Source organism: Streptomyces sp. CB01580, assembly GCF_001905795.1.
In the GTDB taxonomy this organism is placed as follows: Bacteria; Actinomycetota; Actinomycetes; order Streptomycetales; family Streptomycetaceae; genus Streptomyces.
This window is the reverse complement of the sequence record NZ_LIXJ01000002.1, coordinates 380,575-494,361: the sequence shown is the minus strand read 5'-3', so window position 1 is coordinate 494,361 and position 113,787 is coordinate 380,575. Positions and strand designations below refer to the sequence as shown.

Annotated in this window: 98 protein-coding genes, 2 tRNA genes, 6 pseudogenes and 1 riboswitch (1 of these 107 only partly in view); of the genes and pseudogenes, 45 read left to right on the top strand and 61 right to left on the bottom strand. The window is 71.1% G+C overall.

Annotation, left to right across the window (positions count from 1 at the left end; genetic code table 11):
* Positions 1-277: 277 nt before the first annotated feature.
* The 4 genes from AMK22_RS04680 to AMK22_RS04665 form a co-directional block, all read right to left on the bottom strand.
* Positions 278-4,009 (bottom strand): SAV_2336 N-terminal domain-related protein, encoded by a 3,732-nt coding sequence (locus AMK22_RS04680; protein ID WP_079185913.1) that lies wholly within the window; start codon positions 4,007-4,009, stop codon positions 278-280.
* Positions 4,010-4,014: 5 nt separating this feature from the next.
* A complete protein-coding gene (locus AMK22_RS04675) occupies positions 4,015-5,082 on the bottom strand; it encodes an AAA family ATPase (protein WP_073781911.1) in 1,068 nt (355 codons plus the stop codon).
* 127 nt (positions 5,083-5,209) lie between these two features.
* The gene (locus AMK22_RS04670) at positions 5,210-7,345 is read right to left on the bottom strand and encodes a VMAP-C domain-containing protein (protein ID WP_073781910.1); all 2,136 of its coding nucleotides are present in this window, start codon (positions 7,343-7,345) and stop codon (positions 5,210-5,212) included.
* The gene (locus AMK22_RS04665; protein WP_073781909.1) at positions 7,342-7,932 is read right to left on the bottom strand and encodes a CU044_2847 family protein; all 591 of its coding nucleotides are present in this window, start codon (positions 7,930-7,932) and stop codon (positions 7,342-7,344) included. Before AMK22_RS04665 ends, AMK22_RS04670 begins: the two co-directional genes overlap by 4 nt.
* Positions 7,933-8,117: 185 nt before the next feature.
* Here AMK22_RS04665 and AMK22_RS04660 point away from each other — a divergent pair, with 185 nt between their 5' ends.
* From AMK22_RS04660 to AMK22_RS04650, 3 genes are all read left to right on the top strand, one after another.
* Complete coding sequence (locus AMK22_RS04660) at positions 8,118-8,300, top strand: DUF6104 family protein (RefSeq protein ID WP_019075209.1); 183 nt, start codon at positions 8,118-8,120, stop codon at positions 8,298-8,300.
* Between the two features lie 1,135 nt (positions 8,301-9,435).
* On the top strand, positions 9,436-10,383 hold the full coding sequence (locus AMK22_RS04655; protein WP_079185912.1) for a DUF4097 family beta strand repeat-containing protein: 948 nt from the start codon (positions 9,436-9,438) through the stop codon (positions 10,381-10,383).
* A 1-nt stretch (position 10,384) separates the two neighbouring features.
* The gene (locus AMK22_RS04650; protein ID WP_073781908.1) at positions 10,385-11,371 is read left to right on the top strand and encodes a PadR family transcriptional regulator; all 987 of its coding nucleotides are present in this window, start codon (positions 10,385-10,387) and stop codon (positions 11,369-11,371) included.
* A gap of 143 nt (positions 11,372-11,514) precedes the next feature.
* On the opposite strand, the gene AMK22_RS04645 is transcribed toward AMK22_RS04650, so the two are convergent.
* The 5 genes from AMK22_RS04645 to AMK22_RS04625 all read right to left on the bottom strand — a co-directional run bounded on the left by AMK22_RS04645 (position 11,515) and on the right by AMK22_RS04625 (position 16,523).
* Complete coding sequence (locus AMK22_RS04645) at positions 11,515-12,123, bottom strand: Clp protease N-terminal domain-containing protein (RefSeq protein ID WP_073781907.1); 609 nt, start codon at positions 12,121-12,123, stop codon at positions 11,515-11,517.
* Positions 12,123-12,332, bottom strand: a complete 210-nt coding sequence (locus AMK22_RS04640) for a helix-turn-helix domain-containing protein (protein WP_073782012.1) — start codon at positions 12,330-12,332, stop codon at positions 12,123-12,125. The genes AMK22_RS04645 and AMK22_RS04640 overlap by 1 nt, the downstream gene beginning before the upstream one ends.
* Positions 12,333-12,399: 67 nt before the next feature.
* A complete protein-coding gene (locus AMK22_RS04635) occupies positions 12,400-13,881 on the bottom strand; it encodes a cellulase family glycosylhydrolase (protein WP_079185911.1) in 1,482 nt (493 codons plus the stop codon).
* 31 nt (positions 13,882-13,912) lie between these two features.
* A complete protein-coding gene (locus AMK22_RS04630; RefSeq protein ID WP_073781906.1) occupies positions 13,913-14,878 on the bottom strand; it encodes a zinc-binding dehydrogenase in 966 nt (321 codons plus the stop codon).
* A gap of 418 nt (positions 14,879-15,296) precedes the next feature.
* Positions 15,297-16,523: an NAD(P)-dependent malic enzyme gene (locus AMK22_RS04625; protein ID WP_073781905.1), complete on the bottom strand. Its 1,227-nt coding sequence runs from the start codon at positions 16,521-16,523 to the stop codon at positions 15,297-15,299.
* 528 nt (positions 16,524-17,051) lie between these two features.
* Here AMK22_RS04625 and AMK22_RS04620 point away from each other — a divergent pair.
* From AMK22_RS04620 to AMK22_RS04610, 3 genes are read left to right on the top strand one after another with little or no spacing between them, the layout of a single operon-like run.
* Positions 17,052-18,014, top strand: a complete 963-nt coding sequence (locus AMK22_RS04620) for an ABC transporter substrate-binding protein (RefSeq protein WP_073781904.1) — start codon at positions 17,052-17,054, stop codon at positions 18,012-18,014.
* A 27-nt stretch (positions 18,015-18,041) separates the two neighbouring features.
* Positions 18,042-18,992, top strand: coding sequence for an amino acid ABC transporter permease (locus AMK22_RS04615; protein ID WP_073781903.1), 951 nt, complete (start codon positions 18,042-18,044; stop codon positions 18,990-18,992).
* Positions 18,989-19,756, top strand: a complete 768-nt coding sequence (locus tag AMK22_RS04610) for an amino acid ABC transporter ATP-binding protein (protein WP_073781902.1) — start codon at positions 18,989-18,991, stop codon at positions 19,754-19,756. The genes AMK22_RS04615 and AMK22_RS04610 overlap by 4 nt, the downstream gene beginning before the upstream one ends.
* Before the next feature lie 120 nt (positions 19,757-19,876).
* On the opposite strand, the gene AMK22_RS04605 is transcribed toward AMK22_RS04610, so the two are convergent.
* The gene (locus AMK22_RS04605; RefSeq protein ID WP_199883133.1) at positions 19,877-20,566 is read right to left on the bottom strand and encodes a class I SAM-dependent methyltransferase; all 690 of its coding nucleotides are present in this window, start codon (positions 20,564-20,566) and stop codon (positions 19,877-19,879) included.
* 158 nt (positions 20,567-20,724) lie between these two features.
* Here AMK22_RS04605 and AMK22_RS04600 point away from each other — a divergent pair, with 158 nt between their 5' ends.
* On the top strand, positions 20,725-21,354 hold the full coding sequence (locus AMK22_RS04600; RefSeq protein WP_073781900.1) for a CGNR zinc finger domain-containing protein: 630 nt from the start codon (positions 20,725-20,727) through the stop codon (positions 21,352-21,354).
* Here the strand turns inward: AMK22_RS04600 and sodX are convergent.
* Positions 21,258-21,725 carry a nickel-type superoxide dismutase maturation protease gene (gene sodX / locus AMK22_RS04595; RefSeq protein ID WP_073781899.1) on the bottom strand — a complete coding sequence of 156 codons (468 nt, stop codon included), beginning with the start codon at positions 21,723-21,725 and terminating at the stop codon, positions 21,258-21,260. The genes AMK22_RS04600 and sodX overlap by 97 nt on opposite strands.
* Before the next feature lie 193 nt (positions 21,726-21,918).
* On the opposite strand from sodX, the gene sodN reads away from it, so the two are divergent.
* Positions 21,919-22,314: a superoxide dismutase, Ni gene (sodN, locus tag AMK22_RS04590; RefSeq protein ID WP_073781898.1), complete on the top strand. Its 396-nt coding sequence runs from the start codon at positions 21,919-21,921 to the stop codon at positions 22,312-22,314.
* 247 nt (positions 22,315-22,561) lie between these two features.
* On the opposite strand, the pseudogene AMK22_RS04580 reads toward sodN, so the two are convergent.
* Positions 22,562-23,265, bottom strand: a pseudogene (locus AMK22_RS04580) (penicillin-binding transpeptidase domain-containing protein); the annotation flags it as partial.
* A 183-nt stretch (positions 23,266-23,448) separates the two neighbouring features.
* Here AMK22_RS04580 and AMK22_RS04575 point away from each other — a divergent pair.
* Both AMK22_RS04575 and AMK22_RS37275 read left to right on the top strand, forming a co-directional pair.
* Complete coding sequence (locus AMK22_RS04575) at positions 23,449-23,805, top strand: LysR substrate-binding domain-containing protein (RefSeq protein WP_443333268.1); 357 nt, start codon at positions 23,449-23,451, stop codon at positions 23,803-23,805.
* A gap of 14 nt (positions 23,806-23,819) precedes the next feature.
* Positions 23,820-24,017, top strand: a pseudogene (locus AMK22_RS37275) (serine hydrolase); the annotation flags it as partial.
* Positions 24,018-24,069: 52 nt separating this feature from the next.
* On the opposite strand, the gene AMK22_RS04570 reads toward AMK22_RS37275, so the two are convergent.
* The gene (locus tag AMK22_RS04570) at positions 24,070-24,966 is read right to left on the bottom strand and encodes a recombinase family protein (protein WP_242433828.1); all 897 of its coding nucleotides are present in this window, start codon (positions 24,964-24,966) and stop codon (positions 24,070-24,072) included.
* Positions 24,967-25,241: 275 nt separating this feature from the next.
* Entirely contained in the window at positions 25,242-25,478 is a 237-nt protein-coding gene (locus tag AMK22_RS04565; protein ID WP_143203519.1) for a hypothetical protein, read from the bottom strand.
* A 242-nt stretch (positions 25,479-25,720) separates the two neighbouring features.
* Here AMK22_RS04565 and AMK22_RS04560 point away from each other — a divergent pair, with 242 nt between their 5' ends.
* The 3 genes from AMK22_RS04560 (at position 25,721) to AMK22_RS04550 (ending at position 28,547) form a co-directional block, all read left to right on the top strand.
* Entirely contained in the window at positions 25,721-26,509 is a 789-nt protein-coding gene (locus AMK22_RS04560; RefSeq protein WP_073781896.1) for a hypothetical protein, read from the top strand.
* A complete protein-coding gene (locus AMK22_RS04555) occupies positions 26,506-27,954 on the top strand; it encodes a hypothetical protein (RefSeq protein ID WP_073781895.1) in 1,449 nt (482 codons plus the stop codon). The genes AMK22_RS04560 and AMK22_RS04555 overlap by 4 nt, the downstream gene beginning before the upstream one ends.
* An 86-nt stretch (positions 27,955-28,040) precedes the next feature.
* Entirely contained in the window at positions 28,041-28,547 is a 507-nt protein-coding gene (locus AMK22_RS04550; RefSeq protein WP_073781894.1) for a hypothetical protein, read from the top strand.
* A 108-nt stretch (positions 28,548-28,655) separates the two neighbouring features.
* Here AMK22_RS04550 and AMK22_RS38110 read toward each other — a convergent pair.
* Positions 28,656-28,802: pseudogene (locus AMK22_RS38110) on the bottom strand (ATP-binding protein); the annotation flags it as partial.
* 533 nt (positions 28,803-29,335) lie between these two features.
* Between AMK22_RS38110 and AMK22_RS04545 the strand changes: the two are divergent.
* Positions 29,336-31,123, top strand: coding sequence for a reverse transcriptase/maturase family protein (locus AMK22_RS04545; protein ID WP_199883117.1), 1,788 nt, complete (start codon positions 29,336-29,338; stop codon positions 31,121-31,123).
* 103 nt (positions 31,124-31,226) lie between these two features.
* On the opposite strand, the pseudogene istB reads toward AMK22_RS04545, so the two are convergent.
* The 3 genes and pseudogenes from istB to AMK22_RS04530 all read right to left on the bottom strand — a co-directional run.
* Positions 31,227-31,877 (bottom strand): annotated as a pseudogene (gene istB, locus AMK22_RS04540) (IS21-like element helper ATPase IstB); the annotation flags it as partial.
* Positions 31,874-33,511 (bottom strand): annotated as a pseudogene (istA, locus tag AMK22_RS04535) (IS21 family transposase). The pseudogenes istA and istB, both read right to left, overlap by 4 nt.
* Before the next feature lie 267 nt (positions 33,512-33,778).
* Positions 33,779-36,799 (bottom strand): Tn3 family transposase, encoded by a 3,021-nt coding sequence (locus AMK22_RS04530; RefSeq protein ID WP_073781892.1) that lies wholly within the window; start codon positions 36,797-36,799, stop codon positions 33,779-33,781.
* 482 nt (positions 36,800-37,281) lie between these two features.
* Here AMK22_RS04530 and AMK22_RS04520 point away from each other — a divergent pair.
* The 3 genes and pseudogenes from AMK22_RS04520 to AMK22_RS04510 all read left to right on the top strand — a co-directional run.
* A pseudogene (locus AMK22_RS04520) lies at positions 37,282-37,962 on the top strand (serine hydrolase); the annotation flags it as partial.
* A gap of 242 nt (positions 37,963-38,204) precedes the next feature.
* Positions 38,205-38,390, top strand: coding sequence for a hypothetical protein (locus tag AMK22_RS04515; protein ID WP_073781890.1), 186 nt, complete (start codon positions 38,205-38,207; stop codon positions 38,388-38,390).
* A gap of 105 nt (positions 38,391-38,495) precedes the next feature.
* The gene (locus AMK22_RS04510) at positions 38,496-38,975 is read left to right on the top strand and encodes a VOC family protein (protein ID WP_073781889.1); all 480 of its coding nucleotides are present in this window, start codon (positions 38,496-38,498) and stop codon (positions 38,973-38,975) included.
* Between the two features lie 261 nt (positions 38,976-39,236).
* On the opposite strand, the gene AMK22_RS04505 is transcribed toward AMK22_RS04510, so the two are convergent.
* From AMK22_RS04505 to AMK22_RS04490, 4 genes are all read right to left on the bottom strand, one after another.
* Entirely contained in the window at positions 39,237-40,115 is an 879-nt protein-coding gene (locus AMK22_RS04505; protein ID WP_073782008.1) for an NAD(P)H-binding protein, read from the bottom strand.
* Positions 40,116-40,189: 74 nt separating this feature from the next.
* Complete coding sequence (locus AMK22_RS04500) at positions 40,190-40,549, bottom strand: DUF952 domain-containing protein (RefSeq protein WP_073781888.1); 360 nt, start codon at positions 40,547-40,549, stop codon at positions 40,190-40,192.
* A gap of 80 nt (positions 40,550-40,629) precedes the next feature.
* The gene (locus AMK22_RS04495; protein WP_338014130.1) at positions 40,630-41,994 is read right to left on the bottom strand and encodes a choice-of-anchor A family protein; all 1,365 of its coding nucleotides are present in this window, start codon (positions 41,992-41,994) and stop codon (positions 40,630-40,632) included.
* 403 nt (positions 41,995-42,397) lie between these two features.
* Positions 42,398-43,351 carry a LysR family transcriptional regulator gene (locus tag AMK22_RS04490; RefSeq protein WP_199883116.1) on the bottom strand — a complete coding sequence of 318 codons (954 nt, stop codon included), beginning with the start codon at positions 43,349-43,351 and terminating at the stop codon, positions 42,398-42,400.
* A gap of 245 nt (positions 43,352-43,596) precedes the next feature.
* Here AMK22_RS04490 and snpA point away from each other — a divergent pair, with 245 nt between their 5' ends.
* Positions 43,597-44,265 carry a snapalysin gene (gene snpA / locus AMK22_RS04485; protein WP_242433827.1) on the top strand — a complete coding sequence of 223 codons (669 nt, stop codon included), beginning with the start codon at positions 43,597-43,599 and terminating at the stop codon, positions 44,263-44,265.
* A gap of 230 nt (positions 44,266-44,495) precedes the next feature.
* Here snpA and AMK22_RS04480 read toward each other — a convergent pair whose 3' ends face one another.
* The 5 genes from AMK22_RS04480 to AMK22_RS04460 all read right to left on the bottom strand — a co-directional run bounded on the left by AMK22_RS04480 (position 44,496) and on the right by AMK22_RS04460 (position 49,962).
* Entirely contained in the window at positions 44,496-44,855 is a 360-nt protein-coding gene (locus tag AMK22_RS04480; RefSeq protein WP_073781886.1) for a GntR family transcriptional regulator, read from the bottom strand.
* A gap of 2 nt (positions 44,856-44,857) precedes the next feature.
* Positions 44,858-45,838: a DUF1648 domain-containing protein gene (locus AMK22_RS04475; protein ID WP_073781885.1), complete on the bottom strand. Its 981-nt coding sequence runs from the start codon at positions 45,836-45,838 to the stop codon at positions 44,858-44,860.
* Between the two features lie 606 nt (positions 45,839-46,444).
* Positions 46,445-47,116, bottom strand: a complete 672-nt coding sequence (locus AMK22_RS04470) for a DUF6304 family protein (protein WP_073781884.1) — start codon at positions 47,114-47,116, stop codon at positions 46,445-46,447.
* Between the two features lie 100 nt (positions 47,117-47,216).
* A complete protein-coding gene (locus tag AMK22_RS04465) occupies positions 47,217-48,242 on the bottom strand; it encodes a family 2 encapsulin nanocompartment cargo protein polyprenyl transferase (RefSeq protein ID WP_073782005.1) in 1,026 nt (341 codons plus the stop codon).
* 313 nt (positions 48,243-48,555) lie between these two features.
* Complete coding sequence (locus AMK22_RS04460; RefSeq protein WP_073781883.1) at positions 48,556-49,962, bottom strand: family 2B encapsulin nanocompartment shell protein; 1,407 nt, start codon at positions 49,960-49,962, stop codon at positions 48,556-48,558.
* 200 nt (positions 49,963-50,162) lie between these two features.
* Between AMK22_RS04460 and AMK22_RS04455 the strand changes: the two genes are divergently transcribed.
* The 3 genes from AMK22_RS04455 (at position 50,163) to AMK22_RS04445 (ending at position 52,981) form a co-directional block, all read left to right on the top strand.
* The gene (locus tag AMK22_RS04455; RefSeq protein WP_073782004.1) at positions 50,163-50,612 is read left to right on the top strand and encodes an RrF2 family transcriptional regulator; all 450 of its coding nucleotides are present in this window, start codon (positions 50,163-50,165) and stop codon (positions 50,610-50,612) included.
* Positions 50,613-50,765: 153 nt separating this feature from the next.
* Positions 50,766-51,962 carry a globin domain-containing protein gene (locus AMK22_RS04450; RefSeq protein ID WP_073781882.1) on the top strand — a complete coding sequence of 399 codons (1,197 nt, stop codon included), beginning with the start codon at positions 50,766-50,768 and terminating at the stop codon, positions 51,960-51,962.
* 110 nt (positions 51,963-52,072) lie between these two features.
* Positions 52,073-52,981 carry a 1-aminocyclopropane-1-carboxylate deaminase/D-cysteine desulfhydrase gene (locus tag AMK22_RS04445; protein WP_073781881.1) on the top strand — a complete coding sequence of 303 codons (909 nt, stop codon included), beginning with the start codon at positions 52,073-52,075 and terminating at the stop codon, positions 52,979-52,981.
* A gap of 142 nt (positions 52,982-53,123) precedes the next feature.
* Here the strand turns inward: AMK22_RS04445 and AMK22_RS04440 are convergent, their stop codons facing one another.
* Complete coding sequence (locus AMK22_RS04440) at positions 53,124-54,728, bottom strand: Na+/H+ antiporter (RefSeq protein ID WP_073781880.1); 1,605 nt, start codon at positions 54,726-54,728, stop codon at positions 53,124-53,126.
* Between the two features lie 36 nt (positions 54,729-54,764).
* Here AMK22_RS04440 and AMK22_RS04435 point away from each other — a divergent pair, with 36 nt between their 5' ends.
* From AMK22_RS04435 to AMK22_RS04425, 3 genes are all read left to right on the top strand, one after another.
* Entirely contained in the window at positions 54,765-55,025 is a 261-nt protein-coding gene (locus tag AMK22_RS04435) for a UBP-type zinc finger domain-containing protein (protein ID WP_073781879.1), read from the top strand.
* 266 nt (positions 55,026-55,291) lie between these two features.
* Entirely contained in the window at positions 55,292-55,705 is a 414-nt protein-coding gene (locus AMK22_RS04430; protein WP_073781878.1) for an anti-sigma regulatory factor, read from the top strand.
* On the top strand, positions 55,702-56,655 hold the full coding sequence (locus AMK22_RS04425; RefSeq protein WP_384419310.1) for an RNA polymerase sigma factor SigF: 954 nt from the start codon (positions 55,702-55,704) through the stop codon (positions 56,653-56,655). Before AMK22_RS04430 ends, AMK22_RS04425 begins: the two co-directional genes overlap by 4 nt.
* A 137-nt stretch (positions 56,656-56,792) precedes the next feature.
* On the opposite strand, the gene AMK22_RS04420 is transcribed toward AMK22_RS04425, so the two are convergent.
* Positions 56,793-57,173: a hypothetical protein gene (locus AMK22_RS04420; protein ID WP_073781877.1), complete on the bottom strand. Its 381-nt coding sequence runs from the start codon at positions 57,171-57,173 to the stop codon at positions 56,793-56,795.
* A gap of 248 nt (positions 57,174-57,421) precedes the next feature.
* Here AMK22_RS04420 and AMK22_RS04415 point away from each other — a divergent pair, with 248 nt between their 5' ends.
* The gene (locus AMK22_RS04415; protein ID WP_073781876.1) at positions 57,422-58,390 is read left to right on the top strand and encodes a diacylglycerol/lipid kinase family protein; all 969 of its coding nucleotides are present in this window, start codon (positions 57,422-57,424) and stop codon (positions 58,388-58,390) included.
* 318 nt (positions 58,391-58,708) lie between these two features.
* A complete protein-coding gene (locus tag AMK22_RS04410) occupies positions 58,709-58,966 on the top strand; it encodes a WhiB family transcriptional regulator (RefSeq protein ID WP_003953983.1) in 258 nt (85 codons plus the stop codon).
* 187 nt (positions 58,967-59,153) lie between these two features.
* Here AMK22_RS04410 and AMK22_RS04405 read toward each other — a convergent pair whose 3' ends face one another.
* Positions 59,154-60,620: a sensor histidine kinase gene (locus AMK22_RS04405; RefSeq protein WP_073781875.1), complete on the bottom strand. Its 1,467-nt coding sequence runs from the start codon at positions 60,618-60,620 to the stop codon at positions 59,154-59,156.
* Positions 60,621-61,051: 431 nt separating this feature from the next.
* Positions 61,052-62,122 (bottom strand): SIS domain-containing protein, encoded by a 1,071-nt coding sequence (locus AMK22_RS04400; protein WP_073781874.1) that lies wholly within the window; start codon positions 62,120-62,122, stop codon positions 61,052-61,054.
* A 268-nt stretch (positions 62,123-62,390) separates the two neighbouring features.
* On the opposite strand from AMK22_RS04400, the gene nagB reads away from it, so the two are divergent.
* Positions 62,391-63,176 carry a glucosamine-6-phosphate deaminase gene (nagB, locus tag AMK22_RS04395; protein WP_073781873.1) on the top strand — a complete coding sequence of 262 codons (786 nt, stop codon included), beginning with the start codon at positions 62,391-62,393 and terminating at the stop codon, positions 63,174-63,176.
* A 174-nt stretch (positions 63,177-63,350) separates the two neighbouring features.
* On the opposite strand, the gene AMK22_RS04390 is transcribed toward nagB, so the two are convergent.
* The 4 genes from AMK22_RS04390 to AMK22_RS04375 form a co-directional block, all read right to left on the bottom strand.
* On the bottom strand, positions 63,351-64,886 hold the full coding sequence (locus tag AMK22_RS04390) for a glycoside hydrolase family 3 protein (protein ID WP_073781872.1): 1,536 nt from the start codon (positions 64,884-64,886) through the stop codon (positions 63,351-63,353).
* A gap of 9 nt (positions 64,887-64,895) precedes the next feature.
* Positions 64,896-65,726, bottom strand: a complete 831-nt coding sequence (locus AMK22_RS04385; RefSeq protein WP_073781871.1) for a carbohydrate ABC transporter permease — start codon at positions 65,724-65,726, stop codon at positions 64,896-64,898.
* The gene (locus tag AMK22_RS04380) at positions 65,723-66,715 is read right to left on the bottom strand and encodes a carbohydrate ABC transporter permease (protein ID WP_079185922.1); all 993 of its coding nucleotides are present in this window, start codon (positions 66,713-66,715) and stop codon (positions 65,723-65,725) included. The genes AMK22_RS04385 and AMK22_RS04380 overlap by 4 nt, the downstream gene beginning before the upstream one ends.
* 99 nt (positions 66,716-66,814) lie before the next feature.
* Entirely contained in the window at positions 66,815-68,098 is a 1,284-nt protein-coding gene (locus AMK22_RS04375) for an extracellular solute-binding protein (protein WP_073781870.1), read from the bottom strand.
* 282 nt (positions 68,099-68,380) lie between these two features.
* Here AMK22_RS04375 and AMK22_RS04370 point away from each other — a divergent pair, with 282 nt between their 5' ends.
* The 5 genes from AMK22_RS04370 to AMK22_RS04350 all read left to right on the top strand — a co-directional run bounded on the left by AMK22_RS04370 (position 68,381) and on the right by AMK22_RS04350 (position 75,587).
* Positions 68,381-69,145 (top strand): GntR family transcriptional regulator, encoded by a 765-nt coding sequence (locus AMK22_RS04370; RefSeq protein WP_073781869.1) that lies wholly within the window; start codon positions 68,381-68,383, stop codon positions 69,143-69,145.
* A gap of 389 nt (positions 69,146-69,534) precedes the next feature.
* Entirely contained in the window at positions 69,535-69,810 is a 276-nt protein-coding gene (locus AMK22_RS04365; protein ID WP_073781868.1) for a DUF3311 domain-containing protein, read from the top strand.
* On the top strand, positions 69,807-71,456 hold the full coding sequence (gene mctP, locus AMK22_RS04360; protein ID WP_073781867.1) for a monocarboxylate uptake permease MctP: 1,650 nt from the start codon (positions 69,807-69,809) through the stop codon (positions 71,454-71,456). Before AMK22_RS04365 ends, mctP begins: the two co-directional genes overlap by 4 nt.
* A 373-nt stretch (positions 71,457-71,829) precedes the next feature.
* A riboswitch (cobalamin riboswitch) is annotated at positions 71,830-71,957 on the top strand.
* A 139-nt stretch (positions 71,958-72,096) separates the two neighbouring features.
* The gene (locus AMK22_RS04355; RefSeq protein WP_073781866.1) at positions 72,097-74,550 is read left to right on the top strand and encodes a ribonucleoside-diphosphate reductase subunit alpha; all 2,454 of its coding nucleotides are present in this window, start codon (positions 72,097-72,099) and stop codon (positions 74,548-74,550) included.
* A complete protein-coding gene (locus tag AMK22_RS04350; protein WP_073781865.1) occupies positions 74,550-75,587 on the top strand; it encodes a ribonucleotide-diphosphate reductase subunit beta in 1,038 nt (345 codons plus the stop codon). The genes AMK22_RS04355 and AMK22_RS04350 overlap by 1 nt, the downstream gene beginning before the upstream one ends.
* 1 nt (position 75,588) lies before the next feature.
* Here the strand turns inward: AMK22_RS04350 and AMK22_RS04345 are convergent, their stop codons facing one another.
* Positions 75,589-75,801, bottom strand: coding sequence for a hypothetical protein (locus tag AMK22_RS04345; protein WP_073781864.1), 213 nt, complete (start codon positions 75,799-75,801; stop codon positions 75,589-75,591).
* 81 nt (positions 75,802-75,882) lie between these two features.
* On the opposite strand from AMK22_RS04345, the gene AMK22_RS04340 reads away from it, so the two are divergent.
* On the top strand, positions 75,883-76,860 hold the full coding sequence (locus tag AMK22_RS04340) for a GlxA family transcriptional regulator (protein ID WP_073781863.1): 978 nt from the start codon (positions 75,883-75,885) through the stop codon (positions 76,858-76,860).
* Between the two features lie 66 nt (positions 76,861-76,926).
* Here AMK22_RS04340 and AMK22_RS04335 read toward each other — a convergent pair whose 3' ends face one another.
* The 9 genes from AMK22_RS04335 to AMK22_RS04295 all read right to left on the bottom strand — a co-directional run bounded on the left by AMK22_RS04335 (position 76,927) and on the right by AMK22_RS04295 (position 85,704).
* Positions 76,927-77,664: a D-Ala-D-Ala carboxypeptidase family metallohydrolase gene (locus AMK22_RS04335; RefSeq protein WP_073781862.1), complete on the bottom strand. Its 738-nt coding sequence runs from the start codon at positions 77,662-77,664 to the stop codon at positions 76,927-76,929.
* 187 nt (positions 77,665-77,851) lie between these two features.
* Positions 77,852-78,490, bottom strand: coding sequence for a peptide deformylase (gene def / locus AMK22_RS04330; RefSeq protein ID WP_073781861.1), 639 nt, complete (start codon positions 78,488-78,490; stop codon positions 77,852-77,854).
* 116 nt (positions 78,491-78,606) lie between these two features.
* Positions 78,607-79,599 carry a tetratricopeptide repeat protein gene (locus AMK22_RS04325; RefSeq protein WP_073781860.1) on the bottom strand — a complete coding sequence of 331 codons (993 nt, stop codon included), beginning with the start codon at positions 79,597-79,599 and terminating at the stop codon, positions 78,607-78,609.
* Positions 79,600-79,695: 96 nt separating this feature from the next.
* Positions 79,696-81,006, bottom strand: a complete 1,311-nt coding sequence (locus AMK22_RS04320) for an HD-GYP domain-containing protein (RefSeq protein ID WP_073782001.1) — start codon at positions 81,004-81,006, stop codon at positions 79,696-79,698.
* A complete protein-coding gene (locus AMK22_RS04315; RefSeq protein WP_073781859.1) occupies positions 81,006-82,511 on the bottom strand; it encodes an HD-GYP domain-containing protein in 1,506 nt (501 codons plus the stop codon). The genes AMK22_RS04320 and AMK22_RS04315 overlap by 1 nt, the downstream gene beginning before the upstream one ends.
* 144 nt (positions 82,512-82,655) lie before the next feature.
* Entirely contained in the window at positions 82,656-82,976 is a 321-nt protein-coding gene (gene rsrA / locus AMK22_RS04310; protein ID WP_073781858.1) for a mycothiol system anti-sigma-R factor, read from the bottom strand.
* The gene (locus AMK22_RS04305; RefSeq protein WP_199883115.1) at positions 82,973-83,629 is read right to left on the bottom strand and encodes a sigma-70 family RNA polymerase sigma factor; all 657 of its coding nucleotides are present in this window, start codon (positions 83,627-83,629) and stop codon (positions 82,973-82,975) included. The genes rsrA and AMK22_RS04305 overlap by 4 nt, the downstream gene beginning before the upstream one ends.
* Before the next feature lie 339 nt (positions 83,630-83,968).
* On the bottom strand, positions 83,969-84,667 hold the full coding sequence (locus tag AMK22_RS04300) for an alpha/beta hydrolase family protein (protein WP_073782000.1): 699 nt from the start codon (positions 84,665-84,667) through the stop codon (positions 83,969-83,971).
* A 221-nt stretch (positions 84,668-84,888) separates the two neighbouring features.
* The gene (locus tag AMK22_RS04295; protein ID WP_073781856.1) at positions 84,889-85,704 is read right to left on the bottom strand and encodes an SOS response-associated peptidase; all 816 of its coding nucleotides are present in this window, start codon (positions 85,702-85,704) and stop codon (positions 84,889-84,891) included.
* A 78-nt stretch (positions 85,705-85,782) separates the two neighbouring features.
* Between AMK22_RS04295 and AMK22_RS04290 the strand changes: the two genes are divergently transcribed.
* The 6 genes from AMK22_RS04290 to AMK22_RS04265 all read left to right on the top strand — a co-directional run bounded on the left by AMK22_RS04290 (position 85,783) and on the right by AMK22_RS04265 (position 91,177).
* The gene (locus tag AMK22_RS04290; RefSeq protein ID WP_073781855.1) at positions 85,783-86,496 is read left to right on the top strand and encodes a M50 family metallopeptidase; all 714 of its coding nucleotides are present in this window, start codon (positions 85,783-85,785) and stop codon (positions 86,494-86,496) included.
* Between the two features lie 243 nt (positions 86,497-86,739).
* Positions 86,740-88,080 carry a 3-phosphoshikimate 1-carboxyvinyltransferase gene (aroA, locus tag AMK22_RS04285; RefSeq protein ID WP_073781854.1) on the top strand — a complete coding sequence of 447 codons (1,341 nt, stop codon included), beginning with the start codon at positions 86,740-86,742 and terminating at the stop codon, positions 88,078-88,080.
* Positions 88,081-88,083: 3 nt separating this feature from the next.
* On the top strand, positions 88,084-89,100 hold the full coding sequence (gene rsgA / locus AMK22_RS04280) for a ribosome small subunit-dependent GTPase A (RefSeq protein ID WP_073781853.1): 1,017 nt from the start codon (positions 88,084-88,086) through the stop codon (positions 89,098-89,100).
* Positions 89,101-89,310: 210 nt separating this feature from the next.
* On the top strand, positions 89,311-89,634 hold the full coding sequence (locus AMK22_RS04275; RefSeq protein ID WP_073781852.1) for a DMT family transporter: 324 nt from the start codon (positions 89,311-89,313) through the stop codon (positions 89,632-89,634).
* A gap of 114 nt (positions 89,635-89,748) precedes the next feature.
* Positions 89,749-90,552 (top strand): histidinol-phosphatase, encoded by an 804-nt coding sequence (hisN, locus tag AMK22_RS04270; RefSeq protein ID WP_073781851.1) that lies wholly within the window; start codon positions 89,749-89,751, stop codon positions 90,550-90,552.
* 220 nt (positions 90,553-90,772) lie between these two features.
* Positions 90,773-91,177: a CBS domain-containing protein gene (locus tag AMK22_RS04265; protein WP_073781850.1), complete on the top strand. Its 405-nt coding sequence runs from the start codon at positions 90,773-90,775 to the stop codon at positions 91,175-91,177.
* Between the two features lie 211 nt (positions 91,178-91,388).
* On the opposite strand, the gene AMK22_RS04260 is transcribed toward AMK22_RS04265, so the two are convergent.
* On the bottom strand, positions 91,389-92,840 hold the full coding sequence (locus tag AMK22_RS04260) for a catalase (RefSeq protein ID WP_073781849.1): 1,452 nt from the start codon (positions 92,838-92,840) through the stop codon (positions 91,389-91,391).
* A 161-nt stretch (positions 92,841-93,001) separates the two neighbouring features.
* On the opposite strand from AMK22_RS04260, the gene AMK22_RS04255 reads away from it, so the two are divergent.
* Positions 93,002-93,421 (top strand): Fur family transcriptional regulator, encoded by a 420-nt coding sequence (locus tag AMK22_RS04255; protein ID WP_073781848.1) that lies wholly within the window; start codon positions 93,002-93,004, stop codon positions 93,419-93,421.
* A gap of 203 nt (positions 93,422-93,624) precedes the next feature.
* On the opposite strand, the gene AMK22_RS04250 is transcribed toward AMK22_RS04255, so the two are convergent.
* The 4 genes from AMK22_RS04250 to AMK22_RS04235 form a co-directional block, all read right to left on the bottom strand.
* A tRNA-Met gene (locus AMK22_RS04250) sits at positions 93,625-93,698 on the bottom strand.
* A gap of 138 nt (positions 93,699-93,836) precedes the next feature.
* Positions 93,837-95,984 (bottom strand): tetratricopeptide repeat protein, encoded by a 2,148-nt coding sequence (locus tag AMK22_RS04245; protein ID WP_443333267.1) that lies wholly within the window; start codon positions 95,982-95,984, stop codon positions 93,837-93,839.
* Positions 95,985-96,275: 291 nt separating this feature from the next.
* Positions 96,276-96,349, bottom strand: a tRNA-Met gene (locus AMK22_RS04240).
* A 74-nt stretch (positions 96,350-96,423) separates the two neighbouring features.
* Complete coding sequence (locus tag AMK22_RS04235; RefSeq protein ID WP_199883131.1) at positions 96,424-99,393, bottom strand: UPF0182 family membrane protein; 2,970 nt, start codon at positions 99,391-99,393, stop codon at positions 96,424-96,426.
* Between the two features lie 137 nt (positions 99,394-99,530).
* On the opposite strand from AMK22_RS04235, the gene AMK22_RS04230 reads away from it, so the two are divergent.
* Positions 99,531-100,088 carry a PPA1309 family protein gene (locus AMK22_RS04230; protein WP_242433825.1) on the top strand — a complete coding sequence of 186 codons (558 nt, stop codon included), beginning with the start codon at positions 99,531-99,533 and terminating at the stop codon, positions 100,086-100,088.
* 70 nt (positions 100,089-100,158) lie between these two features.
* Here AMK22_RS04230 and AMK22_RS04225 read toward each other — a convergent pair whose 3' ends face one another.
* The 4 genes from AMK22_RS04225 to AMK22_RS04215 form a co-directional block, all read right to left on the bottom strand.
* Positions 100,159-101,247 (bottom strand): YlbL family protein, encoded by a 1,089-nt coding sequence (locus AMK22_RS04225; protein ID WP_073781846.1) that lies wholly within the window; start codon positions 101,245-101,247, stop codon positions 100,159-100,161.
* A gap of 192 nt (positions 101,248-101,439) precedes the next feature.
* On the bottom strand, positions 101,440-101,610 hold the full coding sequence (locus AMK22_RS39940) for a hypothetical protein (RefSeq protein WP_199883114.1): 171 nt from the start codon (positions 101,608-101,610) through the stop codon (positions 101,440-101,442).
* Positions 101,611-101,738: 128 nt separating this feature from the next.
* The gene (locus AMK22_RS04220; RefSeq protein WP_073781997.1) at positions 101,739-102,200 is read right to left on the bottom strand and encodes a molybdenum cofactor biosynthesis protein MoaE; all 462 of its coding nucleotides are present in this window, start codon (positions 102,198-102,200) and stop codon (positions 101,739-101,741) included.
* A 128-nt stretch (positions 102,201-102,328) separates the two neighbouring features.
* On the bottom strand, positions 102,329-103,471 hold the full coding sequence (locus AMK22_RS04215) for an SDR family oxidoreductase (protein ID WP_073781845.1): 1,143 nt from the start codon (positions 103,469-103,471) through the stop codon (positions 102,329-102,331).
* Positions 103,472-103,661: 190 nt separating this feature from the next.
* On the opposite strand from AMK22_RS04215, the gene AMK22_RS04210 reads away from it, so the two are divergent.
* Together AMK22_RS04210 and AMK22_RS04205 are read left to right on the top strand one after the other, a co-directional pair.
* Positions 103,662-105,113: a zinc-dependent metalloprotease gene (locus AMK22_RS04210; protein ID WP_073781844.1), complete on the top strand. Its 1,452-nt coding sequence runs from the start codon at positions 103,662-103,664 to the stop codon at positions 105,111-105,113.
* Positions 105,110-105,658, top strand: coding sequence for an NUDIX hydrolase (locus AMK22_RS04205; RefSeq protein WP_073781843.1), 549 nt, complete (start codon positions 105,110-105,112; stop codon positions 105,656-105,658). Before AMK22_RS04210 ends, AMK22_RS04205 begins: the two co-directional genes overlap by 4 nt.
* 170 nt (positions 105,659-105,828) lie before the next feature.
* Here the strand turns inward: AMK22_RS04205 and AMK22_RS04200 are convergent, their stop codons facing one another.
* The 4 genes from AMK22_RS04200 to AMK22_RS04185 all read right to left on the bottom strand — a co-directional run bounded on the left by AMK22_RS04200 (position 105,829) and on the right by AMK22_RS04185 (position 109,751).
* A complete protein-coding gene (locus AMK22_RS04200) occupies positions 105,829-106,584 on the bottom strand; it encodes an AIM24 family protein (protein WP_073781842.1) in 756 nt (251 codons plus the stop codon).
* Positions 106,585-106,602: 18 nt separating this feature from the next.
* A complete protein-coding gene (locus AMK22_RS04195) occupies positions 106,603-107,283 on the bottom strand; it encodes an AIM24 family protein (RefSeq protein ID WP_073781841.1) in 681 nt (226 codons plus the stop codon).
* Between the two features lie 12 nt (positions 107,284-107,295).
* On the bottom strand, positions 107,296-109,020 hold the full coding sequence (locus AMK22_RS04190; RefSeq protein WP_073781840.1) for a TerD family protein: 1,725 nt from the start codon (positions 109,018-109,020) through the stop codon (positions 107,296-107,298).
* A gap of 107 nt (positions 109,021-109,127) precedes the next feature.
* Positions 109,128-109,751, bottom strand: a complete 624-nt coding sequence (locus AMK22_RS04185; protein ID WP_073781839.1) for a M48 metallopeptidase family protein — start codon at positions 109,749-109,751, stop codon at positions 109,128-109,130.
* 275 nt (positions 109,752-110,026) lie between these two features.
* Here AMK22_RS04185 and AMK22_RS04180 point away from each other — a divergent pair, with 275 nt between their 5' ends.
* Together AMK22_RS04180 and AMK22_RS04175 are read left to right on the top strand one after the other, a co-directional pair.
* A complete protein-coding gene (locus AMK22_RS04180) occupies positions 110,027-111,172 on the top strand; it encodes a ThiF family adenylyltransferase (protein ID WP_073781838.1) in 1,146 nt (381 codons plus the stop codon).
* Positions 111,173-111,213: 41 nt separating this feature from the next.
* Positions 111,214-112,656 (top strand): ABC1 kinase family protein, encoded by a 1,443-nt coding sequence (locus AMK22_RS04175; RefSeq protein WP_073781837.1) that lies wholly within the window; start codon positions 111,214-111,216, stop codon positions 112,654-112,656.
* Between the two features lie 105 nt (positions 112,657-112,761).
* Here AMK22_RS04175 and AMK22_RS04170 read toward each other — a convergent pair whose 3' ends face one another.
* From AMK22_RS04170 to AMK22_RS04160, 3 genes are all read right to left on the bottom strand, one after another.
* Positions 112,762-112,977: a hypothetical protein gene (locus AMK22_RS04170; RefSeq protein WP_073781836.1), complete on the bottom strand. Its 216-nt coding sequence runs from the start codon at positions 112,975-112,977 to the stop codon at positions 112,762-112,764.
* Positions 112,978-113,240: 263 nt separating this feature from the next.
* Positions 113,241-113,600 (bottom strand): hypothetical protein, encoded by a 360-nt coding sequence (locus AMK22_RS04165; RefSeq protein WP_242433824.1) that lies wholly within the window; start codon positions 113,598-113,600, stop codon positions 113,241-113,243.
* Positions 113,597-113,787, bottom strand: the 3' portion of a protein-coding gene (locus AMK22_RS04160; RefSeq protein WP_073781835.1) for a WhiB family transcriptional regulator. The gene runs 178 nt beyond the window's last position; 191 of the gene's 369 nt are visible here — the last part of the coding sequence; its start codon lies beyond the right edge, outside the window; it ends in the stop codon at positions 113,597-113,599. Before AMK22_RS04160 ends, AMK22_RS04165 begins: the two co-directional genes overlap by 4 nt.

Here is a 113,787-nt window from a genome sequence, read left to right as displayed (position 1 = left end):
CCGCCGTCGTACCCCGTTGGTGCCGTCGGCGCCGGTGCGGGACGAGTGCCCGCACGGGCTGCTTCTGTACCGATGCCCCGCACGGACCGGCCTACGCCTTCCTGGGCGGACCGGCGACCGGCGTCCGTCGTACGCCGGTCGCAGACGGCGCGAAGAACGGCGGCCGGAGAGCGACCGTCGCGGGGGCGGTCCCGGCGGGCGGCCCCGTCCAGGCGCGGCGGCCGTCGCGGCGGGCGGGCCGCGTCGGCGTTCCGGCGCGGCCGGGGCCGGGGCCGGGTCAGCGCTCCAGCTCCGCCAGCCGTGCCGCCGTCTCCTCGCCCGCGGCGCCGCCGCCGTCCGGCAGTCCGCGCCATTCCCGGCGGGCCGACCGGTAGGCCTCGCGGGCGGCCCTGGGCCGGCCCGCCCTCTCGTACGTCGTACCCCTCCAGTGGTGGGCCGTGGCGCACCACTCGACTGCCTGCCGACGCTGTTGCGGATGGACCGACTCCTCCGCCGCCGTGCCGGCCGCTTCGGCCGCGCCCCGGAACGCCTCGGCCGCCTCGTCGAGCCGGGTGGGGCGATCCAATACCCGGGCGGCGTCGAGGTGGGCCAGGCCCAGTTCCAGCCAGCAGTCCGCCGCCGTCAGCGGTTCGATCGCCTCCCTGACGGCGAGCCCGAAGAGGTGCTCGGCCTCCCGCAGATCGACCCGGTCCTCGGTGGCGCGGTGCCGCAGCATCAGCGCACGGCCCAGCATCAGCAGCCGCTCGGCCTGGCGCGCGTCCCCCGCCGGCGTCTCCGTACGGCAGTCGCGCAGCACCCTCACCGCCGCCCCGATGTGCGTGCGCCCGTCCGGCAGCCGGGCCCGGCGCAGCAGGGTTCCTCCCCATTCGGCGAGCAGATCGGCGTGGGCCTGCGAGTCGCGCGGCACACCGCGCGCGGCACGGGCGAACCGGTCGGCCGCCTCGACGAGTTCGTCCGGGTCCCCGGTGTGCTCGTACCGCACGACGTGCACCCGGGCGGCCCGGGTGAGCAGCGAGGCCCGCAGCCGCTGCTCCCGCGCGGTCTCCAGGGCCTGCTCGACCAGCGTCGCCGCCTCGTCCGGCTCCGCGCCGGAGCCGAGCAGGGCGTCCACCAGGTCCAGCACGATGCGCGTCCCGGTGCCCAGGGTGTGCCGGCTGCCGCCCTGCCCGAACGCCGTGCGCAGGGAGCGGGCCGCCTGGGCGGCGTAGACCCGGGACTGTTCGGTGTCGACGGTGGCCCCGGAGAGTTTGAGCAGCGCACGGCCGTGCGCCAGCGGCAGGGCGGCGGGCCGGTTCTCCTGGTCGGGCCAGGCGTCGGCGAACGCCTCCAGCATGCCGCACGCGGCCTGGAGCGAGGAGGCGTCACCGTCGAGCCGCCACTGCGACTCCAGGGCCCGGACCCGTTCCAGCGTGAGCCGGAGGGCCTCGGCCGGTTCCAGTCCCGGGGCCGAGCAGGCGGCCGTGTACTCCCGGTCGGCGCGGCGCAGCAGTTCCAGGGCGCCCCGCCGGTCACCGCGCGCCCGCCGGTCGTCGGCCGCGGCGTGCAACACCTCGGCCAGGACGGCCCGTTCGTGTACGGCGCCGGGGTGCGCGGCGGCCCGTTCGGCGGCGTACTCGGCCTCGCGGAGCAGCTCCGCGTCGCCCTGGACCTCCCACAGGCGCAGGACGCAGCGCGAGTACTCCGCCCACAGCGCCGGGTCTGCGCCCGGCCGGCTCTCGCGCTCGGTGGCGCCGCGCAGCAGTTGCACGGCGTCGATCAGGTACTGGACCATGCCGTCCGAATCGAAGTGCCGCAGCAGGACGCGGGCGCTCTCCACCGCCGCGTTCGGTGTCCGCGGGACGGCATCGGGCCGGTTCCGGTCGGTGTCGACGACGAACTGCTCGGGCAGCGGCATGAATCGCTCCAGTACGCGAACCGCGACCTCGGCGAAGGGGTGGGGCACGCGTGGCCCGCCGCGCCCGCCGTGCTCGTCCCCTTCCTCGATCCCGTCCTCCGGTCCGGTCCGGCCCCCGGTTCCGTGTCCGGGCGGTCCGGGGGTGCGGGTGAGCCGCACCGGCCCATGCCTGCCCTCGCCGAGCTGGGCGAAGGCCAGCGCGGGGAAGTTCGGCCCGCCCCTGCCGAACCGCTGCTCGATGTACTGCGAGCAGTGCTTGAGCACGAGCAGCGCCTCGTCCCGGCCGAGCGGGCCGAGCAGCGCCTCGCGGACGCCGGGCGCGAACTCGTACCACTGGCCGGCGGCCTCGCCGTCCATCCCGGCGGCGTCCTCGGTCCTCGCCCGTGACAGCAGTCCGCTCAGCAGGACCTCGGCCAATTCCGAGGGGCCGGAGTTCGGCAGCATGGTGCGCTGCACCAGTTGCATCACCGGCAGATACAGCGGGGCGGCCGCGAGGTACACGGCGAGCTGCCCGGCGGCCGGGGAGGCCGTCGAACGGAAACGGCTGACCAGCTGGAGCGAGGACAGACCGTCGCCGGGGCGCTGCACGGCCGCCGGGGGCTGGTCGGCCCGCACCCAGCCGACGGCGCCGGACACCTGCCCCGCGCCGGTGCCCGAGAGCAGCTTCGCCCAGGCCGCCAACGCCCCTTCCACGGGCGGGAGCACGGGTACGGGAAGAGCGCCCGGGTGCACGGCGGGGCCCGCTCCGGCATGCTCCGTGACCTTGAGGACGGTGGCTCCGGCCGGCCCGTCGCCCCGGGACAAGGACCCGTAGGTCACCGGCAGCCGGGTACGGTTCCACATCCGCTGCGGCAGGGGCTGGAGCACGGCCGTCGGCGCCTGGCCGGCCAGGTGGTGCAGCAGCCGGTGGGCCCGTCCGCTGCGCCAGAGCGGGCCGGCGCAGTCGCTGACCACGAGGGTGACGCGGCGGCCGGTGGGGTCGCTCAGCCGGTCCGCGGAGCTCAGCGACGCCGCGGCCGGGTCCGGGCTCCGGCTCACCACGGCGGCCCCGTCCGGCCCCTGGTGCAGATAGCGCGTCCAGACGTCCCTGAAAGCACCCAACTGTCCGAACAGGTTCTGGAGTTCACCGAACAGCCGGTCCCACACCAGCATCGAGGACGAGGCGTCCATGACGCACTGGAACAGCGACTCGCCCCGGGACGCGCCGTGGAAGACCGGAATGATCAACCCTCCGGCCCGGGCGCTGCGTTCGGCGGTCTCCGCCTCGTCGAGGAAGTGACGCATCGGGGGCGCGGCGGGGCGATAGCGCTGCAACGGCCGTAATGCCCGCTGGAGTTCGAGCGGCGCGGGAAGGGCGGGGGCGGCGGGCACGCCGAGGGCGAGCGTTCTCGTCCGGCCGCCGGGGGCGGGAGCGGTTCCGCGTCCTGGCGGAGGGTCGCCGTCGCGGCCCGGGGCGCGGGAGGCCGCGCTGGGCACGGGGTGGAGCGGGACCCGGCGGTCCGCGCCCCCGGGTTCGTGCCGGTCCGCGGCCCCGTCCCCGTCCGGCGGGGGGCCGGCCCCGTGGCCCTCGGGTACGGGTGGGCCGGGGCGTCGCTCCGGCCGGTCCGCCCGGTCCGGGCCCACGGGCCGCGACGCTACGGCCGCGCGGTCGCCCTCGCCGCCGTCGTCGTCCGGCGCGTCGGGGTGACGGGTCCAGCGGGCCAGCCAGAGGGCGTCGCAGAGCTGCTCGGCGTCGGGGTCGAGCCCGGCGCCGCGCAGCCGGGCGACGAACGCGGACAGCAGCCCGCCGTCGTCCGGCGACGCGCCGTCGCCCGTGCACGCATCGGCACCCGGTGGCGCACCACCGCCGCCCATCGGCGTCCCATCGCCCGGTGGCGCGCCGTCGAACCGTGCCGCACCGTCCGGCCGCGCCTCGTCACCGGACGACGACACGTCCTGCGGCCGGTGCGCTTCGCCCGGCCGCGGCACGTCGTCCGGCCGGTGCGCGTCGTCCGGCCGCGACGGCGCGCCGTGGGCCTCCGTCGCGTCCTCGAAACCCTCCACCGGGTCCCGGGAACCGTCGTCGGGGCGGCGTCCCCCGCCCTCCGGTCCGTGCCGCGCCCCGCCACCGGACATCGGCATCACCTCGGCCGGTCGAGTCGCTGGATGAGCAGGTCGGCGAGGCGGTCCCGGCCCGCGGGCGCCGCCGCACCGGTGAGGTAGATCGCGTTCAACAGCTGGTCCGTGGCCAGGAGTTCGCTGCGGGAACGCTCCAGGAAGTGGGCGATGAGATCGTCCCCGGCGCGCGCCGCCTCGTCGCCGAGATGGGCGCGTACGAAGGTGGCGAGACGCTGGTGGTCGGGGCGCCCCAGCTCCAGATGGACGCAGCGGCGCATCAGGGGTGCCGGGAAGTCCCGCTCGCCGTTGCTGGTGAGGACCACGAACGGGAAGGCCCGGCACTGGACCCGGCCGCCCTTCACCCTCACCTTGTTCCCGTCGTCGTCGAGGACCTCCGCCTCGCCGTCGGGCAACCGGTCCACGATCCGTTCCAGCTCCGGAATGCCGAACTCGCCCTCCTCCAACACGTTGAGCAGGTCGTTCGGCAGGTCGATGTCGCTCTTGTCGAGCTCGTCGATGAGCACGACCCGCGGCCGGTCCGAGGGCATGAGCGCGGTACCGAGCGGGCCGAGCCGGATGTAGCTGCCGACGTCCTCCACGGCGCCGGCACCAAACGCCCCGGCCCCCGCGCCGTGCGCGGCGATCTGCACGTCCTGGAGCCGGGCGATCGCGTCGTAGCGGTACAGCCCGTCCTGGAGCGTCGAGCGGCTGACGATGGGCCAGCGCAGCACCCGGCCCAGCCCCAGCTCATGGGCGACGGAGTGGGCGAGGGTGCTCTTCCCGGCGCCGGGACTCCCGGTCACCAGCAGCGGGCGGCGCAGATAGAGCGCCGCGTTGATCATCTCCAGCTCCTCGGCGCCGGGCCGGTGGAGCTCGGCGATGTGCCGGTGGCCGCCCAGACGGCGGTCCGCCGACCCGTCCGATCCGGCCGGGCCGTCGCCGTTCTCTCCGTCGCTCCCGTCCCGCCCGCCGGCGGCCGGGTCGCCGCGGCCCGCGAAGTCCCGCCAGGGCGGCGGGGGCGGCAACCGGTCGATGCCCTCGTGCGGTTCGCCGGCCCCTCGGTAGATGAGCCACTCGCTGGGTTCACTCATAGCGTGTTCCTCGTCGTCACTCGTCCGCCAGGGGCAGCTGTCGAACGTGCTTCACGGTAGCGATCCGGGCCACACCCCGTAAGGGGCCGGGCGGCTTCCGTCATGCCCCCGAAGGGTGGGCCGGCCATCACGGCGCCTCGAAGTAGAGTTCGTCGCCCGGCAGTTGATGCCGCGGGTCGTCGTAGAGCAGCGCGACCCCGTCCGACCAGTACGCCTCCGTGCGCCCCGCGTGCACCCCTCTCCTCAACTCGTGCATCCTCTTCGGAAGACGATCGGCCGTACGGGCCTCGGCGACGGCGTCGGCGGCGCGTCGGTGGAAGTCGGTGCAGACCGCGGTCCGTTCGTCCGCCCGGCGCCGCCGCCACAGGGCCAGCCCGTACCCCGCGTCGAGCAGCCGTCCCAGGCCGGTCGTGGTCTCCGGTCCGGGCCGGTCGCCGTATCTGCACAGCACCGGGACGGTCTCGTACGCCAGTTGGCGCATCTGGGCCACCACCGGTACGGGCATCCGCATCCCGTCCTCGCAGTCGACGACGGCGGCGCGCATCGGGGCGGTCATGGCGCGGTTCCAGCGGGCCTCTCGCTCGGCCGGTCCGCCGTCGGTCCCCGCCGTGCCGCCACCGGTGCCCGCCGCGCCCCGGTCGAGGGGGCGGACGACCACCGGACGGAGCACTCCGAGCGGCCTCCCGTCGGGCCGCGTCCGCCATTCGTCGACCCCCAGTCCCATGAGGGCCGGATCCACCGCCACATGGAGGACCGCCGGGTCGTCCGGCTCGTCGCACCGGCGGAACGCCTCCGCGAGCGGGCCCGCGAGCCGGTCGGGCAGGGCATGCAGCGCGGTGCCCCGGCTGTCCTCGGCCACGGGCCGGAAGTCCCCGGGCCTCGGCACGACCGCGACCCGCCAGTCGTAGAGGTCCGGTTCCCAGTGCCGCGACTCCAGCCGCAGCAGGACGAACGGGGCGTCGTGCGGCCTGGCCGGCTCGGGCGTCGGCGCGGGGGCACGGGAATGCTCACGGTCGGTGGGGGTCCGCCGGTCGTTGTACCGGAGTCCGACGAGTTCATGACGGAACTTCCGGGAGAGGCGGTCGTCCGCCACCCGCTTCACCCATTGCCACAGGGCCGCCTCGGCGTCCGGGGTGGACGGCAGTACGTAGGGGCGTTCGGCGGACAGGGCGCTCATGCAGTACCTCAGGATCAGCTCCAGCGCGCCGTCACCGCCCGGGGCGTCGTACAGCGTGCCGAGTCCGTCGCGCCAGCCGCGCGGGGCCGCGTGGTGCTCGCGCGGGTGGGTGTCCGGGAGCTCGTCCAGGAGATCGAGGAGGCCGCGGGTGCTGAGCGGGGGAGGGAGTTCGGCGAGCCGTCCGAGCAGGTCGACGCGTTGCTGGGGGCTGAGGGCGAGCCCCGCCCCGGCGCCCAGCTCCCGCTGGAGGTCGGCCCAGGTCCGCTCGGTGCCGACCGGGCTGGTGTGCCGGTCGGCGTGATAGCGGTCGTGGGCGTGGAACAGCGCCTGGTACGGGTCGACGGCCTCGCCCGCCACCGTTTCGGGCGGCACGGGCAGGGTGCGCAGCCGCTCGACGCCGATCGAGGTGCCGCCCGTGGTGCCGTCGGAACGGGACTTGAGCACGCCGACGACCTCGCCGCGCGCCAGGTCCACCACGGGTCCGCCGGACAGGCCGGGGTACATCCGGTCGCCGTCGAGCCGCATCTGTTCGTCGTCCTCGGCCCAGTCCCCGAAGGTGCCCATCACCTGACACCGCCCGCTGAACCGGGTCAGCTGCCCGGATCCGCCGTCGGTCCAGCCGGTGTAGAGGACCGAGCCGCCGCCGAACATGCCCGCCGGGCGCTCGGTGACGTACACACAGGGGTGCTCGACGGGGCGCAGCAGCCGGATCAGCGCGAGGTCGGGGGCGGGCCAGCCGCCCGGCGCGGCGCCCCACGTGCCGCCGGGGCCGGGTGCTGCGCGCCGGTCCTCGGGCATGGCGGCGACCACGGCGCCCTCGACCGTCGTCTCGGCACCGCCCGGGTCCGGCTTGAACACCACGCTCACCCGACGCCCCTCCCCCGCCATCGCCACGTGCGCGCACGTGAGGACCCAGCTCGGGGCGACGAAGAAGCCGCTCCCCAGGAAGCCCCGGTCGGATCCGTCAGGGGCATACCCGGGCTCCGGGCGGTGGATGCGCACGGTCGCCGCCATCACGAGGCCCGTGAGCGCACGGTACGTGCTCTCGGAACGGCCCCCCGCGCCCCTGCCCGGCGGCTGGGTCATGAGCGGTCCCCGCCGTCCGGCCCGGCCGCGCCCGGACGCATCGGTGCGCCGGTGGACGCCCCGGGCGCGGGAGGGGGGTCGGTCGGCATCGGCGGGGCGGGGCGGGGCGGGGCCGGCCGAGACGTCCGCGCCGCAGGTGGGGGCACGGGCGGCGTCCCGGCGGCCGTACCCCCCGGTGCACCTCCCGCTCCCTGTGCGCCGCCCTGCGCCGGGCTCGCCGGTTCGACGGGCGGGCCTCCGCCGTGCCATGTGAGCGTGACCGTGATGCCGCCCTTGGCCTCGCCGTCCGCGAGAAGACCGACGACCTTGCCCGCCTTCGCGGTGAGCTCGATGCCGAACTCGACGCTCACCTCGTCGGGCCGCACCGCGCGCAGCGGCTCGGCCAGCGAACGCGCGACGCTGGTCACGACGGCGTTGAGGCTTTCGACGCGGGCCTGCACCTGGTCGACGAAGTCCGCGTAACCGATGTCCGTGAACGCCGGCCCCCGCGCGGGCCGCGTCAGCTCCTCCGCTCCCGAGACACGCGCCCAGACCGGCGTGCCGTCCGGCATCTCGATGCGCGCGATACGCGCCCCGCTGTCGGTCATGAAAACCCCCCGATTCCCAACTACCCGCAGGCTAACGGCAGTACGCGACCCAAGCGAGGTCCGTGGACCAGGACGCCTGGGCGCCGTGCGACGGTTCTGAGGGGGCTCGCGCGACTCCCGCGAGCCTTCGCCGACGGTGCGCTCCCGGCCGTCGCGGGGCTGTCACCAGGCATTAGGCTTGCCGCATGTACTTCACCGACCGCGGTATCGAGGAACTGGAGAAGCGCCGGGGCGAGGAAGAGGTCACTTTCGAGTGGCTCGCCGAGCAGCTTCGTACGTTCGTCGACCTCAACCCCGACTTCGAGGTGCCGGTCGAGCGCCTCGCCACCTGGCTGGCCCGTCTCGACGACGAGGACGACGACGAGTAGCCGGGGACGGGCGGCGGAGGCGGGCGACCGGGACACGTAGCCGACCGCCCCGGCCCGCCGGCCGACGGACGGCCACCGCGGGCCGGTGGGCCGGTGACCGGGCGGACCGGGCTCCCGGAATCGTCCGCGCCCCCGGCGCCATGGACCCGACCCTCCGCCCCCTGCCGAGCCGGTCGTACGCGAGGCCGAGCGCCCCGTGTGCCATCAGCAGGCCGCCCGCGAAGACACGGCCGCCCCCGCGACGCCCGGCGCCCCGCAGGACGAGCGGCAGTCCCGCCGCCGATTGGGCGCCGCCCGGCACTCGGGCTCCGGGACCGCGCACCCAGGGACCGAGAACACCGCTCCCGACCGCGGCGAGCCCGGCCCTCACCCTTTCACGCCCGGCGTCCCCGACGACCGGTTCCGCCCTGGGCAGCCCGTCGGCCACCGTCCGGAGCCGGTCCGTGGACGCACCCGGCTCCGGGCCGGACGGCAGGGCCGGCCCGATACGAACGAGCACCCCGAGCAGCCGACTGCGGGCATCGGCGTCCGGGTCGGAGCGGGGCGGCCCGTCGAGCACCTGGACCGCCAGGACGGGGTCCGGCCCCGGACGCTCGGCGAACGTACGCATGGCCTCGTCCTCACCGGCGGGCGTGCCGTCCGCGAGCCACACGTGCCCGACCGGCCGCCGGAATCCGGGCGCGAGGACGTGCCCGGCGCGGTCGCCGTCCCACCACACGGCCAGGACCGGCCAGGAGGAACCGAACCGCGAGGGCGGCGGCCCGGTCCGCCACGACCCGGTCGACCGGCTCCGCGGCCGTCCCGGCCGCCCGGCCCGTCCCACCTGTCCCGGCCGCCGCCTCCCCGGCCCACCCCGTACGTCCCACCGGCCCCTTCCGCCTGGTCCGCCCCATCCATCCGGCCTGCTTCACCCGCCCTGGCCGCCCCGAACGTCCCACCCGACCCGGCCGTCCCACACACCAGGACATATCGCCCGATTCCAATGGGAGAGGGCCGCCTCGCGCCCCCGCGCGTGCTCGCACCCCGCATCCGCCCTCTCCCCACCCTCCCTTGACTTCCTGGAGCCGCGATATATCGTGACAGCCAAGAGACGCGATATGTTGCGTCATTCCGCGTTAGCCGGGAGGCCAGATCCATGCCTGTGTCGACATGGGCCATCGCCGAGCCCCAGAAACTGACCTTCGACGCCCCGGTGACCTCGCTCGACGTGCGCGTCGTCGGCGGCGCCGTCAACGTCGTCGGCACCGACGAGCCGACCGCCCGGCTGGAGATCTCCGAGATCGAGGGCCCGCCGCTGATCGTGACCCACGAGGACGGCGCGCTCACGGTCGCGTACGAGGGCCTGCCATGGAACGACTTCCTCAAGCTGTTCGACCGCACCAGCTGGAACCGCCGGGCGGTCGTGTCCCTGGCCGTGCCGGCCGGGTCGGCGGTGGCGGTCGGCGTGGTCGGCGCCGGGGCGGTGGTGTCCGGGATCGACGGACGCACGGAGGTACGGGGCGTCAGCGGCGACACCACACTCGTCGGGCTCTCCGGCCCGATCCGGGCCGAGACGGTGTCGGGCAACGTGGAGGCCCAGTCGGTCACCGGCGAGCTGCGCTTCCACACGGTCTCGGGCGATCTGACGGTCGTCGAGGGTGCCGGAACCTCGGTCCGGGCGGACTCGGTCAACGGCAACATGGTGCTGGACCTGGATCCGTCGGGCCGGCCCACGGACGTCCGGCTGACCACGGTGTCAGGCGAGATCGCGATCCGGCTGCCGCATCCGGCGGACGCGACGGTCGAGGCGAACACCGCGAGCGGCACCGTGTCCAACGGCTTCGAGGACCTGCGGGTCAGCGGCCAGTGGGGCGCGAAGAAGATCACCGGCACCCTCGGCGCAGGGACCGGGAAGCTGCGGGCGACGACGGTCTCGGGATCGATCGCCCTGCTGCGCCGCCCGGCGCCCGAGGACGACCCGTACGACTCCGGCCCATACGAATCCGAGCCGACCGTCACCGAGCCGACCACCGCGGAACCTCCCGCCACGGAGCCGACCGCCTCCGGTCCGACCGACACCGAGCCGACCGGAAAGGTGCTCTGACATGCCACCCGTATTCGCCCACGGCCGCCTCCGCCTCTATCTGCTGAAGCTGCTCGACGAGGCTCCGCGCCACGGTTACGAGGTGATCCGCCTCCTGGAGGAGCGTTTCCAGGGCCTGTACGCGCCGTCGGCGGGCACGGTCTATCCGCGGCTCGCCAAGCTGGAGGCCGAGGGGCTCGTCACGCATGCCACCGAGGGCGGACGCAAGGTCTACTCGATCACCGACGCGGGCCGCGCCGAGTTGGCGGGCCGCACCGGTGAACTGGCCGATCTGGAGGAGGAGATCAGGGACTCCGTCTCCGAACTGGCCGCCGAGATAAGGGACGACGTGCGCGGCGCTGCCGGCAAGCTGCGCAGCGAGATGCGCGCCGCGGCGCACGAGACCAGACAGGGCCACGCCGGTTCCGCCGACCGCAAGGGCGACCGGGACTCCCCGTTCGGCGAGTTCGCGGACCTCGGCGACAAGGAGTCCTGGTTGTCCGTGAAGGAGGAGCTGCGCAGGGCCAAGCAGGAATGGAAGGAACAGGCCCGTCGCGCGAAGGACGAGTCGCGCCGGGCGCGCGAGGAGGCCCAGCAGGCCCGCCGCCAGGCCAAGGAGGCCCAGGACAGGGCGCGCGAGCAGATGCAGAACGCCGCCCGCCAGGTGCAGGAGCACTTCGCGCGGGGCGACTGGCCCTCCGGCGTACGGGAAGGACTGGCCGAGATCACCGGGCAGTTGGGCACCTTCGCCAGGACGGGCAGCTGGCCCCCGTACATCAAGCCGGAACCCGCGGGCGCCGACCCCGAGTGGGGACGGGACTCCGTGGGCACCGGCGAGCCGGCCCGCGACCTGGAACGGCTGCTGGACCGGTTCCGCGACGACATCCGTGACGCCGCCCGCGACCACGGCGTCACCGAGGAGCAGCTCACGGAGGCCCGCCGCCATCTGTCGACGGCCGCGGCCCACATCGGGGCGCTGCTGCGGAAGGACGACGGCGGGAAGGGATGAGGCGCCGGGAAGAGACCGAGGCCGGACGAGGGGCGACGGGCGCACGGCCCGCGGGCGAGCCCGACGGCCCGGCAGCCGACGAACGGGAACCGGCGGGCGAACGTCCGACGGACGGGAACGACGGCCGAGGGGCCCGCTCGGGCTCAGCCCGCCCTCCGCATGCGCCCCGCTCCCCCGCCCTCCCCGTCTTCCCCGTGCTCTCCGCCTTCCCCGCCTCCTCCGTGCAGCGCACGATCCACCGTCTCGTACGTCGCGCCGTGGGCGGCGAGGACATCCGCGACCGCGCCGGGGCGGGCGGTGAGCGCCAGAAGGATGTGTTCGTCGCCGATGCGTCGGTCCTGCCGCCCCACCGCGATCCGCAGCGCCCTCGCCAGGACGTCCTTCGCCCCGCGGTCGTACGGGCGGTGCCGCATGCCGCCCGTCCGACGGGGCCGGTCCAGCACGCCCGTGCCGTGGGCCTCCTCGACACGGGCGACGATCGCGTCGACGTCGACGCCGATACCGGCGAGCGCGTCCGCGTCGGCCCGGGTCGGTCCGCCGCGGCGGCGCGCGGCGGCCAGATCGGTTTCGACCGCCGCCCGGCGGCCGGTGAGGCCGAGTGAGGCGGCGACGGAGGCGGCCCGGCCGCTTCGCCGGTCCAGCAGGGCCAGCAGCAGGTGTTCGTCCGTGACCGATGGGGCCCCGACCCCATCGGCGTGGGCCACGGCAGCGGTCACGGCCGCACGGGCCTCCGTCGTGAATCGCTCGAACATCATCGCCTCCCGTACTTCTTGTGCACGGCCTGTCGGCTGACGCCCAGTTCGGCCGCGATCTCCTGCCACGACCAGCCCTTCGCGCGAGCGCCTTCGACCTGCACGGCTTCGAGTCGCTCCAGCAGCCGACGCAGCGCGGCGACCGCCCGCAGCCCCACTCGCGGGTCGTGGTCGCCGGCGCGCGCGGCGAGATCCGTCGCTTCGCTCATGTTGTCCATGTAGGTTGACAAGCCCCTCGCGTCAACCGTGGTTGACGTGAGGGGCCGGGAGACTTTCTCAGCCGCGCCCCGCCGGGGCCACGGTGACCGTGACGCGGGAGCCCGGCCGGGCCCGGACCAGGACCTCGCCGCCGTCCCTGCGCGCCCTGGCGTCACCGGTCACCGAGATCCGCCACGCCCCGGTGGCCGACGGCAGGGAGATCTCCGTGACACCGCGCCGGCCCGCCGTGTAGGCGAGCCGGTAGACGCCGGTGGCGTCGTCGTACCTGTCAGAACGGACGGCTCCGGCGACGGCGGGCGCGTACGGCGTGGCGGTGCGCTCCTTGTTCTTCGCGAAGGCGCCGGAGGCGTCCAGGGCGCAGTATCCGCCGCCGTAGCACCACACCCACCCGGCCCAGCCGGAGCTGTAGCGGCTCAGCGAGGACATCGCGTCCCGGTAGAAGCGGCCCATGTTCGGGAGCGTGTTGTTGAGCGGGCCCCATTCACCGACGACGATCGGGACGCGGTACCGCGCCGGATACTGGGTGACGGCGGCCTCGTACGCCTCGACCCAGCCGGCCGGCGGGTCGTAGTCGCCCCCCGCCTCCATCGCGGCGTTGTAGAAGTGCGGCGAGTAGACGGTCCGTCGGTCCGCCACGGCCCCCAGCCCGGTGGGGACGCCCTCGCCGACGATGGGGGTGGGTTCGACGAACAGCCAGGTGGACGGGTCGACCGAACGGATCGCGCGGGCCAGCCTGTTGTACATCGGGGTGATCTGCCGGGCCTCGATGCGGCGGGCGGCCGCCGCCAGATCCTCCCCCTCCCGCATCTCCCCCATCGGCTCGTTGATCAGGTCGTAACCGAGGACTGCGGGGTGGTGCGCGTAGCGGGCGGCGAGCACCTGCCACATCCGCGCCTGGGCGCGCTGGAGGTCGGGGTCCTCGTAGAGATGGGTGAAGGCGCGCTGCACGGCGGGCTCGAAGTACTCGGAGAACCAGTCGTCGGGGTGCGGGGTGAAGGGCAGCCCGTCGGTGCGGGTCGCCCAGGCCGGGATGCCCCGGCTCCCGAACGCCGGGCCGAAGACGTCCTGGTGGGCGTCGATGAGCACCTGGATGTCGTACTTCCGCGCCCAGTCCAGGATCCGGTCGATCCGGCGCAGATACGCGGTGCTGTAGTGGCCCCGGCGCGGCTCCAGGTCGTCCCAGAAGACGAGGAGACGGGCGAGGTTGAAGCCCCTGGCACGCAGATCGCGGAAGTGCTTCTCGGTGATGGCGGTCAGGGCCTGGTCGCCGCTGTTCGCCTTGTCCGCGACGTTCCAGCCGCGCAGGGTGAGGACACGCCCCCGGTCGTCGGTCAGGCGGGGGATGCCGTCGGCGGGTCGGTGGGTGCCGGGACGGTCCGGCGGAGCAGGGCGCGCGTCGGCGGCGGGGGCCAGCGCCCCCGCCACGAGCACGAACGAGGCGAGGACGGCGGTGACGGCCGAGGCGAGGACACGCCCCGCCCCCGCCCGGCCCCGTACGCCCGCCCGTCCCGGTGTTACCGCAGGTATCAGTTTTGGCATGCCCAGATAAGAGCAGGGCGCCCCGTACACCTCAAGAGCAGGTGAGCACGATTTTTCCGAACTGGTCGCCCGACGCCATCCGTTCGAACCCTTCGCGGGCCCGGTCCAGCGGCAGCACCTCGTCGATGACGGGCCGCACACCGGTCGTCGCGCAGAACGCCAGGAGGTCCTCCAGCTCGTCCTTGGAACCCATGGTCGAGCCGACGACCTTCAGCTCCAGGAAGAAGATCCGGGTCAACTCGGCGTGCGAGGGCCTGTCGCCGCTGGTCGCGCCCGAGATCACCAGCGTGCCGCCGGGGCGCAGCGACTTCACCGAGTGGGACCAGGTGGCGGCGCCGACGGTCTCGACGACCGCGTCGACGCGCTCCGGCAGCCGCGCGCCGGGCTCGTGCGCCGCGACCGCGCCGAGTTCGACGGCGCGTTCGCGCTTGACCGCGTCGCGGCTGGTGGCGTGGACCCGCAGCCCGGCCGCCCGGCCGAGCACGATCGCGGCGGTGGCGACACCGCCGCCCGCACCCTGGACGAGAACCGAATCGCCGGGACGCACCCCGGCGTTGGTGAACAGCATCCGGTACGCGGTGAGCCAGGCGGTCGGCAGACAGGCGGCCTGTTCGAAGGTCAGCTCCTTCGGCTTGGGCAGCACGTTCCAGCTCGGGACGGAGACCTGCTCGGCGAAGGTGCCCTGGTAGCGCTCGGTGAGGATGGAGCGCGGCTCCTTCGGGCCGACTCCGTGCCCGGTCTGGCCGATGACGGAGTGCACGACGACCTCGTTGCCGTCCTCGTCGATCCCGGCGGCGTCGCAGCCGAGGATCATCGGCAGCTTGTCCTCGGCGAGACCGACGCCGCGAAGGGACCAGAGGTCGTGGTGGTTGAGCGAGGCGGCCTTCACCTTGACGGTGGTCCAGCCGGGGCGCGCCTCGGGGGCGGGACGTTCACCCAGTTCAAGGCCGTCGAGGGGACGGTCGCGGTCGATGCGGGCTGCGTAGGCGGCGAACATGGCCCCGACGATAGGCGTGGGCACGGGCCGGCGTAACCGGCCGCCGGTGTGACGCGCGCCGCGCCGCCCGGCACAGCCACGGAAACCCGGAGGGACCACGGGAAAGCATGAAAAAGGGGCGGACGGGCAGCGGGCCCGCCCCAGACGCACCCCGCATCCGGGCACCCGTACCCGCACCGCCCCACCACAGACCTCGGTGCCGGATCCCGGGCCGGGACCGCGACCACGGCCCGGCTCGGTTCCGGCCCGAACGGGCCCCGGGCCGGAACCGGGCCCCGGCGCTGAACGGACCCCGGCCGGGATCGGCCCCTCGGTCGGACCCCGGCCCCGGCCCCGGATCGAGCCCCGGCCGAACGAGGCCCGGACCCGAACGCGTCCCGTACACCGGACCCGAACGGGCCGCGCCCCGGCCCGGATCTCAGCGCCTGGCCACGCCCTCCGCGCGGGCCGCTGCGGCCACCGCGGCCGTCACCGCGGGCGCCACGCGCTCGTCGAACGGCGACGGGATCACGTAGTCGGGCGCGAGCTCGTCGCCCACCACGTCCGCCAGCGCGTTCGCAGCGGCGATCTTCATGCCCTCGGTGATCCGGGAGGCACGGACCTGGAGGGCCCCCGCGAAGATGCCCGGGAAGGCCAGCACGTTGTTGATCTGGTTCGGGTAGTCGGACCGACCGGTCGCCACGACGGAGGCGTACTTGTGCGCGATGTCGGGGTGGACCTCGGGGTTCGGGTTGGCCATGGCGAAGACGAACGCGCCGGGCGCCATCGACGCGACGGCCGCCTCGGGCACCGTGCCGCCGGAGACGCCGATGAACACGTCCGCACCGGCCAGCGCGCTCTCCAGCGTGCCGGAGATCCCGGCCCGGTTGGTGATCTCGGCCAGCTCCCGCTTGACGGCCGTCAGGTCCTCGCGGTCCCGGCTGACGACGCCCTTGCGGTCGGCCACGGCGACGTCGCCGAGCCCCGCCTCCAGCAGGAACTTCGCGATGGCGACCCCGGCCGCACCGGCGCCGGAGATGACGGCGCGCAGGTCACCGAGCTCGCGGCCGGACAGCTTCGCCGCGTTGCGCAGGGCCGCGAGGGTGACCACGGCGGTGCCGTGCTGGTCGTCGTGGAAGACCGGGATGTCGAGCCGCTCCTGGAGCCTGCGCTCGATCTCGAAGCAGCGCGGCGCCGAGATGTCCTCCAGGTTCACGCCGCCGAAGGACGGCGCGAGCCGGACGACGGTCTCGACGATCTCGTCCGCGTCGGTGGTCGCGAGCGCGATCGGCACCGCGTCGACCCCGCCGAACTGCTTGAAGAGGATCGCCTTGCCCTCCATCACGGGCAGGGACGCCTCGGGCCCGATGTCGCCGAGGCCGAGGACCGCGGTCCCGTCCGTCACGACGGCCACGACCTGCGACTTCCAGGTGTAGTCGTGGACCAGCTCCGGGTTCTCCGCGATGGCGCTGCACACCTTGGCGACGCCCGGCGTGTACGCGAGGGAGAGGTCGTCCTTGTCGCGGACGGGAACGGTGGCCCGCACGGCCATCTTGCCGCCGCGGTGCAGGGCGAAGGCCGGATCGAACGGCTCGTCGGTGGTGCCGTTGCCGGTACTGCTGTCAGTGGTGCTGTCGCTGCGAGGATTGACGATCTCCGCTGCCATGGTGTTGACCCCTTAAGTCTTTCATCGTTTGAGGGTGGCCACTCCTGGTTGAGGAGGGGTGGGCGGGCACCGCGTACGCGCCCTGCGCCCGGCGGTTGGCCCGCCCCGGCAGGGGGGAGATACATACGCGCGGGGCGCGCCGCACACGCGCCCTGAGCCCCGGATGAGGGGTGTAAACGTCTTTCTTACCGGACGGACCGCATTACGGACGAGTTCATGACCACGCGGTGACACGACTCATAGTCGAAAACCAGGACAAACTCAGTCGATCGACACACGACATCCACCGGGCCGGACACACCGGAGATTCTCCGGCACGCGAGGGGAAACTTCGCGGGAGGTCCGGCCCCGAAGGTCCGGTGCGACGAGATCCGGGGATCGCCCGTTATCTGATTTTGACATGCTCGGACCACTAAAAGCACTGGTCAGAGTGGCAAGATGCCCTCACTATTCAGAGCGACGACACCTGAGAACAGGTGTCGCTCATCGCTCGGCAATGCCCCCTTCATCCGCTGGAGGATTCCGATCATGACCGCAAGCACCTTTGGCCGTACGGCCACGAAGTCCCGAATGGCGGCGGTCGGCACCATCGCGCTCGCCGGAGTCATGCTGCTGACCGCGTGCGGCGACCAGACCAAGAGCGGATCCAACAGTTCCGGCTCGACGAGGCCCGGCGGCACGGATTCCGCGGCCGCCGCGCTCCTGCCGCCGGAGATCAAGGCCAAGGGCGTCGTCAGGGTCGGTTCGGACATCGCGTACCCGCCGGTCGAGTTCAAGGACAAGTCGGGCAGGACGGTCGGCATCGACCCCGACATCGCCGCCGCGCTCGGCAAGGAGCTGGGCGTGACGTTCCAGTTCGAGAACGGCACGTTCGACACGCTGATCACGGGGCTGCGCTCCAAGCGCTACGACGCGGCGATGTCGTCGATGACCGACACCAAGGACCGCCAGAACGGCGTCGACTCCGAGACCGGGAAGAAGGTCGGCGAGGGCGTCGACTTCGTCGACTACTTCACCGCCGGGGTCTCGATCTACACCAGGAAGGGCGACGACCAGTCCATCAAGACCTGGGCGGACCTGTGCGGCAAGAAGATCGCCGTGCAGCGCGGCACCGTCTCGCACGACCTCGCCAAGTCCGAGGCGAAGAAGTGCCCGGACGGGAAGACGATCGCGATGGAGACCTTCGACAACGATCTGGAGGCCCAGACCCGGCTGCGCAGCGGCGGCGCGGACGCCGGCTCCTCCGACTTCCCGGTGGCCGTGCACGCGGTGAAGACCTCGGGCGGCGGCAAGGACTTCGAACTCGTGGGCGAACAGGTCGAGGCCGCGCCGTACGGCATCGCCGTCGCCAAGGGCAACGACCAGCTGACCAAGGCGATCCAGGCGGCCCTGGACGCGATCATCAAGAACGGCGAGTACGGCCGGATCCTGGCCAAGTGGGGCGTGGAGGCCGGTGCGGTGACCAAGGCCGAGGTGAACGGCGGATCCTGACCGGTTCGGCGCTGAAAGGTTTCTTCCGTGACTGACATCAAGAAGACGGACCCGGCCGACCGGCCACCCGTGCCCCCCGCCTCGTCGGCCGCGCCGCAGTCGCTCAAGGCCATTCCGGTCCGGCACTACGGCCGGTACGTCTCCGCCGTCGTCGCCATCGCGGCGCTCGTCGCGATCGTCTACGCCTTCGGCCAGGGCCGGATCAACTGGGGCGCGGTACCGGAGTACTTCTTCGACGACCGCATCATGACGGGCGTCGGCAAGACCCTGCTGCTGACCGCCCTGTCGATGGTGATCGGCATCGTCGGCGGTGTCCTGCTGGCCGTCATGCGGCTGTCGAAGAACCCGGTGACCTCGTCGATCGCCTGGTTCTACATCTGGTTCTTCCGCGGCACCCCGGTCCTGGTCCAGCTGTTCGTCTGGTTCAACCTCGGGCTGGTCTTCGAGTACATCAATCTCGGGCCGATCTACAAGGACTACTGGTCGAGCTTCATGACGCCGCTGCTGACGGCGCTGCTCGGCCTGGGGCTCAACGAGGCCGCCTACATGGCGGAGATCTGCCGGGCGGGTCTGCTCTCGGTCGACGAGGGCCAGACGGAGGCGTCGCACGCGCTGGGCATGAGCCATGGCAGGACCCTGTGGCGGGTCGTGATCCCGCAGGCGATGCGGGTGATCGTGCCGCCGACGGGCAACGAGGTCATCAACATGCTCAAGACGACGTCCCTGGTGGCAGCCGTCCAGTTCTACGAACTGTTCAAGTTCGCGCAGGACATCGGGCAGTCGTCCGGCGCCCCGGTCGAGATGTACTTCCTGGCCGCGGCCTGGTATCTGATCATGACCTCGGTGCTGAGCGTCGGCCAGTTCTACCTGGAGCGGTACTACGCCCGCGGCTCGACCCGCAGCCTGCCGCCCACCCCGCTGCAGAAGGTCAGGGCCGTCCTGCTGTCCCTGGGCCGCCCGAAGGGAGGCGTGGCATGAAGGCCACCGCCATGGTGAAGGCCGAGGGCGTCCACAAGTCCTTCGGCGCCGCGCACATCCTCAAGGGCATCGACCTGGAGGTCGCCCCGCGCGAGGTCTTCTGCCTGATCGGCCCGTCGGGTTCCGGCAAGTCGACCTTCCTGCGGTGCATCAACCACCTGGAGAAGATCAACGCCGGACGGCTCTACGTCGACGGCGATCTGGTCGGCTACCGCCAGAAGGGGGACAAGCTCTACGAGCTGAGGGACAGCGAGGTCGCCCTGAAGCGCCGGGACATCGGGATGGTCTTCCAGCGCTTCAACCTCTTCCCGCACATGACGGCGATCGAGAACGTCATGGAGGCCCCGGTCCAGGTCAAGCGCGAGGCGAAGGCCGTGGCGCGGGCCCGCGCCGAGCGGCTGCTGGACCGGGTGGGCCTGGCCGACAAGGCGGGGAACTACCCCTCCCAGCTGTCCGGCGGCCAGCAGCAGCGGGTGGCCATCGCCCGCGCCCTGGCCATGGAGCCGAAGCTGATGCTCTTCGACGAGCCGACGTCGGCGCTCGACCCGGAACTGGTGGGCGACGTCCTGGACGTCATGCGCTCGCTCGCGGAGGACGGCATGACGATGGTCGTCGTCACCCACGAGATGGGCTTCGCCCGCGAGGTGGGCGACGCGCTGGTCTTCATGGACAACGGCGTGGTGGTCGAGTCGGGCCACCCACGCGAGGTCCTGACCAGGCCGCGGCACGAGCGGACGAAGTCGTTCCTGTCGAAGGTGCTCTGACCGGCCGGGACACCGGAGGGAGGGCGGTGCGGGCCCGGCCGGGCCCGCACCGCCCTCCCTCACGTCGGCACGGACGAAGCCGCGACGGCCCCACCACCCGCGCCACCGGCACCGCCCGCCTCATTTGACGGCGAGCACCAAGGTGTCCGACGGCGACGCCCAGACGGCGCGCGCCTCGCCGAACCCCGCCTCGCGCAGGGTGTCGGCGTGCCAGCGCACCGACGGCATGTCGCCGTCCGCGTGCTCGCCGTAGATCCTGTACCGCTCGGCGGTCGGCTCGGCGAGCACCGGGTCCTTGGCCGCGAGGGCCCACCAGTCCGCCCAGTCCACGGCTCCTGCGGCCTTGGCCCGGTCCATCCCGGCGTGCCGGTGCGCGCGCTCGGCCGCGTTGATCCGGGGCGTGTCGGTGTCGATCATGTGATCTGCGTTCATGAACACCCCGCCGTCCCTGACGAGCACGCCGATCCGCCGGTAGAGCGCGGTGAGCGGCTCGGCGTGCAACCAGTGCAGGGCGGTGGCGGTGAGAACGGCGTCGTACGAGTCGTACGGCAGCCGCCCGGCCCAGTCGGGGTCCTTGAGGTCGGCGGTGACGAACGTGACGCGCTCGTCGCCGTCGAAGTACCCGCGGGCGATGGCGAGCAGCGCGGGGTCGAGGTCGACGCCCGTACTGGTCGCCTCCGGGAACCGCTTGAGCAGCCGGTCCGTAATACTTCCCGTACCGCATGCGAGATCGAGTACGCGCGGCCGGGGCCCCACGAAGGCCTCGACCATGTCCAGCATCACGCGGAACCGTTCCTCGCGGTCGGGCATGTACCACTCCTGCTGCCGGTCCCATCTCTCCTGCCAGGCCGCCCAGTCGGTGTGCGCGCTCGTCTCCGCCACGAGATACCTCCATGTAATACCCTGGTACCGAAAAAGACCGTTACAGCGTTCGGCAAGACTTTAGACCGACTCCGTAAGGACTACAAGTGGAACTGGCCTATTACTCGGACTACGCCGTGAAACTGGTCAACACCGAGGAGCCGGCCCGCAGCAAGGACTCCCTCACCTCGGTCGAGGCGGTCCGCGAACTCTTCGGCGCCAACCAGCAGGCAGCCCGGCGCGCCACCGACACGGACGTGACCCGTTTCCGGTCCGTACGGGCCCGGCTGCGCGCGGTCTTCGAGGCGGCCGACGGCGGCGACGAGACGCTCGCCGTCGACCTGCTGAACTCCCTGCTGCTGGAATTCCCGGTCAGCCCGCAGATCTCCGGGCACGATGTGCGCGACGTGGACGGCAAGCCGGACTGGCACATGCACCTGGCGGACCATCCGTCGAACGCGACGGCCGGGTACGCGGCCATCGCCGCGATGGGGCTCGCGTTCCACCTCACCTCGTACGGCGCGGACCGGCTCGGGCTGTGCCAGTCGGCACCGTGCCGCAACGCCTACCTGGACACCTCGACCAACCGTTCCCGCCGCTACTGCTCGGACCGCTGCGCGACCCGCGCCAACGTGGCCGCCTACCGGGCCCGCAAGCGCCTGGAGACGGAACGCGCCGCCGAGACCGGCCGCACGGCGCGGACCGCCCAGGCGAGCACCCCGCCCAGCGTCCGCTGATCCTTCTTCAGCGGTCTGTACCGCACCCGTGCCCGGGCCAGCACGAGCTCCTCGGGCACCGTCCCGTAGTCCGTGCTGTCGCCGCCCGCGAACGTGTTGTCCGCCAGCACCCACCAGCCGCCCCGGCGCCGCTCGGCGGCCCGCTTGACGATCAGCAGGTCCTGCTGGAACGGGTGGCGCAGAATCACCACGTCCCCGGGGCGGACCGTCGCCCCGTAGTGCACGAGCAGCCAGTCGCCGTGATGGAGCGTGGGCACCATCGACGGCCCCGTCACCTCCACCACCTGGAACGGCACGCGTCCCGTCGGCCCCCGCCCGGACCGATCCCGCGTCGGCTCAGGCACGTCCGGCACCTCCGGCACCTCTCTCATCTCTCCGGCACCTCCCCGCTCCGTCCAGCACCAGGATCCACCACACCGTCCCCTACAGCGTTCCGTACTTTCGGCCACGGGACCCACGCTCACCCCGGACTTTTGGCCTAAGCCCCCGGGGCCACCCACGAAAACCGGTCTCTCACGGAGTAATGTCCCACCTGAGAAGACGATCACGAGGAAGGACAGCTCCATGCTTTCCCGCCTGTTTGCCCCCAAGGTGAAGGTCAGCGCCCACTGCGACCTGCCCTGCGGCGTGTACGACCCGGCCCAGGCCCGCATCGAGGCGGAGTCCGTCAAGGCCGTCCAGGAGAAGTACCAGGCCAACGAGGACCCGCACTTCCGGGCCCGCGCCACGGTCATCAAGGAGCAGCGCGCCGAGCTGGCCAAGCACCACATCTCGGTGCTGTGGAGCGACTACTTCAAGCCCCCGCACTTCGAGAAGTACCCGCAGCTGCACCAGCTGGTCAACGACGCCCTGAAGGCCCTGTCGGCCGCGAAGGCGTCCACGGACCCGGCGACGGGCCAGAAGGCGCTGGACTACATCGCCGAGATCGACAAGATCTTCTGGGAGACCAAGAAGGCGTGACCTTCGGTCACACCGTCTGATCCGCGGCCTCCTCGGTCGCCGGGTCCTCCTGACCGCACCCGGTCCGCAGGCCGCCGAGCACGGCGTCCATGACGGCCCGGGTGCGGTCCGTTCCGCCACCGGCCGTGGGCGGGCGCGGATCCGCAGCCTGATGACGGCGGACGCGTGCCCGAGGACCGGCCGGACCCGCTCGACGCTCGCGCCGCCGGCGACGAGGGCGGGACGCGGAAGTGCCGCACGTCCGGCATCACGAAGGATCGTCGGGGACGGCGGACAAGAGGCTGTGCAGGATCGGACCGGCCGAACCACCACCGTGACGCCCTGCTCGACGACGCACGCGACGGCGACATTGCCTCGTCGGGCGACGAGCCAGCCGTTGTTGGGCTCGCCCTCGGAGACCTCCGCGGTGCCGGTCTTCGCGCCGATGTCGCCGGGCAGATCGGCGAGCACGCGCGCAGTCCCCTCGGTGACGGTGGCCCGCATCAGCGCGCGCAGTCGGGTCACCACGGACGACGGGAGCGGCTTCGTCGAGGTCGTCTCCTTGCCGCCGGGGACGATTCTCGGCTGATGGAACCGGCCGGACGCCGCGGTCGCCGTGACGGACGCCGTGATCAGCGGGTTCGCCTGGATCCGGCCCTGCCCGATCAGCGAAGCGGCCTTCTCCGTCTCGTCCTTGGGCACCGGCACCGAGCCGTCGTACGACGGGATCCCTACGTGCCACTCCTGCCCGACCCCGAAGTACTCCCGTGCCACGTCGCCGAGTTCGGTGTCGTCGAGCTTGCCGCGCAGGCTGATGAAGGCGGTGTTGCAGGACTCGGTGAAGCCCTTCCGGAAGGTGGCGCCCGGGAACTCGGACGTCTCGACGTTGTGGAACTCCTTGCCGCCGGTGAGGTATTTGGGGCAGTCCACGACGTCGTCGGGCGCGACGGCATTCTTGAGCAGCAACGCGGTGCGGACTCATCCACCACCCCTGCGACGTGACCGGCCTCGAACTCGGCCCGGTGCTCCGGCGCGAGCTCGGCGTGCTGCTGCCGCGCGACGCCGAGACGGCCGGATTCGCCGAGGTACCGCTCTCCGCGCTCACTGGATCCGACCTGATCCTCTTCCCGCGGGCCGGCGCCCCCGTGCTCCCCCGTGCTCTACGACGACCTGCTCACCACCTGCGCCCGCGGCGGCTACACGCCGCACGCGGTCCGGCACGGCCAGGGCGCCAGCTTTGTGCGCGGCCTCGTGCTCTCCGCCGGTGCCGTCGCCTTCGGCTCGCGGGACGCGCAGGCCGCCGAACCCGACGCCGACCTGGTGTGGCGTCCCCTCGCGGGCGCCCCGCTGGCCTGGCGGCAGTCTGTCGCCTGGCCGCGCGGGCACGGCGACACCGCCGTACGAGCCTTCGCCGACGCGGCCACGCACGCGCTGCGTACCACCGCCGACGCCCGCCCCGACACCCCCACGCGCCCGATGCATCTGCGCCCGGCAGCGGAGTACTGGCTGTGACCCATACCGTGAACGTGCCTGACGCCGCCGACCGCATCCGCGCGGCTTTCACCGATGCCGGAGTCACCGGGCGGCTGCACGCCCTCGACATCGATTCCGCAGCACAACTCGACGTCGATGCCGACCAGTTGGTCTGCACGGCGAGCGTCCACAAACTGTGCCTGCTGGTCGCGCTGCACGAGCGGGCGGCGATCGGCGACCTCGATCTCACGGGGGTTCCAGTAGTTCTCGCGGAAAAAACAACGCTAAGGACTGAGCCGCTGGTCAGCGCACGGGTTCCGCTGGAGTCGCGGCTGTCTGTGCGTCGTGCTCGCGGAGCATCCGCATGACGGTGGCGGGCGAGGGGTGCTGGCCGCGCTTCTTGCCGGTGCGGATGACGAGGCGGGAGGCGATCTCGCGCAGGGAGAGGTGTTCGGTGTCGCGCAGGCGGACGGCGGTGGCGAGCATGTCGTCGTCGGAGACGGGCACGCCGCCGATGGCCTTGCCCTTGGCGCGGGCGGTCTCCTGGCCTTCGAGAGTCTTGTCGCGGATGTAGTCGCGCTCGGACTCGGCCATGGCGGCGAAGAAGGCGAACAGGGCGGCGCCGTGTCCGGCGGGGTCGTGCTTGCCGGCGAGAGGGCCGGTGAGAAATTCGAGCTCGATCTCGGCGTCGCGGAGTTCCTCGGCGACCTTGAGGAGTTCGAGGGCGCCGCGGCCGAGGCGTTTCATCTCGTGGACGACGAGGGTGACCTTGGCGCCTAGGGAGCGGTACTCGCGGGCGGCGGCGAGCGCGGCCTTCATCTCGGGGCGCTCCCGTATGCGGGTGCTGATGCACTCCTGGAACAGCCGGTGTACGCCCGAGGCTTCGAGGGCGTCGACCTGAGACTGGATCTCCTGTGTCCGGCTGGAGACGCGGGCGTATCCCAGGCGGATCTCCATCGGTACGGCCGGTGCGGCGGTCCTCTGGACGGGCAGGGCGGTCCAGGTGGAGCCGGGGTGGCGCACGGCGGGGGTGGCGACGTGGAGTTCGGACCGGAGCGCGGGGACGAGCTGGAAGCGAGCGGTGTGGTACTTCACCGCGACTTTGTTCGAGGTGGTGCGGCAGGGGGAGCCGGCGGGGGCCTGACAGGTGGACATCGGGCAGGTGTGCGATTCCACCAGCTTGTGCGGGTCGCTGATCACGCCCCGACTGTTGCAGGGGTGTGTTTCACCGGTCAAGAGGAAGGAAACGACCGGTGAAACAAAATCACCTGCGCGGATGGCGCGGGCGGGCGGTGTTGAAACGGGGGTCACCTATGAAACACCGTGCCGGCACGGGAGGGTCAACAAGCCTCGGCCGTGTCGTCCTCGTCGTAGTCGGCAGATGTAGGCGTACCGCCGTCAGAGGGGATGTAGGGCCGCCCCGGCGGCCGACGGTCTCATTCATCGTCCGCCGGGGCTGGTGAGACGGAGTGGTTTCAGCGCCGTGGGGGCCTGGTCCGCCATGTGGCGAACAGGCCCACCCCGACACTGGTGACCGCGGTGAACGCCGCGGGGCCGGCCACGACGAAGACCAGGGCGGCGAGCGCGATCAGGATCAGAAGCGCGATGAGGTCCAGGACACGCTCGCGTAGTGCGGGGATGCTGAGCTGATCCTCGGGCTGACGTCCTGCGGGGGCGGACATGGGCTTGGTGTTTGCGTTCTTGTCTGTCATGCCATCGAGCACACCCTGGGGATGCCAACTGCTCCCAGGATTCGGAACGAGTCCGAAGAAGATAGATCGATGCAGGTCGAGGGCCGAACGCTCGTGGAGGTTCGAGTGAACGAGGGCGCAGTTCGGGGATGTTCGCAGAAGTTCGGAGCGGCGCCGAGTCGCCTCCGTTACGCTTTCTCGTCCCGGGGATGGCGGTCGGTTCAGAGGCTCCCCCTGGGAGGCGCGGGGGAGGAGGGGGCGGCTTGCCTGTTTCAGGGGAAACGCGTTTCGAGGCCGAGTTGAAGCGCTTGGGCGGAGACCTGCAGCGGCTTCGGCTCTCGTGCGGTGAGCCGACGTATGACCAGGTGTGCGACCGGGCGCGGGAGCACGGGCAGGCCGTCGGGAAATCGACCATCAGTGAGCTCTTTGGCGGAAAACGTCTGCCGGGTCTTGACGTCTACATGGTGATCGTGCGGGCGTTGCTCGCGTACCCACTGCAGCAAGCGGAAGAGAGGCAAGACGGGCAGCCTCAGCAGAAGGCAGCTGAGCCGCCCGGCCGGAGTCGGCGCAGCCCTCGAATTGTGGCCCGAGAGGATGATCGGCTCAAGCCGTGGCGCGACCGCTGGCAGAACCTGAGGGCGCTGCAGAAAGGCCTCACAAGTCCCCCGGAGCCGACTGGCACCGATGACCCGGATCTGAAACCAGTCGACCGGGAGTTACCGAGCCGGGAACCGGAAGGGCAGACTGCGCCGCTCGCGCCCGACGCGGTTGCGGAAACGCTGGGGCAGCAACTGGTCTGCCTGCTGTCCGACGACGAGCAAGTCCTTCTGGAAGCTCTGTCCTCCTCCGTGAGCGGTACGCACAGCAGCCGCATTGACCTTTGCCGACTAGCCGAGATCGCCGACGTGAGTCTGCCTGCAGCAAGCGCGGGCCACGTTGTCTCAGTTCTCCGCTCACTCATGGCGCGTGACTTCCTACGTAAGGGCGCAGACGGCAACTACATGGTCTCCGACGCCGGCAGGCGTGCGTTGACCAGGAGGAGGATGCAGTGACGCGACGTACCTTCAAGATCGCCGAGGTGTCGAAGTCCGCAGGAGAGGGAGTCTTGGACATTCCCAGCATGGCGGTCTTGCGCTACAAGGACCCCCAGGCACTCTTGGACGACTTTAAGGCGCTGTGGGGCGTGAGCGCGAGCGCCGTGGCGCTGCCGGTGCTGGAGCCTGACGGCCTACTGTTCGAGGTTGAGGGGCTGCGGGGGGTCCCGGTCTCGGAGTACGCGGAACCGTCTGCGCGCGCCAAGAGCTTCGCCGAGGCGGTGAAGACGTTCCTGACGAACAAGGTCGACATCGTTCTGACCCTGTATCCGGGTTACGGGATCATCCCGGGTGAGGGTATCCAGACGCGGGACATCGCTGGTGACACGGCCAACCGTGTCTGCATCGCCAACACCCGTTCGAGCGAAATCTTTGGCGCCGCCCTGGGCACCGGCATCGACATCGTCAACGAGGTTGCGGCGACGGTGAAGGACGGTGGCCAGCTCAGGGGCATCGCCCTGGACGTGACCGAGCTGTGGGGGATGAGCGGAGAGCTCGGGAGAGTCGAGAAGTCGTGCTTCTGCGCTTCCTGCACCCAGCACTTCGAAGAGAATGCTCCCGACCTGCTTAAGCACTACCGCACGTTCCCTAACCCATGGAGTCTCCTGCTACGCGCGTCCGGCACCGGCATGAACTACGTCTCCGATGTCGCCACGGACATGAGCGCTGAGGAGATTGTCGGGCTCGCCCGCCAGGGCAAGTACGTCGAGCAGTTCCCCGACTACGACCACGCCCGCCTGCTTCGGACAGCCGACCTCCTGCTCCGATACATGAGGATCCGGCACTCCTTGACGGTTGCAGCCATTGGCGCCCTATTTGATCATGCATGCGAGGGTTTGGAGAGGCAGCCCACTCGCACCCTCATCATGGAGGGAGAGCTCTACGGCTGGACATCCGGGCTGTGGCTGGAACTGTTGGACAAGGCGATCGCCGACGGTGAAGAGGTCGGCTTCGATGAGCTGTGGATCAGTCCAGGGATGTCCTACGTGCCCAGGCACGTTCCGTATCGGGCGTATATGTGGTCGCGCAGCCGCTACTTCATCAACCAGTTCTTCCAGCTTGCTGGCGCGCTGTGCAATCCCCGCTCCCGCAACCACACCGCGCTGAGAAACAAGACAGTCGAGGAAGCCCGGCAGATGCTTGTTGAGACCTGGCATCGGACGCATGGTCTCGCCCTAAATGCTCAAGCTGCGCTTCTGACCGTTCCTACGCCCCCAGACGGGTCACCCGACAGACGGCGCGGCTTCGTCGGCGTCGGTCTCGAGGAGGAGTTCGGCAGGCCGTTCAGCGAACAACTGACCATTCCCGAGACGAGCTCGGAGCGGAAGAGCATCCAGCCATTCCAACCGAGAGCAGACATGATGCAGTTCCTGGAGCTTCTCCAGGCGGACGAGGACGAGTAGCGTTCTCGACGCTCGGCCCAAGCGGGGTGCGTCGCGTGGCCTACGGGACGGTGGCGCGAGGGCAGCCAGCCAGTAGCCCACGCTCGGTGGCCCTCCGCTGGCTTCGTTCACGTTCAGTAGCAGCGATTGTCCGGCAGTTTGGGCAGCAACTGGAGGCCAGCGGGCGCGAGGATGTTCACGAGAAATGGCACTGGCTCGACTTCGGCGGCAGGCAGCCCGACGCTGCCGCCTCCTGCCAGACTGACGCCGTACGCGTCGCGACATGCGACGTCGAGGGGATAGGGAATCGCGAGATGCCTCGGTGGATAGTCCTGGCCGTGCCTGTCAGCGGTGTGTCGGATTCAGATCGTGACGGGCGGACCGTCACCGAGTTCGAAGGCAGCACGGAAGAGGCGGAAGCGGCTCTCCTGCAAGCGGCTCACACATACGAGCACAGTCTCTGGAAGGTGCGCCGCCGCGAGGTCTTCAAGTGTTCAAGCAGGTCCTACTTCATCCGCCTCCAGAACCGTCTGGCGACGTACGGTTTCCTCATCCAGCTTGCTGAACTGGTCCACGACTCCGATGCGAAGCAACTGGACCGTCCTGCCATCTGATGGGGCACCGTCATGAAAGTTGTGCCAGGGCCGGAGAAGTGACGTCAGAGGGTGGGACGGCGCGGCGTCCTTAAGGGCGCCGCGCCGTCGAGTCGAGACCCGCAGGAGTCAGCTGGCTTCGGCGGGCTCTTCGGCCCGGGCTCGGGTGCTGGCGAGGCGGTAGGAGTCGGTGCCGGTCTCGATGATCGTGCCGTTGAACGTGAGGCGGTCGACGATGGCCGCGCAGAGGCGTGGGTCGGTGAAGGTCTTGGTCCAGCGTGCGCCGTGCGGCGCTTCGTTGTATCCCCGACGCAGTCGGGATGAACTTGGAGGGGGGTTCTTGGGTCGCCGGGCTTACTTGAGCGCGAAAGCGTGAGGGGACAACAGCATGCTCGGAAAGCGGTGCCCGTCTGGAGGCGTTCAGGACGGGGTGCCGCAAGACCCGCGCGATATGGCTAAGGCTTGATTGCTTGAAGTCCAATTCCCAGTGGTGCGAGAGACACCCGTCGAAACGACGCCTGAATTCGACGTCCTGCTATGCCCTGGTCGCGGTTGGAGGCCGGGGCAACCTCCATGGTAAGGAACACCTCCCAGCGAGGGAGGCCAAGGGAATGAGTGGGCGGCCTACGTCGTGCTCGATACGTACAACGAAGACGTACCACGGGATCGCCTAAGGGGCGCGAGCCCTACGGCGACGGAGTGCCCGTAGTAGTCGCAGGAGTGACGACCTGCCAGGGAGGCCGGGAAAGCCGGTCGCAGGGCGAAGGGGCACAGGTGATTGAGACGTCCGGTGATGGGAGGTATGCGTAATGCAGAGCGCCGCAACGGTGCTGGACGTCCTCCGGGAACGCGGCAGACAAGGTCTGCCGCTGGAAAGGCTGTATCGGCAGTTGTTCAACCCGCAATTGTTCCTGATGGCCTACGGGCGCATCTACGCCAACAAGGGCGCGATGACGCCGGGGGTCACCGGGGAAACCGTGGACGGTATGTCCCTGGAGAAGATCGACACGATCATCGGCAAGTTACGCGCCGAGACGTACCGATGGGCTCCAGCGCGGCGGACCTATATCCCGAAGAAGAATGGAGGAAAGCGCCCGCTCGGACTTCCTACGTGGTCGGACAAGCTGGTCGCCGAGGTTGTCCGCCTCCTACTGGAGGCGTACTACGACGTCCAGTTCTCTCGCCACTCCCACGGGTTCCGTCCCGGCCGGGGCTGCCACACCGCACTCAATGAGGTGGTGGAGGTCTGGAAGGGAACGCACTGGTTCATCGAAGGAGATATCTCCGACTGCTTCGGCAGTCTGGATCACGAGGTAATGCTCGCGACCCTGGGAGAGAGGATTCATGATGGACGATTTTTGCGGCTGATCCGCCAAATGCTCAAGGCTGGGTACTTGGAGGACTGGCGGTGGAACGCCACGCTCAGCGGTGCGCCGCAGGGTGGCGTGGCCTCGCCGATCCTGTCCAACATCTACCTGGATCGGTTGGATCAGTTTGTTGAGCAGCACCTGTTGCCGGATTACAACCGGGGCAGGCTGCGCCGGCGGAGCCGGGAGTACCAACGCGTCGAGGCGAGGATCAGGCGGGCAAAGGGGCGGGGGGACAAGGCGGCAGTGCATGCGCTTCGGCAGCAGCTGCGACGCCTCCCCAGCTCCGATCCCGATGATCCGGACTACCGACGGTTGCGGTACATCCGGTATGCCGATGACTGGCTGCTCGGTTTCGCTGGGCCAAAGCGAGAAGCCCAGGAGATCAAGGAACGGATGAAGGAGTTCCTGCGTGATGAACTCAAGCTGGAACTCTCGGAGTCCAAGACTCTGATCACGCACGCCGCCAGCCAGGCAGCGCGCTTCCTCGGCTACGAGCTGCGAACCCAGCTTGCCGACACGAAGATCACTCGCGGGCGTCGAGCGGTCAATGGCTGCATTGGCCTGTACGTGCCACGGGACGTGATCCAAAAACGGTGCGCGTTGTACATGAAGCAAGGAAAACCGGCGTTCCGCGGGGGGCTGATACATGATCAGGATTACTCGATCGTGTCGAAGTACCAAGCGGAATACCGGGGAGTTGTCCAGTACTATCTTCTAGCCCAGGACGTTGCACGCCTGGGCTTTCTGCACTGGGTCATGGAAACTTCCATGCTCAAGACTATGGCCAGGAAACATCAGTCCACCGTCACCCAGATGGCTCGCCGACACAAGGCGACCGTCGAAACGCCCGACGGGCCACGGACGTGTATGCAGGTCATAGTCAAGCGCAGTGACGGAAGAAAGCCGCTGGTCGCTCGCTTCGGCGGAATTCCACTGAAGCGGCAACGCTTTGCTGACCTGGTCGACAAGGCCCCGTCAACGAGATACACCGGCAGCAATGAGCTGATCCACCGGCTCTTGGCGGGCCAGTGTGAGATGTGCGAATCGCGGAATGGTCTGCAAGTTCACCACATCCGCAAGATGGCAGATCTCAATCGGCCTGGTCGACCCGAACCCTCTCCCTGGGTAAGGCTCATGGCACAGCGTCGGCGTAAGACCCTTGTGGTCTGCCACGGCTGCCATTGGGAAATCCACAGAGGACGGGCCACGGTCTCAACCCGGAGATGATTTCACTGGAGAGCGGTATGCGTTGAAAGGCGCCCGTACCGTTCGGGAAGGGGCCGTCGGAAAAGGACCCCAGCCAGGGGCACCTCGTCGGCGGCCTACTTCACCCGCCGAAGGACTCGTTGGAGGCGATGGCGACGCTGTTCTTCTCCTCGCGCTCGGTCAGCACTTGGAAAAGGAGTTCGGCGCCGCGGCGGTCGAGTTCCATGTAGCCGAGTTCGTCGATGCAGAGGAGGTCGACGCGGCCGTATCGGGCGATGGTCTTGTTGAGCTGCTTCTCGTCGGCGGCCTCGACCAGCTCGTTGACCAGCTTCGTGGCGAGCGTGTAGCGGACGCGGTAGCCCTTCATAGCGGCCTCGGTGCCCAGGGCGATGAGCATGTGGGACTTGCCGGTGCCGGAATCCCCGATCAGGCAGAGCGGTTGGCTTTTCTTGATCCATTCACAGCTGGCCAGGGTGTGGATGGTGGCCGCGTCGATGTTGGGGTTGGCGTCGAAGTCGAAGGCCCGCAGCGACTTCTCCCGTGGGAAGCCGGCTGCCTTGATCCGCCGTTCCGAGCGGCGTCGGGAGCGGTCGTCGCACTCGGTCATCAGCAGCTCGGCAAGGAAGCCGCGGTAGGTCATCTGGTCCTTCATCGCCCGGTCGGCGATGTCGGAGAACTCGTTGCGGATCGAGGGAAGCCGCAGGAGGCGGCAGGCGGAGTCGATCGCGGCGTCGGCGGCCTGTTCGGTCAATCCTCGCTGGCGGGGCAGAGTCACTGGGCTTCTCCCTCACGGTGGTCGCTGCCGCTGGTGCGGCGGCGTCGGAGCAGTTGGTCGTAGGCGGCCACCGACGGCATCGGTCTGGTGTCCGGTGGCAGGTGCGTGAGCCGCCACTCGTGCAGTGACGTAACGGATGCCGACGACTGCCCGGGAGGGGCCGGGTTGGCTGTGCCGACGGTCGGTTCGTCCTCGGTCTGGGCGGCCTTGCGGGCCTCCAGGGCGACCGCGTCGGCGGTCAGGGCGCCTGCCCGCAGTGCGGTGGCCAGGCCCGCGACCACGTGCTCGTGGGCGAGGTGCCGGTTCAGCAGCAGGACCTCGATCAGTGCCCGGGTGCCGTCCCGCTCGCCGTGGACTTTGCGGGCCTGGGCCCACCAGGCGTCGTGGACCGGGGTGAATTTGCCCGCGGACCGGGCCTGTTCCAGGGCCGTGGCACCGGGGAAGGCGCCGGGCTTGCGGATGAGGGCTTCGAGGTAGTGGTCCAGGTCCAGGCGGCAGCTGCCTTTCGCGATCAGCCTCTCGTGCCGGGCCGCTTCGACGTTCTTGTCGTAAACCACCAGGTGAGAGGCGTGCAGGATGACGTGCACTCGCTTGCCGATCAGGCGGGTCGGGACCGAGTAGCGGTTGGTGCGGACGGTGATCTGGCTGTAGCGGTCGACCCGTGGCGTGAACAGTCGGCCCGTCTCGAACGGCTCCTGAGGCAGTGGCATCAGCAGCGGCTGTTCGACGGCGAAGTACTCGTCGACGGTTCGTGGCCGTGAGCCGATCCTGCGGTGCCCGTCGTGCAGGTCCCACTGGTCGACCATCTCGTTCAGCTCCGCGAGGGAGTCGACTTCCGGGACTGGCGTGAAGTGGTTGCGGCGGAAGTAGCCGATCATCCCTTCGACGCCGCCCTTCTCGTGGGCGCCTTCGATGCCTGGGCGGCAGTAGAAGCTCTCGATGTTGAAGTGCGAGCGGAAGGCGATCCATCGGTCGGTCTCCACCCGGGCTCGGTTCAGCCCCAGGACCTGGGCGACGGCCGATTTCAGGTTGTCGTAGCGGATCTTGCTTCGCGGAACACCGCCCAGCGTGCGGAGCGCGTGCACGTGTCCTTCGAAAAAGGCTTCCTGGCCGCAGGAGGCGAAGACCCGGTGGACGGCTTTGCCCGAGTAGGACAGGCGGAGCGAGAACAGGTAGCAGGTCACCAGCTCGCCGGCCAAGCGCACGGTCACGTCGCCGAAGTCGACCTCGGCCTCGTGACCGGGCAGGTGGGTCTGCGGCACGAACGCTTCCAACGGGGCCTTGCCCGAGGCCGTGAGGATCTCCGGCTTCCGGTCGGAGACGTAGCGCCGGACCATCTGGTAGGACACATCGGCGCTGTGCTCCTCGATGAGCCGGTGGAAGATCCGCGTGATCGTATGGCGCTGCTTGCGCGGTGCGTCGAGGTCCGTCCGCAGCATCTCGTCGATCACCGGCTTGTACGGATCCAGCGCGGTCGGCCGCGGCGGTAGCTTCTTCCGCGGCTCCGGCCAGACCGAGTCCACAGCCTTCTTGACGGTCCGCCACGACACGTTGTACTTGCGCTCAAGCTCACGCATCTTCATGCCGGAACGGTGATCACGCCGGATCGCCGCATACAGCTCGACCTTCGACATCTGCGGCATGACCAGGACCTTTCACCAGGAGCACCTCGATGCTGCCCTGGCAAGTACCCCGGTGCTGTCGAAACTCGTGAACATCACCCGACCGTGGATCTGGGTGCCTCCCAAACCCATTAACAACTGGCGGCACTACTCGTGAATAAAGCCACTCCGCTCCTACCCGGTGATGGCTGGGACCGCTCTGCTGCCGGGTACCAGATACTGCCAGCCCGGCCCGGGGCCGCCCTTCCCCCGTGGGGCGGCGCCCGGGCCGATCCCGTCCTACAGCCCGGCGGCCGGGTCGTCGGCGGCCACGGTCCGCAGCGGGCGGTGGCCCTTGTCGTCGAGCTGGGCGATTTCGCGCTCGTAGTCGACGGTGATGGACCCGTAGTAGTTCACCGCCGAGCTGCGGGCCGGGGAGATGTGCGCCAGGACCTCGGCGTCCACGTCGCGGCCGGCCTCGCGCAGCTGGTCGACGGCCAGGCCCAAGTACTCGGTGTGCCAGCAGATGACCGCGTTCGTGACGACGGTCAGGCACCACGCCTCCTCGTTCTGTTGCTCGGGCTGACGCCGGGTGATCTTGCCCTCGCGGGCGTAGTGGCGCTGGCGGCGCAGGGAGTGGATGGACTCGCCCTTGTTCAGCTGCCGGGCGATCTTGCGCCTGTAGGACTCGTCCGACAGGTACTTCGCGGCGTAGATGGTGCGCCGGATGGCCCCGTACTCCTTCAGCGCTGCCGCGAGCGCGTTCTGCCGGGAGGACGCGGAGAGTTTGCCGACGATCAGGGAGGCGGTGGCGTGCCCGTACTTCAGCGATCCCGCCAGCCGCAGCAGGTCGTCCCAGTGCGCGGCCACCAAGTCGAGGTTGGCCTTCTTCGTCAGCAGCGGCCCCGCTGTCGGGAACCGCTCCTCGTAGTCGGCCTTGGTGCCCATCCGGTACAGGGTGATCTTGCCCAGGTCGCGGATGCGGGGCGAGAGCTGCTTGCCGACGAGGTCGAACAGGCCGAAGTTGACCAGGGTGACGCCGTGCGTGTCCGTGGCGTGCTCGGTGATCGGCAGGTCGGTGGCGTTGCCCAGGATCTCGTCCAGCACGTAGTGCGCCTCACGGTGGGTGGCAACGATGACCTTGGTGCCGAAGGTGGAGTGCTGGTCGGAGACGTGGGTGTAGGTGGAGATGCCCTCGGAGACGAAGTACTTGTTCAGGTGCCGGGCGGTGATCGACTTGCCCCTCGTGGGAAAGCGCTGCCCGTCCGAGGAAGACAGGGTGCCCGAGCCGAACGTGGCCGTCATCGGCAACTGGTGGTGGTAGTTGACCAGGCAGATGTTCGCCTCGCGCAGCGTCTCCTCGCGTATGTACCACTCCGCCGTCCACGACAGCACGTCGTACGGGATACCGCACGAGGAGGCCATCCCGTGCAGCCCGAGGTTCGTGGACAGCCCGATCAGGCAGGCGATCAGGTTCCGCTTCAGCTGCGGTGAGCGGGCCTGCTTGCCGCCGGCGTGGGTGAAGCAGTCCAGGAAACCGGTGTGCCGGTCCATCTCCACCAGCAGCGAGGCGATCGGCACGTTCGGCAGCATCCGCTCCAGCTCGCCGTGCAGCTCCTCTGCCTCGGTGGGGATGTCCTCCGCCGTCAGCGGGGAGACGACCAGCTCACCGTCGTCGTTCAACCGCACGGGACCGTCGCCGCGCCCCAGCGTGTCCTCCAGGTCGGCAAGGGCCTCGTCCAGCTCTTCCACTACCAGCGGCAGGGCCTCCGAGGCGTCGGGGCTCTTGCCGACCAGACGGCAGAACTCGACGCGGTGCTCGCCCCACTGGGCAGGGGTGAACAGGTACGCGGCCGGATTGTCGTAGCGGCGCGAGCCCGGCACGAACACGTCCCCCGAGCGCAGGCCGTCGCGCAAGCTCAGCAGCGTGCACAGCTCCCAGTAGTGCCGGTACGCGGTCGCGTCCCCCTTCGCCGCGGCCTCGTCCAGGTAGCCCTGCCACCGGGCCGGCACGAACACCGTCGGCGCCCCAGTGGGCACATTGCGGGCACCGCTGGCGTTCAGCTCCCGCAGAATCTCCAGCGCCTCGATCAGCGGCTGCGCGTCGGTGCCGCCGGCGAACCGCACCGCCTGAAGCACCTTCGGCGCAAACTGCCGGATGTAGGTGTAGGAGCCCTCCAGCAGCCGAAGATGCCCGTGATCCTTCGGCAGCCGCACCGCAGCCCCGGCGTGCGCGGCACGCAGCCGGTCCATGCCAATCTTCTCGCGCAGCAGCGTGCCGACGTCCTCGTCCGGGATGCCCGCGTCCACCAGCACGGGCAGGATCTCGTCCAGCAGGGTGAGCCGCTCCTCCGACAGCTTCGCCCGCTCGGCGAGCGCGTCACGCAGCTTGATCCTCGCGCGGGACTCCGACCCGGACAGGGTCTGGTCGAACAGCTGCACCACCGAGTCCAGCACATCGACCGAGGACTGCGCGAGCAACGTGAGCAGGATCGGATGACGGCGGTTCGGCTCACGCCGCACCAGCGCCTGCGCGGTCAGACGGCGCCCGATCTGGGCCAGGTGGCGCCGCCGCTCGGCGGGCAGCACCGACAGGTCCAGCGTGTCCGCACCCAGACCGCGCAGGAACTTCAGCTTCTCAACCTCGCCGTCCACACTGTTCGGCGACGCCTTCACCGGCCCCATCACCAGCCAGTGCAGCCGCGAGGACTTCAGCTTCGGCTCGACCACCAGCAGCCCATCCAGCCCCTGCACCCGCTCAGCATCAAGCAGGTGGGCCACACGCGCGTAAGTCTCCCGCTCCGCGGCCGTACGGGCGGTGGCGACCCTCTCCAGCAGCGAGACCACACCCGGCCGGATCACCTTCGCCGACCGCAGGTACTCACACCCCAGCCTGAACAACAGCGACGGAGAGTCGTGCTCCATCGCACGGGCCAGCAGGAACTCGTCCAGCTCCTTCAGCTCCAGCGCCTTCGCCGGCTTCCACCCCAGAAACTCGGCGACCTGGCGCAGATGGTCCGTGCGGGTCTGCTCCCGCTCCCCGTACCCGGCAAGGTCCGCCACCGCGAGTCCGAGCTGGCGGGCCAGACGGCCCACCGCCGCCGGCGGGGCGGAGGGGACGGCGTCGGGAACGAAGCCCAGCCAGGGCAGGGCGGACAGCTGCACCGCGGCGCCGAGCACGTTCTGGGCCCGGCGGAACTTGTCGAGGAACGCCTGATCGGCCGGGGTGAGGGTGAAGTAGCGGATCAGCTCGTCCTTGCCGATCGCCGGAAAGGACCGTAAGCCCTCCAACTCCTCATCCGAGAACACCCGCGTGGCCATCGGCCCTCCCACCCGCAATCGTGATCAGCACAGACAGGCACAAGCCATACCCGGCTGCACCGCGCGGGCAGGCGGGAATCCCCGAAACTCCGCGGACGCGGAGAGTGCTGAGCTAACCTGCGGCACCCGCCTACACAGGGCAGCCCGGATCACGCAGGTTCGCCATGGTCGGGTCGGAGATGATCCGCTTGGCGTTGCGCACCGCGCCGAGCACCGCCAGCCTGGCAGCTCGTCGGGCCACTCCTCGGGCCGGACCAGGTGGTGCTGCCCGGCGGTGAGCACGGACATCACCTTCGAAGCGACCTCGCCCAAGAACTGCTGGATCTGCTCGTCGGGCAGTTCAGCAGCAGCTCGTCAGCACTCAACATGCCCGTGACGCTGCCGAGCCACCCACGGCCACCGCGCCGTTTCCTCAAGATCACCCAGATCAGGGGCCCCGGCGCCGCCTAGCGTTGTTTTTTCCGCGAAAACTACTGGGACCCCTCACGGAACAGGTCGAATGCCCGCCGCACGGCCGCACCCCGGGGCCCACCGGGCTCGCCGCGATGCTGGACGCCACTCGGCTGTCGCTGCGCGATCTCGCGTACCTGATGATGGCCGTGAGTGACAACGCCGCGGCGGATCTGCTCCTGGCACGAGTCGGCCTCGACGCCGTCAACCGCACGACGGCCCGCCTCGGCCTGGACGCGACGCGGGCCGTGCACTCCTTCGGTGCCATGCTCGCCGGCGTCAAGGAGGACGCGGGACCCGCCGGTGTCCATGCGCTGGCCGACCCGCACGTCGTCGTGCGGCTGCGGGCCCTCGACCCGGCCCGGACCAACCACAGCACCCCGCGGGACATGTCGCGATTGCTGCGTGCCGTCTGGCGCGACGAGGCGTGTCCGCCCGAACATGGCGCCGCCATCAGGCGGGTGATGGGTCTTCAGGTGTGGCCGCATCGCCTGGCCTCCGGATTCCCGTTCGACGACGTGCACGTCGCGGGGAAGACCGGATCGCTGCCCACGCTGCGCAACGAGGTGGGCGTCGTCGAGTACCCGGACGGCGGCCGTTACGCCGTCGCCGTCTTCACCCGAACCGCCCACACCGCGGCCACGCTCCCCGTGGCCGACGCCGTCATCGGCACGGCAGCTCGCATCGCCGTGGATGCGCTGCGCAACCGATAGGGCGTACGTGCGCGTGCCGGGCGGGGCGGAAGGCAATCGGGGCGCGCCGCATCAACTCCCGCCCGGTGCCGCACCGTTCCCCGCGCGAGTGCGGTCGGCCTCGTCCGCAAGACCCGAACCGGCCTAGTTGTCACCCCGATTGTGAACGCGGTTCGGACAGCCGGTACCTTCTCGATCAACGTCGGGAGGGCACCGCGTCGCCATCGGGCGGCGCGGGGATTCGGCGTCGCCTCGGTGCGGTGATGAGGCACGGCTCATGGACCGTCGAAGCCCGCCCCGGACATCCCGGCAGGAGCGACGCGACCCGTTCGGTCGCGGCGAACACCTGGGCGAAGAACGGAAGATGTGACCAGCGGCTCGATGAGGCGCTCGGCGCGTTGACCGCCTTCTCGAACGCGTTGCCGGTGATGATGGCCGTACCGACGTGAATTCCGATGCCTCCAGTGCGCGACCGACAAGTCCCCTGGGTGGGATCGGTCGATATGAGTGGACATGCGTATCCGGCGGGTATGCGCTCACGACAGGAGACAGGGATGACCACCGAGGGCTTCACCACGTGTCTGTGGTTCGACGGGCAGGCCGAGGAGGCGGCGGAGTACTACCTCTCGGTGTTCAGGAACTCCCGTCGCGGCAGGACCGTGCGGTACACGGAAGCCGGGCCCGGGCCCGCGGGGTCGGTCATGACCGTCGAGTTCGAGATCAACGGCCAGAGGTTCATCGGGGTGAACGGCGGACCGGAGTTCACGTTCAACGAGGCCGTCTCGTTCCAGATCGGCTGTGCGGACCAGGGCGAGGTGGACTACTACTGGGGCCGGCTCACCGACGGGGGCGAAGAGGGGCCCTGTGGCTGGCTGAAAGACCGCTACGGCGTCTCCTGGCAGGTCACCCCCGACCTGCTGACCGATCTGCTGGCCGATCAGGACGCCGCGCGGGCCGCGCGGACCACCGCGGCGATGATGACCATGAAGAAGCTGGACATCGCCGCGCTGCGGAAGGCGCACGACGCGGGCTGAGGCGCGGCGGGGGAACGGGCCCGACGACGAAGTCGACGAGGGCGCGTCGATCCGCGGAACGGGGACCCGGACCCGGACCCGTCGGCCATGGGCGGTTCGCGCCCTCCGCGTCGTCGACGCATCGGCTGGACGCGCCTCGGCTCGCCGGGCCCGGGGCAGCACCGGATGTCGTGCGCGTACGGCGGCGGGTCCCGGGGCCCCACGGCGCTTCCGCACGCATCGCCTCGTGGCCCTCCCCGTTCCGGCTCCCGCGCGTCCCGGTCAGTCCGGCAGCGACAAGTGCCGGTAGCTGTCCGGATGTTGCCTGAGGTAGGTCGCCAGGTCCATCGCCGGGTGGCCGGTGAGGGTCGGCACGGCGTCCGAGACCACGGCCATCTCGCCTGCCGCGATGGCCTCGTACGACGTCACCCAGCCGGTCACCTCCCAGTCCTCGGCGCCGTACCGCGCCCGCGAGGCGTACGCCTCCTCGCGGGTCTCCGGGACATAGGTGATGGTCCGGCCGGTGGCCCGGCCGAGCTGTTCGGCGGCCTCGGCGAGGGTGAACGCCTCGGGGCCGGTGAGGTCGTAGGTGGCCCCGTCGTGGCGGGTTGCGTCGCTCTCGGTGTCGGCGAGGAGGACGGCGGTCGCGGCGTCCGCGATGTCCTCGTGCGCCACCGCCGCCAGCCGGCCGTCGCCGCCCGGACCACGCAGGACGCCGTCGGGGCCGGTCATCGCGGGGAGCGCGGCGAGGTACAGGCTGTCGCGCAGGAAGGTGTGGCGGACGTCGGCGACCCGGATGTGCGCCTCGGTGTGCCAGTGGTCCCGGGCGAACGTGAACGTGGCGTCCGGCGAGGCGCCGAGGAAGGAGACGTACACGATCCGTTCGACGCCGACGGCCACTGCCGCGTCCACGGCCGTCATGTGCTCGCGGACCCGGTCGGGGCTCTCGTGCGCGGAGACGAGGAAGAGGGTGTGTGTCCCGGCGAGGGCGAGTCGCATGGCCTCGCCGTCCCCGTAGGAGGCGGGCGGCGCGGCCACGGCTCCGGGCAGTTCGGGCAGCCGGGACAGGTCGCGGCTGAGGAGCCGTACGGGGACTCCGGCGTGCGCGAGGCGCCTTGCGACGCGTCCGCCGACGGCACCGCTCGCGCCTGTGACGGCGATGACGGGCGCGGTGTGGCCAGAGGCACCCGGAGCAGGGGGACTCGGAGCAGTGGGGCCGGTGCGGTCCGAGGGGTTCACGCGCACTCGCCTCCCCCGCGCGGCCAGGGGCGCACCTCCACGACGGCGTCCACCGGGACCGGTCCGTAGATGTGCGGGAAGTCCTCGCCGCCGGGCACGGCGGGTTCGTACCGTACGGGGACCGGCAGCCGGTCCGGGTCGATGACGAGGACCACCAGGTCCTGGTCACTGGCCCCGGCCCGGCTCCCGGCGCCGTACAACATCTCGGCCACTCCGTCGAGCTGGTGCGGCAGCGAGCAGTGGATGAAGCCCTCTTCGTGCAGGGTGCGACCGCGGGTGGACATCTCGTACGTCCCGATCCCGCGGGCCGCCTCCCACAGGGGGCCTTCGGTGAGGTGCAGCAGCAGTTCGGCCATGGGCCAACGCTAAGGGCTGCCCCGTGATCCGTGGTGGATCAGCGCGCGGCGTCAAAGGGGGCGCATCGTGGAGGCCGCCCTCAGCCGCGCCGACGCGTCCTCCGTGCCATCAGCGTGGCCGTCGATCCGGCGGCGAGCAGAAGTGCGCCGGCGCCGCCGAGCATCCACGCCCCCTTGCCCAGGCCTGTGCTCGCGAGCCAGCCCCCGGAGCCGGAGCCCCCCGGCGCGGGTTCCCCGGACCCACCGGACCCACCGGGTTCACCGGGCGTGTGCGGGCCGCTCCGAGTGGTGGTGGGCACCGGTTCGGGGCTCGTCGAGGTCTGCCCGGGGGTCGGGGTGAGGGTTTCCGAGGGGGTGGGCGCGGGTGTGGAAGTGGGCGTGTCGGTGGGGGTCGGAGTCGGAGTCGGGGTGGGGGTGGGCTCTTCACCGCAGGTGGGCAGGTCCCCCTCGAAGGGATAGGCGTGCAGTTCCTGGCCGCCCGACTCCCCCTCCGATGTGTGGGTCAGCGAACCGGCGGTGTAGAAGCGGCCGTTGGTACCGCTCATCGCGAGCGTCGTCACGCTCGACGGGTTGCCGACCAGCACACTGCCCTGGAACTGCGCGGCGCCCTTCAGCCCGATGCTAGTCGCGTCCGGGAAGTTCCACAGCAGGCGTTCGCGGAGTCCCGCCTGGGGCAGCGAGCCCATGAAGGTGCTGATCTCGCGGCTGCCGCCGTAGACGTTGACGAGTACGGTCGCGCCGTCCGGGATCTCCTCGAACCTGATGTCCTGCTGGCCGCCCTGGGTGTTCGTCATATCGGCGTCCACGGCGAAGACCTGGATCGCCGAGGTGCCGTCACCCGTGAACAGCGTCTCGTGGCCCGCGTTCTTCACGGTGCCCGTGGCGGGGCGCCGGTGGTCCTTGCCGTCGTCGTACGCGTAGCACTGGCCGGCCCGGGTCAGCCGGTCGCGCAGGGCGGTGTACGGCGCCGTGGCGTCGGGGTCCTGGACGGCGGTCGGGATCACCGTTCCGTCGAGGTTCCGCGCGTACTTCACCACCCCGTGGCTCGTGCCCTCCTCGGCGAGCAGTCGTTCGCCGCTCGCCACGGTCAGGTCCCCGCCCACGGTGAGGTAAACGGAGCCGTCGGGCGGCGGAACTCGGGAGCCGACGCCCGCGACGCCGACGTTGTAGATCTGCGAGGCGCCCGGACGTTTGTCCATGTCGAAGTCGCCGAGCGTGACGACCTTCCCCTCGGCCTCTGCGGCGGCCTCCCGGACCAGGAAGTTCCCGCCGACGAAGATGTTGATGTTGCTGTCGTGGTGGGTGACCGTGCCGTTGTTCGGGTCGTTCCAGGACGTCGGGCAGTCGCTCCCGAGGCAGGGGCCGAGACCGCCGGGCAGCGGGGCGGCCGTGGCGGTGGACGCCACCAAGCCGACCATCGACGCGGCCGCCGCCACGGCCACCACCGCCCGCGCGCCTCTGCCTCTGCCTCTGCCGCGATGTCCGTCGCCACCACTTCTTCCGCCGTCACCGCGTACGCGCATAGATGTCGCCATACGGAGCAATATGCATCTTTTCTCTACAAACAACCACTTTGCTCAACCTGATGTGATCCAAAACATTCAGAACCCCTCTGAATACGGGCAAATAGAGGCAGACGCGAGCTGAGTCCGCACACGTCCGCGGGGGCACGACGGACACACGCGAGCCGCGGAAGGCATGGCGAGCGTGCACCCGAGTGGCGGCGAGCCCCTGTACGAGTGACCGTCGGCACGACCGTGGATGACGGTCCGTGAGGCCGCCACGGCCACCGACGGCACGCCCGCGAGTGACGGATGCGGGCTCACACCCGGGCCGGGCAGCCGTCGTTCACGGTGAGGCGACGAGGGGGCTGCGGTTGCGCAGCAGCCACTGGTGGTACCCGGCCGCCCGGTGGGCCGCCTCGCGGTAGGCCGCTTCCAGTTCCGCGTACACCGTCCCCATGTCGGCGCCCGGCCGGGACACCAGCAGCAGCCGTACGGCGAGGGGATCGTCGCGCAGGGGGCGGATGGCCATGTCGTCGCGCGGTCCGGACGTGGGCTGGCACGGGGCGACCGCCTCGCCGAGCACGACCAGGGACGCGGCGGTGAGGTAGTCGCCGTGCAGGACGGTCGGCGCGAGCCCCGCCTCGTCGAGCACCCGGCGCAGCCCGTCCCACTCGCCGTCCACCGTCGGGTCGACCATCCAGCGGTCCGCGGCCAGGTCCCCGAGGTCGACGACCGGCCGAGCGGCGGCGGGATGGTCCCGGGCCATGCAGACGAATTGCGGTTCTCGGTCCAGGAGCACGCGTTGCGTGAGCCCCTCGGGGACGGTCAGCGGGCAGCCCTCGACCTCGTGTACGAACGCGACGTCGAGCCCGCCGGCCTCGACCGTGCGCAGCAGGGCGCCGGCCGACACGTCGACCCGCAGCGAGATGTCCGTGTCCGGCAGCCGGAGCCGCAGCCTGCGCAGCCAGCCGCCGACGACCCGGCTCGCGGTGCTGCCGATACGCAGTCGGGGGCCGGACGCCCGTACCGCGTCGGCCTCCGCCTTCGCGTCGCTGACCAGGGCGGTCATGCCGTCGACCAGGGGGCGGGCCCGGATGAGGACCGCGCGGCCGAGCAACGTCGGGCGGCAGCCGGTCCGTTCACGGCAGAACAGTTCGGCGCCGAGGGTCTTCTCGATCCGCCGCAGCTGCGTGGTCAGGGAGGGCTGGCTCACGCCCAGCCTGCGGGCGGCTTGGTGCAGGCTGCCCGCGTCCGCTATGGCGCACAGCGCCCTGAGGTGTCTCACCTCCAGCTCCATGCCGTCGAGCGTAGGACGGCGGGCAGCCGTCGCACCAGATGCCCGAACCGCTTCAAAGTCCGTGAATTCACCGGGAGTTGGCCATACGGCCGGGGCCGGTACGGAATCCGGTGATAGGGCGGGGCTATCGCCGGTTGACATCATCCGCCGGGGCTTCCGCTCCCCGACACTCTCTCCGTACCGCTCCCGTCCGATTCCGTTCATCGGACGGTCCCTCACATTCGGTAACCGGTAGGAGACCCCCCATGAGACACCCCAGGACCGTCATGTCGGCCGTCGTCGGCCTCGGCTTCGGGCTCGCCGCCGCGCTGGGCACCGCCCCCGCCATCGCCTCCTCCCCCGCTCCCGCCCCGGCCGCACCGGCGGCCCAGGCCGGCTACACGGCGCAGGCCGGTTCGCACGAGGACGCCGCGGCCAACAAGGCGTTCTTCGAGGCGGTCGTCAAGTCCGTCGCCGAGAAGCGGGCCGCCAACCCGGGCGCCCAGGCGGTCACGGTCGTCTACAACGCGTCGAGCGCGCCGAGCTTCCGCTCCCAGATAGCCAGCAGCGCGCAGATATGGAACAGCTCGGTGTCCAACGTGCGGCTCCAGGAGGGTTCGAACCCCGACTTCAGGTACTACGAGGGCAATGACCCGCGCGGTTCCTACGCCAGCACCGACGGACACGGGAACGGCTACATCTTCCTCGACTACGCGCAGAACCAGCAGTACAACTCGACCCGCGTGACCGCGCACGAGACCGGTCACGTGCTCGGGCTCCCGGACCGCTACTCCGGTCCGTGCAGCGAGCTGATGTCCGGTGGCGGGCCCGGCCCGTCCTGCACCAACGCGTACCCCAACGCGACCGAGCGCAGCCAGGTCAACTCCCTGTGGCAGTTCGGCTTCGCGGCCGCCCTGGCACGTCAGTCCTCCTGAAGGCCGCCCGGACCGGGCCGGACGTCCGGCCCGGCTGACCGGTGACGAGCGGGGCCACTCCGCAGGACGGGGTGGCCCCGCTCCCGCCGTCGGCCGGACGGCGACACGGCACGGCCGCGGAGAACCCCCGCGCGGTACGGAGACCGGCCGGACACGGACGGACGCCGCTCGGCCCGGCGGTACGGTCGCCGAAGAGCCGGGCGTACGCGGGCCCGGCACGGACGGCCGCCCTACGGCTGGTTGAGCGCACCACGGACCAGCGCCAGCAGTTCGTCCTCCGTCAGACCCAACTCGCGTGCGTCGGACACCACTTCGCGTACGCGCTCCAGCAGCCGGGCACGGTGCGGGGAGGCACCGCCGGTGACGACCGCGCCGCGCCCCCGGCGCAGTTCGATCAGCCCTTCCTCGCGAAGCTGCTGATAACCACGCAGCACGGTATGGACGTTGACCCCGAGGGACTCGGCGAGGACCCGGGCGGCGGGCAGTCGCTCGCCCGAGGTCACCGTGCCGTCGGCGACCGCCCGGCGGACGGAGGCGGCGATCTGGTCGCCGAGTGGCACGGTGGACGTGGGATCGACCCTGAAGAGCATGGTCAGCGTTCCGCCCGTCGCTGGTCGATCAGAGTGTTGAGCAGCGCGGCGGCGGTCGCCGAGTCGTCGACGGTCACCGCGAACTCCCGGCCCCCGGCCAGAGTCGCCACGACGCCCTCGCCCGAGCGGACCATGAGCCCACTGCGCGCGGGCCGGATCCGATAGCCCCATCCACCGTACTCCGCGAGGGGGTTGATGTCCCGGCCGACGGCGGACTCGATCCGGTCGAGCGGCACCCTCAGCCGCGGCCAGGGCAGCATGCCCGAGATCGTGATGCCGCGCCGGTCGACCACGACGTACGGCCGGGCGAAGACGACCAGCAGCACGCCGAGGACCAGCGGCGGAATCGCGGCCGGCCAGCCCGAGGTGAGCAACAGCACGACCCCGCCGGCCACGAGCGCGAACGCGAGCAGCGGCGTCCACCAGCTCCCCGCGCTGCGGGCCCATCCGGCGACCTCTCCGTCGGCGAGCGTGAGCCGCGGACCGTCCTGCGCCCGCACCGCCTCGGGGGGCTCCGGCGCGGGCAGGAGCGTCGCCGCCGCCAGCCCCAGCCCACCGGAGACCGCGGCGACCGCCAGGGCGGCCGCCAGTTGCCACATCGGGAACGACACGCCCTGCGCCTCCCCCTGTGCGTTCGCACCGGCGTCCACGTTGGCCAGCAACGTGGCGGCCATCAGCCAGCCCAGGAACCCGGCGAAGGCATATCCGGCGGCGACCATCAGGTGGTGGGCCCGCCCGTAGAACTTCCCCCGCACGAACGTCAGGGTCCACAGCACACCCGTCGTCACGAACAGCACGGAGCCGCCCACGACGTGCCACTCCCGTCCCATGTACCGGTCCGCCCGGCCGTCGGGGCGGAAGTGACCGGCGATCTGCTCGGGAATCCGGTCGCAGAGGACGACGAAGAGCGCCAGCTCGCCCACGAGCGCCAGCAGGAACGGCAATGCGACGACGACCGCGCCGCCCAGGTTCTTACGCTTCATGAAAACCTCCCTTGTTCGCATGATATTAGAACAATGGAGTGGCGGGGAGGAAGCCCGAGGGGTGGAGGAACGTCTCGACCGGGCCTCGCCGCGGAGCCCGTGCCGTCGGTCGTGGCCGGCGCACTCGGCCGGACCCGACCCTTGCGGTTCGTACGGTGACGCGAGGCGGGGCACCCCCGGCCCACGGGGTGGCGGGGCGCCGGGAGAAGCCGATACGGCGCCGGGCGGCACCGGTACGGCACGGCGGGACGGAGGCGCTCCGCCCGGCCGTGCCCGGGCCGCCCGGGCACGGCCGGGGAGCGGAGCACCGAGGGCCGGTCGATTCACCGAGAGGTCACGACGGCGGGCTCTCCCAGCCCGTTTCAGACCAGTTCATGACAGTCGAACGCGGTTCGGAACGGCGCCGGATCAGGCCAGTGCCGTGACCGGCAAGGTTTGCCCGGAAGGAGCATCGTCCGGTGCGTGCGATCGCAAGGCGGTCGAAAGCCCTCGGATGGGGTCTCCCCTGCTCGAACGAAGTCGAGAGCTTGGGGAAGGGCTACGTGGGCTCTCGGCCAACGCCGCGAGCGTGCGTGCGGGACGGTGCGACGGGGCAAACCTTGCCGGTCACGGCACTAGTTCCAGGGGGAACTCACCCCGGTGCCCGGTACCCGCGCCCTGCTCCGGGCGGGCCTCGTACTCGCGGCAGCTCCAGATCTCCTGGACGAGCCCCGTCCGCCGGTCCCACAGCTCCCGGACGGCCCCCTCGCCGGCCGCCTCGCGGTAGGCGTCCTTGACGCCCCGGAAGCAGGCGAGCCCGCCGGACAGGCCCCGGCCGGAGGCGGGAAGGTAGTCCGAGAAGGCGCAGGCGATGCAGGACTGGAGGCGGACCCCCGGCGGCAGGGCGCGCTGGATCGTGGCGAGCGCGGAGGCGAAGTCGCTCTCCGCGCGGTGGGATCCGTACGCGGCTCCGCCGAACTGCAGCTCCAGGTACAGATACGGATCCGGCCGGCGCAGCGACAACAGACAGTTGAGCGTGGCCTGATGGACGGTGCCGTCGTCGAACACGGGGAGCGGGAGCTCCCACTCCAGGACGCAGTCGCCCAGCACGCCGTCGACCAGGGCGAAGATCCCGTCGGGCGGTGGGGTGCCGGCCACCGGGCCGAGCCCGTCGAAGCTCTTGCCCTCGAAGTCGACGCCCCTGGTGCGGAGGCGGAGTTGCTGTCCGTCGGTGGTGAGGATGACGGCGTCGGAACCCTGCCGGTCCCGGTACCACCCTGCCCATGACTCATCTGTCATGGGCAGGGACTGTAGCCCGTGCCCATGACAGTCGCCCCGTCACCCTCCGCTTCGATTCCCGGGCCCCGTGACCTCGGCGCCCTTGCCGTTCCCGCCGCCTTCAGTGCGTACGACGGGTGACGAATTCCGCCAGGGTCAGGAGGTCGCCGCCCCGGTCCGGATCGGGCACCGCGCGCGAGAGGTGGTGGACCGCGCGCGCCATCCGGTCCGCCGCGCACACCTGGGCCCAGTCCCGGCCGCCGGCCCGTTCGATGGCGTCGGCCGCGCGGTCCACCTCCGTGGGTGTGTTCATGGATCCCCGGTAGAGCGCGGCGAGTTCGGCTGCCGCGGGGGTGCCGGACGTCAGCGCGGCGACCACCGGCAGGGACTTCTTGTGGGCGGCCAGATCCGCCCCTACGGGCTTCCCGGTGCGCTCCGGGTCTCCCCAGATCCCGATCAGGTCGTCGATCAGCTGGAAGGCGAGGCCCGTCTCCCGGCCGAATCCGTCCATCGCGCCGACGGCCCGCTCCCCGGCACCCACGTACAGCGCCCCCAGCGCGCACGCACAGCCGAGCAGGGCGCCGGTCTTGGCCGTGGCCATGGTCAGGCACTCGTCCAGCGAGACCTCGTCCGGCCCGCGGTCCTCGAAGGAGCAGTCGGCCTGTTGCCCGGCGCAGAGTTCGACGACGCAGGTCGACAGCCTCGCCGAGGCACGGGCCGCCACCGGGCCGTCTTCCTCCGCGAGCAACCGCTGGGCGAGGGCGAGCATCGCGTCACCGGTGATGATGGCGGCCGGGATGCCGAACACCGTCCAGGCGGTGGGCCGGTGACGGCGCGTCCGGTCCTCGTCGATCACGTCGTCGTGCAGCAGGGTGAAGTTGTGGACCAGTTCCACGGCGACGGCCGCCCGTACCGCACGCCGCGGGTCGCCGCCCAGCGCCCGGGCGGCGGCGAGCACGAGCGCGGGCCTGATCGCCTTGCCCGCCGCCCCGCCGGAAGGGGTGCCGTCGGCCCCCCGCCAGCCGAAGTGGTACATCGCGACGCGACGGATCGATCCGGGCAAGGAGTCGATGGCCGCGCGCAGTCCGGGATCGACGAGCGTCCTGGTCCGCTCCAGGAGGGCCGCCGCCTCCAGGCCCGGCATCATGACAGCGGGCTCCGGAACCGGTGCGGCCGAAACGGCCGGACCGCCGCCGGAGGCCACGGAGACGGCCGTGCCGCCGCCGGGGGGCGCGGAAGCGGCCGGACCGCCGCCGTCCGGGGCCACGGACACCGCCGGACCCGCGCCGTCCAGGCTCATGAGAGGGGCCGGACGGCCGTCGTCCGGGGTCCGGGGGGTGGGTGAGGGGATTGCGTGGTGCGTCTTCACTGAGGCGTCGTCCTCCCGATGCCGCCCCGGGCCCGACGGCCCGGGGCGGGGGTTGTCCGGGGCCCGGCTCCGCCGCCCGGCCCCCGAGCGGCTACCGCCAGCGGCTGACCTCGACGTTCTCCAGGACGCCGAGCGCGTCCGGCACGAGGACGGCCGCCGAGTAGTAGGCCGTCACCAGGTAGGAGATGATGGCCTGCTCGTCGATGCCCATGAAGCGGACCGACAGGCTGGGCTCGATCTCGTCCGGGATGCCGGACTGCTGGAGCCCGACGACGCCCTGCTCCGCCTCGCCCGTCCTCATGCAGATGATCGACGTGGTCCGGGCGTCGCTGATCGGGATCTTGTTGCACGGGAAGATGGGCACGCCCCGCCAGGCCGGTACGTGGTGTCCGCCGATGTCCACGCTCTCGGGCACCAGACCGCGCTTGTTGCATTCGCGGCCGAACGCCGCGATGGCCCGCGGGTGGGCCAGGAAGAGCTTCGAGCCGCGGCGGCGCGAGAGCAGTTCGTCCATGTCGTCAGGGCCGGGCACGCCGTCGTGCGGCTGGATCCGCTGCCCGTAGTCGCAGTTGTGGAGCAGGCCGAACTCGCGGTTGTTGACCAGCTCGTGCTCCTGGCGCTCGCGCAGCGCCTCGACCGTCAGCCGCAACTGCTGCTCGGTCTGGTTCATCGGCTGGTTGTAGAGGTCGGCGACCCTGCTGTGGACCTTCAACACGGTCTGCGCGACGCTCAGTTCGTACTCGCGCGGCGAGACCTCGTAGTCCACGTACGTGTGCGGGATCACGGCCTCGCCGACGTGGCCGGCGGAGAGGTCGATCGCCGCCTCGCCGTACTTGTTGGTGCGCTGCTGCGGGACGTTGAGCAGTCCGGTGAGATGCGCGCGGAGCGAATCGGCGCGCTCGGCGAGGTTCAGGACGTCGGCGCGGCTCAGCGTCAGTACCGTGCACGCGGTGAGCGCACGGGCCGTGTACTCCCAGACGGCCTCGCCGTCGAGCAGGGAGCGGTCACCGAAGTAGGCCCCGTCGGCGTGGACCCCGAGCACCGTCTCGCCCCCGTACTGACCGGTGCCGACCTTCTCGACCTTGCCGTGCGCCAGCAGGTAGACGCGATCCGCCCGGTCCCCCGCGGCGGCCAGCACCTGCCCCGCGGCGACGTCCTGCTGCTCGCACCGCCGGGCCAGTTCACCGAGCACTTCCTCGTCGCCGAGGTCCCGGAGCGCGGGGAGCTCTCCGAGCTCGGCGGGGATGACCGCGACCCGGTCACCGGTCTGCACGAAGGTCACCCGGCCGTCCCCCACCGAGTAGCTCAGCCTCCGGTTCACCCGGTAGGTGCCGCCCTGCACCTGCACCCACGGCAGCATCTTCAGCAGCCACCGCGAGGTGATCTCCTGCATCTGCGGGGCGGACTTGGTGGTCGTCGCGAGGTTCCGCGCCGCCGCCGTGCCCAGACTCTGCTGGGGCGGCAACGTCACGTGCTGAACCTCTTCACCAACGGACATCTGTCGTCCTCTCGAATGACTCTCGAATGATCGGCTGACCAGCGCGAAGAAGCCTTTCAGCACCCGAGGGCGGCGCACCATTACACAAAAGAGTGTGACTAATTGGGGTTTGCACTGGGCACGACGCCCGTCGGTCCCGGCGGGCGCCGACGGGCACCATTAAGTTGCATCCTCGATGCAACTTATCTACCGTGACGGTCATGCGGCTGACGAAATTCACCGACGTGGCGCTTCGCGTACTGATGCGCCTCGCGGTCGTCGAGAACGAGGATCCGCCGACCACCCGGGAAGTGGCGGCGACCATGCAGGTGCCATACACCCACACCGCGAAGGTCGTCGCCAGGCTCCAGCACCTCGGTCTCATCGAGGCGCGCCGGGGCCGCGGCGGCGGGCTCAGCCTCACCGGGGCCGGCCGCTCCGCCTCGATCGGCGGAATCGTCCGGGAACTGGAGGGCCCGGGCGACGTCGTGGAGTGCGAGGGCGCCACCCCGTGCCCCCTGCGCTCGGCCTGCCGGCTGCGCGGCGCCCTGCGCCAGGCGGAGGAGGCCTTCTACGCCTCGCTCGACCCGATCACCGTCGCCCAGCTCGTCGCCTCGCCCACCGGGCCCGTACTGATCGGCATCAGCGGCATCCGGCCGGCCCCAGCCTGAACCGGCCCGGGCCGTCACCGCGCGCCCACACACCCCCGTCCCGCACCCCGAGACCTCCGGGCACCACCTGCCCGGATCCACCATGCCCAAAAATGCGAATCCGAGATACCAATTCTGATTCGCATCGAGACCGACGAGACCAAGGAGTCATCGATGCTGTCCGAGACGTCGACCGCCACCGTCCGCGCCACCCTCCCCGCCGTGGGAGCGGCCATCGGGGACATCGCCGACCTCTTCTACCGCAAGATGTTCACCGCCCACCCGGAGCTGCTGCGCGACCTCTTCAACCGCGGCAACCAGGCCTCCGGCGCCCAGCGCCAGGCCCTCGCGGGCTCCATAGCCGCCTTCGCGACCCATCTGGTCGCGCACCCGGACACCCGCCCCGACGTGATGCTCGGCCGGATAGCCCACAAGCACGCCTCGCTCGGCGTCACCGCCGACCAGTACGACATCGTGCACAGGCACCTGTTCGCCGCCATCGCCGAGGTGCTCGGCGACGCGGTCACTCCCGAGGTCGCCGCCGCCTGGGACGAGGTCTACTGGCTGATGGCGAACGCGCTGATCTCCCGCGAGGCGCGGCTGTACGCGGAGCAGGGCGTGGCCGCCGGTGACGTGTGGCGCGAGTGGGAGGTGGTCGGCCGGACCGAGGAGACCCCCGACGTCGCGACCTTCCGCCTCCGCCCGGCCGACGGGGAGCCCGCGCCCGCCTTCCGCCCCGGCCAGTACGTCTCCGTTCAGGTGGAACTCCCCGACGGGGCACGGCAGATACGCCAGTACAGCCTCTCCAGCGCCCCGGGATCGACGCTGCGCTCGATCACCGTGAAGCGGGTGCACGGGGGCGGCTCCCCGGACGGCGAGGTCTCCTGTCATCTGCACGCGAAGGTCGCGGCCGGCGACCGGCTGCGGGTCTCCGCCCCGTACGGCGACCTCGTGCTGGACGACGCCGGCGCCCCGCTGCTGCTCGCCTCGGCCGGGATCGGCTGCACCCCCATGCTGTCGATGCTGGAGCACCTGGCCGCGACCGGCCACCGCGCCCCGGTCACCGTCGTGCACGGCGACCGCTCCTCCGCCGACCACGCACTGCGCAACGACCACGTGACGCTCGCCGACAAGCTCCCCGACGCCACCACGCACTTCTGGTACGAGCACCCGGAGTCCGGCCACAGCACCGACCGCACCGGTCTGGTGGATCTGGGCGACTTCACGATCGCGCCCGGCACCCACGCCTACCTGTGCGGCCCGCTGCCCTTCATGCGCGCCGTGCGCACCCAGTTGCTGGCCAAGGGGGTCCCGGCCGCCGACATCCACTACGAGGTGTTCGGCCCCGATCTCTGGCTCGCCCAGGACTGAACGCGGCCGGCCCCGCACGCCCCGCCCACGCGGCCCCTCGGGGGCCGACGGCGGGGCGTGCGTCCGCCCCGCGACGGCGGCCCTCGGCCCGGGCCTGGTCAAATGGACGGGTGAACCGTCCCCAGGACCCCGAAGCGCTCCTGCGGCCCCGGCTGCCCTCCCCGCTGGAGGAGGTCCACGACGACCGCTTCGGCCGCCGGGGCGTGCGGCTGCTGCTCAAGCGGGACGATCTGATCCACCCGGATCTTCCGGGCAACAAATGGCGCAAGCTCGCCCCCAGCCTGCGGGCCGCCGCCGGGCGCACCGTCCTCACGTTCGGCGGGGCGTACTCCAACCACCTGCGGGCCACCGCCGCCGCCGGACGGCTGCTCGGCTTTCGCACCATCGGGGTGGTGCGCGGCGACGAACTGGCCGACCGCCCCCTGAACCCCTCGCTCGCCCGGTGCGCCGCGGACGGGATGACCCTGCGCTTCGTGGACCGCGCGACCTACCGCGCCAAGGCCGACCCCGAGGTGCTGGCCGGGCTGCTGGGCGCCCTCGGGGAGAGCGACTTCGGGGAGTGCTTCGTCGTCCCCGAGGGCGGGAGCAACGCCCTGGCCGTACGGGGCTGCACCGAGCTGGGGCGCGAGCTGCGCGGGCGGGCCGATGTGGCCGCGGTGGCCTGCGGCACCGGCGGCACCCTCGCCGGTCTCGCCGCCGGTCTGGCGCCGGGGCAGCGGGCGCTCGGCGTCCCGGTGCTGCGCGGCGGCTTTCTCGGCGAGGCGGTGCGGGAGCTGCAACGGGAGGCGTTCGGCGGGCCCGAGGGGACGTGGTCCCTGGACGAGCGCTTCCACTTCGGCGGCTACGGCCGTACGACCCCGGAGCTGCACGCGTTCGCGGACGACTTCGAGCAGCGGCACGCACTGCCCGTCGAACGGCTCTACGTCGCCAAGCTGCTGTTCGCACTCACCGCGCTGGCCGAGGAGGGCGCGTTCCCGGCGGGGGCGACGGTCGTGGCCGTCGTCACGGGCCGCCCCTGACGTCCGGCAGACCCGTGCCCGCGCGGGTCTCCCGGACCCGGCCGCCGTCCACTGCGGATCGGGGTGGACCGGTCGCGCCCGCGCGGGTCTTCCCCGCCACACCCGCGCGGGTCTCTCCCCCCACCCGCCCGGCCTTGCGCGCTCACGCCGTGCCCGGCTCCTCCCGGTAGGCCGCCGCCTCCTCCAGGTCGAGCCGTCTGAGCAGGGTGCGGAGCATCTCGTCGTCGATCCGCCGCTCGTCCCTGAGCCGTACGAAGACCTCGCGCTCGGCGTCCAGCGTCTCCCCGGCCAGCCGCCGGTAGGTGTCGTCCGCCGACTCCCCGGTCACCGGGTTGGCGGCGCCCAGCCGTTCCCACACGGCGTTGCGGCGCCGTTCCAGGACGGCGCGCAGGCGGTCGGTGAGCGGCTCCGGAAGGGCGTTGCGGGGGTCGGTGAGCAGGGTGTCCAGCCGGGCCTCGGCGGCGGCGGACGCCTCGCTCTGCGCCTGGGCCTCGGCCAGGGTCTCGGCGGTCGCGTCCCGGCCCGGGAGTCTCAGCGCGCGCACCAGCAGCGGCAGGGTGAGCCCCTGGACGACCAGCGTGCCGATGACGGTGGTGAAGGTCAGGAACAGCACCAGGTTCCGGGCCGGGAACGCCTGCCCGGCCGTCGTGAGCAGGGGGATGGAGAACGCGATGGCGAGCGAGACGACCCCGCGCATCCCGGCCCAGCCGACGATCGTCGGCGCCTTCCAGTCGGTGTCCGGTTCGCGCTCGCGGATCCGTTTCGACAGCCACCGGGGCAGGAACGTGGCTGGGAAGACCCAGACGTAGCGGACCACCACGACGGCCACGAACACCGCCACCGCGTACCAGAGCGCGTCCGCCACGGCGTACGCGCCGAGCCCCCTGAGCACGAAGGGCAGCTGGAGCCCGATCAGCGCGAAGACCGCCGACTCCAGGACGAACGCGACCATCTTCCACACGGCCTCCTCCTGGATCCGGGTCGCGAAGTCGACCTGCCAGGCGCGGTGGCCCAGGTAGAGCGCGACGACGACCACGGCGAGCACCCCCGAGGCGTGCACGCGCTCGGCCACCGCGTACGCCACGAAGGGGATCAGCAGCGACAGCGTGTTCTGCAGCAGGGCTTCCCTGAGGTGGGTACGGAGCCAGTGCAGCGGCACCATCAGCGCCAGGCCGACCACGACCCCGCCGAGCGCGGCCACCAGGAACTCACCGATCCCGGAGCCCCAGCTCATGCCCTCGCCGACGGCGGCGGCCAGGGCCACCTTGTACGCGGTGATCGCGGTGGCGTCGTTCACCAGGGACTCGCCCTGGAGGATCGTGGTGACCCGGCCGGGCAGCCCGACCCGCCGGGCGATCGCGGCGGCGGTGACCGCGTCCGGCGGGGCGACGACCGCGCCGAGCACCAGCGCGGCGGTGAGCGGCAGGTCGGGCACCACGAGGTAGGCCAGCCAGCCGACCGCCACGGTCGCGAAGAGGACGTAGCCGACGGAGAGCAGCGCGACCGGCCGCATGTTGGCCCGCAGATCGAGGTACGAGCTGTCGACGGCCGCCGTGTAGAGCAGGGGCGGCAGCAGCAGCGGCAGCACGATGCCCGCGTCCAGGGTGTACGACGGCACCCCCGGCACGTACGAGGCGATCAGCCCCACCGTCACCAGCAGCAGGGGCGCCGGCACGGGGGTGCGGCGGGCCGCCCCCGCGACGGCGGCACTCGCCGCGACCAGCGCCACCAGCGGCAGTACGTCCATGTCCACGGTCCTCGCATCCGTCGTAACCTGACCATCATGAGTGACTGCTCGCACGTGCTCGCGCTGCCGCACCCCGAGCCGGACCCTCTGAGCGGGACCTGCCCGGAGTGCGTCGTGGCGGGCACGCAACCCGTACATCTGCGGCTGTGTCTGGTCTGCGGCCATGTCGGCTGCTGCGACTCGTCCCCGCTGCGGCATGCCACGGGGCACTTCGAGGAGACCGGTCATCCGGTGATGCGGAGTTTCGAGCCGGGCGAGAGCTGGCGCTGGTGCTATGCCGACGGTTCGATCGTCTGAGGCCCGGGTACGTCAAAACGGCGCCGGTTGTCCGTAATTGATCGCCGCAGACCCCTAGGCACCGTGTGTGGTCATTGACTTACCATGAGTGACAGCCTTGGGGTGGGTCCTGTTCGAGCCTGATCCGTCGCCGGGGCCCGGGGGTTCGGCGACACGGCATCATGGATCGCGATAGCGTCGCCGGGCCAGAACCGAAGACGTACCACATGGCTCCGGGGTGCCCTTCCCGGATCCTCGGAAGAGTTTGTGCCACCTTGGAGGTGAGGGTGTCCCAGATCGCAGGCGAGCCCGGGAATCAGGACTTCGTAGAGGTCCGGCTGCCCGCTGCGGGTGCCTACCTGTCGGTGCTGCGTACGGCCACGGCCGGTCTCGCGGCACGCTTGGACTTCACGCTCGACGAGATCGAGGATCTTCGCATCGCGGTCGACGAGGCCTGCGCGATCCTGCTCCAGCAGGCCGTGCCGGGCTCCGTCCTCAGCTGCGTCTTCCGGCTCATCGAGGATTCCCTGGAGGTGACGGTGTCCGCACCGACCACGGACGGGCGGGCGCCGGAGCGCGACACCTTCGCCTGGACGGTGCTCTCCGCGCTGGCCGGGAAGGTCGACTCCTCGGTGGCCGACGACCGTACGGTCAGCATCAGCCTCTACAAACAGCGCGGCGCGGGACCCGGGCCGGCGTGAGCAACGGAAACGGGGACGGTCCGGTGCGGGACGAGACGATCCGACCAGGGGTGGTGCGTGCGGCGGCCATCCCGGAACAGCAGGCCCTGCCCCATCCGGAGGACGGGGCGGACGAGCCCGCGAGCCGTGCGTTCGCGGTGGAGCAGTCGCAGGCGGAGCGGGCAGGCCAGATGAGCGAGCACGGGCACCACGATCCACAGGACCGCAGCGGGGCGCGGGCGCTCTTCGTCGAACTGCGCGCCCTTCCCGACGGTTCGCCCGAGCGGGCGGAGCTGCGCAATCGGCTGGTGCGGATGCATCTGCCGCTCGTGGAGCACCTGGCCCGCCGGTTCCGCAACCGCGGCGAGCCGCTCGACGACCTGACCCAGGTCGCCACGATCGGTCTGATCAAGTCGGTGGACCGGTTCGATCCGGACCGCGGCGTCGAGTTCTCGACGTACGCGACCCCCACGGTCGTCGGCGAGATCAAGCGCCACTTCCGTGACAAGGGCTGGGCGGTCCGGGTGCCGCGTCGACTCCAGGAGCTGCGGCTGTCGCTCACCACGGCGACCGCCGAACTCTCCCAGCTGCACGGCCGCTCGCCGACGGTGCACGAACTGGCCGAGCGCCTGGGCATCTCCGAGGAAGAGGTGCTGGAGGGACTGGAATCGGCCAATGCGTACAGCACGCTCTCGCTGGACGTGCCGGACACGGACGACGAGTCGCCCGCGGTCGCGGACACGCTCGGGTCCGAGGACGAGGCGCTGGAGGGCGTCGAGTACCGGGAGTCGCTCAAGCCGCTGCTGGAGGACCTCCCGCCGCGCGAGAAGCGGATCCTGCTGCTGCGTTTCTTCGGCAACATGACCCAGTCGCAGATCGCCCAGGAGGTCGGCATCTCCCAGATGCACGTCTCGCGGCTGCTCGCCCGCACCCTGGCCCAGCTGCGCGAACGCCTGCTCGTCGAGGAGTAGGGGGCAAAGCCGGGGCGTCCGGCCGACGGGGACGTCCGGCCGGGTCGGGCGGACCGCCCCGGGGCCCGAATGCCCCGCCGGTTCCCGGCCCGCCTCCGTCCCGCGGGCCCCGCCCGGGCCCGGCTCCCGACGGACTCTCAGGCGTCCGGGGTCGTGGTCCCGGGACGGCGGATGCCGAGTTCCTCGATCGTCGTGGGCCTGAGCAGCTGGTAGAGCGAGGTCACGACCACCGCGGCGAGCACGATCCCTGTCGGGATCAGCGCGCCGTGGGACCTCAGCAGCGTCCACGCCACCGGGAGCCCCATGATCTGCGTGATGAGCGCGGGGCCCCGGCTCCAGCCGCGCCGCAGCAGCAGACCGCGCGCCGCGATCAGCGGGATCAGGCCCAGCGCGATCAGGGTGAGCCCGCCCATCTCCGCCTGCTGCGGACTCTCGGGGTGTCCGAGCATCCCCATCACCAGCATGTAGATCCCGCCGACGACGAGCGCCGTCCCCTCCAGGGCGGTGAGCGCCGCCACGAGCGTGATCCTGCTCGGCTTCGCCGGTCCGGCCGACGGCGAGGGCGACGACGGCGACGAGTCGGGCGCGTTCTGCTGAGTACTCACCCCTGCAGGTTGGCATCCCGGCCCCTCGAAAGCGAAGCCGGGGTGGCGAACACCACGGGGCGCGGGCACCCGCCCGTCCCACCGCGCGTGGTCCGTCACCGAGCGTGAGGTCATGGGACAGGACTTCAGGGCGATACCACCGGGTAGGTACTCTGGCCGTCATGCGCGCACTCCTCGTGGTCAATCCAGCTGCTACCACCACCAGTGCGCGGACCCGTGACGTACTCATCCACGCCCTGGCCAGCGAGATGAAGCTGGAGGCCGTGACCACGGAGTACCGGGGGCACGCCCGGGACCTCGGACGGGAGGCCGCGGACTCGGGGGAGATCGACCTCGTGGTCTCGCTGGGCGGCGACGGCACGGTCAACGAGATCGTCAACGGACTGCTGCACAACGGCCCCGACCTGGACGTCCTGCCCCGACTCGCGGTGGTCCCCGGCGGCTCCACCAACGTCTTCGCGCGCGCCCTGGGCCTGCCGAACGACGCGGTCGAGGCGACCGGCGCGATCCTGGACGCGCTCGCCAACCGCACCGAACGCACCGTCGGCCTCGGACTCGCGGCCGGCACCCCGGGCACCGAGGACGAATCCGTCCCTGAACGCTGGTTCACTTTCTGCGCCGGGCTCGGATTCGACGCGAGCGTGATCGGCCGCGTCGAACAAAAGCGCGAACTCGGGAAACGATCGACACACGCCTTGTACGTGCGCCAGGTGGTCCGGCAATTCCTGGAGGAACCGCACCGTCGGCACGGAACGATCAGACTGGAGGCCCCCGGCCTGGAACCGGTCGACGATCTCGCGCTGTCCATAATCTCGAACACCTCCCCCTGGACCTACCTGGGGAACCGCCCCATATACGCCTCCCCGACAGCCTCCTTCGACACCGGTCTGGACGTGCTCGGACTCAAGCGGCTCTCCACCTCGGCGGTCGCCCGCTACGCCACCCAGCTGCTCACGTCGAGCCCCGAGAAGGGCCCTCGCGGCAAGCACGCCGTCTCCCTTCACGACCTCACGGACTTCACCTTGCATTCAAAGGCGCCCCTCCCTTTCCAGATGGACGGCGACCATCTCGGAGTGCGCAAAAGTGTGACGTTCACAGGCGTACGCCGTGCACTGCGTGTGATTGTGTGAGTGGAAGGGCCCAAAGTCCTTTAAGTCGAACGTTTGGGCTGGACTCCACCCCATAGAAGTACGGCTGTGACCTAGTCGACACCGAGGAATCAAAAAAAACTTTCCAGAAGGGGTTGTATCCGTCGCCGAGGTTTGCGAATCTCTACATGGCGATCGGGACGGCCCGCAACAACGGCCTCCACTGAGAGCCAGAACCCCTCCTCATCTCACAGGACCACAACCAGTTCATCTGGGCGTCGGCCCATTACCTGCGGGGGGATTCGTGAAAGCGTTCACATTCACAAGCACTGTATGCAACACCAAGGAGAGGTAGCAGCCATGGACTGGCGTCACAACGCCGTTTGTCGTGAGGAAGACCCCGAGCTGTTCTTCCCCATCGGCAACACCGGTCCTGCGCTGCTGCAGATCGAGGAAGCCAAGGCCGTCTGCCGTCGCTGCCCCGTCATGGAGCAGTGCCTGCAGTGGGCGCTCGAGTCCGGCCAGGACTCCGGTGTCTGGGGTGGCCTCAGCGAGGACGAGCGCCGCGCGATGAAGCGCCGTGCCGCTCGCAACCGGGCGCGTAACGCCAGCGCCTGAGCCGACGCCACCGCTACGAGCCTCAGCCCGGCGGCGCGTACAGCGCGTACGCACAACCCCGCCCCCGAGTCGCAGCGCGCAGTACCCCCCACAGCGCATGCATGAACAGCGAGCCCGGACCGTCCACCACGGTCCGGGCTCGCTGCCGTATGCACCGCCGGAACCGGCGCACCTCTGCCGAACGGGACTACTTGTGGGACCGGACCGGGATGTCGAGGACGACCTGGGTGCCGCGCCCGGGCGCCGGGATCATCGCGAAGGTCCCACCCAGCTCCCCCTCGACCAGCGTCCGCACGATCTGCAGGCCCAGGTTGCCGGCGCTCTGCGGGTCGAAGCCCTCGGGCAGACCGCATCCGTCGTCCTGGACCGTGATCAGCAGCCGCTGTTCGGCGGAGGGGCCGCCGCGCACCGCGGACACGTCCACCGTGCCGTGCTCGGCGAGCGTGAAGGCGTGCTCCAGCGCGTTCTGCAGGACCTCCGTGAGAACCATCGCCAGCGGCGTGGCCACCTCGGCGTCGAGGATGCCGAAGCGCCCCGTGCGGCAGCAGGTGACCTTGCCCGGAGAGATCTCCGCGACCATGGCGATGACCCGGTCGGCGATCTCGTCGAACTCCACCCGCTCGTCCAGATTCTGAGACAGCGTCTCATGAACGATGGCGATCGAACCGACGCGCCGCACCGCCTCGTTGAGGGCCTCGCGCCCGCGGGCCGAGTCCATCCGCCGGGCCTGGAGCCGCAACAGGGCGGCGACGGTCTGGAGGTTGTTCTTCACCCGGTGGTGGATCTCCCGGATGGTGGCGTCCTTGGTGATCAGCTCCCGCTCGCGGCGGCGCAGTTCGGTGACGTCCCTCAGGAGGACCAGCGAACCGATCCGGACACCCTTGGGCTTGAGCGGGATGGCCCGGAGCTGGATCACTCCGCCCGCGCCCTCGACCTCGAACTCACGGGGCGCGTAGCCACTGGCCAGTTTGACCAGCGCCTCGTCCACCGGCCCCCGGGACGGGGCGAGTTCGGCGGTGATCGAGCCCAGGTGCTGGCCGACCAGGTCGGAGGCGAGACCGAGGCGGTGGTACGCGGAGAGGCCGTTGGGGCTGGCGTACTGCACGACGCCGTCGGCGTCGAGCCGGAGCAGGCCGTCGCCGACGCGGGGCGAGGCGTCCATGTCGACCTGCTGGCCGGGGAACGGGAAGGTCCCGGCGGCGATCATCTGGGCCAGGTCGGAGGCCGACTGCAGATAGGTGAGCTCCAGCCGGGACGGCGTGCGCACGGTCAGCAGGTTGGTGTTGCGGGCGATCACGCCGAGGACCCGGCCCTCCCGGCGCACGGGGATCGACTCCACCCGCACCGGGACCTCCTCGCGCCATTCCGGGTCGCCCTCGCGCACGATCCGGCCCTCGTCCAGCGCCACGTCGAGCATCGGCCGGCGACCGCGCGGCACCAGGTGGCCCACCATGTCGTTCTGGTAGGAGGTCGGTCCCGTGTTGGGCCGCATCTGGGCCACGGACACGTAGCGGGTGCCGTCGCGGGTGGGGACCCAGAGCACGAGGTCGGCGAAGGACAGGTCGGAGAGCAATTGCCACTCCGAGACCAGCAGGTGCAGCCACTCCAGGTCGGTGTCACCGAGGGCTGTGTGCTGGCGGACGAGGTCGTTCATGGAGGGCACGTGTGCGAGCGTACCCGCGCTCGGGGCATGGTTCCGAACCGGACGACGCCGTCGTACGTGGAAGGAAACGGGCCCGTGGAATTGCCGTGCTCCGATGGATGGACAGGGACGAATGGTCTAGTCCACAATGCTGGGGACAGAGCTTCCGCCCTCCCCGCACAGGAGAGCGGATCGAGGCATCCGCGCTCTCTGCCCTGACCGCGCGGGCGCCTCTCCCGGCCGACGGCACCGCACACCGCCGGCCGAGCGGGCCGTCCGGTGGACGGTCACATTCCGGGCTGCGGTGCCGGACGGGCCGAGGGTCCCGTCCTGGCGCCGCGGCCCGCGGGTGTTTCCGGGCCCCGCGGCCCGCCGTGCTCCCCGCGACCCGCGCGCTCCCCCGGGGCCGACATGTGAGCGGGTCCGGGTGATCCGGGCCGGCGTCAGCGGGTCTCGGTGATCTTGGACAGGGCGCGCGGCGCGTCAGGGTCCTGACCGCGCGCGATCGCCACCTCGTACGCCAGCCTCTGCAGCGGCAGGATCTCCAGCACCGGCTGGACCTCCTCGGCGACCCCGGCCGTCGGCAGTACGAAGCCCGCGGACGCCTCCGCCACCCGCGCCTCGGGGCCGACCACGACGAGATCCGCGCCCCGGGCCCGCAGCCGGTTCAGGACCGGGCGGAGCGCCTCGCCGCCCCGGCCGCCGGTGACGACCGCGATCACCGGGGAGACGTTGTCCACCATGGCGAGCGGGCCGTGCAGCAGATCGGCGCCGGAGTAGGAGAGGGCGGGGATGTAGCTGGTCTCCATCAGCTTGAGCGCGGCCTCCTTGGCCGTCGGGTAGCCGTAGCCGCGCGAGGTGATGACCATGCGCTCCGCGAAGCGGTAGCGCGACGCCAGGGCCCCGACCTCCTCGCGGCGGGCCAGGACCGCCTCGGCCGTCTCCGGCAGGACCGCGGCCGCCGCGCCTTCGCCGCCGCGCAGGCCCTCCACGAAGAGATAGAGGGACAGCAGGGAGGCGGTGTACGTCTTGGTGGCCGGGAGGGCCCGCTCCGGGCCCGCCAGCACGTCGATGTGGTACTCGGAGACCGCGGCGAGCGGCGAGTCCGGGTTGTTGGTGACGGCCAGGGTGATCGCCCCGGCCTCCCGGGCCGCCCTGGTGGAGGCCACCAGGTCGGGCGAGCTCCCGGACTGGCTGACGGTGACGGCCAGGACGTCCGCGAGCCTGGGCTTGGCGCCGTACGCGGTCGTGGTGGACATCGAGGTCAGACCGCAGGGCAGGCCGAGCCGGATCTCCAGCAGGTACTTGGCGTAGAGCGCGGCATTGTCCGAGGTGCCGCGGGCGGCGAGGAGGACGAAGCGCGGCTCGCGCGCCGCGATCTCGGCGGCCACCTCGCGGATCGCGGGGGCGCCCCGGTCGAGGACGCGCCGCAGCGCCGCGGGCTGCTCGGCCATCTCGCGGGCCATGATCCGGCCCGGTTGCTCGCTCTCCGCGGCCGAGGACGTGGCTGCCATGTCGAGTGCCTCCCGGTCCTCCCAGGAGTGTTCCGATACGGCCCCTGTTCGGGAGACGTTCCCGTGCGCAGGAGACGCCTCCCGAACCAGTCGAACACGGGGGCGCGCAGGCCCGCCAGCGGGACGCGGCCGGGACGGGCACGGCCGCCCCCGTCCACGCCGTGTCCACGCCTTGTCCACGCCGTGTCCGCGTCGCCCGCTTCTGCTAGATTGGGAACTTGATTGGTCTATACCACCTGATACCACTCTTCAGATCGGCAGGCCCAGCGTGGAAGTTGTCATCGTCCCGGACGCCAAGGCAGGCGGCGAACTCATCGCGGAGGCCATCGGCGCCCTGCTGAGCCGCAAGCCCGACGCCCTTCTCGGCGTTGCCACCGGCTCGACCCCGCTGCCCATCTACCGCGCGCTGACGGAGAAGGTCCGCTCCGGTGCCCTGGACGTCTCGCGCGCCCGCATCTGCCAGCTCGACGAGTACGTCGGACTGCCCGCGGGCCACCCGGAGTCCTACCGCTCCGTGGTGCTGCGCGAGGTCGTCGAACCGCTCGGCCTGCCCGAGGAGTCCTTCATGGGCCCCGACGGCTCCGCCGAGGACATCCCGGCCGCCTGCGAGGCGTACGACAAGGCGCTCGCCGAGGCCGGCGGGGTCGACATCCAGCTCCTCGGCATCGGCACCGACGGCCACATCGGCTTCAACGAGCCGTGCTCCTCGCTCGCGTCCCGCACCCGGATCAAGACGCTCACCGAGCAGACCCGGATCGACAACGCGCGCTTCTTCGACGACGACGTCTCCCAGGTGCCGCATCACGTGATCACCCAGGGCATCGGCACCATCCTGGAGGCCCGTCACCCGATCCTGCTCGCCACCGGCGAGGGCAAGGCGGACGCCGTGGCGCAGACGGTGGAGGGGCCGGTGGCCTCGATCGTGCCGGCCTCGGCGCTGCAGCTGCACCCGCACGCGACGGTGGTGGTCGACGAGGCCGCCGCCGCCAAGCTGAAGCTGGCGGACTACTTCCGTGCCACGTACGCGACGAAGCCGTCCTGGCAGGGGCTGTAGGACACACCGCGGCCCGGCCGGAAACGTCAGGAGGCCCGGAGCACCCACCTCGGGTGCTCCGGGCCTCCTGGCATCCGGACCGGCACGGCCCGCGCGAACGGACGGCCCGCGCGGGCGGACGTCGTGCGGGACCGGGGGTGGTGCTGCCCCCCTCCCCGCACCACGCCTCGGCTCTCAGTCCTCCGTGCCGCCCCGCGCGATGATCTCCGCGGCCGCCTGCCCGCAGACGCGGGCGGCGCCGTGCGTGGCGATGTGCAGGGCTCCCCTGGCGGGTGCCTGCGGGACGCCCATCTCGACCACGACCGTGTCGGGGCGCCGCGCGACCAGGGCGTCCAGGGCCTCGCCCATCCAGGCGTGACGGTGGGCGTCGCGGACGACCACGACGATCCGCCGCTCCCCCGCCGCCCGCACCACGGCGCCCGCGGGCTCCTCGGTCTCGCCGTCGTACGTGCCCGTCCGCGTGCCCGGCACCAGCCGGTCCAGTTCGGCGGCCACGCCCCAGGGCGTCTCGTCGCCGACCGCGATGTTCGACGCGGAGGTGAACGAGGCGACGTAGGCGGGCGCGGTCAGCGGCTCGGCGGAGCCGGTCACGCGCACGGCGCGGCGGGCGGCGACCAGGCCGATGCCGGAACCGGCCGCGGTGCCGGGCGCGATCCCCTCCTGCGCTGCCGCGCCCGGCTCCGAACCGGCCCCCTTCGCCGCCCGCGTCCAGGACGCGAGGGCGCGTACCCGCGCGGCCGCGTCCGCGAGCCGCTCCTCGGGGAGTTCGCCGTTGCGCACCGCCGCGACCAGCGCGTCGCGCAGCCGCAGCACGGTGCCGTCGTCCTCCAGGCCGCCGCCGACGCACAGCGCGTCGGCGCCCGCGGCGATGGCGAGGACGGAACCGCGCTCGATGCCGTAGGTCCCGGCGATGGCCCGCATCTCGACGGCGTCGGTGACGATCAGGCCGTCGTAGCCCAGTTCCTCGCGCAGCAGACCGGTGAGGATCCGCGGGCTGACCGTCCCGGGGCGGTCGGCGTCGAGCGCGGGCAGCAGGATGTGCGCGCTCATCACGCACTTGGAGCCCGCCTCGACGGCGGCGCGGAAGGGCACCAGCTCCCGGGCGTGCAGGGTCTCCAGGTCGACGTCGATGCGGGGCATCGCGTGGTGCGAGTCGACGGCGGTGTCGCCGTGTCCGGGGAAGTGCTTGGTGCAGGCGGCGACTCCGGACGCCTGGAGGCCCTCGATGTACGCGGCGGTGTGCCGGGCGACGAGCTGGGTGTCGGCGCCGAAGGCGCGCACGCCGATGATCGGGTTGTCCGGGTTGGAGTTGATGTCGGCGGACGGGGCCCAGTTGAGGTCGACGCCGCACTCGGCGAGCCGACGGCCCAGCTCCTGGGCGACCGCGCGGGTCAGGTCGACGTCGTCGACGTACCCGAGCGCGAGGTTGCCGGGGAAGGAGGAGCCGGTGCGGACCTCCAGCCGGGTGACGTCGCCGCCCTCCTCGTCGATCGCCACGAGGAGGTCCTCGCGCTCGGCCCTGAGCTGGGTGGTGAGCGCGGTGACCTGCTCGGGCGTCTGGACGTTGCGGCCGAACAGCGCGACGGAGGCGAGCCCTTCGTCGACCCGGCGCAGCACCCAGTCCGGGGCGGTGGTGCCGGTGAATCCGGGCTGGAGGACGGCGAGGGCGTCGCGGGTGAGGGTGTCCGTGGCAGAGGTCAGGGTGGTCATGAGGCAGCGTTATCCCTTCACGGCGCCGTCGGTGAGGCCGCTGACGGCCCTGCGTTGCAGGAAGACGAAGAGGATGAGGATCGGGACGGCGAAGATCGACGCCGCGGCCATGGTGGCGCCCCAGTCGTTGCCGAACTGGCTCTGGAACTGCGAGAGCCACAGCGGCAGCGTCTTGGCCTCGGGGTCCTTGTTGAGGATCAGGACCAGGGGGAACTCGTTCCACGCGGTGATGAAGCCGAAGAGCGAGGTGGCCATCAGTCCGGGCGCGAGGAGCGGCAGGATCACCTTGACGAAGGCCTGCGGGCGGGTGCAGCCGTCGACCATGGCGGACTCCTCCAGCTCCTTGGGCACCGCGGCGACGTAGCCGCGCAGCGTGAGGAGCGTGAAGGGGAGCACCATCATCATGTAGAAGAGCGTCAGCGGGACCAGGCTGTTGAGCATGTCCGCGTCGCGCACCAGCATGTAGATCGCGATGACCATGACCTCCCAGGGCGCCATCTGGGCCACCATGAACGTCACGATCAGGCCCTTGCGTCCCCGGAACCGCATGCGCGCCACGGCGAACGAGGCGAAGAGCGCGAGGAACAGGGAGAAGATCACCGCGAGCAGGGTGACGGTCAGCGAGTTCCGGACCAGTGTCCAGAAGTGCTCCACGCCGACGGCCTTCTGGAAGTGCTCGAAGGTGATCTCGGTGGGGAACCAGACCGGGGTCTCGGTGATGATGTCGCCGGTGGGCTTGAAGGCCGTGGTGAACATCCAGTAGACGGGGAAGACCAGCCCGACGAACAGGATGACGGCAAGGGCGTTGGGCCAGACACGGCCGAACAGCGAGCGCTTCACAGCTCGTCCTCCTCTTGCTTGAGAACGATGCGGAGGTAGTAGGAGGTCAGCCCCAGCATGATCAGGATGGTGAGCAGGGAGATCGCGGCGCCCATGCCGTAGTGCTGGTTGCCGACACCCTCGACGAACGCGTAGATCGGCAGCGTCTCGGTGAGGCGGGTGGGTCCGCCCTGGTTGATGATGTAGATCTGCGGGAACGCCTTGAAGACCCAGATGACTTCGAGGAAGGTCGTGGCGTAGAGGAAGGGCCGCAGGAAGGGCATGGTGACGGAGGTGAAGCTCTTCCAGGCGTCGGCGCCGTCGAGCGAGGCCGCCTCGTACAGTTCCTTGGGGATGGTCGTGGTCGCCGCGTAGAGGTTGATCGCGACGAACGGGATCGACTGCCAGACGATCATCAGGGTGACCACGAAGAACGTGGAGAACTGCGATCCGGTCCAGTTGAAGTCGGCCATCGAGTGCCAGCCGAGCTTGTCCAGGACGTAGTTGACGACCCCGAAGCGCGAGGCGAACAGCCACTGGTACACCGTCGAGGCGGCCACGATCGGCATGGCCCAGGCGAGGATGAGCCCGAGCATCAGGGCGAAGCGCATCTTCTTGCCGAGGCGGGCGAGGAGCAGGCCGATGAGGGTGCCGAGCACCATGATCAGCCCGACGTTGACGGCGGTGAAGACGATGGTGCGGAGGGTGACTCTCCAGAAGTCCTCACCGGTGAGGATCTCCTGGTAGTTCTTGAAGCCGTTCCACTCGGTGACATGCTGGATGAGCTGCCCCATGTTGAGGTTCTGGAACGACAGCAGGATGTTCTTCACCAGGGGATACCCGAGGAAGACCGCCGTCACCGCGAGCGCGGGAACCATCAGCAGGTACGGCGCGGCGCCGGCACCCACTCTCCGCTTTCTGTCCCCGTGCTGCCCGACGGGTGGTGTCCCGCCCTGACCGCGGACCGCGGCCGTCTTGGCCACGTCCGAGGGATCGGTTTGCACTGCCATGCTCGCCATCTCTTCCAACAAAGCCCTACACGGAACGGCGCGTACGGCCGGGGCGGCGGGTGGTGACCCGCCGCCCCGGCGCGGGACGCGTGACTGCGACTACTGCTGCTGGCTGAGACGCTTGTTGAGCTCGCCCTCGACCTGCTTGGCGGCGTCGGCCGGCGACTTGCCCTGCAGGACCAGCGTCATGTAGGTCTTGATCGGGTTCGGCGGGTTCTCGACCGGCGCCCACTCCGGGATCAGCGGCGTGGTACCACCGGACTTGGAGGCGGCCGGACCGGCTGCCTCGGCCGCGGGCTGGCCCACGGTGTACTTCTGCATGGCGTCGTTCTTCGGAGACCAGCCGACCTCCTTGATGAGCGCGCCGTCGTTCTTCTCGGAGAGCGCGATCTTCAGGAACTCCTTGGCCAGCTCCTGCTTCTTGCTGCCCGCGGCCACGGCGAGGTTGGAGCCGCCGAGGAACACGCCCTCGGGCTTGTCCGCGGTCTCACCGGGGATGGTGAAGAAGCCGATGTCGTCCTTGATGGCGGGGTTGGCCTGGATGGCGGTGCCGGCCTCGTAGCCCATCGCGATGATGGCACCGGTCTTGCCCTTGGCGAAGACCTCGGCCTGCTGCGGGGTGGCCTCGTCCTTGTCCTTGGGCGCCTTGGAGTAGGACTGGTACTGCTTGTAGACGTCCATGGCCTCGGCGACCTTCGGGTCGGCCAGGTTGGAGACGTACTTGTCGCCTTCCTTCTTGACCGGCGAGACGTCCTTGCCGACGAGCAGGCCGTCGAAGAAGTACCAGTTCTGGCCGGGCAGGTAGACGGGCTCGGCGTTGCCCTTCTCCTTGATGGCGTCGAACGCCTTGAAGAGGTCGGCGCGGGTCTTCGGCGTCTCGGTGATGCCGGCTTCCTTGAAGACCTTCTTGTTGTACATGACGACGCGGTTGCCCACGTACCACGGCAGGGCGTACTGCTTGTCCTCGTAGACGGAGGGCGCGTTGACGCCGTCGGCCCAGGCGGAGCCGATCTCCTTCTTGAGGTCACCGAGCTCGGCGAGGCCGCCGGTCTTGGCGTAGGCCGGGGTCTGGGTGTTGCCGATCTCCAGGACGTCCGGCGGGTTGGACTCGGAGAGGGCCGTCGTGACCTTCTGCTGAATACCGTTCCATTCCTGGACCTCGATCTTCAGCTTGGCCTTGGTCTTCTGCTCGAACTCCTCGGTGACGGCCTTCGTCCAACCGGGCGGGTTCGATCCGGACATGGTCCAGACGGTGAGCGTCTCGCCCTTGTAGCCGTCCGCACCGGCCTTCTTGCCACCCTTGTCACCGTCGTCCGACCCGCACGCCGCGAGGCCGATCATCATGCCCGCGACGCCGATCGCCGCGATGAGCTTGCGCTTCACGCCAAACCCTCCTCAGGGATACCGCAACCCCGCCCACCACCGCGAAGACATTCGACGATTACTGCTGGGGCTGGACCTGGTCTTTAATGGTTTAGACCAGTACCCGGAGCTTGGCCTAGACCTTTATGGGTGTCAAGGGTGTATAAGAGGTGCACTCGCGTCCGTTATAGGACCGACATCTAAGGGAGGGCGACGACCCGTGACCGGACCGTGCCACCATGTGAGCCGCGACAGACGGAGGAACCGGTGACGGCAGCAGCGCAGCAGTCGGGAAGGCGGGCCATGGGCGCCGGCGGGGGCAGTGCGGAGAACGAGACGGGCGCGGCCACACGGACGGCGCGCGTCCCGAAGTACTACCGCCTGAAGCGGCATCTCCTCGACATGACGGACACCATGCCGCCGGGCACCCCCGTGCCGCCGGAGCGCACCCTGGCCGCCGAGTTCGACACCTCGCGCACGACCGTGCGCCAGGCGCTCCAGGAACTGGTTGTCGAGGGACGGCTGGAGCGCATCCAGGGCAAGGGCACCTTCGTGGCCAAGCCGAAGGTCTCGCAGGCCCTCCAACTCACCTCGTACACCGAGGACATGCGTGCTCAGGGACTGGAACCCACGTCCCAGCTACTGGACATCGGCTACGTCACGGCCGACGACACGCTCGCCGGGCTGCTCGACATCACGACCGGCGGCCGGGTGCTGAGGATCGAGCGGCTGCGGCTCGCCAGCGGGGAGCCGATGGCGATCGAGACCACCCACCTTTCGGCCAAACGCTTTCCGGCGCTGCGCCGTTCGCTGGTGAAGTACACGTCGCTCTACACCGCGCTGTCCGAGGTGTACGACGTCAGGCTGGCCGAGGCCGAGGAGACCATCGAGACCTCGCTCGCCACCCCGCGCGAGGCGGGGCTGCTCGGCACGGACGTGGGTCTGCCGATGCTGATGCTGTCCCGGCACTCGCTGGACGGGAGGGGCGAGCCCGTGGAGTGGGTGCGGTCGGTCTACCGGGGCGACCGGTACAAGTTCGTGGCGCGCCTGAAGCGGCCGATGGACTGAACGGTCCCGAGCGTGGGCGCCCGCCGGGTGGTTCGACGGTCCGCGCATGTCCCGGTCGGCGAACGGTCCGTGCGCGAGCGCCCGCCGGGCCACGCACCGCGCGACCGTCCCGTCCGCGCGGGCGCCCCGCCCGGCCCAGCCCGTCCTCATGGTCCCGCCGGCCCGCCCGGCCCTCCCGACCGCCCCCGTGGAACGTGCCTCCACGGGGGCGGTTCGCATGTCGCGTGCCCCCCAACTCCCGTACGTCTGGCCATATTCCGAATATGTGCACCCACCCGCGGAACCGATTCCGGGCGGAAATGCGATCAGGGGGGTGACGGTGACCGAACCCCTCCCCTAGATTTCCTGCGCGTCGCAGCAGGTGATCAGCGAGGGGACGGAGTCGCCGCATGACAGCAAGCCCGAAGGACGTGTCCGCAAGCCCGGACGGGAGGCCGCCCGCGATCACGCCGGTACGGGTGGTCATCGCCCTCTGTCTCGTCGCGCCGTTCGTCGCGATGCTCTGGGTGAGTTCGTACGCGAAGGTGGATCCCGCCTTCATCGGTATCCCCTTCTTCTACTGGTACCAGATGCTCTGGGTATTGATCTCCACCGCGCTCACGGCCGTCGCCCACAAGCTGTGGCAGCGCGACCAGCGCGCCCGCAAGGGGGGTGACCAGGCGTGAAGAACGGTGTGAACGGCGTCGCGCTCGGCGTCTTCGTCTTCTTCTTCGCGGCCGTCACGGTCATGGGCTTCCTGGCGGCGCGCTGGCGCAGGGCCGAGAACGAGGCCAGCCTCGACGAATGGGGCCTGGGCGGACGGTCGTTCGGCACCTGGGTCACCTGGTTCCTGCTCGGCGGCGACCTGTACACCGCGTACACCTTCGTCGCCGTTCCCGCGGCGATCTACGCGGCGGGCGCGGCGGGCTTCTTCGCCGTGCCGTACACGATCCTGGTGTATCCGTTGATCTTCACCTTCCTGCCCCGGTTGTGGTCGGTCTCGCACCGGCACGGGTACGTGACGACGTCCGACTTCGTCCGCGGGCGCTTCGGCTCGAAGGGGCTGTCGCTGGCGGTCGCCGTCACCGGCATCCTCGCCACGATGCCGTACATCGCGCTGCAACTCGTCGGCATCCAGGCGGTGCTGGACGTGATGGGCGTCGGCGGCGGCGAGAACACGCACTGGTTCGTCAAGGACCTGCCGCTGCTGCTCGCGTTCGCGGTGCTCGCCGCGTACACCTACTCGTCGGGTCTGCGAGCCCCCGCGCTGATCGCGTTCGTCAAGGACGGCCTGATCTACCTGGTCATCGTGGTGGCGATCGTCTACATCCCGATCAAGCTGGGCGGGTTCCACGACATCTTCGCCGCCGCCCAGGAGAAGTTCGCCGGCCCGCCCGGCGGGAAGCCGACCGGCGCCCTGGCGCCCGGCGAGGCGAGCCAATGGGCTTACGCCACCCTGGCGTTGGGCTCGGCGCTGGCGCTCTTCATGTATCCGCACTCGATCACGGCGACGCTCTCCAGCCGCAGCCGTGACGTGATCCGGCGCAACACCACGATCCTGCCGCTGTACTCGCTGATGCTGGGCATGCTGGCGCTGCTCGGCTTCATGGCGATCGCCGCCGGGATCAAGGTGGAGAACGGGCAGCTGGCCATTCCGCAGCTGTTCGAGAACATGTTCCCCGACTGGTTCGCGGGCGTCGCGTTCGCCGCCATCGGCATCGGCGCGCTGGTGCCCGCCGCGATCATGTCAATCGCGGCGGCGAACCTCTTCACCCGCAACATCTACAAGGACTTCCTGAAACCGGACGCGACCCCGCAGGAGGAGACCAAGGTCTCCAAGCTGGTGTCGCTGCTGGTGAAGGTCGGGGCGTTGGCCTTCGTCCTCACCATGGACAAGACGGTCGCGATCAACTTCCAGCTGCTGGGCGGGATCTGGATCCTCCAGACCATGCCGGCCCTGGTCGGCGGCCTGTTCACCCGCTGGTTCCACCGCTGGGCACTGCTCGCGGGCTGGGCGGTCGGCATGGTGTACGGAACGGTCGCCGCGTACGGGGTCGCCGGCCCGACCCAGGCCCACTTCGGCGGATCGTCCGCGAAGATCCCCGGCATCGGTGAGATCGGTTACATCGGCCTGACGGCGTTCATGCTGAACGTGGCGGTGACGGTGGTGCTGACGTTCGTCCTGAACGCGGTGAAGGCGCCCGCCGGCGTCGACGAGACCTCCCCGGCCGACTACACCGCGGACGCGGGCGACCCGGGTGTCCGGGCGGAGCTGCCGCCGGCCGTACCCGAGCCCCCGAGCGCGGCGGCGGCTCCGGGCGGCGGCCACTGAGGACGACCGCTTCCACGGCTCGGATCGAGCGGTCACCGACCGCTCCCCGCGCGTCCGGAACGGGTCGGCCACCGCCCCCGGCGTTCCCCGGACGCGCGACGGCTGCCCGCCCCCGCGGCCCGGGAACGGGTCGGCCGCCGGACCGTTCCCGGGCGCTCCGGCACCCGGGAGCGGTCGGTCCGCCCGGCCGCCCCGCGTCGCTCCGGCGACCCGCCCGCAGGGCCCCAGGACGGCCCGTCGCGCCCCTTTCCGGAGGGGCCGCGACGGGCCGTCCGCCGTCTTCTGAAAGGCTCGCAGAACGCGTTCCACGGTTCCGGCCCGCATCGACCGACACAACATCTGGGGGCTGGCGCATCGAGCGGCCCCCACATGTATGCTCATGCTCGCTGTCGCCGCAGGGGAATCCGGTGCGAATCCGGAACTGTCCCGCAACGGTATGTTCGGTGCGCTTTTGCGCAGTCCCGAGCGAGTCCGACGACCTGCCGACAGCGCATCCGGTTCGACCGATCCGGATGCCAGACGTCCGGGCCTCGCGGATGGGCCGGTGGACGCCGTACGCAGCGCTGCCCCGCCCCGGGCCCGGCCTGCCCGGCCGCCCCACTCCCCCGCCGGCCCCGAGCCGAGCGAGGGAGAGCACCGCGTGACCATCGCGCCAGCCGATCCGGCCTCAGTCGCCCTGTCCGAAGCGACCGTGTCCGAGGCGGCCGAGTCCGGGGGAACCGCACACGACGGACCCGGTACCGCACACGACGAGCCCGGGACCGCGCTGCTGCGGACCCTGACCGCCCTCACCGTCGACCTGCCCGACACCGACCCCGGCCGGGTGGCCGCCGCCGCGCTGCGCGGGCGCAGCGCCCGGGCGGACGAGGCCGAACTGCGGGCGCTGGCGACCGAGGCCGCCGCAGGGCTGATCTCCGAGGACCCCGCCTACTCCCGGCTCGCCGCCCGGCTGCTGACCCGCGCCATCGCGGACGAGGCGGCGGGGCAGGGCGCGGTCTCCTTCTCCGCGTCCGTCGCCGTCGGCCACCGCGAGGGCCTGATCGCGGACCGCACCGCCGCGTTCGTCCGGGCGCACGCCGCCACCCTGGACGCGCTGGTCGAACGCTCCCTCGCCGACGGCGCCGACGACCGGTTCGGCTACTTCGGGCTGCGCACCCTGCACAGCCGCTACCTGCTGCGCCACCCGCACACCCGTCAGGTCGTGGAGACCCCGCAGCACTTCATGCTGCGGGTGGCGTCCGGGCTCGCCGAGGACGACTCCCCGCGTGCCGTGGACGAGGTCGCGGCACTGTACGGACTGATGAGCCGGCTCGACTACCTCCCCTCCTCCCCCACGCTGTTCAACTCCGGTACCCGGCACCCGCAGATGTCGTCCTGCTATCTGCTGGATTCCCCGCTCGACGAGCTCGACTCGATCTACGACCGCTACCACCAGGTGGCGCGCCTCTCCAAGCACGCGGGCGGCATCGGTCTGCCGTACTCCCGCATCCGGGCCCGCGGTTCGCTGATCCGGGGCACCAACGGGCACTCGAACGGGATCGTGCCGTTCCTGAAGACGCTCGACGCCTCCGTCGCGGCGGTCAACCAGGGCGGCCGTCGCAAGGGCGCGGCCGCCGTCTACCTGGAGACCTGGCACGCGGACATCGAGGAGTTCCTGGAGCTGCGCGACAACACCGGTGAGGACGCCCGCCGTACGCACAACCTGAACCTCGCGCACTGGATCCCCGACGAGTTCATGCGCCGGGTCGACGCGGACGGCGAGTGGTCGCTGTTCTCCCCGTCCGACGTGCCCGGGCTGGTCGACCTGTGGGGCGAGGAGTTCGACGACGCGTACCGGGCCGCCGAGGCGAAGGGGCTGGCCCGCAAGACGCTGCCGGCCCGGGAGCTGTACGGGCGGATGATGCGCACCCTCGCGCAGACCGGCCAGGGCTGGATGACGTTCAAGGACGCCGCCAACCGGACCGCGAACCAGACCGCCGAGCCGGGCCGTGTCGTCCACTCGTCGAACCTGTGCACCGAGATCCTGGAGGTCACCGACGACGGCGAGACGGCCGTCTGCAACCTGGGCTCGGTCAACCTCGGCGCATTCGTCACGGGCGGGGACATCGACTGGGAGCGGCTGGACGCCACCGTCCGCACCGCCGTGACCTTCCTCGACCGGGTCGTCGACATCAACTTCTACCCGACCGAGCAGGCCGCCCGCTCCAACGCCAAGTGGCGCCCGGTGGGCCTGGGCGCCATGGGCCTCCAGGACGTCTTCTTCCAGCTGCGGCTGCCGTTCGACTCCGCCGAGGCGCGTGCGCTGTCCACGCGGATCTCCGAGCGGATCATGCTGGCCGCGTACGAAGCGTCCTGCGACCTCGCGGAACGGTCGGGTCCGCTGCCCGCCTGGGAGCAGACGCGGGCCGCGCGCGGCGTGCTGCACCCCGACCACTACGCCACCGAGCCGAACTGGCCGGAGCGCTGGGAGGCGCTGCGCGCCCGGGTCGCGAGGACCGGCATGCGCAACTCGCTGCTGCTCGCCATCGCGCCGACGGCGACGATCGCCTCGATCGCGGGCGTGTACGAGTGCATCGAGCCGCAGGTCTCCAACCTCTTCAAGCGCGAGACGCTCAGCGGTGAGTTCCTCCAGGTCAACGCGTACCTGGTGGACGACCTGAAGCAACTGGGCGTGTGGGACGCGCGGACCCGCGAGGCGCTGCGCGAGGCGAGCGGCTCGGTACAGGGCTTCGCCTGGATCCCCGAGGACGTGCGGACGCTGTACCGCACCGCGTGGGAGATCGCGCAGCGCGGCCTGATCGACATGGCTGCGGCCCGTACCCCGTTCCTCGACCAGAGCCAGTCGCTGAACCTCTTCATGGAGACGCCGACCATCGGCAAGCTCTCCTCGATGTACGCGTACGCCTGGAAGAAGGGGCTGAAGACGACGTACTACCTGCGTTCGCGCCCCGCCACCCGGATCGCCCGCGCCGCCTCCGGCGGTACCGCGGCGAACGCCCCCGTTCCCGTCCCCGCCCAGCAGGCTCCGGTCCTCGACGCGGACGCGATCGCCTGCTCCCTGGAAAACCCCGAGTCCTGCGAGGCCTGCCAGTAATGACCGACACCAACTCCGAGAAGAACCTGCTCGACCCGGGCTTCGAACTGACCCTGCGCCCCATGCGCTACCCGGACTTCTACGAGCGCTACCGGGACGCGATCAAGAACACCTGGACCGTCGAGGAGGTCGACCTCCACTCGGACGTCGCCGACCTCGCGAAGCTCTCGCCGGGCGAGCAGCACATGATCGGCCGGCTGGTCGCGTTCTTCGCGACGGGCGACTCGATCGTCGCGAACAACCTCGTCCTCACGCTCTACAAGCACATCAACTCCCCCGAGGCGCGGCTGTACCTGAGCCGTCAGCTGTTCGAGGAGGCCGTGCACGTCCAGTTCTATCTGACGCTGCTGGACACCTACCTGCCCGACCCGGACGACCGGGCGGCGGCGTTCGCGGCGGTCGAGAACATCCCGTCCATCCGTGAGAAGGCCGAGTTCTGCTTCAAGTGGATGGCCGCCCTGGACGGGCAAGGAGGGGTGGAGAAGATCGACCGGCTGGAGACGAAGGCTGACCGCCGCCGCTTCCTGCTGAACCTGATCTGCTTCGCGGCGTGCATCGAGGGCCTGTTCTTCTACGGCGCGTTCGCGTACGTCTACTGGTTCCGTTCGCGGGGACTGCTGCACGGTCTCGCCACGGGCACCAACTGGGTGTTCCGTGACGAGACGATGCACATGAGCTTCGCGTTCGACGTCGTGGACACCGTCCGCAAGGAGGAGCCGGACCTCTTCGACGACGAGCTCCAGCAGCAGGTGACCGACATGCTGAAGGAGGCCGTGGCGGCGGAGCTGCAGTTCGGCCGCGACCTGTGCGGTGACGGCCTGCCTGGCATGAACACGGAGTCCATGCGGCAGTACCTGGAGTGCGTGGCCGACCAGCGCCTCGCCCGCCTCGGCTTCCCGACGGTCTACGGCTCCGAGAACCCGTTCTCGTTCATGGAGCTCCAGGGCGTGCAGGAGCTGACGAACTTCTTCGAGCGCCGGCCGTCCGCGTACCAGGTGGCGGTGGAGGGCTCGGTCGACCTCGACGAGGACTTCTGACCTAGACCCGGGCCCAGCTTCTGAGGTGGGGACGCCGCGCGGCCGTGACGGGCCGCGCGGCGTCCGCCGTTCCCGGCGGCGCCTCCGCGCGTTCCCGTTCCGCCTCCCGCAGCTCGCGGTCGATGCGGCGTTCCCGGGCGAGTCCGGCCAGGGTGGGCAGCAGGAAGAGAACGATAAGAGCGGAAATGCCAAGGATGTCCAGGAGCGTGTTCATGGTTCCACTCTCGTCCGCGCGCCCACCCTCCGGCAGTGGCAGGACTGCCACGCACCATCGATTTGCTGCCACACTGGTGGGATGCTGAACAACGTCGCCGCTCTGCTGCTCGACGAGGTCCACCCCTTCGAACTGGGGGTGCTGTGCGAGGTCTTCGGCCTCGACCGCAGTGCCGAGGGCCTGCCGGTCCACGATTTCGCCGTGGTGTCCGCCGAGGGCCCGGCGCTGCGGACGCACGCCGGGTTCACGATCGGCACCCCGTACGGTCTCGACCGGCTGGAGGAGGCGGACCTCATCGCCGTGCCGGCCTCCGGCGACTCCGGCGGCCGGGACTACCCCGAGGAGGTCCTCGACGCCCTGCGCCGGGCCGTGGACCGGGGCGCGCGGGTGCTGAGCGTCTGTTCCGGCGCGTTCGTCCTCGGTGCGGCCGGGCTGCTGGACGGCCGCCGCTGCACCACCCACTGGCGCCACACCGACCAGCTGGCCCGGCGCTTTCCACGCGCCGTCGTCGAGCCCGACGTGCTGTACGTGGACGACGGCCCGGTCGTCACCTCGGCGGGCACGGCGGCCGGGATCGACGCCTGCCTGCACCTGGTCCGGCAGGCGTACGGCTCCGACACCGCCAACGCGATCGCCCGCCGCATGGTGGTGCCGCCCCACCGGGACGGCGGCCAGGCGCAGTACATAGAGCGGCCGTTGCCGCGCACCCGCTGCGACACGGTCGGGGAGACGCTGGTGTGGATGGAGCGCCACCTCGACCAGGAGATGACGGTCGACCAGCTGGCGGCGCAGGCGCACATGTCACCGCGCACCTTCGCCCGCCGCTTCCAGCAGGAGACCGGCACGACGCCGTACCGCTGGCTGCTGCGTCAGCGGGTACTGCTGGCCCAGCACCTGCTGGAGACGTCCGACGAGACGGTGGACACGATCGCCGGGCGCACCGGCTTCGGGACGGCGGCGGCGCTGCGCCATCAGTTCGTCCGGTCGCTGGGCACCACCCCGCACGCCTATCGCCGCACCTTCCGCGGCTCGGCCGCCCGCTCCGGGACGGCCGCCTGACCCGGGACGGCCGTCGGTCGCGCTCCGGGCCGGACGCCCCGGCGGGCGCCCGGGCCGGGGCCGGGGTCAGACGCCGCAGTTCGGGGCCGACCAGTAGTGGCTGGGGCCCTGGTTGACGTGGATGTGGTCGCCGTGGCCCGGGTAGCCCGGGCCGAGGATCCCGTTGAAGCCGTGGTTGCGGGCCTGCTTGGCGAGGGTGCACAGGGAGTGCGGGCCCGCGCCGAGATCTGCCGCGTCCCCGTACATGTGACGGCTGTTGGCGGCGCCGCCGACCGCGCTGTTGCAGGTCTGGGACCGGAAGCCGCTGGTGACCCGGATCGACTGGTCTCCGAGCGCGTGCCGCAGCGCCTCCAGCTTCCACATGGTGCTCAGCGCGTTCGCCTTCGCCGTGCCCGCCGCCACGGCACCGCCCGCCCAGGTGCTGTTGCACTGGTTGAGTTCGGCGTACGTGAAGTGGGCCGGGGTGCAGTCGTTGCCCTGCAGCTCGTAGATCTTGGCCTGGGTGGCCGGGCCCGCGATGCCGTCGGCCGCCAGGCCGTAAGCGGCCTGGAAGCGCTTGACGGCGGCGGTGGTCGCCGGGCCGTAGGAGCCGTCGATGGCGAGTACGGAGTTGTACCCGGGGTAGCCGGCCACCCGGATCTGGAGCTGGACGACGTCGTTGCCGGTGGCGCCCGGGGACAGCGTGCGGGTCCAGGTGTAGCAGCCGTCCGCCTGCGCGGTGCCCGCGGTGACCACGGCCCCACTCCACGCGAAAGCCATGGTCATGACAAAACCGAGCAGGAGTCGTGCGGTGCGTCTGAGCATGAAGGGCTCCCTGTCGCTGCGAAGGCGTGATGAGGATGTGGTCAGAGAGCCTGTCGGAGGAGTCGACGCGCGTCAACCACCCTTGGATGACAGGAAGTTGACGACCCGGTGAGCGCGGAACGCGGTGGGCCCGGTTCCTCCGTGAGCGGGAGGAACCGGGCCCACCGGTGGACCGTGATCAGCGCTCTCAGTCGTTCGGCACGGTCTCGTAGCGCGGCGTGCCCTCCGCCATCTGCCGCAGCGCGTCCTTGCGGTCGCGCTTGGACAGCCGGTCGATGTACAGGTATCCGTACAGGTGGTCCGTCTCGTGCTGCAGGCAACGGGCGAAGTAGCCGGTGCCCCGCACCTTGATCGGGTTGCCCTCGGCGTCCTGTCCCCGGACCACCGCGTAGTCCGGGCGGGCCAGCGGGGCGTACGCCGTGGGCACGGAGAGGCAGCCCTCGTTGGAATCGTCCAGCACCCGGTCCTCGGGCGCCAGCTCCTCCAGCACGGGGTTGCAGACGGCGCCCACGTGCCGCACGCCCTCGTCGTCGGGGCAGTCGTAGACGAAGACCTTCAGGTCGACGCCGATCTGGTTGGCGGCCAGGCCCACGCCCTCCGCGGTCCGCTGGCTGGCGAACATGTCGTCGATCAGCCGGGCCAGGTCGTCGTCGAACTCGGTGACGTCCTTGCACTCCTTGTGCAGCACCGGGTTGCCCACGACCGTGATCGGACGGGAGGTGCCGCGCTCGCGATGCGCCGTCTCACGCTCCTCGCAGTCCTCGGTGTCGACGACGAATTCCTCGTCGTCGGCGCTGATCCGCTCGTCCGTCTCCTGCTGCGCCATGTCCGCCGTACGCCTTCCTCAAAAACCTGAAACCCGGGCATCCGAAACCATCCGTGGCGTCCGGGCCCCGAGCACCCGGGCACCGCGACGGTGCCCGTACAGCCTACGGGCACCGGTCAGCAGACTTCTTCGAGATCCCGCCACTCGCGGCTGTCCGGGCTGTCCGCGACCCAGCCGTCCAGCAGCCCGCGCACCAGCCCGGCCGGGGCGGCTATCCCGCACTCCCGCTCCGGCACCCACAGCTCACCGGCCGTGCGGTGCCCCAGCGGGCCCGGGTGCCCCGGCTCGCTGTGGTCGTGCGGGTCCAGGTGGTCGCCGTCGCCCTCGTCGCTCTCCATCCGGCTCTCGGAACAGGCCCGGCACAGCAGGCGCACGGACGACGACCAGTCCTCCGCGGCGAACCCGGCGTCGGACGCCAGCCGCTCCAGCGCGTCCCGGTCCGCCTCCGTGGCCGCCTCCAGCAGCACCACCCAGGTGGGAACGGGCGACGGCGCCCACAGCTCGATCTCGTCGAAGACCGGATACGCGGGCCCGGCGGCGGTCACCCGCTCCCCGTTCGGCACACCGTCGTGGAGGACGACCTCGCCCCAGCGGCGGCCGGACGACGGCAGCGGGATGGAGAGCACCTCCATCCTGGCCGGATCGAGCCTGCGCCCCCACACCACCTCGGCCTCGCCCTCCGGCGACAGCCGTACCGCGGCGCTGCCCAGCTCCATGCCGACGGGCTCGCTGCCCGCCGCCGACGTGTGCTGGCCGGCACCCGGCACCTTCAGGCCGTACGCCTGCCAGGCGCGGCGGGCCAGCGGCCAGTCCTGGAGCGCGGTGGCGGCGATCCCGACGTTCCACCAGTCGGGAGCGCCGGAGTCCTTGTCGAGCAGCGCGACGGCCCGCAGACCGGCGGCCCTCGCCTGTTCCCAGTCGTGCCGGAACTTGTGCAGCAGTGCCAGGTTGAACCACGACTCCGAGAGCCAGGGCTCCAGGTCCGCCGCGCGTGTCAGCAGCGCGCCCGCGTCCTCGTACCGGCCGTCGCCGATCAGCGTGAACGCGCGGTCCGTGGCCTGCCGCCAAGAGGCGGAGGGCCGATGCCGTACCTTCCCGAAGATCCTCACGATTCCCGCCCGTCCCGAGTGAGAGCACGCCCTCGTTTTCCGCTCCCTCTTCGCATCCAACCATGCCGGGCCGGACGCCCGCTCATTACCCATGGGTTACCCGGACGGGACGGGAACCAGACCGCCCCGGGCCAGAACACGGGCCAGCGATTCCACGACCTCGGGCTGGTAGTCGTGCCCGGTACCGAGCCTGAGTTGTTCCAGCGCGCCGAGCGGCCCGATGAGACCTTCCCCGGACAGGTCGTCGTATGCGTTGACCGCCCGGACGATCCTGGCGGACAACGGCTGCTCGCGGTAGGGGTCGGCCTGCCGTTCCACCACGACCGCCACCTCTCCGTCCACGCCGGTCTGCCGGACGACCGCCCCGCCGAGCAGCGCGATGCGGTGCTGCTCGGCGGCGGGCAGGGTGGCGGTGGCCCCGTCCGGGACCGGATCGACGAGCGAGAGCTGGCCGATGTCGTGCATCAGTGCCGCGTACTCCAGCACCAGCAGCCGGTTCCCGGACAGGCCCAGCTCGCGGCCGACGGCGACGGAGAGCTCCGCGACCCTGCGGGCATGCCCCGGCCGGGTGTGTCCGGCGATCTCGGTGGAGCGGGCGAGCGAGGTGATCGTCTGCCGGTAGGTGGTGCGCACCGCGACGAACCTGCGGAACGCGACCTGGGTCAGCAGCAGCGGCACACACAGCACGGGCAGCGCCCACAGCCCGGCGACCGCGACCCCGAGGGCCATCACGACACCGGTCGCGCAGACCGCCGAGCCGATGCCGACGAGCCCCCGGAGCTCGTCGCGGAGCAGCGGCCCGTACGGGGCGGGAGCGCCGACCGCGCCCCGGCGGCCGTACGGGACGGACCGCGAGCGCGCCAGCAGGGCGGCGAGCACGGCGTCGCACAGCCCGGTCAGGACGAGGAGCAGCAGCGGGAGGAGCACGTGGTAGGGCCCCTCGCCGAACCGGCCCGCCGCGTGCGCCGAGCCGTGCAGCGGCTGGAAGCACACGGCGGCGAAGGCGACGGTCAGGACGCGGCGGGCGACCCGGTCGGGCGTCGGCGCACTGCCGCGCGCCAGATGCGGCACGCAGGCGACGAGCTGCGCCGCGAGGAGCACGGCGATCACCTGGAGGACGTCGTGCCCGGCCGGTTCGCCGCCGACCCGGCCGAGGAGGGCGTACGCCAGCGCGCCGGCGGCCCCGAGCGGTGCGGGCTCGCGCTCGCCGGGCAGCGCGCCCCAGCGGGCCAGCTCACCGACGGCGATCAGCAGCCCGAAGGCGAGAGCCGTGCCGGGGTCGTGGACTCCGGCCCAGAGCGTGTGGCCGAGGCCGCCGAGGGCCAGGAGCCCGGCGGCGGCGCGGACGGCGAGCACGGCGGGCGGCACCGCGCCGGGCCGGGCGCGGGTCCGGACTCGGGCGCGGATCACCGCGTACGGTCCGCGGTCCGTGGCGGACCGGGGACGGCGGGTGCCGCCCCGTGGGACGCACCGGGCCGTTCCGGCGCACGCGGCCCGTCCGGCCCGTGTCGCGCGTCCGTTCCGTGCCTCGGGGAGGGCGGAAGCGGCGTTCCGGCGTCGACCGTGCCGGGGGCCTCCGCCCCGGCACTCCGGGGCCGCGGAACGGTCTCGTCCGCCGTCACCGCCGGGGTCCCCGGCCAGCCGTGCCGGTCCAGGGCGCGCACCAGCGCCCGCACCATCCGCGGGTCGAACTGCGTGCCCGCGCACCGCTTCAGTTCCGCGAGCGCCGCGTGCACCGGCCGTCCGCGCCGGTAGGACCTGGTCGACGTCATCGCGTCGAAGGCGTCGGCCACCGCGACGACCCGGGCGAACTCGGGGATCTCCCGCCCGCTGAGACCGTACGGATATCCGCTGCCGTCCAGCCGTTCGTGGTGGTGCAGGATCGCGGCCCGCGCCTCGTCGAGGAAGCCGATCCCCCGGACGATCTCGTGCCCGTACTCCGGATGCAGTTCGATCACCCGCCGCTCCTGCGGGGTGAGCGGTCCGTCCTTGCGGAGCACCCGGGTCGGCACACCGAGCTTGCCGACGTCGTGCAGGATGCCGGCGAACCGCAGGACCTCCAGGCGGCCCCGGTCCATGCCCAGTTCGCGGGCGATGAGGACGGACGCGTGGCCCACCCGTTCGCTGTGGCCCCGGGTGTAGGTGTCCTTGATGTCGACGGCCTGCACCAGGGCCCGGATGGTGGCGCGGTGGGCGGCGTGCTCACGGTGGGACTGGGCGAAGACCCAGCACGAGATGTACATCGGCAGCAGCACGATGAGGGCGGAGGGCGGTCCGTACGGGCCGCGCCACAGCACGGCCATCATCAGCCCGGCGAGCCCGTGCACCAGGTGCGGCCCCAGCGCGCGGGACAGCAGTCCGTTCCAGGCGCGCCGGACCGGCACCCGTTCGGCCACGGCCAGGATCGAACCGTCCAGCGCGGTCAGCACGAGGCTGAAGACCAGGGCGGCGGCGCAGGCCGGCACCAGGGCGTACGGGAAGTCGGGGAGCCGGTCGCCACCGGCTGCGGTGCCGCCGAGCGCGGCCCGGCCGCCGAGCAGGACGTGGACGGTCGAGGCCACCCAGACCGTGACGGCGAGCTGCGCGGCCCGCCAGACGCGCCGGGCCGTGGCGGGCGGATCCTCCGCCCGGCCGGCCAGCGAGCCGGGGACGGCGACCAGGGCCGCCGCGGCGGGTGGCAGCAGAAAAGCTCCTGCCAGCAGCAACGGGAAGAACGACCCGGCGCTGATCGGCACAGAGCCCAGGAGCGGCCAGCGCCCCGGTAGTTCACAGACGAGATAGAGGCCGGTGAGCAGTCCGAGGGTGACCCACGGTGTCCCGGCCCCCGGCCGCAACGCGGGAAGCCCGCACGTCAGGGCGACGGCCGCGGCCGTCCCGATGCAGGCGCGTGTCGTCCCGCGTGTGGCTTCCACCCGCCCCGCCGCCCCTCAGCTCCATCGATGGAGGCGTCACGCTAGCGAGTCGCGCGTCCTGCCGAGCGGCAACGAAGTCGATTAGCACATTCGGGTGAGGCTGTTCGGGCCGACGATCGTTCGGGCCTCAGGAGCGGCCGGACGTCATTCCTTGGCGGCGGTCGGCCGGTCGGTCCCCGGGGACGTCACGTCCTGCTCCGGGACCACCTGGCCCGAGCGGATCAGCTCGATCCGGCCCATCACCTTGGACCGCAGGTCGCTCGGTACGTCGTCCTGGCCGCAGCAGCGCTTCACCAGCTTCTTCACCGCCTGCTCCAGGCCGTACTTCTCCAGGCACGGGGAGCACTCCTCGAAGTGCACCTCGAACTTGGTGCAGTCGCTGTCGGGCATCTCGTGATCGAGGAACTCGTAGAGATGGTCGAGGACCTCCGAGCAGTCCGTCTCATGCGGCTCTCCGCAGCTCATGAGCCCGAGCCTTTCCGATCGTCCGACCCTCCGGCACCGGCCGGGACGAGCCCGCGCTCACGGGCGTAGTCCTCCAGCATCCCGCGCAACTGGCGGCGGCCCCGGTGCAGTCGGGACATCACCGTACCGATGGGAGTCCCCATGATGTCCGCGATCTCCTTGTAGGCAAAGCCCTCGACATCGGCGAGATACACGGCGATGCGGAACTCTTCGGGAATCGCCTGGAGAGCGGCCTTCACGTCGGAGTCCGGCAGGTGGTCGAGCGCCTGCGACTCCGCGGAGCGCAGCCCCGTCGACATGTGCGACTCGGCGCGCGCCAGCTGCCAGTCCTCGATCTCCTCGGCGGCGCTGCGCTGGGGTTCGCGCTGCTTCTTGCGGTACGAGTTGATGAACGTGTTGGTGAGGATGCGGTACATCCACGCCTTGAGGTTGGTGCCCTCACGGAACTGGTGGAAGGATCCGTACGCCTTGGCGTACGTCTCCTGGACCAGGTCCTCGGCGTCCGCGGGGTTGCGCGTCATGCGCAGCGCGGCCGAGTACATCTGGTCGAGGTAACCGAGAGCGTCCCGCTCGAAGCGCGCGTTGCGCTCGGCGGCCGTCTCCGGCGCGCGGCCGTCGTCGGTACCTGTGTCGGTCCCAGTGACCGGACCCACCTCCTCCAACGCTGGGGCGGAGCCGAAACCGGACCCGCTCGAATCGGAGAATAGTCGACCCTGCCCCGGGACGGGCTGTCGTTCCGAGCCGCCCAGCGTGCGTTCCGGAGCGGTATTCGCCGCGTGCAGAACCGTCCACTCCAGGTCAGCGGCGTTCGAGCGACGTGGGCAGATGGTCGAACCCATGCGACGGACTCCCTCTCCACAAACGACGTTGATGTACCGATGTCACCGACAACAGCCGCCCCTGGCTCAACATTCCCGGGTTCTCACGGGGCGGGCCGAATGTCCGCGCGGGGCCGGCCCCCTCACCTCGGAAAGTCCGGATTGGGATGAATGTCATACGAGGCGGGTCAGCCAGGCGGTCACGGCGTCGGTCAGGATCCCCATCGCCCGGTCCTCGGTCAGGCCGGACTTCTTCGGTACGGCGAACCCGTGGTCGCCGTACGGCACCTCGGTGATCCCGTACTCCCCCGGCGGGAACTCGCCGGGCCGACCGAACGGGTCGTTGCCGCCCTGCACGACGAGCGTGGGCACACCGGCCCCGAGGAGCTCGTCCGCGCGGGACTTCTCCGGCTTCCCGATGGGGTCTCCCCTGCTCGAACGGAGCTGAGAGCTTGGGGAAGGGTGCAGCGGGAAGGCGAGTGCGAGGACGGCACGGGCGCCGAGTTCCGTCGCCGTCCGGCAGGCGACCCGGGCCCCGGCGCTGCGACCGCCCGCGACGACGGGCAGGCCGGGCGCGGTGAGCGCCGGCCACACACCCCGCCATCCGGTGTCCAGGGTCCTGGGGGCGGGCGCGACCTTCTTCCCGGCGACCCTCCAGGGCTGTTCCACGAGCGCGACGCTCACTCCGTGCGCGGGGAGCGCGGCCCCCAGGGCACACAGGTCACGGCTCTCGATGCCGCCGCCCGCCCCGTGGCCGACGGCGAGCACCAGCCGGGGCTCGCGCGCGGGCAGCCAGGTGATCCGGGCCGGCCCGGCGTCCGTGTCGACCGTCTCGACCCTGCGTTCCGTCTCCGTGGCACTCACGGTTCCCATCCTGCCCCGTCCGGGCGGGGCGTCGCTCCCGGCCCGCACGGGACCGGTCGCGCGCCGGCGCGGGTCGGTGGGGACCGGTCGGGAACCGTCCCGGAACGAACACACCGGAAGGCGGACCGTCATCTCTCGAAAGGCGGCCCCGCCAGGAGCACCCGGGAAGGCGGACCGTCATGAGCGCCAACGGAACGCGGCCCCGCCGAGGAACGCCCCGGAAGGGGGCCTCAGAAGAGCGTGCCCAGCTCCGGGCCGGCCAGCTCCTCCAGCAGCTCGGGGCCGTTGTTGCGTACGTTGCTGACGGCCGTGGCCACCGGATAGGCGCGCATCAGCCCGCCCGGCGGCGGCGCCAACAGCGCCCGCAGCTCCTCGACGTCCGTGCGCGACGGGTCGAGCCAGGCGTCCCACCGGTCCGGCGTCAGCATCAGCGGCATCCGGGGGTGGATCTCGGCGAGTGTGGCCGGGCCCTCCGCGGGGGCGACGGCGAGCGGTGCGGTCTCCGCCTCGATCGTGATCACCGTGCAGGTCGCCCACCAGGCCATCGGGTGATCGTCCGGCAGGGTGCGGTCGCGCCAGAACTCGTACAGCCCGGCCATCGCGAAGACCGATCCGTCGGCGGGCGTCACGAAGTAGGGCTGCTTGCGCGGCCGCTTCTTCCTCCCCTTCTCCTCCAGCTGCCGTTCCTCCGAGCCGGTGACCCATTCGTAATAGCCGTCGGCGGGCAGGATGCAGCGCCGGGAGACGAAGGGGCGGCGGAAGGACGGCTTCTCGTGGACGGTCTCCGCCCGGGCGTTGATCATGCGCGCCGCCCCCTCGGGGGACTTCGCCCACGACGGCACGAGTCCCCACTTCAAAACCCGCAACTGGCGAACCGGACGCCGGTCGGCGGCGTCTTTGAGAGGACGCTCCAATATGACGTGGACCTCCTTGGTCGGCGCCACGTTCCAGTCGGGCACCAGGGTCTCCTCCGGTTCCCACTTCTCGACGTGGAAGAGTCCGGCCAGATCCTCGGGCCGCCGGCTCGCCGCATACCGTCCGCACATGAGTGCCAGACTGCCACGACCGTCCCGGCGACAGGACGCCGATACCGCAAGCCGCTACCAGGAGGAGCCGCCCTCACCATGGACAGCACCGATCCGGGAAACCTGTGGGACCGCCTCCTCGGCACCCAGCCCGTGCCCGAACTGTGGCTCGTGGTGGTGACCGGGACGCTCGCGCTGATCGCCGTCGTACCGAATCCGCTCTGGCGGCTGAGCCGCAACGCGATCACGATCGCGCACGAGGGCGGTCACGGGCTGGTGGCGCTGCTCACCGGACGGCAGCTGTCCGGGATACGGCTGCACTCGGACACCAGCGGGCTGACGGTCAGCCGCGGCAGACCGACCGGCATGGGGATGATCCTGACCGCCGCGGCCGGGTACACCGCCCCGCCGCTGCTGGGCCTCGGCGGGGCCTGGCTGCTGACCGACGGCAGGATCACGCTGCTGCTATGGCTGACCACCGCGCTGCTCGCGGCGATGCTGGTGATGATCCGCAACGTGTACGGGGCGCTGGCCGTGATCTCCACGGGGGCGGCGTTCCTGCTGGTCTCCTGGCTGGCCCCGCCCGCCGTGCAGTCGCTGTTCGCGTACGGCGCGGTCTGGTTCCTGCTGCTCGGCGGGGTGCGCCCCGCCTTCGAGCTCCAGGCGAAGCGGCGGCACGGCGGTGCGCCCGACTCGGACGCGGACCAGTTGTCGCGGCTGACGGACGTGCCGGCCGCGCTCTGGCTGTTCCTGTTCCACGCGGTGTCGCTCTGCTCACTGATCGGCGGGGGCCGTCGGCTGCTCGGACTGTGAGCCGGCGCGCGACGACGGCGCCCGGCCGGTGCGCGGCGGCATCCGGCGCCCGGCGGCATCCGCACGAAGGGGTGATGCCCGGCGCGGTGCGCGTCGGCGCCCGGTTGACGCCCGGAGGCACCCGGCACGACGCCATCGTGCCCGGTTGGCGCCCGGTTGGCGTCCACCACGGTTTGATTGCGCGCCGGTTTCGGACCGTTTGATCGAGATTCCGGTTTGCGGTGAACCACTAAAGTGAGGTTCATGACCGAAATCCCCGTGCACCCCGACCTCTGGCCCGCCCCGCATGCGAGCGGAGCCGTCGACGCGACCGTCACCGTGCCCGGTTCGAAATCGGTCACCAATCGCGCGCTCGTCCTGGCATCTCTCGCCGCCGAGCCGGGCTGGCTGCGCCGCCCGCTGCGTTCCCGCGACACCCTGCTGATGGCCGAGGCGCTGCGCGCCATGGGCGTCGGCATCGAGGAGACGGTCTCGTCGAGCTCCTCCGCCACGGGCGCCCCGGACGCCTCCGGCGAGGCCTGGCGGGTCATCCCGGCCGGTCTGCACGGCCCCGCCACGGTCGACGTCGGCAACGCCGGCACGGTCATGCGCTTCCTGCCGCCGGTCGCGGCCCTGGCCGACGGCCCGATCCGCTTCGACGGCGACCCCCGCTCCTACGAGCGCCCGTTGAACGGTGTGATCGACGCGCTGCGCGTGCTCGGCGCCCGGATCGACGACGACGGGCGCGGCTCGCTGCCGATGACCGTGCACGGCGGCGGCGCGCTGGACGGCGGGGCGGTGGAGATCGACGCCTCCTCGTCCTCCCAGTTCGTCTCGGCGCTGCTGCTGTCGGCGCCGCGCTTCAACCAGGGGGTGGAGGTGCGTCACACCGGCGCCCGGCTCCCCTCCATGCCGCACATCCGGATGACCGTCGACATGCTGCGGGCCGTCGGCGCCCAGGTCGACGAGCCGGAGACGGGCGGCGAGCCGAACGTCTGGCGGGTCTCCCACTCCGCGCTGCTCGGCCGCGACCTGACCATCGAGCCCGACCTCTCCAACGCACAGCCGTTCCTCGCCGCCGCACTGGTCACCGGCGGCCGGGTCACCATCCCCGACTGGCCCGAGCACACCACGCAGCCGGGTGACGCGCTGCGCGAGATCTTCACCGCGATGGGCGGCAGCTGCGAGCTGACCGAGCGCGGCCTCACGTTCACCGGCTCGGGCCGGGTCCACGGCATCGACGTCGACCTCGGCGAGGTCGGGGAGCTCACCCCGGGTATCGCGGCGGTCGCCGCCCTGGCCGACGGCCCGTCCACGCTGAGCGGCGTCGCCCACCTGCGGCTGCACGAGACGGACCGGCTGGCCGCACTCACCAAGGAGATCAACGAACTCGGCGGCGACGTCACCGAGACCGCCGACGGGCTCCACATCCGCCCGCGCCCGCTGCGCGGCGGCGTCTTCCACACGTACGACGACCACCGGATGGCGACGGCGGGCGCGGTCATCGGCCTCGCCGTCCCCGGAGTGGAGATCGAGAACGTGGCGACGACCGCCAAGACCCTGCCGGACTTCCCGCGGATGTGGACCGGAATGCTCGGGGCCTGAGACATGCGCCGCTACGGCAAGAACCCCGACGAGGACGACGTCCGGATCCGCCCCAACCGCAAGGGCAACCGGCCCCGTACCAACATCCGCCCCAAGCACGAGGACGCCGAGGAGGGGATGGTCCTCACCGTCGACCGGGGCCGCCTCACCTGTCTCGTCGACGGCCGTACGGTCGTCGCGATGAAAGCCCGCGAGCTGGGCCGGAAGGCGGCCGTGGTGGGCGACCGGGTCTCCCTCGTCGGCGACCTGTCCGGCGAGAAGGACACGCTCGCCCGCATCGTCCGCATCGGCGAGCGCCGCTCGGTGCTGCGCCGCACCGCGGACGACGACGACCCCTTCGAGCGGGTGGTCGTCGCCAACGCGGACCAGCTGGCGATCGTCACGGCGCTGGCCGATCCGGAACCCCGTCCGCGCATGATCGACCGCTGTCTGGTCGCCGCGTACGACGGCGGGCTGTCCCCGCTCCTCGTGCTCACCAAGTCCGATCTCGCCCCGCCCGACAAGCTGTTGGAGGCGTACACACCGCTGGGCGTCCCGTTCGTCGTCACCAGCCGCGAGGAGCTGGAGAGCGGCGAGGCCGCCGAGCGGGTGCGCGAGCAGCTGGCCGACCGGATCACCGCCTTCGTCGGGCACTCCGGTGTCGGGAAGACGACGCTGGTCAACGCGCTCGTGCCGGAGGACCGCCGACGTACCACCGGAGTCGTCAACGCGGTCACCGGCCGCGGTCGGCACACCACCACGTCCGCGCTGGCGCTGCCGCTGTCCGGCCGCCTGGGCTGGGTGATCGACACCCCCGGCGTGCGGTCCTTCGGGCTCAACCACATCGACCCGTCCCGGGTGATCCACGCGTTCCCCGACCTGGAGCCCGGCACCGAGGACTGCCCCCGCGGCTGCACCCACGACGGCAACCAGCCGGAATGCGCTCTGGACGCCTGGGTGGCGGACGGGCACGCGGACCCGGCGCGCCTGGACTCGCTGCGGCGGCTGCTGTCCACCCGGGAGCGGCGCGAGGGCGACTGATCCGCGCCCGTCCGCGCGGTGGCCCGCGGCCTTCGCGACCGGCCGCACGCGTGTACGACCGGCCGGAGGTGGTGACGACCGGCCGAGCAGGTGCACGACCGGCCCGGCACGTTTGTGATCGCTCCGGTACGTTTGCGATCTAACGAGACTGGTAAGTGCATAATCACACTCAAGTGGCAAGCCGGTCACCGACGTGGGAGGGCACTGACGATGGCGTGGCTGCTGGTCGTGGTCGCGGGACTTCTGGAGACCGGCTTCGCCGTCTGCCTGAAGCTGTCGCACGGTTTCACCCGGCTCTGGCCGACCATCGCGTTCGCCGCCTTCGCCCTCGGCAGCTTCGGGCTGCTGACGTTGTCGCTGAAGAAGCTCGACGTGGGCCCCGCGTACGCCGTGTGGACCGGCATCGGGGCCGCGGGCACCGCGATCTACGGCATGGTCTTCCTCGACGACGTGGTCTCCACCCTCAAGCTGGTCTCGATCTCGCTGGTGATCATCGGGGTCATCGGACTCCAGCTCTCCGGTTCGTCCCACTGATCCGGACCGCCCCGGGGCGCGCCCGCGCCGCCGACGTGCCCCGGGAAACGTCCACGATGCGGGCGGCCACGCGGTCGTGTGGCTCCGTTCACCTGCGGTCGATACTGTGACGACATGCCCGAATACCACGATGACCTGCGGCTCGCCCATGTGCTGGCGGACGCCGCCGACGCCGCGACCATGGACCGGTTCAAGGCACTGGACCTCAAGGTCGAGACCAAGCCGGACATGACGCCCGTGAGCGAGGCCGACAAGGCCGCCGAGGAACTGATCCGCGGTCACCTCCACCGGGCGCGCCCGCGCGACGCGATCCTCGGCGAGGAGTTCGGGGTCGAGGGGACCGGGCCGCGGCGCTGGGTCGTCGATCCGATCGACGGCACGAAGAACTACGTGCGCGGCGTGCCGGTGTGGGCGACGCTGATCTGTCTGATGGAGGCCGACGACGCCGGGGACTTCCAGCCGGTGGTCGGCGTGGTCTCCGCGCCCGCGCTGAGCAGGCGCTGGTGGGCGGCGAAGGGCGCCGGGGCGTACACCGGGCGCAGCCTGAGTTCCGCGACCCGGCTCCAGGTGTCGAAGGTGGAGCGGATCGCGGACGCCTCGTTCGCGTACGCCTCGCTGGACGGCTGGGAGGAGCGGGGCCGGCTCGACGGGTTCCTGGACCTGACCAGGGCCTGCTGGCGCACCCGCGGATACGGGGACTTCTGGCCGTACATGATGGTCGCCGAAGGTGCGGTCGACATCTGCGCGGAGCCGGAGCTCTCGCTCTGGGACATGGCCGCGAACGCGATCGTCGTCCAGGAGGCGGGCGGCACGTTCACCAGCCTCGACGGGGTGTCCGGCCCCGGCGGCGGCAACGCGGCGGCCTCGAACGGGCTGCTCCACGACGAACTGCTCGGCTACCTCGGCGGGCGCTCCTGAACCCCGGCAACCAGCGCCCCTGACCCCGGCCGCGCCCCCTCGGGGCGCCCGACCCCCGGCCGCGCCCCCCGAGGGGCGTCGCGCACCACCGCGCGCCCCTCGGACGGCCCCATTCCCCCCTTGTTGCGGTCCCGCATCGATGCGAGTCTGAGAGCCCACCCAGCTTGTGAACTTGTGAACCGACTCGTGTGGTCGTTTCACGAAGGAGGTGACCCCTCTCATGCTCGTCCGTGACGCAATGAGCACCCTGGTCCTCACCATCGGACCGACCCATACGCTCCGCCAGGCCGCCCGGCTGATGTCGGTCCGCCGCATCGGGGCGGCGGTCGTCCTCGACCAGGACAACAGCGGGCTCGGCATCCTCACCGAGCGCGACATCCTCGACGCGGTCGGCTCGGGACGGAATCCCGACGTCGAGACCGCCGCCGCCCACACCACCACCGACGTGGTCTTCGCGGCCCCCACCTGGACCCTGGAGGAGGCCGCCGAGGCCATGACGCACGGCGGGTTCCGCCATCTGATCGTGCTCGACGACCACGGCCCGGTCGGCATCGTCTCGGTCCGCGACATCCTGCGCTGCTGGACGCCCACCAGACGCCGTCAGCGCGTGAAACTCGCCGGCTGACCCCCTGGGGGCCGTCCAGCGGACCCTCACGGACCCGCCCGGACCCGTGCACCGACCGCACGGACCGGCGAGGGCCGCGAGGTCCCGCCGGTCGGCCCCCAGGAAGACCGGCGGACCGGCCCCGAGGAGCGCCGGACCGCCCCGCCGACGACCAATGGGCCGGGCCCCTCCGAGGAGGGACCCGGCCCACCGTCGACGACGGATGCCCGGATCAGCCGCGCAGGGCCTGGACCGCGACCTCCAGACGCTTGCCGAAGTCGCCGTCCGCCTGACGGAAGTTGTTGATCGCGCGCTCGGCGATGTCGTCGCGCGACACCTTGGCGATGAACCCGGCGAGGTTGTCGACCAGCCTGCCCTTCTCGTCCTCCGAGAGGAGCCGGTAGAGGTTCCCGGCCTGGACGAAGTCGTCGTCCTCGGCATGGCTCGGGGCCACGTGCGTACCGATCTCGCCCGCGACCGGCGTGGACTCCCACAGCGGCCGGTCGGTCTGGACCGGTCCACCGAAGCTGTTCGGCTCGTAATTCTTGGCGCCCTTGTGACGACCGTCGTACAGGAAGCCGTCGCGGCTGTAGGTGCGCGCCTCGGCGGCGTGCGGACGGTTCACCGGCAGGTGGTCGGCGTTGATGCCGACGCGGTAGCGGTGCGCGTCGCCGTAGGCGAAGAGCCGGCCCTGGAGCATCTTGTCCGGGGACGGACCGATGCCCGGCACGAAGTGCGCGGGACTGAAGATCGACTGCTCGACCTCGGCGAAGACGTTCTCCGGGTTGCGGTTGAGCTCCAGCTTCCCGATCTCGATCGGCGGGTAGTCCTCGTGCGGCCACACCTTGGTGAGGTCGAACGGGTTGAAGCGGTACGTGGCCGCCTCGGCCGCCGGCATGATCTGGACCTGCACCGTCCAGGACGGGAAGTCACCGCGCTCGATCGCCTCGCGCAGGTCGCGCTGGTGGCTGTCGGGGTCCTCACCGGCGAGCTTGTTGGCCTCGGCCTGGGTGAGGCTCTTGATGCCCTGGTCGGTCTTGAAGTGGTACTTGACCCAGAAGACCTCGCCCGCCTCGTTGCTCCACTGGTAGGTGTGCGAGCCGTAGCCGTTCATGTGGCGGTACGAGGCCGGGATGCCGCGGTCGCCGAAGAGCCAGGTCACCTGGTGGGTCGACTCGGGCGACAGACCCCAGAAGTCCCAGACGTTGTCCGCCTCCTGCGAGCCGGTGTACGGGTCGCGCTTCTGGGTGTGGATGAAGTCGGGAAACTTGATGGCGTCCTTGACGAAGAACACCGGGGTGTTGTTGCCGACGAGGTCGTAGTTGCCGTCCTCGGTGTAGAACTTCAGCGCGAAGCCGCGGGGGTCGCGCACCGCGTCGGCCGCCCCGAGGTTGCCCGCGACGGTCGAGAAGCGCAGGAACGTCTCCGTCTGCTTGCCGACCTCGGAGAGGAACTTTGCCCGCGTCCACTGCGTGACGTCGCGGGTCACCGTGAACGTGCCGTACGCGCCGGCGCCGCGGGCGTGCACGACGCGCTCCGGAACGCGCTCACGGTTGAAGTGCGCGAGCTTCTCCAACAGCGACTGGTCCTGCACCAGCACCGGACCACCGACGCCCGCGGTCTGGCTGTTCTGGTTGTCGGCGACCGGCGCCCCGGCCTCCGTGGTGAGCGGTCCCTGCGTCACGTGCGCCTCCTGCGTCGTTCCTGCACATTCGTCATGTCGTGCACAGCCTGTCCCTTGGCGTATGCCAAAGCCGATCCTACAATGGACTTAGTCCAAGTCAAGGGAACATCCAAACTCACACCTGTTCGGGACCTGGTCCCCCCACTGTTAGGCTTGTGCTTATGAGTGACCTGTTGGAACGACTTCGCGGACGCGGCTGGCGCATGACCGCCCAGCGGCGCGTCGTGGCCGAGGTCCTCGACGGAAACCATGTGCACCTGACGGCCGACGAGGTCCACGCGCGGGCTGTCGCGAAGCTGCCCGAGATCTCCCGTGCCACCGTCTACAACACCCTGGGCGAGATGGTGGCGCTCGGCGAGGTCATCGAGGTCTCCACCGACCGCCGCGCCAAGCGCTACGACCCGAACGCGCACCGCCCCCACCACCACCTGGTCTGCGCGAACTGCGGCACCATCCGCGACGTGCACCCGGCGGGCGACCCGTTGGCCGACCTGCCGACGGACGAGCGGTTCGGCTTCACGGTGTCCGATGTCGAGGTGACGTACCGCGGCATCTGCCCGGGCTGCGCGGCCGACGGCTGAATCCCCGTTTCCCCGCAGGACCCCGGTTCTCCTGGAGGGCCCCGGCGCACACGCTCCCGTGTACGCCGGGGCCCTCCGTGCGATGCGCCGGGGCGCACGCCGGTCCGGCAGGACATGACTCATGGGGGAACCGGTCCACCGGGAAGGACAGCCGGACATGCGGAAAGCCGGATCCCTTGAAGGATCCGGCTTTCCGTCTGCAGTAGCGGGGACAGGATTTGAACCTGCGACCTCTGGGTTATGAGCCCAGCGAGCTACCGAGCTGCTCCACCCCGCGTCGTTGTGTGTAGAACAGTACGTCACCGCTCGGGACCTGCGCAAATCAGATGCGGCTCACCGGACGCGCGGGCCCTGGCAGCACGGCCCCGGGGCCCGTCGGCGCCCGGCCCCGGCTCCCCGGTGCCGGGCCACCGCCTCACGCGGTGAGCTCCTGGTGCAACGCCTCCCGCAGGCGTGCGGCCCGCTCGGCGACCTCGGCCGGCCCCAGCTCGACCGCCCGCGCGCACCAGCGCTGCCCCTCCGTGAGCTCGCCCCGGCGCGCGGACAGCAGGGCGAGCCGCAGAGCCGCCCGCCCGTGCCCGTCGTTCGCGGCCCGGGTCCACCACAGTGCGGCCTCCCGCTCGCTGCCCTCACGGGCGAGCAACAGCCCGAGGTTGAAGGCGCCGTTGCGGCTGCCCGCCTCGGCGGCCTCTCGGTACCAGCGGGCCGCGCTGTCCACGTCACCGCGCGCCGCCGCAAGCATCCCGGCCCGTACCTGGGCCCGGCGGTGCCCCTGCTCGGCGGCCCGCTCGTACCACTCCTCGCACTCGGTCTTCACCGGCATCGGCTCCCCGAGCGCGGGCGGGCCGGGCGGCCGCCGCGAGTCCAGCACCCCGGCCAGCCGGAAGGCGGCCTCCGCGCTGCCGCCCCCGGCGGCGCAGCGCAGATGGCGTTCGGCCTCCTGCTCCTCGCCCCGCTGCAGCAGGGCCATGCCGACCTGGAGCGCGGCCTCCGTATGACCGGCCGCCGCGGCGCGCTCGTAGCAGACCAGTGCCGTACGCTCCTCGCCGCGCCCGGAGTACAGGATGCCGAGGTTGAAGGCCGCGTCGACGCTGCCCGCCTCGGCGGCCTTGGAGAACCAGGGCTCGGCGCCTGTCGTGTCGCCCGCCTGGAGGAGGAGCACGGCCAGAGCGTTGGCGGCCTCGCGGTGGCCCGCGTACGCGGCGCGCCGGTACCACTGCTCGGCCTGTGCCGTACGGTCCTGGGCGGCGCAGAGCAGCCCCAGGTTGTAGGCGCCGTTGACGTCCCCCGCGGTCATGGCGGCCCGGTACCAGCGCTCGGCGGTCTGCTGCTCACCCCGGGCGGCGTGCAGGGCCCCCAGGGCGTTGGCGGCGTTCCCGTCGCCGTCCTGGGCGGCCCGCAGCCACCACACGGCGGCGCTCTCCACGTCCCCCGCGTCGCGCAGCAGGAAGCCGAGGGCGCAGGCGGCGCGCGGCTCGCCGGCCTTCGCCGAGATCAGGTACCAGCGGCCCGCCTCCTTGGGCTCGCCGCGCTGTTCCAGGAGAGCGCCGAGGCGCAGCGCGGCACGTTGGTGACCGCGCGCGGCGGCCTGCCGGTACCACTGCTCCGCCTCGCTCGCCCGGCCGGCCGTGCGACCCGCCGGACCGCCGCCCTTGCGCACCGCGAAGCCGCCCGTGGCCCCCGGGCGCACGGAGGTGGCGTGGCGCGGGCCCTGGTGACCGAACCGGTCGTACGGGTCGTCGTCGGCCTCGGGGTCCAGCATCCGCGCCAGGCGGTACGCCGCCTCCCGGTGCCCCTGTTCGGCGGCGGCGCGCAGCCAGCGCTCGGCTCCCACGTCACTGCGGTGCTCCAGCAGGTCGGCGAGGGCGTACGCGCCCAGCGCGTGGCCCTGCTCGGCGGACTGCCGCAGCCAGTACTCGGCACCCGGCTCGTCCCCGCGCTCGCGGTAGTACCGGCCGAGGGCGTGCGCGGCGGCGGCGGAGCCGGCGACGGCCGCGACGCGCCACCAGCCGGCAGCCTCGTCGGTGTACCCGCGCTGGTGCAGGAGGACGCCCAGGTTGTTGGCGGCGGCCCGGTCGCCGTCGGCCGTGGCGGCACGCAGATAGGGCTCGGCCCCGTCGAGCTCGCCGCGCCGCAGCAGCAGCGCGCCGAGGGTGCTCATGGAGGTGGTGTCACCGGCGTCGGCGGCGCGGCGGTGACGCGCCTCGTGCTCGTCGCTCCCCGGAGTCTCCGCCGGGTCCTGGTCCACCGGGTCCCCGGAGACGTCCCCGGCGCCCGGCGCCCCGGTGGCCTCGAAGCCCTCCCGGCTTCCGGCGACTCCGGGGCCCTCCCCCGCCCCGGAGTCCTCCCGGCTCTCCTGGGTCCCGGTGTCCTCGACAAGCCCCGGAGTCCCGTGGGCCCCAGGGCGCTCCGCGGCGGCCGGGCCTTCCGTGCTCTCCGTACCCGCTGCGTTCTCTGTCTCCGTGCTTTCGAAGGTCGCGGCACACCCCGCAGTCTCGGCAGTCCCAGTGGTCTCGGTGCTCTCGCTGTTCTCCGTGGTGGCAATACCAAAAGCCGCATTCACCACGCTATCCGGCCGATGAACGCGGCGCCGTGCAAACCGCCCTGTCTCCAACAGAGTTGCCCTGTCCCCCATAAATATCATCGTCGCACCACCCGCACCCCGTGCACACTGGTATACCGCGGCCAGTGAGGTCACTTCAGCGTTTTGTCGACATGCCCACAGAGAGACAAGTCAAACACGTTCGGGCCCAACTCGCGCCCCGCGAACCGCCCTTCGCCCCGTCCCACGAGAAAGTCACACGGCACGACGAAGGCCCGGATCCTCGAAAGGATCCGGGCCTTCGTCTTCCAGTAGCGGGGACAGGATTTGAACCTGCGACCTCTGGGTTATGAGCCCAGCGAGCTACCGAGCTGCTCCACCCCGCGTCGTTGTGTGGAAACCGTACCACGACGCGGGGTGGAACCTTTACCGGGCTACCCGGTCGGGGAGCCCGTCACCGTCAGCCGCTGTCGCCGCCCGGCTTCGCGGCACCGCCGTCGCCCGGCTTCGAACCGCCGTCGTCCGGCTTCGCGCCCCGGTCGCCGGAACGGTCCGCGTCGTTCCCGCCGCCCGACTTGGGCTGGGCCGCCGCCGCGCGCTCCAGCGCGTCCTGGAGCTCCGCCTGGGCCTTGCCGTAGGCGGTCCAGTCCTGCTCCTTCAGGGCCGCCTCGCCCGCCGCGTAGGCCTTCTGCGCGTCGGCGATCGCCCTCTTCAGCGCCGCCTCACCGGTGGCCGGCGGCTGGGTGGTCTCGCCCGGCGGACGGCTGGTCTCCTCGGACGGCGGGGTCTCACCCGTCACCCCGAAGACCTCGTTGAGCGCCTCCCCGAGGCTGTTCTTGAAGACGGTCTTCGAGCCGTACGAGGCGGCGACCTTGCGCAGCAGCGGGTAGTTCTGCGTGCCACCGCGGGTGTACACCGGCTCGATGTAGAGGAATCCGCCTTCGAGCGGCACGGTCAGCAGGTTGCCGTACTCGATGTCGGAGTCGGTTCCCTTGAGGTTCCTCACGAACTCGGCGACGTCGTCGTTGCCGTTGAGCTCGCTCTGCACCTGACCGGGGCCCTTCACCGTGGTGGTGACCCTGAGCAGCCTTATCGTTCCGTAGTCCTTGCTGGCGGCGTCCGCGTCCACCGCCATGAACGCCCCGAGGTCGGGACGTCCCTTCGGCGTGAACGTGGTGGTCAGCGAGAACTTCTGGGCCGGCTGGTCCGGCATCTTTATGCTCAGGTAGTAGGGCGGGACGGCACCCGAGTCCTTGTTGGTCGGGTCGTCCGGGACCTGCCACGCGTCACTGCCGCTGTAGAACTGGGCGGGGTTCGTGACGTGGTAGCGGGTGAGCAGCTCGCGCTGGACCTTGAACAGGTCCTGCGGGTAGCGCAGGTGCTCCACGAGTTCCTGCGGGATGTCCGCCCTGGACTCCACCGTTCCGGGGAACGCCTTGCGCCAGGTCTTGAGGACCGGGTCCTTGGTGTCCCACTCGTAGAGCTTCACCGTGCCGTCGTAGGCGTCGACCGTGGCCTTCACGGAGTTGCGGATGTAGTTGACCTGGTTCTGCTGGGCGACGACCGCGCGCTGGTTGGTGGTCAGCGAGTCGGCCGTGGTGTCGCCGAGCGTGGTCCGCGAGGCGTACGGGTAGCCGTTGGTGGTGGTGTACGCGTCGACGACCCACTGGATCCGCTTGTTCACCACGGCCGGGTAGGCGTCGCCGTCGATGGTCAGCCATGGGGCGACCGCCTCGACGCGCTCCTTGGGCGTGCGGTTGTAGAGGATCCGCGAGCCGTCGCCGATGGCCCCTGAGTAGAGGATCTGCGGCTCGCTGAACGCCACCGCGTACGCGGCGCGGTTGAAGGTGTTGGAGAGACTGACCCCGCTGTCGCCCTTGTAGCTGGTGGTCTTCTCGCCGTCCTCCTCGTAGTCGAGCTCCTTCTGGGGCCCACCGACGATGGAGTACTGCTCGGTCTTCTCGCCGTAGTAGATCCGCTGCTCGTACGAGCCCAGGTCACCCGTGGTCGGCAGGCCCGACTCGGTGAAGTCCGGAGAACCCTTCGGGTTCTTGCCCGTCGTCGTGCCCCGGGCCGCGATGGCGCCGTAGCCGTGGGTGTAGGTGAAGTGGTCGTTGATCCAGTTGCGCTTGGGGATGCCCTCGAGGTTCAGCTCGCGCAGACCGATGACCGTGTCCTGGTCCTTGCCGGAGGCGTCCTTGTAGCGGTCCACGTCCAGCGTCTTGGGGAACTGGTAGTAGTTCCTCTTCTGCTGGAGCTGCTGGAAGGCCGGGGAGACGACGTTGGGGTCCATCACGCGGTAGCTGGCGGCGGTGTCCGCGCTCGCGCGCAGCTTGGCGTCGTCCTCCGTCGTGCTCTTGCCCGAGTAGTCCTGCACCTGCGCCCGGTCGATGTCGTACGCGTCACGCGTCGCTTCGATGTTCTTCCGGATGAACGGGGCTTCCTTGGCCTGCTCGTTCGGCTGGACCTGGAACTTCTGCACGATGGCCGGGTACAGCCCGCCGATCAGGATCGCCGAGAGCACCATCAGGCCGAAGCCGATCACCGGAAGCTGCCAGGTGCGGCGCCAGAGCGTCGCGAAGAAGAGCAGGGCGCAGATCGCGGCGATGCAGAACAGGATGGTCTTCGCCGGAAGGTAGGCGTTGGCGTCGACGTAACGCAGACCCGTCCAGTTGTCCGTCGCCTTGAAGTCGCTGGACTTCACGGCCAGGCCGTAGCGGTCGAGCCAGTACGCCACCGCCTTCAGCGAGACGAAGACGCCGAGCAGCACCGACAGATGGCCGGTGGCCGCGCCGGTCGCCCGCGCGCCGGGGCTGGTGATGCGGAGCCCGCCGTACAGGTAGTGGGTCAGCGCGGCGGCGATCAGCGAGAGCACGGTGGCCGCGAAGCCGAAGCCCAGCAGGAAGCGGTACCAGGGCAGGTCGAAAGCGTAGAAGGAGACGTCCAGGTGGAACTGGGGGTCCTTCTGGCCGAAGGCCACGCCGTTCACGTACATCAGCCAGGTGCGCCATTGCCCGGAGGCGGAGGCCCCGGCGATCAGTCCGACGACCGCGGCGATCGCGAGCAGCACCCACTTCTTGAAGGGGGCGAGGCTCATCCGGTACCGGTCCAGGCTCTGCTGCTCCAGCGACATCGCGCTCAGCGGCGGCCGGAGTCGGTGCGCGAGCCAGATGTTCAGGCCGACGACGAGCGCCATCAGCAGTCCGAAGACGAGGAACAGTCCGATCTTGGTCCACAGGGTGGTGGTGAAGACGGACGAGTACGAGACCGACCGGTACCAGAGCCAGTCGGTCCAGAACCCGGCGAACATGACGAACGCCATGGCGAGAACCGCCAGGACGCCCAGTGTCATGAGCAGGGTACGGGCGCGCCGGGACGGGCGGCCGACTCTGATCCGTGGCCCGGTCGGGCCTCCGCCGCGGTCCGGCATCTGGAAAGCCAACGTGCGCACCTCGTAGTTCGCGGGTCGTATGAAGCGGGTCCAGAAATCGTAGGACCCACCTATGCAACTTACTGACCCTTTACCTAGTTCCCGATCCCGGGGCGGAAGGAGGCAGGATATTGGTCATGTCCAACGTTTCCGCCTCAGGCCCCCCGATGGCCGCGAGCCCCCTCACCGTCGCCGTGCTCGAGATCGACGAGTACGTCTCCGGCCTCGGCTGGGACCGGCCCGCCCTGCTGTTCGCCCTCGTCGACACCGCCCGGCTGCGGGTCCAGGAGCCCGGCCTCGCCGCCCAGCTCGGCCTGGACTCCGACGCCCCCGCCTCCTCCCTCACGCCCATCGAGCAGGAGGAGCTTCCGGCGGGCACCGCCCTGGACGACTTCCTCGCCACGATCGCCTGGCCCGACGCGGTGGCGGGCTGTGCGCTGACCGTGGAACGGCTGATGCTGCCGCCGTCCGCCGAGGCGTCCGTGCCCGAGGGGCTCGACGAGGCCCAGCTGGCCAAGTGGGTCGCCAAGCACCCGGAGCGCCAGGAGGTGCGGATGACCGTGGCCGTGCTCCGGGACGGTTCGCGCGAGTGCGCCGTGCGCCTGCGCGAGAAGGACTCGCCGAGCGAGGTGCGCACGGGCGCGGGCTTGGTGCCCGGGCTGGCCGACGCGCTGGCCGCGACCTTCGAGGACTGAGCGGCCGCCATAGAGGACCGCAGGACCGTCGTGCCCCTTCGGGGAGCGCGGCCTCCCGTGCGGGGCACGGTCAGCCGGCCGAACAGCTCGGCAGACCGGCCGTGTCCCCCGTCCGGATCTTCTCCAGCGACTTCCTCGCGTCGTCGAGCGTCTTCACCTTGACCAGCGTGAGTCCGCCCGGGGTGTCGGAGGCGGCGGCCTTGCAGTTGTCGGCCGGGGTCAGGAAGTAGCGCGCGCCCGCGTCCCGCGCGCCGACCAGCTTCATGGTGATGCCGCCGATCGGGCCGACCTTGCCCTGGTCGTCGATCGTGCCGGTGCCCGCGACGAACTTGCCGCCGGTCAGATCGGTCGGCGTCAGCTTGTCGACGAGACCGAGGGAGAACATCAGACCCGCGCTCGGGCCGCCGACGTCGGCGAGCTCGATGTCGATCCGGAACGGGAACGTGTGGTCCGTCGCGGCCTGGATGCCGACGATCGCGCGCTTGTCCCCCGGGGCCTTCGCGGTGGTGATGACGACCTTCCGGCTGCCCTCGGGCTCCTTGCCCGCCTTCTCGGCCGCCTGGGCCGTCTTCGCCGGGACGATCGTGAACGTGACGTCCTCACCGGGCTCGTGCCGGGTGACGAGCTTCGCGACGTCCTCGGGCTGCTCGATGTCCGTGCCGTCGACCTTCTTGATCACGTCTCCGGCGTGCAGCCTGCCCTGGGCGGGGCTGTCCTTGACGACCGTGGAGACCACGACGCGCGACGCCACCGGGATGCCCAGTTCGTTCAGGGCGGCGACCTTGGCGCTCTCCTGTGACTGGCTGAACTCCTCGGCGTTCTCCTGTGTGGACTGCTGCTCCGTCTTGCCGTCGGGGTAGAGGGTGTCGTGCGGCACCACCACGCTGTCGTGGGACAGCCACCCGTACACGGCCCCGACGAGGTTCATGCGGTAGTCGGCGCCGGTGACCCTGACTGTGGTCATGTTGAGGTTGCCCGACGTCGGATACGTCTTGTGCCCCGAGATCTGCAGAACCGGCTCGCCCTTGACCTTGCCGAGGGTGTTCACGGTCGGCCCGGGAGACATCTCCGAGTACGGCACCTTGATCAGCAGCCCCGCGCAGAGCAGCGCGATGAGGATCAGGGTGGCGGCGAGCATCGTCGCGGTGCGGCGTGGCATGGAACGACAGTACGGGAAGGGCCTGTCAGTGCGCTGTCGGGTCCGATGCCCGGGAGGCCGGAAGCCCGGTGCGGTACGGCCCCGCGCGGAAGCGTCGGCGGCCGGCACCGGAACAGGGGGGCGCCGACCGCTCAGGGGCAAGGATTGGCGACTGCGTATGCGCCGCGACGACTGCGCGGGGCACGACAGGTGTCAGACGACGTCGGAACCGGAATGCGATTTCTCCATCGCTTCACGGAACCGCGCGTACCCAGCCAGTTCCGAGACATCACCGGATGTGTGATCACGAGTGACCCAGCTGCCCCATATCGCCGCACCGAGCGCGGCGAAAAGCGGAATCAACAACCAGGCAAGTGCTGCCATTACGACCTCCCTGCCCCATGAGCGACCGCAACTGACCGATCAGCAGATTAACCGTCTGTAGGACCCACGCTCATGGCAGGGGGACGATTACGCAAATCGGGGCGGACAACCACTCCATCGGCTTGCGCTCAGCAAGCGCCGACCCATTCCTCGGTGCCGTCCGAGAACCGCTGGTGCTTCCAGATCGGGACCTCGCGCTTGAGATCGTCGATGAGCTTGCGGCACGCCTCGAACGCCTCCGCGCGATGCGGGCAGGAGACGGCGACGACGACCGCGGTGTCGCCCACTCGGAGGTCACCCACACGGTGGACGGCGGCGAGCGCCCGGACCGGGAATTCCGCCACGACCTTCTCGGCCACCCGGCGCAGTTCGTCCTGCGCCGACGGATGGCAGGAGTATCCGAGCGCGCTGACGTCCTGACCGCCGTCGTGGTTGCGCACCGTGCCGACGAAGAGCGCGGTGCCTCCTGCGGCGTCGTCGCCGACGGCACGCAGGACCTCGTCGACCGACAACGGTGTGTCGCGGATCGCCAGCAGCCGGACGGGGTCGGTCGACGCCCACTCGCCGGGGTGGTCGTGCATGGGAACCATGGGGCCCATGGTGCCGTACCGGGCCGACAAAGGGGGAACGCGTATGCGACGTCGGTCCGCGCGGTCCCGGGTCCGCGCACGGACCGCCTCGGCCCGGGGAGCCCCGTGCGGGCCCCGGGGGCCGGGGGTCAGATGCGGCGGCGGGCCTTGCGGGCCCTGCGGACCAGGGCGGCGGTGCCGAGCAGCGCCACGGTCGCACCGGCGGCACCCGCCGCGGTCGCGTCCTTGCGGCCGAGGCGGCGTCCGGCGACGGTGTGCCGCCCCGCCACCTCTTCGAGGAGCGCGGCGAGCACGTCCTCGTTCGTCCAGCGCGGGCGCCAGCCCGCGTCGTGCAGCCGGCTCACGCTGACCACCCAGGGGTGCATCGTGTACGCCAGGTCCCCCGCCGGCGACGGAGTGAGCCCGATCCGGTGCAGCCGGGCGGCGGCGCCGAGGGCGACGGCCGAGGGCAGTTCCATCCGGCGGACACCGCTGAGCTCCTCGACCTCCTCCTGCTCCAGCCAGCCGTCGCAGCCGACCGCGAACTCGCCGTCGATCTTCTCCAGCGCCGCGTGCTCCAGTGCCGTGACCAGGTCCTCGACATGGCAGAACTGCCAGGTGGGACGCGACCCGGCGACGACGAGGAGGCGCGGCGACTCGAAGTAGCGGGTCAGCGCGGTGTCGGTGCCGCCGACCAGGACCGCGGGCCTTACCACGGTCACGTTGAGTCCGGGGTGGGCGCGGGGCGCGCGGCGGCCGAGGCGTTCGATCTCCAGGAGGTCCCCGACACCGGTGGCCTCGGCCGTGGCGCGCAGCTCGGCGTCCTCGGCGAGCGGGAGGTCGTTGTCGGGCAGCGCCCCGTAGACCATCGCGGAGGTGCACAGCACCACCCGGTGGACCCCCGCTGCCGCGGCGGCCGTGAGCACGGTCTGGGTTCCGCGCACGTTGTAGGCGGTGCGGGCGGCGGGGTCGGTCTCCAGGTCGAGATCGAGTGCCAGGTGCACCACGACGTCCGCGCCGCGCAGCTTCTCCGCGATGGCCGGGTCCCGCACGTCGAGGAGGTACCAGGTCGCGTCGGGGACCTCTCCGCGGCGCTCGTCGATGGCGATGACCTGCTTGATCTCCTCGGAAGCCACGAGGCGTGCGACGAGCAGCTCGCCGACGCCGCGCGCGGCTCCGGTGACCGCGACGACGGGGCCACGGTTCCCTGAACGGCTCTTCACGGGTTTGCTCTCGGTCGAGGGGGCGGAAAGGTTTCGCGCTGCGCGAACCTGAGGATCTGGGGAACTCACCGGGCGTCTCCAGCGGTTGTCTTCAGTACGTACCCGAATGACGCGTACGTACCAGGTGGCGTCCATCCTGCCGCAGGCCGGGGCCGAGGAGCACCGAGCCCCCGAGCGGACTTTTGGTGTCTACGCTGGATGGTGATGTCGGGCAGTCGCCGTCGGTTCGCGCCGACGGCCCTAAGAGCCGAGGAAACCCGTGAGTGACACCCCATTCGGATTCGGCCTTCCGCCGGAGGAGCCGGAGAACGGCGACGAGGGCAAGAAGAAGGACCCCACCGGAGGTGGGCAGGGTTCGGGCGGGCCGGCGAACCCGTTCGGCTTCGGGCCCGGCGCGGGCGGGGACAACCCGTTCGCGGCGATGTTCGGCACGCTGAACCCCAACGACCTGGGAGCGGCCTTTCAGCAGCTCGGCCAGATGCTGAGCTACGAGGGCGGTCCCGTGAACTGGGACATGGCCAAGCAGATCGCCCGCCAGACGGTCGCGCAGGGCACGCCCGACGGTTCCAAGGACGCGAGCGTCGGCCCGTCCGAGCGGTCCGCGGTCGACGAGGCGCTGCGCCTGGCCGACCTGTGGCTGGACGGTGTGACGTCGCTGCCCTCCGGTTCGGTCTCGACGGTGGCGTGGAGCCGTGCGGAATGGGTGGAGGCGTCCCTTCCCGCCTGGCAGAAGCTGGTCGACCCGGTGGCCGAGCGCGTGGGCGTCGCCATGGGCGACGTGCTGCCCGAGGAGATGCAGGCGATGGCGGGCCCGCTGATCGGCATGATGCGGTCGATGGGCGGCGCGATGTTCGGCCAGCAGATCGGACAGGCCGTCGGCGTGCTGGCGGGCGAGGTGGTCGGGTCGACCGACATCGGACTGCCGCTGGGCCCGGCGGGCAAGGCCGCGCTCCTTCCGTTGAACGTCGAGCGCTTCGGCAAGGACCTCGGCGTCCCGCAGGACGAGGTCCGGCTGTACCTCGCGCTGCGCGAGGCCGCGCACCAGCGCCTCTTCGCCCACGTCCCGTGGCTGCGCTCGCATCTGTTCGGTGCCGTCGAGGGATACGCGCGCGGCATCAAGGTCGACACCAGCAAGCTGGAGGACGTGGTCGGCCAGTTCGACCCGTCGCAGCCCGAGCAGCTGCAGGACGCCCTCCAGCAGGGCATGTTCCAGCCGGAGGACACGCCGGAGCAGAAGGCGGCCCTGGCCAGGCTGGAGACGGCGCTCGCGCTGGTCGAGGGATGGGTGGACGCGGTGGTGCACGAGGCCGCCAAGTCCCGTCTGACATCGGCCGACGCACTGCGCGAGACCATGCGGCGGCGGCGCGCCTCCGGTGGTCCGGCCGAGCAGACGTTCGCCACGCTCATCGGCCTCCAGCTGCGTCCGCGGCGGCTGCGCGACGCCTCGCGCCTGTGGGCCTCGCTCACCGACGCCCGCGGGCTGGACGGGCGCGACGCGCTGTGGGAGCACCCCGACATGCTGCCGACGGCACAGGACCTGGACGATCCGGACGGGTTCGTCCACCACGAGCAGCTGGACTTCTCCGAACTGGACAAGATGCTCGGCGAGGCCGCGCAGGAACCGAAGAAGCCCACGGCCGGCACGGACGGGGCGGCCTCCGGAGAGGCCGACGACCACGGGAGCGACGGCAAGGGCGACAGCGACCGGTGAGCCTGTACGACGACGCCGTTCTCGTGCTCAAGGGTTACGAGGACGCGCAGGACCCGGACCAGGACGGGCTGCGGCAGGTCTACCTGGACCACCTGGCCCGGCATCCGGACGGCATGTGGAAGGCGTGCGACGCCGGGCATCTGACGGCCAGCGCGCTGGTCGTCGATCCCGAACGCGGCCGCGTCCTGCTCACCCTGCACCGCAAGCTGCGGATGTGGCTGCAGATGGGCGGCCACTGCGAGCCGCAGGACGGCACGCTGGCCGCGGCGGCGCTGCGCGAGGCCACCGAGGAGTCCGGGATCAGCGGCCTCGCGCTGCTCCCGGGCGGGCCGGTGACGCTGGACCGCCACCGCATTCCCGCGCCCTGCCACTGGCATCTCGACGTGCAGTACGCGGCGCTGGCGCCGCTGGGCGCCACGGAGCAGATCAGCGACGAGTCGCTGGACCTGCGCTGGTTCACGTACGACGAGGTCCCGTCGGTGGCGGACGCCTCGGTCGTACGGCTGATGACGCGCGTCCGCGCCGCGGTGGAGCAGCGTCCCTAGAACCGATCGGGACGCGCGGCCGAAGGGGCGTCGTCGACGCCCTTCCGGGCCCTTCCGGCTCCGCGCCGGCCCGCACGCTCGGGCCCGCGCGCTTCGGCCCGCACGGAGGGGACGGCTTTCGAGGCCGTCCCCTCCGTGTCCGTGCTGCCGTCGATGTCGGCCCGCGCGGCTCAGTTCCAGGCGTTGTTCCGGTTCTGGCCGTAGGCGCCCTGCTGGCCCATCCCGTACTGGGCGCGGATCCCCTGGCCGATCTGCACGTTCTGCGGCGGCAGCACCTCGCTGGGCTGGACCAGCGCGTAGCCCTGGCCGAGGAAGCTGAGCTCCCAGCCCTCACCGGTGCTGCCGCGGCGCCGCCAGACTCCCGAGGAGTGCGTCTGAGCCTGCATCTGCACCCGCAGGGAGCTGGACCAGGCGACGATCGCGTCGGCGTCGGCGTTGACGTACTTGTCGGGCGTGACCTGCACCATGAGCGGCTGTCCGGAAGTCATCAGCGCGACCTTGCCGCTGCCGGTGATGTTGAGCTGGTACTTCCCGGACCCGGAGATGCCGTACTGGCTGTCCACCGCGATGACCTCGTGGTGCAGCCCGGAGTCGAGCGCGAGCACATAGGCGCTGTCCACCGTCAGACCGTCGTGGTCGACGTCCACCACGTGCACGTACTGCGCGAGATTGGCGAGGAACACGCTGCCCTGGCCGGAGCAGCGCATGAGGTCGAGGCCCTCACCGGTGTGCGAGCGGGAGCGCTGCTGTCCCCTCGACTGGTACTCCCCGTCGAACTCGATCAGGCCCTGGTACGCGACCATGCTGCCCTTGCGGGCGAGGACGTCGTCGTGGCCGCTGAGCGAGACCCGCAGCATCTGCGCGTTCTGCAGGGTGTAGCGGTCCGCGGACTGCTGTTCGGTGTGCTGGAAAAGCGGGCTCTGCATGGTGTCCTCTCGCTCCCCTCAGCCCCGGGCCCGCAGGCGGTCGGTGCTGTCCTCGCTCGGCTGTACGACGACGATGCCCTGACCGGAGAAGGCCATCTGAAACGCCTCGCCGCTGCCGCGGCCGATCAGGGACGCCGCTTTGAAACTGCGCTTGCCCTTCACCTTCAGGTTCGGGGACCAGGCGATGAGCGCGTCGGGGTCGACGTACGTCTCGTCCTCGCCGCTGCCGCAATTGACGACGACGGGGGTCCCCCGCGAGGTCAGCGCGACCCAGCCGGTACCGGAGATGGACACGTTCCACAGGCCCTGACCGGCGAACTTGGCGAGACCCTTGACCCGCTCGACACCCCACTGGAGCTGCGCGTCGAACGCGAGGACGTTCGTGCCGTTGACCGACAGCGCCTCGTTGTCGAGGTGGACGACGACGACGTCCGCGCCGTAGTCGGCGAGGTAGAGCAGTCCGTCCCCGCTGCACTTCATGAGGGGGGCGCCTTCGCCGGTGATCCAGTCGCGTGCGATCTGGCGTACGGCGGGCGGGTTCGGCTCGTACTGGATGAACCCCTCGTACGCGACCATCGAGCCCACGCGCGCGAAGAGATCCTGGCCCGTCGCCATCGCCACCTTCAGCATGGCGCTGCCGTGGTTCTCCATACGGGCGGTGACCGGTGCGGGGGCGTACCCCGCGAGCTGCTGGTTCATGCTTCGGCTTCCTCAGACCTCGTACGGCTGGACGACGATGAAGTTGCCCGGTGCGCCCCGGAACTGAAGGTTCACCGACTCCCCGCTGTGTCCCGGGTAGGCGTTGTAGCGCAGCCGCACCCGACTGGAGACGATCACCTGGGACGCCGCGGACCAGGCCACGATCGCGTCGCTGTCGGCGAACGTCGTCGGAGTGACGGGCAGGACCACCGGGGTGCCGTGCGTCATCACCACGACGGTGCCGGTCCCCTGGAAGACCATCGTGAACAGCGCCCCGCCCGGAATCCCGTGCCCCTCGATGCGCCGCACCTCGTACTGGAGGGACTCGTCGAAGGCGAGGACGCGTTCGGCCGAGACGCAGATGCTGTCGCCCTGCAGCTCGATGGGGTGCAGATGGGCGCTGTTCTCCGCGAGGAACACCTGGCCGCGGCCGGTGCAGCGCATCAGCTGCATCTCCTGGCCCGTGGCGTTCCCCACGATCCGGCCCGCGAAGCCCGCGCCCTTGTAGCTGAAGTCGACCTTGCCCTGGTACATGACCATGCTGCCCTGGCGGGCCAGGACGGGGGCGCTGTCCTGACCGAGGTCCACCCGGACCAACTGGTGGTTCTGCGCGGTCCAGCGCCGGCCGGTCGCCACCTCCTTGTAGAGGTTGACGGCCGCCTGGAGTCCGCCGCCGGACTGCGGTACGCCGTGCGGCACTCCCGTGGCCATGCCCGTGCCCGGGGGCTGCTGCCCGTACGGATCCGGGGGCTGCTGGCCGTACGGGGCCGGGTACGGCTGACCTGGGGGAGCCGCGACGGGCGCGGGCTGACCGGGAGCCTGGCCGAACTGCGGCGGCTGCGGCGGCTGTCCGTAAGGAGCCGGAGCGGGGGCAGGCGGGGAAACGGTGCCGCCGGGCGGCATCGTGGGCACCATCGGCGCCACCATCGTCGGCGCGTTGTGGATCTGCTGCGGGGTGGGAGCGGCCGGGACGCCGAACGACGCGGCGGGCTGCGGAGCCTGGGGCGCGGCCGGGGCGCCGAAAGAGGGATCGGGTGTCGGAACCTGAGGTACCTGAGGGGCCTGAGGTACCTGTGGCACCTGAGGAGCTTGCGGCACCTGGGGTGCGGCGGGAACTCCGAACGACGGGGCCGGCGCGGGTGCGGACGCCTGCGCGGGCGGGGCGAACGGCGGCGGGGACCCCTGCGGCTGGGGGGCGGCGGGCTCCTCCTCGGCGACCTCGCCGCCGAAGTTCTTCAGGAGCGCTTCGAGACCGCCGTCGAAGCCCTGGCCGACGGCGGCGAACCGCCAGACGTCCTTGAGGTAGAAGTCGCCCAGCATCACGGCGCGTTCGGTGGTGAACTCCGAACCGTCGAAGGCGTACCGGGCGACCTCCTCGCCACCGGCGACGATCCGGATGTATCCGGGGCCGATCCCGGACATCTGGCCGGCGCCGTCGATCGTCGCGGTGAATGAAAGCTTCCGGATGTGCGCCGGAATACGCTCCAGGGTGACGCGGAACGACTCGGTGTCACCGGCCTGGGAACCGAGGAGCTGAATGGACTCTTCGGGCGATTTAGGCTGATTGAAGAAGATGAAATACCGGTCGTCCGAGAGCCGCTCGTCGGCGTCGAGACCGAAGCAGCTGATGTCGACGGTCAGCCCCGGGCCACCGATCTGCACGCCTACGTACAGGTCCGTCCCCGGGGTGAGATCGCCGATCCTGGCCTTGTGGCCGCGCTGGAATTCCCTGGCCATGCGTAACGACCGTCCCCCATCCCGAAGGTGAATACGTCGCGCCAGGCTAACCGCAATCCCGGACATCGGGCCAAGCCGGTACACATCCGGTACAGAATCGCCGGACGTCACTCGCCCCGTGCGGCGGGCAGATGCGGCAGCCGGTCCGCCGCCACCACGCCCTCCAGGTAGCCGCGAGCCCGTTCGGTACGGGGATACGCCTCCAACAGCCGCCAGAACCGGGGGCCGTGACCGGGCACCAGGAGATGGGCCAACTCGTGGACCAGTACGTAGTCGACGACGTACTCGGGCATGCCCTGCAAGCGGTGCGAGAGCCGGATGCTGCCCTCCGCCGGGGTGCAGGATCCCCATCGGGTGTTCTGATTGGTCACCCACCGCACCGACACGGGCCTGGCCCGGCCGTCGAAGTACTGGGCGGACAACCGCTGTGCACGCTCGGCGAGTTCACCGTCGCCGAGAATGCTCCTGCTCTCCTGGGCGGCGAGCTTGTCGAGCATCACGTTCACCCACCGCTGCTCCTCGGCCTTCGACATCCGGGCCGGGATGAGCACGATGGTGCGGTCCCCCTCGCGGTACGCGGAAACCGTCCTGCTGCGGCGATTGCTCCTGCGGACCTCGACCGCGCTCGTGGCCGAGGCGCGGGGCGGACGGCCCACAGCACCTCGGCCGCGTGGTCGGGCGCTGCGCGCGGGGGGATCTCCGGCGATTCCGGGCGGCGGGTCGGCGGGCACGCCATGACGTTACCCGGTCACGGCGGAGGAAGTCCTGCCTGCGGACGGTTCACACAAGATCCACTCCGCAACGTGCACCATTTGAATGACAAATACACCGCACTTGTGGACAACTTTCCGCACGATTCGGCGCCGCCCCGCATTCTGACAACGCGTCCCGCGCAGGTCCGATGCGTGAGTCATGAGTGGATCACGCATGGCGATCTTCGGGAGGGGGCGCACGTATATCAGAACGAGGAACACAGAACTCGCAGAACTCAGACCGGGGGAAAGCCGTGTATCCGATGTTGAAACCCGCACTGCGCCGCGCGTGGCGCGGCCGAGGGACGGTCCAATTCGGGGTGACACCCGCTCATGCGGTGACGCTCGGGCCGATGGATATCGCGACGAGCAGTTTTCTGGAACTGCTCGACGGTACGCGCGGCCTGCCGCTGCTGCGCGAGGAAGCACGGGCACTGGACCTGTCCGACCATCAGGTCGACACCCTGATCCGGCGGCTGACCGATGCGGGCCTGATCGAGGACGTGCGGTCCGTCGGTCCCGCGAGCGACGCGTTGAGGAACCGACCCGGCGCTCTGGAGCGGCACCGTCCCGATCTGGCGTCGCTGTCGGTCGTCCATCCGGAGCCGGGCGGTGGGATGCGCCGACTGGCGGCCCGTCGGGCGATGCGGGTGCAGGTCCGGGGTGCGGGCCGGGTGGGCGCCGCGATCGCGGCGGTGCTGTCCGGGGCCGGCGTGGGCCGGGTGGAGGTTCTGGACGGCGGACACACCGAGCACTGGGACGTCTCGCCGGGCGGACTGCCACCGGCGGCGGTCGGGGAGCGCAGGGACACCGCCGCCCGGCAGTTGGTGCGCAGATCCGCGGGCGGCTCGGCTCCTCGGACGGCGGAGACCGCGGGTGCCTCGGAGAGCGGAGAGCCGGGGCTCTCGCTGATCGTGGTGGCCCCCCGTGACGGCTTCGGCGTGTACGTCCCGGACCCGCGGTCGGCAGAACAGTGGATCACCTCCGGCACCCCCCACCTCTACGCCAGTGTGGTGGAGGCGACAGGAGTGGTCGGCCCCCTGGTCCTGCCAGGCGGAACGGCGTGCGCCGGGTGTCTGGCGCTGACCCGCGCGGAGGCGGACGAGGAGTGGCCCCGGATGCTGTCCCAGTGGCGTTCCGGGCGGCGGACCGCCGTGCAGGCGTGCGACCTGGGACTGGCGACGGCGGTGGCCGGTCTCGCCGCCACGCACGCGCTGTCCTTTCTGGACGGGGATCTGCCCGCGAGCACGGGGACCCGCTGGGAGACCGCGCTGCCGCTGTTGGACTGGCGGTCGGAGCGGATCACGGCGCATCTCGACTGTTGCTGCGGAGCGGCCGGGCACACTGTCAGGGAGCGCGTCTCCGGGGTCGACACGGCGCACGACACAATGGCGGGGTAACCGCCGCACGCGGTACGGCAGTCTGGGATATGGAGGGGCTCATGTCTGATCTTCCCCGGAAAGCGGTCACGCGTACCGCCAAGCTGGCGGCCTTGCCGTTGGGCTTCGCAGGCCGCGCCACCTGGGGCCTGGGCAAGCGGATCGGCGGCAAGTCCGCGGAGCTCGTGGCCCGGGAGGTGCAGCAGCGGACGGCTGATCAGCTCTTCAAGGTGCTGGGCGAGTTGAAGGGCGGCGCGATGAAGCTGGGCCAGGCGCTGTCCGTCTTCGAGTCTGCGCTGCCCGAGGAGGTGGCCGGACCGTACCGCGCAGCGCTCACCAAGCTCCAGGACGCCGCGCCTCCCATGCCCAGCGGCACGGTGCACGAGGTGCTGGCCGCCCGGCTCGGCGAGGACTGGCGGGAGCTGTTCCTGGAGTTCGAGGACAAGCCGTCGGCCGCCGCGTCGATCGGCCAGGTGCACCGGGCGGTGTGGCACGACGGGCGGGACGTCGCGGTGAAGGTGCAGTACCCCGGCGCGGGAGCGGCACTGCTCTCGGACCTGACGCAACTCAGCAGATTCGCCCGGCTGCTCGGTCCGTTGATCCCCGGCATGGACATCAAACCGCTCATCACGGAGTTGCGCGACCGGGTCTCGGAGGAGCTGGACTACGAGCAGGAGGCACGGTCGCAGCAGGCCCACGCCGAGGAGTTCGCGGCCGATCCGGACATGGTGATCCCCGATGTGGTGCACCAGTCCGACCAGGTACTGGTGACGGAGTGGATGGATGGCGTTCCGCTGGCCGACGTGATCGCGAAGGGCACACCCGAGCAGCGTGACCGGGCCGGTCAGTTGCTGGCCCGTTTCCTCTTCTCGGGACCGGCCCGTACCGGGCTGCTGCATGCCGACCCGCATCCGGGCAACTTCCGGCTGCTTCCTCCGGAGGAGGGGACGGACGGGGCCGACGAGTCCGGTGAGAACGCCGGGACCGAGCAGTGGCGGCTCGGGGTACTGGACTTCGGCACGGTGGACCGGCTGCCGGGTGGTCTCCCGCAGCCGATCGGGGACTCGCTGCGGCTGGCACTGGCGGGTGAGGCGCGGGCAGTGTACGAGCTGCTGTGCGAGGAGGGTTTCGTCAAGGAGTCGGCCGATCTCGACGCGGAGGCCGTGCTGGACTACCTTCTCCCGATCATCGAGCCGGCGCAGGTGGAGGAGTTCACCTTCACCCGGAGCTGGATGCGCAACCAGGCGGCACGGATCGGCGATCCGCGCTCCCCCGCCTATCAGCTGGGCAAGCGGTTGAATCTGCCGCCCGCCTATCTGCTGATACATCGGGTGACACTGAGCACGATCGGGGTGCTGTGTCAGCTGGGCGCGACGGTACGGCTGCGTGACGAACTCGAATCCTGGTTGCCGGGATTCCTGTGGGAGTACGAGCAGGAACCCATGGTCGAGGAGGAACCAATGGTCGAGGAGGAACTGGCCGACGACGCGGTCGCCGGGGCGTAGGCGGCGGCCGTCGGCCCGGCCGACACGGCCGAGGACCGGGAGGGGCAGCCGGGGCGGCCGGGCGGAGACGGCAGGACCCGCGGCCTGGCACGCGCGTCCCGGACGTCACCACCAGGCGGAGTCGAGACGGCTCTCGATCGCCCTGATGTGCGTGCGGGCGCATGTGTCGCAGACGTACTGCCGGCTGCCGTTCTCCACGGAACAGGTCCAGGTCGCGGGTGGGGTCTCGCTGTTCACGGACGCGCCGCACAGGGCGCAGGCGACCACCGCGGCGTCCTGCCCGTCGGACCGCTCGTTCCGGGGATGCGTCTCCTCGTCCACCTCGTGACGATAACCCGATGGTCACCGTGGCGCGCCGCACCGCGCGGCGCGGCGCGTACGGCTGCGGGCCGAGGTCCGCGCGCCGAACGACCGTGGGGCCGGCCCGAACGGACCGGCCCCGCGGAAGGGGTACTGAAGAAGGGGTGCTGAAGAACCGGGTGGGGGACCAGGTCCGTCGCCGCCGGGCGGAGCGGTCGCCCGGCGGGGCGGTGCCGGTGAGCGGCCCGGATCAGTGCCCTCCCGCGCTGCTGCCGAGAGGGGTGCTAATGCATGACCGCCATGGCCAGCGCTCGGCGGGCACGCATCGATACGCGCTCGGCCCTGCGCTGCATCCGACGCGCGTTGACCAGGCGCACGGCCCGGCGTTGCGTGTCGGCCTCCCTCATGCGCTCGTGCATATGGGCACGGGCCAGGGCTTCTGGGATGAGTTGCATCTCGCGGGTCCTGTTCTGGCGCGAATCGTTCGCACCGGTGATCGTGACGTTCGGTGTTGCGGAGCCGACGGGCTCATATGTGGGGACGGGCATTGGTGCCTGATTTCGGGGATCGTGGGTGTGGGGACGGTCGATGGTTCCGGTGCGCTTCGTGGGTTTGGGGGCCATGACCCCCAGTGCGGCGGTCACGCCGCGACCGGGTTCTTGCGCGGACGACCCCGAGGCCGCTTTCGGGCGACGACGACGCCCTGGACGAAGAGCTCACCGCCCCAAACACCCCACGGCTCGCGCCGATCCTTGGCGCCGGCGAGGCACGCCTCGACGAGCGGGCAGGTGCGGCAGAGGGACTTGGCGTACTCGACATCGGCCGGCGACT

What these genes read in the sequence shown, in the direction of transcription:
- AMK22_RS04380 (WP_079185922.1), bottom strand. Translation starts at nt 66,715, where the DNA reads ATGGCAGTGCAAACCGATCCCTCGGACGTGGCCAAGACGGCCGCGGTC.
- AMK22_RS04295 (WP_073781856.1), bottom strand. Translation starts at nt 85,704, where the DNA reads ATGTGCGGACGGTATGCGGCGAGCCGGCGGCCCGAGGATCTGGCCGGA.
- AMK22_RS04470 (WP_073781884.1), bottom strand. Translation starts at nt 47,116, where the DNA reads ATGACAGATGAGTCATGGGCAGGGTGGTACCGGGACCGGCAGGGTTCC.
- AMK22_RS04480 (WP_073781886.1), bottom strand. Translation starts at nt 44,855, where the DNA reads ATGCTCTTCAGGGTCGATCCCACGTCCACCGTGCCACTCGGCGACCAG.
- AMK22_RS04635 (WP_079185911.1), bottom strand. Translation starts at nt 13,881, where the DNA reads ATGCCAAAACTGATACCTGCGGTAACACCGGGACGGGCGGGCGTACGG.
- AMK22_RS04545 (WP_199883117.1), top strand. Translation starts at nt 29,336, where the DNA reads ATGCAGAGCGCCGCAACGGTGCTGGACGTCCTCCGGGAACGCGGCAGA.
- AMK22_RS04350 (WP_073781865.1), top strand. Translation starts at nt 74,550, where the DNA reads ATGACCGACACCAACTCCGAGAAGAACCTGCTCGACCCGGGCTTCGAA.
- AMK22_RS04665 (WP_073781909.1), bottom strand. Translation starts at nt 7,932, where the DNA reads ATGACCGACAGCGGGGCGCGTATCGCGCGCATCGAGATGCCGGACGGC.
- AMK22_RS04415 (WP_073781876.1), top strand. Translation starts at nt 57,422, where the DNA reads ATGCGCGCACTCCTCGTGGTCAATCCAGCTGCTACCACCACCAGTGCG.
- AMK22_RS04675 (WP_073781911.1), bottom strand. Translation starts at nt 5,082, where the DNA reads ATGAGTGAACCCAGCGAGTGGCTCATCTACCGAGGGGCCGGCGAACCG.
- AMK22_RS04655 (WP_079185912.1), top strand. Translation starts at nt 9,436, where the DNA reads ATGCCTGTGTCGACATGGGCCATCGCCGAGCCCCAGAAACTGACCTTC.
- AMK22_RS04530 (WP_073781892.1), bottom strand. Translation starts at nt 36,799, where the DNA reads ATGGCCACGCGGGTGTTCTCGGATGAGGAGTTGGAGGGCTTACGGTCC.
- AMK22_RS04645 (WP_073781907.1), bottom strand. Translation starts at nt 12,123, where the DNA reads ATGTTCGAGCGATTCACGACGGAGGCCCGTGCGGCCGTGACCGCTGCC.
- AMK22_RS04475 (WP_073781885.1), bottom strand. Translation starts at nt 45,838, where the DNA reads ATGAAGCGTAAGAACCTGGGCGGCGCGGTCGTCGTCGCATTGCCGTTC.
- AMK22_RS04265 (WP_073781850.1), top strand. Translation starts at nt 90,773, where the DNA reads ATGCTCGTCCGTGACGCAATGAGCACCCTGGTCCTCACCATCGGACCG.
- AMK22_RS04460 (WP_073781883.1), bottom strand. Translation starts at nt 49,962, where the DNA reads ATGTCCGTTGGTGAAGAGGTTCAGCACGTGACGTTGCCGCCCCAGCAG.
- AMK22_RS04490 (WP_199883116.1), bottom strand. Translation starts at nt 43,351, where the DNA reads ATGGAGCTGGAGGTGAGACACCTCAGGGCGCTGTGCGCCATAGCGGAC.
- AMK22_RS04610 (WP_073781902.1), top strand. Translation starts at nt 18,989, where the DNA reads ATGAAGGCCACCGCCATGGTGAAGGCCGAGGGCGTCCACAAGTCCTTC.
- AMK22_RS04390 (WP_073781872.1), bottom strand. Translation starts at nt 64,886, where the DNA reads ATGACCACCCTGACCTCTGCCACGGACACCCTCACCCGCGACGCCCTC.
- AMK22_RS04650 (WP_073781908.1), top strand. Translation starts at nt 10,385, where the DNA reads ATGCCACCCGTATTCGCCCACGGCCGCCTCCGCCTCTATCTGCTGAAG.
- AMK22_RS04440 (WP_073781880.1), bottom strand. Translation starts at nt 54,728, where the DNA reads ATGGACGTACTGCCGCTGGTGGCGCTGGTCGCGGCGAGTGCCGCCGTC.
- AMK22_RS04230 (WP_242433825.1), top strand. Translation starts at nt 99,531, where the DNA reads ATGTCCAACGTTTCCGCCTCAGGCCCCCCGATGGCCGCGAGCCCCCTC.
- AMK22_RS04290 (WP_073781855.1), top strand. Translation starts at nt 85,783, where the DNA reads ATGGACAGCACCGATCCGGGAAACCTGTGGGACCGCCTCCTCGGCACC.
- aroA (WP_073781854.1), top strand. Translation starts at nt 86,740, where the DNA reads ATGACCGAAATCCCCGTGCACCCCGACCTCTGGCCCGCCCCGCATGCG.
- AMK22_RS04370 (WP_073781869.1), top strand. Translation starts at nt 68,381, where the DNA reads ATGGGCGCCGGCGGGGGCAGTGCGGAGAACGAGACGGGCGCGGCCACA.
- AMK22_RS04565 (WP_143203519.1), bottom strand. Translation starts at nt 25,478, where the DNA reads ATGACAGACAAGAACGCAAACACCAAGCCCATGTCCGCCCCCGCAGGA.
- AMK22_RS04625 (WP_073781905.1), bottom strand. Translation starts at nt 16,523, where the DNA reads ATGGCAGCGGAGATCGTCAATCCTCGCAGCGACAGCACCACTGACAGC.
- rsrA (WP_073781858.1), bottom strand. Translation starts at nt 82,976, where the DNA reads ATGAGCTGCGGAGAGCCGCATGAGACGGACTGCTCGGAGGTCCTCGAC.
- AMK22_RS04515 (WP_073781890.1), top strand. Translation starts at nt 38,205, where the DNA reads ATGAGGCACGGCTCATGGACCGTCGAAGCCCGCCCCGGACATCCCGGC.
- AMK22_RS04455 (WP_073782004.1), top strand. Translation starts at nt 50,163, where the DNA reads ATGCGGCTGACGAAATTCACCGACGTGGCGCTTCGCGTACTGATGCGC.
- AMK22_RS04660 (WP_019075209.1), top strand. Translation starts at nt 8,118, where the DNA reads ATGTACTTCACCGACCGCGGTATCGAGGAACTGGAGAAGCGCCGGGGC.
- hisN (WP_073781851.1), top strand. Translation starts at nt 89,749, where the DNA reads ATGCCCGAATACCACGATGACCTGCGGCTCGCCCATGTGCTGGCGGAC.
- AMK22_RS04400 (WP_073781874.1), bottom strand. Translation starts at nt 62,122, where the DNA reads ATGGCAGCCACGTCCTCGGCCGCGGAGAGCGAGCAACCGGGCCGGATC.
- AMK22_RS04235 (WP_199883131.1), bottom strand. Translation starts at nt 99,393, where the DNA reads ATGCCGGACCGCGGCGGAGGCCCGACCGGGCCACGGATCAGAGTCGGC.
- AMK22_RS04365 (WP_073781868.1), top strand. Translation starts at nt 69,535, where the DNA reads ATGACAGCAAGCCCGAAGGACGTGTCCGCAAGCCCGGACGGGAGGCCG.
- rsgA (WP_073781853.1), top strand. Translation starts at nt 88,084, where the DNA reads ATGCGCCGCTACGGCAAGAACCCCGACGAGGACGACGTCCGGATCCGC.
- AMK22_RS04510 (WP_073781889.1), top strand. Translation starts at nt 38,496, where the DNA reads ATGACCACCGAGGGCTTCACCACGTGTCTGTGGTTCGACGGGCAGGCC.
- AMK22_RS04220 (WP_073781997.1), bottom strand. Translation starts at nt 102,200, where the DNA reads ATGGTTCCCATGCACGACCACCCCGGCGAGTGGGCGTCGACCGACCCC.
- AMK22_RS04640 (WP_073782012.1), bottom strand. Translation starts at nt 12,332, where the DNA reads ATGAGCGAAGCGACGGATCTCGCCGCGCGCGCCGGCGACCACGACCCG.
- AMK22_RS04190 (WP_073781840.1), bottom strand. Translation starts at nt 109,020, where the DNA reads ATGGCCAGGGAATTCCAGCGCGGCCACAAGGCCAGGATCGGCGATCTC.
- AMK22_RS04275 (WP_073781852.1), top strand. Translation starts at nt 89,311, where the DNA reads ATGGCGTGGCTGCTGGTCGTGGTCGCGGGACTTCTGGAGACCGGCTTC.
- AMK22_RS04630 (WP_073781906.1), bottom strand. Translation starts at nt 14,878, where the DNA reads ATGTTCGCCGCCTACGCAGCCCGCATCGACCGCGACCGTCCCCTCGAC.
- AMK22_RS04410 (WP_003953983.1), top strand. Translation starts at nt 58,709, where the DNA reads ATGGACTGGCGTCACAACGCCGTTTGTCGTGAGGAAGACCCCGAGCTG.
- AMK22_RS04175 (WP_073781837.1), top strand. Translation starts at nt 111,214, where the DNA reads ATGTCTGATCTTCCCCGGAAAGCGGTCACGCGTACCGCCAAGCTGGCG.
- AMK22_RS04225 (WP_073781846.1), bottom strand. Translation starts at nt 101,247, where the DNA reads ATGCCACGCCGCACCGCGACGATGCTCGCCGCCACCCTGATCCTCATC.
- AMK22_RS04255 (WP_073781848.1), top strand. Translation starts at nt 93,002, where the DNA reads ATGAGTGACCTGTTGGAACGACTTCGCGGACGCGGCTGGCGCATGACC.
- AMK22_RS39940 (WP_199883114.1), bottom strand. Translation starts at nt 101,610, where the DNA reads ATGGCAGCACTTGCCTGGTTGTTGATTCCGCTTTTCGCCGCGCTCGGT.
- snpA (WP_242433827.1), top strand. Translation starts at nt 43,597, where the DNA reads ATGAGACACCCCAGGACCGTCATGTCGGCCGTCGTCGGCCTCGGCTTC.
- sodX (WP_073781899.1), bottom strand. Translation starts at nt 21,725, where the DNA reads ATGAGAGAGGTGCCGGAGGTGCCGGACGTGCCTGAGCCGACGCGGGAT.
- AMK22_RS04670 (WP_073781910.1), bottom strand. Translation starts at nt 7,345, where the DNA reads ATGACCCAGCCGCCGGGCAGGGGCGCGGGGGGCCGTTCCGAGAGCACG.
- AMK22_RS04605 (WP_199883133.1), bottom strand. Translation starts at nt 20,566, where the DNA reads ATGCCCGACCGCGAGGAACGGTTCCGCGTGATGCTGGACATGGTCGAG.
- AMK22_RS04300 (WP_073782000.1), bottom strand. Translation starts at nt 84,667, where the DNA reads ATGGGAACCGTGAGTGCCACGGAGACGGAACGCAGGGTCGAGACGGTC.
- AMK22_RS04620 (WP_073781904.1), top strand. Translation starts at nt 17,052, where the DNA reads ATGACCGCAAGCACCTTTGGCCGTACGGCCACGAAGTCCCGAATGGCG.
- AMK22_RS04200 (WP_073781842.1), bottom strand. Translation starts at nt 106,584, where the DNA reads ATGCAGAGCCCGCTTTTCCAGCACACCGAACAGCAGTCCGCGGACCGC.
- sodN (WP_073781898.1), top strand. Translation starts at nt 21,919, where the DNA reads ATGCTTTCCCGCCTGTTTGCCCCCAAGGTGAAGGTCAGCGCCCACTGC.
- AMK22_RS04340 (WP_073781863.1), top strand. Translation starts at nt 75,883, where the DNA reads ATGCTGAACAACGTCGCCGCTCTGCTGCTCGACGAGGTCCACCCCTTC.
- AMK22_RS04435 (WP_073781879.1), top strand. Translation starts at nt 54,765, where the DNA reads ATGAGTGACTGCTCGCACGTGCTCGCGCTGCCGCACCCCGAGCCGGAC.
- AMK22_RS04345 (WP_073781864.1), bottom strand. Translation starts at nt 75,801, where the DNA reads ATGAACACGCTCCTGGACATCCTTGGCATTTCCGCTCTTATCGTTCTC.
- AMK22_RS04500 (WP_073781888.1), bottom strand. Translation starts at nt 40,549, where the DNA reads ATGGCCGAACTGCTGCTGCACCTCACCGAAGGCCCCCTGTGGGAGGCG.
- def (WP_073781861.1), bottom strand. Translation starts at nt 78,490, where the DNA reads ATGGCGCAGCAGGAGACGGACGAGCGGATCAGCGCCGACGACGAGGAA.
- AMK22_RS04195 (WP_073781841.1), bottom strand. Translation starts at nt 107,283, where the DNA reads ATGAACCAGCAGCTCGCGGGGTACGCCCCCGCACCGGTCACCGCCCGT.
- AMK22_RS04450 (WP_073781882.1), top strand. Translation starts at nt 50,766, where the DNA reads ATGCTGTCCGAGACGTCGACCGCCACCGTCCGCGCCACCCTCCCCGCC.
- AMK22_RS04680 (WP_079185913.1), bottom strand. Translation starts at nt 4,009, where the DNA reads ATGTCCGGTGGCGGGGCGCGGCACGGACCGGAGGGCGGGGGACGCCGC.
- AMK22_RS04405 (WP_073781875.1), bottom strand. Translation starts at nt 60,620, where the DNA reads ATGAACGACCTCGTCCGCCAGCACACAGCCCTCGGTGACACCGACCTG.
- AMK22_RS04335 (WP_073781862.1), bottom strand. Translation starts at nt 77,664, where the DNA reads ATGCTCAGACGCACCGCACGACTCCTGCTCGGTTTTGTCATGACCATG.
- AMK22_RS04465 (WP_073782005.1), bottom strand. Translation starts at nt 48,242, where the DNA reads ATGATGCCGGGCCTGGAGGCGGCGGCCCTCCTGGAGCGGACCAGGACG.